We start from the raw sequence: 115,343 nt of genomic DNA on the forward strand, positions 1-115,343 counted from the left end.
CGAGGTCCCCGTAGCCGAGCCGGTGGTAGAGGGCGCGGGCGGGGCTGTCGGTGTCGATGGCGGAGAGCAGCGAGCGTGGTTCGTCCGCTCCGTCGGTGAGCAGGGTGATCAGGCGGCGCCCGATGCCGCGCTGCTGGTAGAGCGGGTGCACGTGGAGTTCGGTGATGACGAACGCGTCGTCCAGCCAGGCCTCGTGGCCCGCCGCGCGCAGGTACCCGGAGACGACCGAGGACCACCAGTGCGTGCGGTCGTTCGGCATCCCGTACACGAAACCCACCAGCCGCCCCTCGTCCGACCAGGCGCCGAGGGCGCGCGCCCCCGGCGAGCGCAGATGCCGCAGCACGATGTGGCGCCGTACGGCGATCTCGTCGTCACCGAGCCCGAACGCGACCGCCTGCACCGCCAGCGCCTCGTCCACGTGTGCTTCGAGGTCCAGGGGACCGATGACGGCCCCGCGGGGGTCCTGGGGCTCAGATCCCCCGGCAGAATGCAGCATGCCGGGAGGCTACAGGCGGCAGGGGCCCGAACGGCCCGGTCCGGGTGCACCAGCCGGTGCGGGCGTCAGAACAGCACGCTCATGAAGGCGCCCACTTCACGGAAGCCCACTCTCCGGTAGGTCGCACGGGCCGTCTCGTTGAAGTCGTTGACGTAGAGGCTCGCCAGCGGAGCGACCTCGTTGAGGGCGTAGCGCAGGACTGCCGCCATGCCGCTCTCCGAGAGGCCCTTGCCGCGGTGCGCGGGAGCCACCCAGACGCCCTGGATCTGGCAGGCGTGGGGGGTGGCGGCGCCGATCTCGGCCTTGAAGACGACCTCGCCGTTCTCGACTCGGGCGAACGAGCGGCCCGAACCGACGAGTTCGGCGACGCGGGACTGGTAGACGAGGCCGCCGTCCCCCGCGAGCGGGGAGACCCCGACCTCCTCGGTGAACATCGCCACGCAGGCGGGCAGCACCAGGTCCATCTCGTCCTTGCGGATACGGCGCACCAGCGGATCGGGCCGCACGTCGTGCGGTACCTCCTCCGTCACCATCAGCGGCTGACGGCGGCGCACGTCCCGGGCCGGGCCCCAATGCGGCTCCAGGTACGACCAGAGAGCGGCGGTCGGCTCGGCGGGACCGACGATGGACGAGCAGCGCCGGCCCTGCCGCCGGGCCCGCTCGGCGAAGGCGCGTACCGCTTCGGGACCGGCGCACAGCGGCACGAGGTTCGCGCCGGCGTAGCAGAGCGACTTCAAACGCCCCCGCTGGTACCAGCCCCACATCTCGCCGCCGAGGCGCACCGCGTCGAGGCCGGCGGCGTGGACCCGGGAGGCGATGAAGGCGTTGTTGACCGGCTCACGGGCGAGCAGGGCGAGGACGTCGTCGAGCTCGGCGGGGTCGACGACCCTGGTGGATGTGGTGGTCAACAAGGTGTCTGCTGCCTCACCGGGACGGCCCCGAGGGCTCGGGGATGGGGAGAGGGGACGTTCTCCGAGCCTACCCCGGGTGAGCGGCACACCTGCCGGACGGATCCGGCCCCTCCCCGGGGCCTCGCGCCGCGCCGTGACCCGGGCCCTGCCGGTCAGCCGCCGACCGCGACCTGGGGCTCGCCGGAGGCCACTCCGTCCTTCTCCATCTTCTCGGCGATCTTCATCGCCTCGTCGATGAGCGTCTCGACGATCTTGGACTCGGGGACGGTCTTGATGACCTCGCCCTTGACGAAGATCTGGCCCTTGCCGTTGCCGGAGGCGACGCCGAGGTCCGCTTCGCGCGCCTCGCCGGGCCCGTTGACCACGCAGCCCATGACGGCGACCCGCAGCGGGACTTCCATGCCCTCCAGGCCCGCGGTGACCTCGTCGGCCAGCTTGTAGACGTCCACCTGGGCGCGGCCGCAGGACGGGCAGGAGACGATCTCCAGGCGGCGCTGCCGGAGCCCGAGGGACTCCAGGATCTGGATGCCGACCTTGCACTCCTCGGCCGGCGGCGCGGAGAGCGAGACGCGGATGGTGTCGCCGATGCCCTCGGAGAGCAGCGCGCCGAAGGCGACTGCGGACTTGATCGTGCCCTGGAAGGCCGGGCCCGCCTCGGTGACGCCCAGGTGCAGCGGATAGTCGCACTGCGCGGCGAGCTGCCGGTAGGCGTTGATCATCACGACGGGGTCGTTGTGCTTGACCGAGATCTTGATGTCGCGGAAGCCGTGCTCCTCGAAGAGGGAGCACTCCCACAGCGCCGACTCGACGAGCGCCTCGGGCGTCGCCTTGCCGTACTTCTGCAGCAGCCGCTTGTCGAGGGAACCGGCGTTGACGCCGATGCGGATGGGCGTCCCGGCCGCGGAGGCGGCGTTCGCGATCTCCCGGACCTTGTCGTCGAACTGCTTGATGTTGCCGGGGTTCACGCGCACCGCGGCGCAGCCGGCGTCGATCGCGGCGAAGACGTACTTCGGTTGGAAGTGGATGTCGGCGATGACGGGGATCTGCGACTTGCGCGCGATCGTGGCGAGCGCGTCCGCGTCGTCCTGCGTGGGACAGGCCACGCGGACGATCTGACAGCCGGACGCGGTCAGTTCGGCGATCTGCTGGAGCGTCGCGCCCACATCCGAGGTGCGCGTCGTGGTCATCGACTGGACGGACACCGGTGCGTCGCCGCCCACGGCCACCGGGCCGACCTGGATCTTGCGGCTAATGCGGCGGTCGACGAGTTTGGTCGGTACGTCCGGCATTCCGAGCGAAATCGCTGTCGCTGTCATCAGGCGTGCAACCCCAAGGTGTGGATCGAGAAGTCCCGATAGATCGACGGGCTCCGGCTCCTGAGATTACGGCACCTTCACCCGTACGAGCACATCCGCGGAACGTATTCCCCCAAAGCAGGGCACCCGGGTACGAATGCCGCCCGGGTGCTCCTGTGTCCGTCCTCGTCCGGCCGCCCGCCGGACGTACTACCCCGCGAGTCTCACGGGGTTCACCACGTCCGCGACCAGGACGAGCAGCGTGAAGCAGATGAAGATCCCGGCGACCACGTACGCGACGGGCATCAGCTTCGCCACGTCGAACGGGCCCGGGTCGGGGCGCCGGAAGACCTTCGCGAAGGCCCGCCGCACCGACTCCCACAGCGCGCCCGCGATGTGGCCGCCGTCCAGCGGCAGCAGCGGCAGCATGTTGAAGAGGAAGAGCGAGAGGTTGAAGCCGGCGACGAGGAAGAGCATCGTCGCCACCCGCTGCGTCGGCGGGATGTCGAGCGAGAACACCTCACCGCCGACGCGGGCCGCGCCCACGACGCCCATCGGGGAGTCCTGCTTGCGCTCAGCGCCGTCGAACGCCGCGTTCCACAGGTCGGGGACCTTGGACGGCAGCGCGATGAGCGCCTGCACGCCGGAGGCCATCATGTCGCCCATGCGGTCGACGGACTGCGGGAACGACTGCTGGACGACGCCGCTGGCCGGCGTGAAGCCCAGGAAGCCGGCGGTGACGTATTCGCCTTCGACGTAGCTGCCGCGTCCGTCGGACTTGGCCACCTTGTTCGAGATCAGATCCGCCTTCAGCGTCTTGCGGGCGCCGTCCCTCTCGACCGTGATGGTGGCGGGGCCCGTCGTGTCGCGGATCTGCTGCTGCAGGGTCTCCCACTGCGTGACGCGCTTGCCGTCGAAGGCGACGATCTTGTCGCCCGGCAGCATGCCGGCCGCCTTGGCGGGCGAGTCCTTGGCGCCGGCGGGGCACTTGTCGCTCTTGGCAGACGCGGGGATCACGCACTTGGAGACCGAGGAGACCGTGGTGGTCTGGGTGTTGATGCCGAAGGACATCAGCACCACGAGGAAGATTACGACGGCCAGGATCAGGTTCATGAAGGGCCCGGCGAACATCACGATGACGCGCTTCCAGGGGGCGCGCGTGTAGAAGAGCCGCTTCTCGTCGCCGGGCTTCAGCTCCTCGAAGGCCGCGGCCCGCGCGTCCTCGATCATGCCCCGGAACGGGGACGTCGACCGCGCGCGGAGGGCGCCGTCCTCCCCCGGCGGGAACATGCCGATCATGCGGATGTAGCCGCCGAGCGGCACGGCCTTCACGCCGTACTCGGTCTCTCCCCTGCGCCGGGAGAAGATCGTCGGCCCGAAGCCCACCATGTACTGCGGCACGCGGATGCCGAACATCTTCGCGGTGGAGAGGTGCCCCAGTTCGTGCCAGGCGATGGAGAAGAGCAGACCGACGATGAAGACGACTATGCCGAGAATCGTCATGAGGGTCGTCATGCGCGGGCCTCCGCTGCTGCCGTCGCCAGTTCACGGGCGCGCCGACGCGCCCAGGTCTCCGCGTCGAGGACGTCGGCGAGCGTCAACGCGGTTGCGCGTGGCGTCCCGTGCTCCTCGACCACAGCGGCAACCGTATCCACGATGCCCGAGAACGGCAGCCTTCCTTCCAAGAACGCTTGCACGCACTCTTCGTTCGCGGCGTTGTAGACCGCCGGCGCGGTACCGCCCGAGCGCCCCACCTGGAAGGCGAGCGGCACCGCCGGGAAGGCCTCGGCGTCGAGCGGGAAGAACTCCCACGACATCGCCCGCGACCAGTCGAAGACCGGTCCGGCGTCGGGGACGCGGTGGGGCCATCCGATGCCCAGCGCGATCGGCAGGCGCATGTCCGGCGGGCCGCACTGCGCGACGGTCGAACCGTCCATGTACTCCACCATCGAGTGAACGGCCGACTGCGGGTGGACAACGACCTCGATGCGGTCGAAGGGGACGTCGTAGAGCAGATGGGCCTCGATGACCTCCAGACCCTTGTTGACCAGCGTCGCCGAGTTGACGGTGATCACCGGGCCCATGTCCCAGGTGGGGTGGGCGAGGGCCTCCTGCGGAGTGACGCCGGCGAGCTCCGCCTTCGACCGCCCGCGGAAGGGGCCCCCGGACGCGGTGACGAGCAGCTTGCGCACCTCGGCGTGGGTGCCGCTCATCAGCGCCTGGAAGAGCGCCGAGTGCTCGGAGTCCACCGGGACGATCTGACCGGGCCGGGCGAGCGCCTTGACCAGCGGGCCCCCGACGATCAGCGACTCCTTGTTGGCGAGCGCCAGCATCCGCCCGGCCTCCAGGGCGGCCAGGGTCGGGGCGAGGCCGATGGAGCCCGTGATCCCGTTCAGCACCGTGTGGCAATCGCTCGCGGCGAGCTCGGCGGCGGCGTCGGGGCCCGCCAGTACCTCCGGGATCGGCTCCCCCGGCCCGTACTCCGCGCGGAGCGCCTCGCGCAGCTGACCGACCATGTCCTCCCGCGCCACCGCGACCGTACGCACCTGCAGTCTGTGCGCCTGCCCGGCCAGGAGCTTCACCCGGCCGCCCGCGGCGGAGAGTCCGGTCACGCGGAAACGGCCTGGATTGCTCAGTACGACGTCGACTGCCTGCGTGCCGATGGAGCCGGTCGAACCGAGGATCACGATGTCGCGTGGGCCTGCCAGCACGTCCACGTCCGTGGGACCGGGGCGCAGGTGCGGGTCGGCGAGGGATTCCGTCATGGCCCCATTCTGACGGCACTCGGAGACGGGAGAGTCACCGCCCGTGGCAGCACGCGCACATCAGGCACGCCCGCCGGGACGGCGCGGGCGCCCGGCACCGGGTCGCTCAGTGCCGGACGCCCGCCCTCGCCTCGCTTCTCGCGCCCCTCAGCGGATGCGGCGGTGCACGTTCTCCTTCTTCGACGGCCCCGGGGCGGCCTCCGAGATCCACGGGCCCTCGGTCGAGGCGTCGACGACGCCCTCCTCCAGCCAGGTGTACGCGCCGTCGAGGATGTTGCGTACGACCTTGCGGTCCAGGTCGTCCGTGTTGTTCCAGAGCCGCCCGAACAGTTCCTCGACCCGGACGCGCGACTGCCTGCAGAAGGCGTCAGCGAGCTGGTACGCGGCCTTGCCGTCCTCGATCGAGCTGCTCAGCGCGTCCCGGCGCGCCTTCTCCGCACGCACGCAGACGGCGCTCATCGCGAACAGCTCGGCGCCGATGTCCACGATCCGGCCGAGGAAGCCCTGCTTGGTCTCCATCCGGCCCTGCCAGCGGGACATGGCGTAGAAGGTCGAGCGGGCCAGCTTGCGCGACGTGCGCTCCACGTACCGCAGGTGTTCGGCGAGCTGCCCGAAGTCGGCGTACGCGCCCGGGAGCTGGCCGGTACCCGCGACGAGCTTCGGCAGCCAGCGGGCGTAGAAGCCGCCGGCGGCGACCGCCGCGCGCCCCTTGTCGGACAGGGTCTTGTCCGGGTCGATGAGATCACCGGCGACGGACAGGTGCGCGTCGACCGCTTCCCGCGCGATGAGGAGATGCATGATCTCCGTCGAGCCCTCGAAGATGCGGTTGATCCGCAGGTCCCGCAGCAGCTGCTCAGCGGGAACGCCCCGCTCGCCCCGGGCCGCGAGGGACTCGGCCGTCTCGAAGCCGCGTCCGCCGCGGATCTGCACCAGCTCGTCGGCCATCTGCCACGCCATCTCGCTGCCGTAGAGCTTCGCGAGCGCGGCCTCGATGCGGATGTCGTTGCGCTCCTCGTCGGCCATCTGACCGCAGAGGTCGACCACGGCCTCCAGCGCGTACGTCGTCGCCGCGATGAACGACATCTTGCTGCCCACGGCCTCGTGCCTGGCGACGGGACGGCCCCACTGCACGCGTGCCTCGCCCCACTCGCGGGCGATCTTCAGACACCACTTGCCGGCGCCCACGCAGGTGGCGGGCAGCGAGAGGCGTCCCGTGTTCAGCGTGGTCAGGGCGATCTTGAGCCCTTCGCCCTCCTTGCCGATGCGGTTGGCAGCGGGGACGCGCACCTGGTGGAGGCGGGTGACGCCGTTCTCCAGGCCCCGCAGGCCCATGAAGGTGTTGCGGTTCTCGACGGTGATGCCCTCCGAGTCGCCCTCCACGACGAAGGCGGTGATGCCGCCCCGGTGTCCGTCCGACTTAGGGACGCGGGCCATGACCACGAGGAGGTCGGCGACGACGCCGTTCGTCGTCCACAGCTTCACGCCGTCGAGGACGTAGTCGTCGCCCTCCGGCACGGCCGTGGTGGCGAGCCGCGCGGGGTCGGAGCCGACGTCCGGCTCCGTGAGGAGGAAGGCCGAGATGTCGGTGCGGGCGCAGCGGGGCAGGAACGTGTCCTTCTGCTCCTTGGTGCCGAACATCTTCAGCGGCTGCGGCACCCCGATGGACTGGTGCGCGGACAGGAGCGCTCCGACGGCGGGGCTCGCGCTGCTGACCAGCGCCAGCGCCTTGTTGTAGTAGACCTGCGTGAGGCCGAGCCCGCCGTACTCGGTGCCGACCTTCATGCCCAGGGCGCCCAGGTCCTTCAGCCCGGCGATCACCTCGTCGGGAATGCGGTCCTCACGCTCGATCCGCGCGCCGTCCACGGACGTCTCGCAGAAGTCGCGGAGCTTGGCCAGGAAGTCCTCGCCGCGCCGTACGTCTTCGGCCGGCGGTTCGGGATGGGGGTGGATCAGGTCCAGCCGGAAGCGGCCCAGGAACATCTCCTTGGCGAAGCTGGGCTTGCGCCAGTCCTGTTCACGTGCGGCCTCGGCTACTTCTCGGGCTTCGCGCTCGGAGACAGTCATCTCACTCATCTCGCCGCGGGGGTGGGGACAGTGTTCGCCGTGCACTACCGGACGGTGCTACTCGCTCGTATGTACCCGATTCCTCCGATGCCTACCAGACTCGGCGCACCTGTCCCCCGGGGCATCCGCACGCGACCGCCCTCGCGTCGCCCTGTCAGGGCACCACCCGGAAGTGAGTGGTCAGCCGCAGCTCGTCGTCGAGGACGTGGTAGGCGAGCATCGGCGGCAGCGCGTAGTCGAGAGGCCCGTGGTCCTCGCCCTCCCACGGCATCCGCAGGCTGGAGACGACACCCGGAGCGGCGACGAGCGGAAGCCCGGCGAACGAGGTCACGGCAGGGGTGTGGCTGTGCCCGCACAGCAACGCCGCGACGTGAGCGTGGCGTGCGACGACGGCGGCGAGGCGCTCCTCGCCGTACTGCCGGATCGGATCGACGTACTGCCCGTGCAGCGGGAGCGGCGGATGGTGGAAGCACACGAAGGCGGGCCTGTCCTTCGGCGCACGGGCGAGAGCGTCGTCGAGCCAGGCGAGGGTGGCGTCGCCGAGGTAGCCCTCCCCGCGTCCCGGAACGCTGCTGTCGCACATCGCGAAGACCGCCCCCGGGAGCACGTGCAACTGGTCCACCGGCGACGTGTCGTCAGGGTCTCCCCCGAGCAGAGCGGCGCGGTAGGGTCCGCGCGCGTCGTGGTTGCCGGGACAGTGCAGCAGAGCGTGACGCGAACCGCTGAGGAGCTTCGCCGCCTCCTCGTACTCCCCGGGCGTCCCATGGTCGGTGACGTCGCCGGTGAGGATCACCGCGTCCAGCTCTCCGGGGAGGGCGTCGAGGAAGCGGAGCACCCGCTCCGTGCGCTCGCGCGCGCGGGCGCCCCCGTCATCGCGGTCCTGCCCGACATGCGTGTCGCTGATGTGCGCGAAGACGAACAACTGCTCGCTCCTTCCGCCGGCCGGGGGCCGGACGTCGATGCCCGCGCTGCTGGTGGGGACGCGTCGCCCTCGCGCGGGCCGGCTGCGGGGTCTTCACCGGGTGCGTCATCTGGTAGGACAGAGGGATGCAGGCCGAACCCAGCGAAGACGCTGTAGATCTCTTCCTTGCCGCATTCAACGCTTCGAGCCCGGCCTATGTGACGGAACTGCTCGCTAGTGCCGTGACGTCCGACATCGTCTTCTGGGGCCCGCTGGGACGCAGCGTCGGCGTCGAGGCCGTGGAGAACTTCATCACCGAACTCCGCGCCCATCCCGAAGGGCCCGGCACCGTGACCCGTACGACTGTCGTGGACGCCCCCGGCGAGTGGGCGCGCTACAGCTGGAGCTACCACAACGAGGCAGGGCGCCTGCTTCTCACCGGCACCGACATGGTGCACCTGCGGGACGGCCGCATCGATCAGATGGTCGTCTTCGCGGGGGACCTCGCCGCGATCTGAGCGGTCCGAGCACGGCAGACAGTGCAGGCAGGCGGATGCCGGCGGCGCCCCCACGCGCCGCCGGCATCCACGTACTCAGTTCGGTCCGTCCAGGAGTGCCGCCTGTCAGAGCTCCAGACCGGTCAGCACCATGACGCGCTCGTACGTGTAGTCCTCCATCGCGAAGCGCACGCCCTCGCGGCCCACACCGGACTGCTTGGCGCCCCCGTAGGGCATCTGGTCGGCGCGGTAGGACGGCACGTCGCCGACGACCACGCCGCCCATCTCCAGAGCGCGGTGTGCCCGGAACGCCGCCTGGATGTCGTGCGTGAACAGACCCGCCTGGAGGCCGTACTTGGAGTCGTTGGCCGCCGCGAAGGCCTCCGCCTCACCGTCCACCCTGGTGAACGACATCACCGGGCCGAAGGCCTCCTCGCAGCCGAGCTGCGTGTCCGCCGGGACGTTCTCCAGCACGGTCGGCGCATAGGTGGCGCCGTCGCGCTCGCCGCCCGTCAGCAGCTTCGCTCCCTTCGAGACCGCCTCGTCGACCCAGGACTCCACCCGCTTCGCGGCGTCCTCGCTGACCAGCGGGCCCACGTCCGTCGCGGGGTCGGACGGGTCCCCGGTGCGCAGGGCCTCGACCGCGGTGACGACCTTCGGCACCAGCCGGTCGTAGACGGAGGCGTCGGCGATGACGCGCTGCACCGAGATGCAGGACTGCCCGCCCTGGTAGTTGGAGAAGGTCGCGATGCGCTGCGCCGCCCAGTCGAGGTCGGCCTCGGAGTCGAAGTCGCCCAGCACGATCGCCGCCCCGTTGCCGCCGAGTTCGAGCGTGACGCGCTTGCGGGGGGCGGAGTCGAGGATCGACCAGCCGACGGGCGCGGAGCCGGTGAAGGAGATGATCGGCAGCCGCTCGTCCTGGACCAGCTCCGGCATGCGGTCGTTCGGCACGGGCAGCACGGACCACGAACCGGCAGGAAGATCGGTCTCCGCCAGGAGCTCTCCGATCAGCAGACCGGACAGCGGTGTCGCGGGCGCCGGCTTGAGGATGATCGGCGTCCCCACCGCGAGCGCGGGCGCGACCTTGTGGGCGCAGAGGTTGAGGGGGAAGTTGAAGGGGGCGATGCCCAGCACGGGACCGTAGGGGAAGCGCCGCGTGTAGGCGAGCCGTCCGACTCCGCCCGCGTCGGAGTCCAGACGCTGGGCCTCCCCCCCGTTGAAGCGGCGGGCCTCGTCGGCGGCCCAGCGGAAGACCGAAACGCACCGGCCGACCTCTCCGCGCGCCCACTTCATGGGCTTGCCGTTCTCCGCGGAGATCAGCGTGGCGATCTCCTCCGCCCGCTCCTTCAGGCGCTCCACGACGTGGTCGAGGGCGGCGGCCCGTACGTGCGCGGGCGTCGCGGAGAACTCGTCGGCCACGGCGGCAGCGGCTGACACGGCCTCCTCGACCTGGTCGGCGGTGGGAAGGCTGATGCTTCCCACGAGCCGCCCGTCCCAGGGGGAGGTGACATCGAGCGTGTCGCTGCCGGTGGCCTTGCGGCCGGCGAGCCAGAACGCTTGCGGGGAAGTCGCTGTCGTCACTGCGGGGCCGCCCTTCCGGAAGGGGTGGATGTCGTGAACGGGAAGAGCGACGGTGCCGGACCGGCGTCCGGCGCCACGGGGCACCTGTTGCCCTCCCCTGCCCAACGGTAGGGGCTGGGGGAAGGGGCGCTTCTTGTCCGGCGCGGCAGACTTCGGACGGGGCGCACGCCGTATTGGCACGGGCACGGTGGTGGCGCCGTCTGCTCCGTGGCGATGCGGGCGGTACGGGGAGCTCACGGGTGTTCGCGCAGGGGCGAACGGGGAGGGGGCGCGCGGGCGCGACGGCGCGGCGGGGGCTGCGTCGGAGTGGAACGGGTCGCGTAAGGCCGGTGCCGTGGCGCGACGGCGCGGCGGGCCTGGTGGGCATGGTGCGGGACGGGTGGTCACCAGGGGGCGTCAGGAGCAGTCGGCGTGGGGGACGTACGGCAGTACGGCGTCAGCCCGTGGCCTTCAGCGCGAGCCACAGCTCCATGCGCACGTCCGGGTCGTCGAGCGACCGGCCGAGGATCTCCTCGACGCGGCGCATCCGGTAGCGCAGGGTGTGCCGGTGCACGCCCAGATCGGCGGCGGCCGCGTCCCACTGTCCGTGCCGGGAGAGCCAGGCACGGAGCGAAGCCACCAGATCGCCCCTGCCGTTCGCGTCGTGATCGCGCAGCGAGCGCAGCAAGCCGTCGGCGAAGGCCCGTACAGCGTCGTCCGCGAGCAGGGGGAGGACGGACCCCGCCGCCACGTCCTCGTGCTCGACGAACGGAGCGCCGCGCCGGCGGGCGACCGAGAGCGCCTGGTCGGCCTGCTTGAAGGCGACCGCCGCGGCGGCGAGCCCGGCGGGCGCCGAGACGCCGATGAAGAGTGCGTCCTCCGCTGCCGCGCCCGCGCCGTTGTGGTGCGGCCCGCCACACGCGCCGGACGCCTCCAGCGCCTTGGCGAAGGACGACGCGTACTGCGCGCAGGCGGCGAACGCCGATCCCCCGTCGGAAGCGAGCACCACGAGGCGGTTGCCGTCCGGCACGACGAGCACGGCCTCGCCGCTGCGGGACGCGGCTGTCTCCGCGAGATCCGCGAGCTGGTCGAGAGGGCGGGTCAAGTCGTCCGGGACGCCGTCCGGAGTGGGGACCCGCACGGAGGAGGCCTCGGTGACGGTGACGACGGGCAGCCGGACCCCCGAGCCGCCTGACGCACCCTCGCCGGAGCCGCCCGATCCGGCGGAGGCGGACCCGCCGGACCCCGAGCCGGCGCCCGCCGCTCCCGCGGCGGCCGCGCTGCCGCGTCCTCGCACGGCGGAGGCGGACGCGGGCTCCGCCACCAGGACGCGCATGGGGGCGTCCAGCAGTCCGCCGTAGAGGTTTCCGGCCACCGCGCGAGCGTGGTCCGGCTCGCCGGAGAGCAGCATCCTCATCACCGCGGCGCCGAGCCGCTGTTCGCCCTCCTGCAGAGCCCGCGAACGCTCCATCGTGAGCGTCAGCAGTGCGACCGCGGAGTGCACGGCGTAGCGCTCCGCTGTGCCGAGCGGCGCCGCCGTCCCGACGGCCAGCACGGCCCGCGCGCGGCGTCCGCCGCCGATCGACTGGAGCTCGACACGGTCGTCGCCCTCCTCGGCTCCGCTGACGACGGCGCTCGCGGGCGCGGGTCTGTCCCGCAGCCGCTCGGCGTCGCCGACGAACCGCGCGGCGCGACGCAGGGCCCAGTTCGGCGCCGTCGCGACCATGGCCCCCGAGGCGTCGTACAGCGCGGCCCAACCCGCCACCTGCGAGGCGAGCTTGGCCAGCAGAGCCGAGGGACCCTCATGGGAGAGCGCCGCCCTGGTCATCTCCCGCTGCGCGTCGAAGCCGGCGGTGACCGCGCGGTACTGCTCGGCGGCGATGGCCGCCGAGACGGCCTTGCTGATCGCGATGAAGGGGGTGCGCCGCGGCACTTCGAGCAGCGGGAGGTCCGCTTCGCGGCAGGCGTCCACGAGCGCGTCGGGCACCTTCTCGTAGTTGACGCCGGCGGCGAATCCGAGGCCCACGACGCCCTTTCCGGCCAGCCGCCGCACGTACTCCCGCATGGCGTCCGCGTCCTCGGCGTCCAGCTTCAGCGCCGTGACGAGCAGGAGTTCGCCACCCTCCAGATAGGGCGTGGGATCGGCCAGTTCGCTCGCGTGCGCCCAGCGTACGGAGGTGTCCAGCCGGTCCTGCCCGGTGAGCACCGCCAGCCGCAGTGCGGAGTGCTGAACGAGCGAGGCGAGTGTCGGTGGCATAACAAAGCTCACCGTACAGGCGCCCGGCTCATTTCGGTCATTCCCGAAGTCATTCCCGGGATCACTCCCCGAGCTTCGCGAGGATCGGCGGGGTCCGCTCGCCACCGACCGTCATCAGCGACAACACAGCGTGTCCGGGCGGCAGATCGTTCGCCAGCTCCGACGCGGACCACCGCTCCCGCTGCACCTTCCGCACGGTGACGGACTCGGCGGTGACGTGCCTGCCCGTGGCCAGCCTGCGAACGGCGTGCATGACCCGGGTGAAGGGCTCGTCCGAGACCAGCTGGCGGTTGGTGACGTCGCGGGTCTCGACCCACTCCTTGCCCCACACCTCGGCGAAGTGCTCCGCGTCCCACGGCGTGACGCCAGAGCAGACCATCCGGCAGCCGACCGCACCGAGCAGCGAGCCTCGCAGGGGCTGCGGTACGTCGTCCAGACCGCGCAGGGTGAGCAGCACCCCCGCCTCCACGGAGCGGAGGCGCTGGAGCCCGCGCAGGGACTGCGGGGTGACGGTCTGCGACGCGTCGTCGAGCACGAGCCCCGCGAAGAGGGACTGGTCCCTCCGTGCGGTCACGCACTCGACGAACTGCGCGAGGACGAGGCGCGCGAGAATGCGCGAGGCCTCCGCGTGGCCGTGTTCCGGGAGATCGATGCGGACGCGCAGGGGATGTTCCAGGGCACGCAGCGAGAGGGGCCGGGGAGAGGCCGTGCGCTTCTCCCCCGCGCCTTCCGGCTGGAAGAAGCCCGCGAACGCCGGACGGTCCAGCAGCGCGATGCGGTCGGCCAGCAGCGGGCGGGGGTCGTCCGGACGTCCCGACTGCCGCCTGTGGGCGTCGAGTTCACGGAGCTGGGCTGCCGCGCCCTCCTCTTCCAGCGCGGCGCGCAGCCCGTCCAGCGCGGAGGGGGAGCCGTCGAGCAGTTCACGGAGCTGCTGCACGTCCGGGAAGGAGCCGTGCGCGGCCTGGAACGGGCCGATGAGCTGAGCGAGCGTCGTGGCCGCCCGCCGGCTGTCACCACCGGGGAGCGTCGCAGCCAGGTCGCCGACGAGGGCCTCGGCGAGCATCCCGGCGGCTTCGTCGGGGTCGCTCGTCCCACCGTAGAGGTCGAGGTCGTGCACGGAGTCCCGGTCTCCCACGCGGACGACCGCGTCGAACGAGTCGTCGGGGGCCAGCCGTGCCCCGCGGGCCGTCACCGCCACGACGGCTGCCTGCCCCGCGAGTGCCTGCAGGCACAGCGACTCCGTCACCGGGCGCACGACCCGCTCCGTCTTGCCGGAGGCGGGCGGCCCCACGACGAGAGCCGACGTGCCGAGCAGCGAGGGTTCGAGAGCCACGCCCGCTCCGCGGTACGGGTGCGGGTTGCGCTCGCTGTCGGGTGCGGTGCCGATGCGCACCTGCCGGAGCCGCAGATCGTGACGGGCGGCTCGGTCCTGCGGCAGGCTCCGCTGACCGGACGGGTGGGCGCAAGCCGCGGCGCCGTGCGAGAGGACGGTGTCGACGAAGGCGCCGAGCCGCCCGGGCTGGGACCGCACCGACTCCCACGCGCGCCGGATGCGGGCATGGTCCACATCGCTCATGTGACCGCCCCGCACCTCCCCGGCGAGCCGTTCGGCGGCCTCCGCGGCGCCCGCGACGCGCAGTTCCGGCCATTCGACCGGGTCGTGCTCGGGGGCCGGCGCAGGCACGGGCCGGGCAACCTCGGGTGTCTCGCGAGCCTCCGCACGGGAAGCGGCGATGCGGATCACGCGCCCCCGCGCACGCCGGGCCACCTCGGGCCAGCGTCCGAGTCGACCGAAGACGACGGCGAGTCCGGCGATCACGAGCCCCAGGTACATGTGGGATGCGACGTCGAATGCGTCCCCCCCGACCCACTCGTCCGGGGTCAGCACGTACAGGGGCCACATCCAGTAGTTGCCGAGGTAGTTGTTGTACAGCAGCGACCAGATGAGCCAGCCGATGAGGAACGAGACGACGGCACCGCTGATCAGCTGGCGTGCGGGGATACGGTCGGGGTCGGGGGGCGGCAGCGGCTTGTACCCGAAACGCCAGATGCCCGGCTCCGCGTCGGGACGCGGAGTCCGGAGCCAGTCGGCCAGCGACGGCCCCGCCCCAGGAGCCGCCACGGTCTGGGATGCTGCGGACGGAGGCGCGGACCAGGTGCCGGCTTTCGGATCGGCGGGACCGGGGTGGGAAACCGGCGGCTGATGCCCTCCGCCTCTTCCCGGCGCCCGCTGCTGACGGGGCAGCGTCCCTGCCGGCGACCCCGCCGCCGACGCCTCGGTACCGGGATGTGCCGCTGCTTCCGGGTTGCCTTCCGGGTCGTACGTACCGTCCGAACTCTGCCTCCGGCGCGGAGACTCCATGTCCATGTGCCGCCTCTACCCTTGCCCGGCCCTTGCGTTGTCGCTCCCGGCGACCAATCTAGCCGCCGGCGAGGGGAGTTGGCTCAGGCCCGGAGCCGAAACCGCTGCGCGTACGGCGAACGCACCGCTCCCGCTGCGGAGGGACGCACGTGGCGTCGCGTCCCCCGCTCCTCCGCTGCGGCGGCCGGGACCTCCCCACCGGACGGGTCGGCCCCCCCCTCTGCCTATGTCCGTGGCGGCCAACACGAAACCGTGACTTCTCCGCACCGGTGCATGTCTCCCCCTTGTCCCTGCCTCTAGCCTGCGAGAGACGTGCAGGCCCCTTCGCCCCGAAAGAGAGCGCTATGACGGAAATGACCGGTGGCCCGGCCCTCCCCCAGGAGCGCCGCGTCGTCACGTCCGTTCCCGGTCCGAAGTCCCAGGAGCTGATGGCCCGCAAGCAGGCCTCCGTGGCCGACGGGATCGGGACCGTGATGCCCGTCTTCGCCAAGCGGGCGGGCGGCGGCGTACTGGAGGACGTGGACGGCAACTCCTTCATCGACTTCGGCTCCGGCATCGCCGTGACGGGCGTGGGCAACAGCGCCGAGGCCGTCGTGCGGCGCGCGACCGCGCAGCTGGAGGCCTTCACCCACACCTGCGTGATGGTGACGCCGTACGAGCCCTACGTCGAGGTCTGCGAGGAGCTCGCCAAGCTGACGCCCGGGGACCACGCGAAGAAGAGCGCGCTGTTCAACTCCGGCGCCGAGGCGGTGGAGAACGCCGTCAAGATCGCGCGCACGTACACCCGCCGGCAGGCGATCGTCGTCTTCGACCACGGCTACCACGGCCGCACGAACCTGACGATGGCGCTCACCTCGAAGAACATGCCGTACAAGCACGGCTTCGGCCCGTTCGCGCCCGAGGTCTACCGGGTTCCCGTCGCCTACCCCTACCGCTGGCTGACCGGTCCCGAGAACTGCGCCGAGGAGGCCGCGGCTCAGGCGATCGACCAGATCAGCAAGCAGGTCGGCGCTGACAACGTGGCGGCGATCCTGATCGAGCCGGTGCTGGGCGAGGGCGGCTTCATCGAGCCGGCGAAGGGCTTCCTGCCGCGCATCGCGCAGTTCGCGAAGGACAACGGGATCGTCTTCGTCGCGGACGAGATCCAGTCCGGCTTCTGCCGCACGGGCCAGTGGTTCGCCTGCGAGGACGAGAACATCGTCCCGGATTTGATCACCACCGCGAAGGGCATCGCCGGCGGTATGCCCCTCGCCGCCGTCACGGGCCGCGCGGAGATCATGGACGCCGCGCACTCCGGCGGCCTCGGCGGCACCTACGGCGGCAACCCCGTCGCCTGCGCCGCGGCCCTCGGCGCCATCGAGACGATGCGCGAGATGGACCTGGCCGCCCGCGCCAGGCGCGTCGAGGAGATCATGAAGCCGCGGCTGCAGAAGCTCGCCGGGCAGTACGACGTCATCGGGGACGTCAGGGGGCGCGGCGCGATGCTGGCCATCGAGCTCGTCAAGCCCGGCGGCAAGGAGCCCGACCCGCAGGTGACGGCCGCGCTCGCCAAGGCCTGCCATCAGGACGGGCTGCTCGTCCTCACCACGGGCACTTACGGGAACGTCATGCGTTTCCTGCCGCCTCTGGTGATCGACGAAGCCCTGCTCACGGAGGGCCTGGACGTGCTGGAGAACGCCCTGGCAGGCCTCTGACAGAGCCCGGGACCAGTGCGGACGGAGTGCGGAAAGCGTTCGGCGTGAAGAATCTGTGCGAGGCCGATGGCCGGAGCGTAATCCGGCTGTCCGGTCTTCGCGGCCTGCCGTACGGTTTCAGCATTCGCCGGGTGCTCCGGAACTCCACTTCGGATACCTGGCCCGAGCCCGTCTCTCCCCAAGACGAGCCCGGTCGTGCCCTGGCGCACGCTCCTCACCGATCGGGGGACCGCCCGCCCCACACCCCCCGGGGCCCGCGGAAAGCCGGTCGATACGACCGCTCCGGAACTCTCCCCCCTGTTCCGGGGCGGTCGGCTGTTCACCGCGCCGCTTCCCTTCTGTGCTGCGCCGTCTTCGCGCTCGTCACCTGGCAGGTCGCCGTAGGCGGACCGCTGCTGGCCCTGGACGCACGGCTCGGTGCCGCGCTGCGGCGCTCGTCCCCTCCCACCGCGGTGAGCGAACTCCTCGCGGATCTGGGCAATCCCGAGGTCGCGCTGCCCGTCCTCGCCGCCGCGTGCGCGTACGCGGCTGCCGCCGTGCGGGTGCGGCGCTGGCTGGCTCCTCTGTGCGTGTTCGGGGCGCTGGCCGGCGCGGCCGTGGCCGTCTCCCTCGTGAAGGTGTGGCTGGGCAGGCCGGGACCGCTGGGCGGCGTCAACTACTACCCGTCCGGCCATACCGCCACGGCGGCCGTCGCCTACGGAGGTGCCGCGCTGCTGCTGTGCCTGTCGGTGCGCAGGCTTCCCTACTGGCCTGCGCCCGCAGCCGCGGCGATGCTCACCGTCCTGTGCGGCGCCGGACTCGTCTGGCGCGGCTACCACTGGCCGCTCGACGTGCTGGCCAGCCTGTGCCTGAGCTGGGTGCTGCTGGCCGGGGCCGCGGCGGCCGTCCGCCGCGGACTGGGGCGTCGTGTGCGGGCATCCCCGCACCCGCGGCGGAGCGACCCGCCGCCCGGCATCCCGGACGCCGGTGGACCCGAACCGGCGACGGAGCGTCCCGGCAGCTGACCGCCTCCCGGTCAGGCGGCTTCCGCTCGCCTGCCGCACCTCTCAGCCGTCTCCCCGTGCCCTTCCGCCGACCCGTGCGGCCGCGTCCTGCATGGCGAGTTCCAGCACCACCGGGTCGTTGAGCGTCCCCGACCCGTCCGGCGGTATGAGCCAGCGCGCACCCCCGGACGCCCTGCCCGGACACGGAGCGACGATCCATGTGCCGCGGCCCGCGCACCGTACGCCCGTGTCCGCCCAGCGGGCGGCCGTCCCCGGCGGGACGAAGAAGCCGATCCGGGCGGAGCCGAAGTCGGCGAGCACCGGTCCGGGTCTCTCCGGCCAGCCGGTGAGCGCGTCCAGCGTCGGATATCCCAGGAGCCCGCCGACCATCAGCACGTCCCACATGCGTCCCGCCGGCAGCAGCACGACGCCCGGCGGGCTGCTCTCCCACTCCGCCCTGCACGCCTGAGGGTCGTCCGCCGCCGACGCCAGCCACTCGACGGCCCCCGCTTCCCCGGCAGTACCGGTCATGTCCGCCCCCTCCCCGTGCGCGCATGCCACGGAGGAGAGGCGGAACATGCCGGACTCGCTCACTTCTCCCGGATCGTGCCGAGTGCGGGCGTGGCCCGCGCCGCGCCACGGTGAGCGCGCCCGCGGGTCACGCGCGGCACGTTCCGGCCGGCAGTTCCCGCCGTTCCCGTGTGCATCCGTGCGTGGCCGAGCCTGCTTGTGCCCGAGGTGCACATCCGTACGGGAATGTGCGAGGGAGAGCCTGCCCTCCGGCCGGTGCGGTCAGTCCCCGTCGACCACACCGGCGAAGCGCAGGAGTTCGGCGGGGCCGAAGCGCCCGTAGCCGTCGGCGAGGGTGGGCCGCCAGTCGGGGTAGGCCGAGCGGTACGAGGTGGGGTCGGCGTCGAGCAGCCCGATGAGCACCTCGGCGACGATGCGGGTGCCGACGGGGCCCAGATGCAGCCCTTCTGCGCGTACTTCCGCCTCCTTGAGGATGTAGTACCAGAGATAGCTCGGGCCTTCGCTCTCCAGCTCCCGGTCTGTGAGCGGGGTTTCGCCGACCTTGCGTGCCACGTCCTGACCGGACGGGAGTCCGAGCGTCTCGCTGCGCAGGAGGTTCCGTACGACGAGGGAAGCCACCGGCCTCGCCAGCGCTCCCTTCTTCGCACCCGGCACGGCGCTGACCGGTAGGTCCAGCAGCTGGCTGTTGAGCACGCTGTCGATGCGCTTGGTGTCCTGGTGCAGACGCCGACCGCCGGCGGGGAAGAAGTACCTCCAGTCGACGGCGTGTTCGGGGCGCACCGGCCCGCCCCTCAGGTCGGTGCGCGGCTCCGTCCCCGCCTCGGGGTCGTCGGGGAAGATCTTGCCCGTGAAGTTCTCGTTGACGCGGTACGACGAACGCACTGTGGGATGCCCGAAGCGGAACGCCGCGGCAGCGAACTCCACCGGCATGAAGACGGACTGCTGCGGCTTGAAGAAGCGCGGCCCGTTCTTCTCCACGTCCTGTACCAGTTCCGGGTCGCCGACCCGCATGAGGAACTCGTGCACGACGAGCCACTGGTAGTGCCAGCGCACGAGCTGCTGTGCGCTGGTGAAGACGGTGTTGTAGTAGTTCTCTACGTCCAGCAGCTGGTCCAGCGGCACGCCGGGCTGTTCGTCCTGCGGCTCTTCCGGCGGCATCGAAGGGAGCCTGCGCCCCACCGCGTCGGTGATGCGCCCCGAGCGCAGCGCGTCGACGACGGCGTTGTGGAACTTGATGAGGACGAGGTGCAGTTGGGCGAGGATGAGGTTCTCGTCGTTGCGCGGATCCCCGATGAGGGCCACTCCGCCGTCCGTGCGGGCGAGGTCGACGCCGTCCGCCGAGTGGGCGAGCTTCGTGTCGTGGGACGTCGGGTCGTACAGGTGCTGGCTGACGACCGGGCCCGCGCCGTAGAGGTTGTCCATGTCGAGGCGGGGCGTCCGGGAATCGGTCACCGCCGCGGGGTCCGACCGCTGCCCCAGTTCCGACATGGCGTCGAGGGTGAGGTCGTGGTCGATGAACTGCCCGAGGTAGGTGAAGCCGGCGGGAAGGTTCGGGTTCTCCTGGTCCTCGGTGGTCTGGCCGCCGTCCATCTTCCCGCCGGGGAGGCCGAACTCCTTGGCCTGTTCGAGCCCGGTGGGGCGGCGGGGCGGCAGGTCCGGGAACATCCGCCCGAAGCTGCCGCTGGTCGAATTGGCTCCGCCGCTCAGGGCACGCGAAGACGAGCCGTGCAGTGCGGACATGTGAGTCCCCCTGGTTTCTCCCCCCGTGAGCAGTCCGGCCGGTCTCGGCGACGGACCGCTCCTGACAATCAGGAACCGTAACCAGGACGGGTACTGACAGGTAGGAAAATCCCAGAACTCTATGACGCATCCACTGCATCACCGCCATTCCGCAACAAACGGACGCGGCGGCACCGCACAGCGGCGACGTCCCTACATGCGCGAGGGGTTCAGCTGTCGAAGCCCATGCCCATGGAGTCCAGCGTCCGGAGCCACAGGTTGCGGCGGCCGCCACGGGCGTCCGCCCGCGCCAGCGACCACTGCGTCAGTGCGATGCCCGCCCATCGGAAGGGTTCCGGCGGGAACGGCACCGGCTTGCTGCGGACGAACTCCAGCTGCGTGCGCTCGGTCTGCTCCCCGCTGAGCAGGTCGAGCATCACCTCCGCACCGAACCGGGTCGCCCCGACGCCCAGCCCCGTGTACCCGGCCGCGTAACTGACGCGGCCGCCGTGTGCAGTGCCGAAGAACGGCGAGAAGCGCGAGCAGGTGTCGATGACGCCGCCCCACGCGTGGCTGAAACGCAGCCCTGCCAGCTGCGGGAAGGTGTCGAAGAAGTGTCCGGCCAGCTTGTGGAACGTCTCGGGACGCTGGTCGTACTCAGCGGCGATTCTGCTGCCGTAGTGGTACAGGACGTCGTAACCGCCCCACAGGATGCGGTCGTCGCCGGTGAGACGGAAGTAGTGGAAGTGGTTGGCGCTGTCGGCCAGTCCCTGCCGGTTCCGCCAGCCCAGTGAGTCGCGCTGCTCCGCGCTCAGCGGCTCCGTCATCAGGGCGTAGTCGTACACGGGGACGATGTACGGGCGGACCCGCCGCAGCAGCGACGGAAAGGCGTTCGTCCCGAGTGCGACGTGCCTGGCCCGCACCCGCCCGTAGGGGGTGCGCACGCCCACCGTGGAGTCGTCGGAGGCGAGTTGGCGGGCCGGGGTGTTCTCGTACACGCGCACGCCGGCCTCGACGCAGGCGTGTTTGAGGCCCCAGGCGAGCTTCGCCGGGTTGAGCAGCGCGACGCCGCGGCGGAACCACAGGCCCGCGAGGAAGGACGGCGAGTCGACCTCGGCGCGAACGGCGTCGCGGTCGAGGAAGGTCACGTTCTCCTCCCCCGCGGCGCAGCCGTCCGCGTCCAGCCCGAGGCGCTTCGCCTGTTCCGCGGCCTCGCGCAGCTCGGCGACCTGGTGCGGCTGGGTCGCCACGCCGATCTCGCCGGTGCGTTCGAAGTCGCAGTCGATGCCGTAGCGCTGCACGGCATGTTCGATCGCGTCGAGATTGCGCTGTCCGAGACGTTCGAGCGTGGTGAACTCCCCGGGCCAGCGCGCCAGTCCGTTCGCGAAGCCGTGCGTGAGGGAGGAGTCGCAGAACCCGCCGTTGCGTCCCGAGGCCGCCCAGCCGACCTCCTTGGCCTCGACGAGGACGACGTCCCGGCGCGGGTCGCGCTCCTTCGCGATCAGCGCCGTCCACAGGCCGCTGTAACCCCCGCCGACGACGAGCAGGTCGCACTCCTCGTCGCCTGTGAGCGCGGGCAGCGCCTCGGGCCGGTGCTCCGGGTCGTCCAGCCAGTACGGCACGGGACGGGTGCCGGCCAGGGCGTGTGCCGCCGCGCAGCGGACCGCGGGCGGGCCCGTGCCGGGTCCGTCGCCGCCGTGCCGCGCCGTCGTCATGACCGGCTCCTGCGCCGGCTCGCGGTGAACTGGCCGACGAGCACGACGGCCACCGCGATGAGGAACATGGCCGTGCCGATGACGTTCACCTGCACCGGGACGCCGCGCTGTGCGGCTCCCCACACGAACATCGGGAAGGTGACCGTGGACGGTCCGGCGTTGAACTGCGTGATGATGAAGTCGTCGAAGGACAGCGCGAAGCTCAGCATCGCCCCGGCCGCGATGCCCGGTGCGGCGAGCGGCAGCGTGACCCGCAGGAACGTCTGGAACGGGCCCGCGTACAGGTCGCGGGCGGCCTCCTCCAGCCGCGGGTCCATGCTCATCACGCGTGCCTTGACGGCGACCACGACGAAGCTCAGGCAGAACATGATGTGCGCGATCAGGATCGTCACGAAGCCGAAGTCGACGCGGGTGTTGAGGAAGAGCGTCCCGAGGGAAGCGCCCATCACGACCTCGGGCATCGCCATCGGCAGGAAGATCAGTGCGTTGCCGGTGCCCTTGCCGCGGAAGCGGTAGCGGGCGAGCGCGAAGGCGGCGAACGTGCCGAACGCCGTGGCGACCAGCGTGGACAGCACGGCGATCTGCAGGCTCAGTCCGAGGGAGCCGCACATGTCCGCCACGCCGCAGGGGTCCGTCCAGGCGCCGGTGGAGAACTCGCGCCACTCGTAGTTGAAGCGTCCTGCCGGCTTGTTGAAGGAGAACAGCATCACCACGACGTTCGGCAGCAGCAGGTACACGAGCGCGGCCAGTCCTGCCAGAACGACGGCGTTGCGGCGCAGCCACCGCACGGGCGCGGGCCCCTGGGTGCGGGCGTTCATCAGACCAGTTCCTCCGTTCCTGTCCTGCGCATGTAGAGGGTGACGACGACGAGGATGATCGCCATGAGGATGAACGACATGGCGGCCGCGGCCGGGTAGTCCAGCACGTTGAGGAACTGCTTCTGGATGGCGTTGCCGACCATCTGCGTGTTCGGCGACCCCAGCAGCTGCGCGTTGATGTAGTCGCCGGAGGCGGGGATGAACGTCAGCAGCGTCCCCGCCACGACACCCGGCATGGAGAGGGGGAAGGTCACCTTGCGGAAGACGGTCGCCGGTTCGGCGTACAGGTCGCGGGCGGCCTCGTGCAGCGAGAGGTCGATGCGCTCCAGGGAGCTGTAGAGCGGAAGGATCATGAACGGCAGGAAGTTGTACGTCAGTCCGCACACGACGGCCAGCGGTGTCGCCAGGAGACGGTCGTCCCCTGTGAGACCGAGCAGGGCGGTGACGTCCAGGACGTGCAGCGACTCCAGGACGCCGACCACCGGACCGCCGTCGGACAGGATCGTCTTCCAGGCGAGGGTGCGGATGAGGAAACTGGTGAAGAACGGCGCGATCACCATCACCAGCAGCAGGCTCCGCCAGCGGCCCGCGCGGAACGCGATCGTGTACGCCAGGGGGTAGCCGATGAGCAGGCAGAGCAGAGTGGCTATGGAGGCGTACAGGAACGAGCGCAGGAAGTGCGGGCCGTACGTGGCCAGCGCGTCGGCGTAGTTGGAGAAGGCCCACGTGACGCGGAAACCCTCCTCCAGGGAACCGCTCTGCACGGACGTCGACGCCTGGTAGAAGAACGGCGCGACGAAGAAGACGGCCAGCCACAGCCCTGCCGGCAGCAGCAGCCAGTAGGGCGTGAGGCGCTTCCGTGGGCGGGTTTCCGGGCCGCCCCCGGAGGAGCCGGTCTCCGGGGACGGCCGATCTGGGGGTGGAGCGGTACCGGCGGGGGCGGGAACGCTCGGTGCGGTCACAGCGCCTCCTCCGCCGTTCCGGCCTCCGCGTCCTGGGCCGCGTCCAGGGCGAAGGTGTGCGACGGCCGCCAGTGCAGGACGACCTCGGTACCGCGGGTGAGCCGCGTGTCGCGCTCGACGTTCGGCTCGTAGACGCTGAACTCGGAGCAGACGGGGCTGTCGACGACGTACTGCAGGGAGACGCCGAGGTATCCGGCGTCCCGGATGCGCCCTGTCAGGACGTTGCTGCCCTCGGGGATCGTCCCGCTGGCGTCGGAGTCCTCGGCGTCCGCGGCGTGGGTGAGGGAGATCTTCTCGGGGCGCACGCCGACGAGCACCTTGCCGCCGGCCCGCGGTTCCTCCACGGCGCAGCGCTCCACGGGCAGCCGGAGGACGGAGTCGGCGCCGACGGCTTTCAGCCGCAGCTCGGCGCCCTCGACGGCCAGGATCTCCGCCTCGATGAGGTTGGAGGTGCCGAGGAAGTTGGCGGCGAACGTCGAGCGGGGGTTCTCGTACAGCTCGTCGGGGGCGCCGAGTTGCACGACGCGTCCCCGGTTCATCACGGCCACGGTGTCGGCCATCGTCATGGCCTCCTCCTGGTCGTGCGTGACGTGCACGAAGGTGATGCCGACCTCCGTCTGGATGCGCTTGAGCTCCAGCTGCATCTGGCGGCGCAGTTTGAGGTCGAGGGCGCCGAGCGGTTCGTCCAGCAGCAGCACGCGGGGGCGGTTGATCAACGCGCGGGCGAGCGCGACCCGTTGCTGCTGTCCGCCGGAGAGCTGCCGGGGCTTCCGCTTGGCCAGCGGGCCCAGCTCGACGAGTTCCAGCGTCTCCTCGACCTGCTTGCGCACGGAGCTGATGCCGCGGCGGCGCAGTCCGAACGCGACGTTCTCGGCGACGTCGAGGTGCGGGAAGAGGGCGTAGTTCTGGAAGACCGTGTTCACGGGGCGCTTGTGCGGCGGGAGCCGGGTGATGTCGTCGTCGCCGAGCCGGATGGTGCCGTCCGTCGGCTCTTCCAGACCGGCGATCATGCGCAGCGTCGTGGTCTTGCCGCAGCCCGAGGCGCCGAGGAGGGCGAAGAAGGAGCCCTCGGGGATGGTGAGGTCCAGCGGGTGGACGGCGGTGAAGCCGCCGAAGACCTTGCTGACTCCGGAAAGCGTGATCGTCATGACCGATTCCTCGCCTAGGCGCCTATGAGCTTGGCGAACTTGTTCTCGTAGCGGGCGTGTTCACCGGCCGTCATGGGCCGGAAGTTCTTCCCCCGCTTGATCGTCTCGGCGTCCGGGAAGATCAGCGGGTCCGCCGCGACGTCCTTGTCGATCTTCTCCATCTCCGCCTTGGCGCCGGAGACGGGACAGATGTAGTTGACCCACGCGGCCAGTTCCGCGGCGACCTTCGGCTGGTAGTAGTAGTTGATCAGCGCCTCGGCGTTGGCCTGGTGGCGGGCCTTCGCGGGGACGAGCAGATCGTCCGTGCCGAAGAGGTAGCCGCTCTCGGGCAGCGCGAACTCGATGTCGGGGTTGTCCAGCTTCAGCTGGACGATGTCGCCCGCCCACGCGAGACAGGCCGCGATGTCACCGGAGTTGAGCTCGTCCAGGTAGTCGTTGCCGCTGAAGCGCCGCAGCTGCTTGGCGTCGACGGCCTTCTGCATGCGGGCGATGACCTTGTCGAAGTCGTCGTCGGTGAACTTGCCCGGGTCGATGCCGGAGTCGAGCATCGTCAGCCCGACGGTGTCGGTCATCTCGCTGAGCATGGACACCTTGCCCTTCAGCGACTCGTCCTCGAGAAGCTGCGTGACGCTGGTGACCTTCTTCCCGCCGGTGGCCTTCTTGTTGTACGCGACCACGCAGGCGGTCCCGGCCCACGGATAGCTGTACTGCCGCCCCGGGTCCTGCGCGGCCGTGCGGAAGCGGTCCTCCAGATTGGCGACCGCGTTGGGCAGCCGCGCCGGGTCCAGGCGCTGCGCCCAGCCCTGCCGGATCACGCGCCCCGCCATCCAGTCGGTCAGGCAGACGAGGTCGCGCCCGGTGTCCTGGCCGGCCGCGAGCTGCGGCTTGATCTTGCCGTAGAACTCGTTGTTGTCGTTGATGTCCTCGACGTACTTGACCCTGATGCCGCTCTCACGCTCGAAACGGTCCAGCGTGGGGCGCTTCTTCTTGTTCTTGTCGTCGACGTCGATGTAGAGGGGCCAGTTGGCGAAGTTGAGGACCTTCTCCTTCTTCGAGTAGTCGGGGGTGTCCTCGGGATCGTTGCCGCCCCGGCTCCCCTCCGCGGGCGGAATGCCGCACGCGGTGAGCGCCGCACCTCCGGCGGCGAGCGCGCTCAGACGGAGCAGGCGCCGGCGGCTCATGGCGGCGCGTCCGCTCGTCGTGCTCCGTTCCCACGCCTTGCGCACAGGGTCGGGCAGTCCTTCGTACAGCTGCGGGTCCAGGTCCATCGGGCTGCCTTCCAGCGAGCGAGGGGACAGGGAAGGAGGTGCGGTTCGTCGGTGCGGTGGGACGGCCGGACTGGTCCGGCCGTGCGGGCGGCGGTGCGGTCGCGGATGCCGAGCGGCGGGACGGCGGGCGGACCGCCGGCTCAGCGGTCCCCGAAGACGGTGCGGTGCCAGTCCTTGCGCGCCTCACCCGTGATGTCGTACATGACGTGCTTGACCTGTGTGTACTCCTCGAACGAGTACGCGGACATGTCCTTGCCGTGACCGGAGGCCTTGTAGCCGCCGTGCGGCATCTCGCTGATGATCGGGATGTGGTCGTTGATCCAGACGCATCCCGCCTGGATCTCGCGCTCCGCCCGGCCCGTGCGCAGCACGTCCCGGCTCCACGCGGAGGCCGCCAGGCCGTACGGGGTGTCGTTGGCCAGTGCGATGCCCTCGTCGTCGCCGTCGAAGGGCAGCACCGTCAGCACGGGGCCGAAGACCTCCTGCTGGACGATCTCGCTGTCCTGCGGCGCGTCCGTGATCAAGGTGGGCAGGTAGTACGCCCCCTTCGCCAGTCCGCCGCCGGGAGCCTTGCCGCCCGTCACGACGGTGGCGCTGGAGCGCGCACGCTCCACGAAGCCGGCGACCCGGTCGCGGTGCGCGTGGGAGATCAGTGGCCCGAGGTCGGTGTTCGGCGCGAACGGGTCGCCCACCCGGACCGTGCTCATCAGGTCCGCGACACCGCTGACGAACTCCTCGTACAGCGGGCGCTGGACGTACGCCCGGGTCGCCGCGGTGCAGTCCTGACCCGAGTTGATCAACGCTCCGGCGACCGCGCCGTGCACCGCCGCGGACAGGTCCGCGTCATCGAAGACGACGAACGGCGCCTTGCCGCCCAGCTCCAGGTGGAGCCGCTTGACACTGCCGGTGGCGAGCTCCGCGACCCGCCGCCCCACGGCGGTGGAGCCGGTGAAGGACGCCATCGCGACGCGGGGATGGGAGACCAGGGTCTCCCCCACGTCCGCTCCCGCACCCGAGACGACGTTGATCACGCCGTCCGGGATGCCCGCCTCGCAGGCCGCCTCGGCGAACATCAGCGAGGTCAGCGGGGTGAGTTCGGAGGGCTTGAGGACGATGGTGTTGCCGGCGGCGACGGCCGGGAGGATCTTCCAGGCGGCCATCTGCAGCGGGTAGTTCCACGGGGCGACGGAACCGATGACGCCCAGGGGTTCGCGCCGCACGTACGACGTGTGGTCGCCGCTGTACTCGCCGGCCGCGACGCCCGGAAGCTGCCGCGCGGCGCCCGCGAAGAAGGCCACGTTGTCGAAGGAGCCCGGGACGTCGAACTCCTCGGACAGCTTCAGCGGCTTGCCGCACTGGAGCGACTCCGCGTACACGAAGTCGTCCGTACGCTCCCGCAGCACGGCTGCCCAGCGGTGCATCGCGTCGGAGCGCTCGCCCGGGGTCGCACCGGACCACTCCGGCAGGGCGCCGTGCGCGGCCTCGACCGCCTCGTCGACGTCTCCCGGCTCCGCCAGCTCGTAGCCGAGCACCTCGTCGCCGGTCGCCGGGTCGACGACCGCGTGCGTGCGCCCTGAACTGCCTGTTCGGAGCCGCCCCGCGGTGAACTGCGCTCCGTCTGCGAAGCGCGAGGACACGTCGAAGCGCTGGACCATCGAGCTCTCCTGCCATGTGCGATGCGGCGTCCGTCAATGTTTGGACGCCGATCCTGGCAGGAGGAGGCTGATTCAACAAGTGATTCCGTCGTTGCCATTTGATTAAGCCACGGAATCGGCAACCGGTATGAACTTAGGCCCTACTATCCGCAGCGTCGTCCACCACCAGCGTCACCATGTGCCTGGCGTCGATGGACGTGCCGTCCGACCCCGGATCCGTGTCGGACTTCTCCAGGTCCTCGCGGAAGACCGTGAACATCAGCACGACGACGGTGACGATGATCACCGAGAGCACCGTCCCGATGATCCCCATCACGAACCCGGCCACGGCCTGCGCCCGACCGCCGAGTTCGCCCCTGTCCACGCCCCGCCGTGCCGAGAGACCGAGCCCCAGCGCGATCGGCGAGGTGATGATGCCGAGGAAGCTCCCCCAGCAGGTCGCGACGGCGACCATGCTGATGATGCCGAGAACCATCGCCCCGACCGACTTGCCGTTGGGCAGCGGAACGTTCTGCCAGCCGTACCCCCCGGCGCCCTGCCCGTACCCGTAGGGCGAGGGCGACGGGTAGCCGTAGGCCGCCCCGGGCACCTGGCCGTACGGCTGTCCCTGTGGCTGCCCGTACGGCTGCCCTGGCGCCTGTCCGTACGGCTGCCCCTGCGGCGGCTGCCCGTACGGCGACGCCCCGTAGGGCGACCCGGTGCCGCTCCCCGCGCCTGCCGGACCGGACTGCGCCGCCGCCCCCGGAGCGGGGGGCACCGGGGGCGGAGGGACTGCGCCGCTGTTCGACGTGACCGTCGGCTGTTCGGCGACCGGCCGGCTGTGGGAGCCCTGCCCGCCGCTGCCCTGCTGTCCGTCGTACTGCTGCCGCGCTCCGCCGGGCCCGTGCCCACCGGCGGGCCCGCCGGGGTCGCCGTCCTTGCGGAACCGGACGCCCTCGTCAGGAGGTGCCCACGGATTGTGCTGCCCGTCGCCGGACCGCCCTGGCTGTCCGGTTTCGTCTGCCATGTGTTCCCCTCCTGGGGTTTCTCGTCCGTACGCCATGCTATTCGCCCGTCACGACAGCCCGCATACGATGATCCGGCTCCCTTCCGACTGGAGGCTCCCCGTTGTCCGACCTCAACGCTTTCATCGCCGGGCTGCCCAAGGCCGAACTGCACGTGCACCACGTCGGCTCGGCCTCTCCGCGCATCGTCGCCGAGCTGGCCGCCAGGCATCCCGACTCCCCGGTTCCCAAGGACCCAGCGGCGCTGAGGGAGTTCTTCACCTTCACGGACTTCGCGCACTTCATCGAGGTCTACCTCTCCGTCGTCGACCTGCTGCGCGACGCCGAGGACATCCGGCTGCTCACCTACGAGGTCGCCCGCGACCTGGCACGCCAGCAGGTGCGCTACGCCGAACTGACGGTCACCCCCTTCAGCTCCACCAGCCGCGGGATCCCGGACGCCGCCTTCCTGGAGGCCATCGAGGACGCCCGGCACGCGGCCGAGAGGGAACTCGGGGTCGTGATGCGCTGGATCTTCGACATCCCCGGCGAGGCCGGGATACCGGCGGCCGAGGAGACGACCCGCATCGCCACCGCGGCCCCGCCCGACGGGCTGATCGCGTTCGGGCTGGGCGGTCCCGAGATCGGGGTCCCCCGCCCGCAGTTCAAGCCCTATTTCGACCGCGCCATCGCGTCAGGCCTGCGCAGCGTGCCGCACGCGGGGGAGACGACCGGTCCGGAGACGATCTGGGACGCGCTGGAGTCACTGCGCGCGGAGCGGATCGGCCACGGCACGAGCGCCGTGCAGGACCCGCAGCTCCTGCACCACCTCGCGGAGCAGCAGATCCCCCTCGAGGTCTGCCCCACCTCGAACGTCGCCACCCGGGCGGTGCACGACCTGGACGCCCATCCGCTCCGGGAGATGGTGGAGGCCGGCGTCCTGGTGACGATCAACAGTGACGACCCGCCCATGTTCAGCACGGACCTCAACACCGAGTACGCGATAGCCGCCCGGCTGCTCAGCCTCGACGCCGCGGGCATCGCGGCGCTGGCGAAGAACGCCGTGCGGGCGTCCTTCATGGAGAAGCCCGCCAAGGCCGGGCTCGAGGACGAGATCGACGCCTACCTGGCCTCGTGGCAGCGGCAGGGCTGACGGGCGCGCCCACCCACCGCTGAGCCGTACGCAGCAGAGCACGACCGGGCAGCGCAACGGCGGGACGCCAAACTGTGCGGCACGGCCGGACGGCGAGACAGTGTGACGTCCGGACTGTGCGACGGCGGGGACGGGACAGAGCTGCTGCGCGCCCGGCCCCGCCTTCCGGGCCCGCTCGGGCCGGTCAGGACTGGTACGGGTTCTGCGGCGGCGGTCCGCCCTGGGCACCGCCCTGCGCCTGCCCGCCGTACGGCTGCTGCCCCGCGAACGGATTGCCCTGCTGCGGCGCACCGTAGCCCTGCTGGGGCTGCGGCTGGCCGCCGCCCTGGGCGACGAGCTGGTCCGCGTTCTCCTTGGTTATCTCGCTGGCCCCGCCGCAGAACGTGCACTGCAGGTAGTGCTTCGCCGGCATGATCGGGAAGAGCGGAATGAAGAACAGCGAGAACTTGGTGACCCGCTTGCGCAAGGAGTGAGCCGAGGGGTTGCCGCAGTAGCTGCAGAGCAGGTTCAGCATGGCGAGCTGAACCATCTTGGAAGAAGTGCCGAAGATCAGCACGGGGGCTCCGTTCCCGAGTGCGTACACGTGTCCCACGTAGCCAACCACCGCGCACATAGCACCCGTCAAGCGAACGGTGTAACGAGACGGCCCCAACCGGGCAGAACAACCCGTTCCGCTTCCCCCGCCGAGCGCCCTGCGCACCTCCCCTCGGACACGCGCGTTGGCCCCGGAACGCGGTCGCGTCCCGGGGCCCACGGGGCTTCGGCGTCACGGACGGAGATCCGTCCCGCCCGCTGCCGCGGAAGCAGCGGTCAGAGCGCCGTCATCACGTGCTTGACGCGCGTGTAGTCCTCCAGCCCGTACATCGAGAGGTCCTTGCCGTAACCGGACTTCTTGAATCCGCCGTGCGGCATCTCCGCGACGAGCGGGATGTGGGTGTTGATCCACACGCAGCCGAAGTCGAGCGACTTCGAAAGCCGCATCGCGCGCCCGTGGTTGGTCGTCCAGACCGACGAGGCCAGCGCGTACTCGACGTCGTTGGCCCAGGTCACCGCCTGGTCCTCGTCGGTGAACTTCTGCACCGTGATGACCGGGCCGAAGACCTCGTTCTGGATGATCTCGTCGTCCTGGCGGAGTCCGGAGACGACTGTCGGCGCGTAGAAGTACCCCTTGTCACCGACGCGTTCGCCACCGGACTCGACCTTGGCGTGGGCGGGGAGCCGGTCGATGAAGCCGGTCACCTTCGCCAGGTGGTCCGGGTTGTTCAGCGGCCCGTAGAAGCAGTCCTCGTCGCTGAGGTCGCCGGTCTTGACGTCGGCGGCGGCCTTGGCGAGCGCCGAGACGAACTGCTCGTACACGCCCTCCTGTACGAGGACGCGCGTCGCAGCGGTGCAGTCCTGCCCGGCGTTGAAGAAGCCGCCGTCCCGGATGCCCTCGACGGCGCTCGCGATGTCGGCGTCGTCGAAGACGATGCAGGGCGCCTTGCCGCCCAGCTCCAGGTGCACCCGCTTGAGGTCCTTGGCGGAGCTGCCCGCCACCTCCATGCCGGCCCGTACCGAACCGGTGATCGACGCCATGGCGGGGGTGTTGTGCTCGACCATCAGACGTCCGGTGTCGCGGTCGCCGCAGATGACGTTGAAGACGCCCTTGGGCAGTACCTCGCCCATCACCTCTGCCATGAAGACCGTCGAGGCGGGCGTCGTGTCCGAAGGCTTGAGCACGACGGTGTTGCCCGCCGCCAGCGCCGGCGCGAACTTCCAGACCGCCATCATCGCCGGATAGTTCCACGGCGCGACCTGTGCGCAGACGCCGACCGGCTCGCGGCGCACGAAGGAGGTGAGCCCCTCCATGTACTCGCCCGCGGACTTGCCCTCCAGCATCCGCGCCGCCCCTGCGAAGAAGCGGATCTGGTCGAGCATCATCGGCAGTTCCTCCTGCCGGGTCAGCTCCAGCGGCTTTCCGCAGTTCTCGCACTCCGCGGCCAGCAGTTCGTCGGCACGCGCTTCGAGTGCGTCCGCAATCTTGAGGATCGCCTTCTGGCGCGTGGCCGGCGTCGCGTCGCGCCAGGCCGGAAACGCCTTCTCCGCGGCGGCCATTGCGGCATCGACGTCAGCGGCCGCGGAAAGCGGGGCGGTGGCGTACACCTCGCCCGTGGCCGGGTCGACCACGTCCGTGGTCCGGCCGTCAGCGGCGTCCCGGAACTCCCCGTCGATGTAGTTGCGCAGCCGACGCAGCTCGGTGGTCACTTCGCACCCCTCCTGCTCCGTTGTCCATTGGGTGAGATGGCAAGCCTAACCAGCAGCACAACGCTTTCGATACACCACCACACCGGGTACGACGAATTCTGTTCTTGTGAGGCCCATTAGCTTCGGATTACATTGCTTAAGGGTTGCAAAGCGGAGGAGGTCTCATGCACAGTGTCGTGCGTGGCTCGAGACGCGAAGAAAACCAACGGCATCCGGTCGCTCGACGATGTCTCGCTGGCGATCATCGAACAGCTCCAGGAGGACGGGCGACGTCCGTACGCCGCGATCGGCAAGGCCGTCGGCCTGTCCGAGGCGGCCGTGCGGCAGCGGGTCCAGAAGCTCCAGGACCAGGGTGTCATGCAGATCGTCGCCGTGACGGATCCCCTCACCGTCGGCTTCCTGCGGCAGGCGATGGTCGGCATCAACATCGAAGGCGACCTCGAGTCCGTCGCCGACGCTCTCACCGAGATCGATGAGGTCGACTACGTCGTCATCACCGCCGGCTCGTTCGACCTGCTCGTCGAGATCGTCTGCCAGGACGACGAACACCTTCTCGAAATGATCACCAAGCGGATCCGCGCCCTTCCCGGCGTGCGCTCCACCGAGAGCTTCGTCTACCTCAAGCTGCGAAAGCAGACCTACACCTGGGGAACTCGATAACCGTGAGCAAGGATCTCTCCAAGACCGCAAACGACCACCTGTGGATGCACTTCACCCGCATGTCGTCGTACGAGAACGCTCCCGTCCCCACCATCGTCCGCGGCGAGGGCACCCACATCTACGACACGAACGGCAAGCGCTACCTCGACGGTCTCGCGGGTCTGTTCGTCGTCCAGGCCGGCCACGGCCGCACCGAACTCGCCGAGGCGGCCAACAAGCAGGCACAGGACCTGGGTTTCTTCCCGATCTGGTCCTACGCCCACCCCAAGGCGGTCGAGCTCGCCGAGCGTCTCGCGCATCACGCACCGGGCGATCTGAACAAGGTCTTCTTCACCACGGGCGGCGGCGAGGCCGTGGAGACCGCCTGGAAGCTCGCCAAGCAGTTCCACAAGCTCAACGGCAACCCCGGCAAGTACAAGGTCATCTCCCGCAACGTCGCCTACCACGGCACCCCGCACGGAGCCCTGTCCATCACCGGACTCCCCGCGCTGAAGGCGCCGTTCGAGCCGCTCGTCCCCGGGGCCCACAAGGTGCCCAACACGAACATCTACCGCGCGCCCCTGCACGGCGACGACCCCGAGGCGTTCGGCCGCTGGGCAGCGGACCAGATCGAGCAGCAGATCCTCTTCGAGGGCCCGGAGACCGTCGCCGCCGTCTTCCTAGAGCCGGTGCAGAACGCCGGCGGCTGCTTCCCGCCGCCGCCCGGGTACTTCCAGCGCGTACGCGAGATCTGCGACCAGTACGACGTCCTGCTGGTCTCCGACGAGGTCATCTGCGCCTTCGGACGCCTCGGAACGCTGTTCGCATGCGACAAGTTCGGCTACGTGCCCGACATCATCACCTGCGCCAAGGGCATGACGTCCGGGTACTCGCCGATCGGCGCGGCCGTCATCTCCGACCGCATCGCCGAGCCCTTCTGGCAGGGCGACAACACCTTCCTGCACGGCTACACCTTCGGCGGCCACCCGGTCTCGGCCGCGGTGGCGCTGGCCAACCTCGACATCTTCGAACGGGAAGGACTCAACCAGCACGTTCTCGACAACGAGGACGCGTTCAGGGCGACGCTCAGCAAGCTCCTGGACCTGCCGATCGTCGGCGACGTCCGCGGCAACGGCTTCTTCTACGGCATCGAACTGGTCAAGGACAAGGCGACCAAGGAGACGTTCACCGAGGAGGAGTCGGAGCGCGTCCTCTACGGCTTCCTCTCCAAGGCGCTCTTCGAAGCGGGTCTCTACTGCCGCGCAGACGACCGCGGAGACCCGGTCGTGCAGCTCGCGCCGCCGCTCATCTCCGATCAGAAGACCTTCGACGAGGCCGAGCAGATCCTCCGGTCGGTACTGTCCGAGGCCTGGACGAAGCTCTGACGCCGCGGAGAGCGCCGCAGTTCGACGCGTCGCCGGCGCCGTCGAACGGCGGTTGCGTCAACGCCACTTGAGGGCGAACCACAGCTCCATGCGGACGTCCTGCTCGCTCAGGTCCTGACCGAGCAGCCGGCCGATCCGGGCCACGCGCTGCCGCACCGTGTTGCGGTGCACCTCCAGCGCCACCGCCGTACGGTCCCAGCTGCCGTTCAGCGAAAGCCACATGCGCAGCGTCTCCTCCAGTTCCGGATGCCCGTCCAGCGGTGCCAGCCGGGCACTGGACAGCGCTCTGCCGTCCTCCGGCGCGACGAGAGAGACGACGTCAGCGCCGGCCCCGTCGCGCTCGCGCACGACGGGACGCCGCTCGGCGAGCGCCCTCCGCAGCGCTCGCGCCGCACCCGCGTCTCCGCGGTCCAGGTGCCCGGCGGACACGGGCGCGCTGACGCCCAGCGCCCATCCCTGCTGCGCACGCACCTGGTCCCGAACACGTTTCTCGCCCAGCGGCAGAAGCGCGCGCAGTTCGTCCCCCGACAGATCGACGAGCGTGGTGCCGAGGGCTTCCGCGAGGGAGGCCGCCGCCAGCGGGTCGTCCGCACGCCCGCCGCGGCCGGCGCCCTCGTTCGCTCCCCGCGCCGCGCTGCCCCGCCGCCTCCCATGCACCACCGCCCACTGCTCCTCCCCGTCCAGCAACCGCGCCGCCTCCGGCACCGGGTCGCCCAGCATCAGCCGTACGAGCGCGGCAGCGCGCCGCTCCTCAGCCGCGGCCGCGCGCCGTTCGGTGAGCAGCGAGAGCAGGACGACGGCGACCGCGGCGATGGAGCCGTCGACGGCGTCGCGGTGCGGTGCGCACACCCCGAGTGCGAGCGGCTTCCGCCCGCCGAGGCCGTAGACGCTCAGGTGCAGGTCTCCGGCCGAGGAGGCCACGGAGGAGGGGCCGGGGCGCAACCGCCCGGTCAGCGCCGCCAGTTCGGAGCGCACCTCCGCGTTCGGCGCGCTTCCCGCTGCCGCCAGCTCGCGGCCGCCGGGATCCAGCAGTACCGCCCACGCGTCGAGCCGCCGGGCGAGCTGACCGAGCACCGCGGGGACGGGATTGGGCCCGGCGGCCGCCGCGGCCAGTGTCCGCTGCGCCTCGCTCAGCCTCCGCAGCGCCTGGTGGCGCCGCTGCGTGACCGCCTGCCAGAGAGCGCGTGCGACGGCTGTGAACGGCGTGCCTTCAGGGACTTCGACCAGCGGCAGGCCCTGACGGTCGCAGGCGCGTACGAGCGCGGCGGGAACCCGGTCGTGAACGGGCGCGATGCCGAACCCGAGGGCCGCCGCCCCGGCTTCGACGGAGCGGGCCACGTAGCGCTCCCAGTGCGACTCCGCTGATCGTTCCCCGTCGCCCTGTCCGTGCGGTGCCGGATCACCTGCGTGTGCCCCGCCGCGGACTGCGGCACCGCCCGTCGAACTGTCCGGGGCACCTACCGGGCAGTGCACTCCCGCGCTCAACAACAGTTCCCCGCCCAGCAGATAGGGCAGCGGGTCCGCCATCTCTGAGGTGTGCACCGCGTACACGGGCGTCGCCGGATCCTGCGGTCCCGCCACCTGCCGCAGCCCGAGTTCCGCATCACCGGTCAGCACCGACAGCGGAACGGGCACGGTGGGCGGAATGAGCTCTTCCACAGCGAGCCCCCATAGGACGATTCACACATTCCGAAGCTATTCAGTGGAGGAAACGTACACTTCACGGCCGCCTTGACGACACCTAGGCTCACCGCTCAAGCCAAGCGCCGCCCCACCCTCTCCCCCTCCTCATCCCCCTCCCCACCTCACTCGAGGAGCACCGTATGGCCGTCGACTACGCAGTGATCGTCACGTACCTGGCCGGCATGCTCGCGGTCGGCTGGTGGGGGATGCGCCGCGCCAAGTCCAAGAGCGACTTCCTCGTCGCGGGACGCCGCCTCGGCCCCACCCTCTACTCCGGCACGATGGCGGCCATCGTGCTCGGCGGGGCCTCCACCATCGGCGGTGTCGGGCTGGGCTACGAGTACGGACTCTCCGGCGCCTGGCTCGTGTTCACGATCGGCTTCGGCCTGCTGGCCCTGAGCCTGTTCTTCTCCGCCCGCATCTCCCGGCTGAAGGTCTACACGGTCGGGCAGATGCTCGACCTGCGCTACGGCGGATCGTCCTCGGTGATCTCCGGACTGGTGATGTGGGCGTACACCCTGATGCTCGCGGTGACGTCGACCATCGCCTACGCGACGATCTTCGACGTGATCTTCGGCCTGGACAGGTGGCTGGCGATCGTGCTCGGCGGCGGCATCGTCATCGCGTACTCGACGCTCGGCGGCATGTGGTCGATCACGCTCACGGACATGGTGCAGTTCGCCGTGAAGTCGGTCGGCGTGCTGCTACTGCTGCTGCCCGTCGCCGTATACAAGGCCGGCGGCATCGACGGCATGCGCGAACGGCTGCCCGACGACTACTTCGCGCCCATGAACATCGGCGTCCAGACAGTCTTCACCTACGTGCTCGTCTATTCGTTCGGCATGCTGATCGGACAGGACATCTGGCAGCGGGTCTTCACCGCCCGCAGCGACAAGGTCGCCCGCAGCGGCGGCACCGTGGCCGGGGTCTACTGCCTCGTGTACGCGATCGCGGGTGCCGCTGTCGGCACGGCAACCAAAGCGCTGTACCCGAACCTCGACAGCCCTGACGCGGCCTTCGCCACCATCGTCGGCGACGCCCTGCCGATCGGCGTGAAGGGCCTGGTCCTGGCCGCGGCTCTGTCCGCGGTGATGTCGACCTCGTCCGGAGCGCTGATCGCGTGCGCCACGGTCGCCAGCAACGACATCTGGACGCGCGTCCGCAGGACACCTGCACGCGCCGGTGCAACGGGGCGCCCGTCGGCCGACGGCGCAACGCAAGTCACCGACGCAGAGACAAGCGGCCACGCACACGACGAGGTGCGGGGCAACCGCGTCTTCATCCTCGTCATGGGCGCGGCAGTGGTCGTCATCTCGATCGCGCTGAACGACGTGGTCGAAGCGCTCACCGTCGCCTACAACCTGCTCGTGGGCGGATTGCTGGTGCCGATCCTGGGCGGACTCGTCTGGAAGCGCGGCACCGCGACCGGTGCGTTGTCCGCGACAGTCGTCGGCGGTGTGACTGTCGTCGCGGTGATGGCGTGGAAGGGGATCCTCGCCAACGAGCCCATCTACTATGGCCTGTTGGCTTCGCTGCTCACCCACGTCGTGGTGAGCCTGCTCAGCAGGCCCACGGACCCGGAGGTGCTCGCCGCCTGGCGGGCCCGCCTAGCGGGCGGGCAGGCCCCGGCCGAACCTGGCACTCCGAGCGAGGCCAAGACCGGCTGATCCGGGATCCTTGATTCGCGAGCACGCCCTCAGGACGCACTGCGTACGCCGCGGTTGCGCACGGTCCGGTACGGCGACGGGGACGGGGACGAGCAAGAACGACACTGCCCGCGGCGACGGCCGGCCGCAGGCCCGACGAAAGGCGCCAGCCACAGCATGACCACTGCAGTCCGCAACGGGGGCGACCTCGTCGCCGAGTCCCTGTCCGCTCTCGGCGCAGGCACAGTCTTCGGACTGCCGGGGCAGCACGCGCTCAGTGTGTTCGACGCCGTCCGCCGCTCCCCTATGTCCTATGTGGGGCTGCGGATGGAGAACAACGCGGGCTTCGCCGCGGACGCCCACGCACGTCTGACCCGCAGCCCGACTCCACTGCTGGTCTCGACCGGGCCGGGAGCCCTGATGTCGCTCGCGGCGCTGCAGGAGTCGGCCGCGGCCTCCGCACCCGTCGTGGGCATCAGCAGCCAGGTCCCCAGGGCCGGCCTCGGCGGCGGGCGAAAGGGCTACCTGCACGAACTCCGCGACCAGCAGGCGTCGTTCCGCGACGTGGTCAAGTCCGCCCACTCCGTCCGCTCGGCCTCCCAGATCCCGTCGGCCCTGGCAGCGGCGTGGGCCAGTGCGCTGGAGGCGCCCTCCGGGCCGGTGTGGGTCGAGATCCCCCAGGACGTGCTGCTCTCGCCGACGGACGTCCCGCCCCCCGCGTCCCTCGCAGTGAACGGCGCGGGCGCCCCCCGGCCCCTGCCCGCACGCCCCGAGCTCATCGCGGCGGCAGCCGAGCTGCTGGACACGTCCTCCCGTCCGGCTGTGCTCGCGGGCGGTGGTGTCGTACGGGCGGGAGCGCAAGCGCAGCTGCTCGCCCTCGCTGAACAGCTGGACGCACCCGTCGCCACCACCTTCGGCGGCAAGGGCGCCTTCCCAAGCGACCACGAACTGTCGCTGGGCTCGTGGCTGGAGGACCAGTACACGACCGACTTCCTCGCGGACGCCGATGTGCTGCTCGTCGTCGGCTCCGGACTGGGCGAACTCTCGTCCAACTACCACACCTTCGCCTCCCGCGGCCGTGTCATCCACATCGAGGCCGACCTGGGCAAACTGGAAGCCAACCACCCGGCGCTGGGCGTCCACGCAGACGCACGGCAGGCACTCGAGGCGCTCGGTTCCGCCGTCACGCCGCGGCCCCGTGGTGATGCGGCGGCACGGGCGTCCGCCCTTGTTCAGCGCGTGAGGGCCCGCATCTCCGCACAGGGCCTCGAACTCGAACAGGACGTCCTCGCATCCGTACGTGCGGCACTCCCGGACAGCTCTCCGAGCTTCTGGGACATGACGATCCTCGCCTACTGGGCCTGGTCCGCCTTCGACCCCCGCTCCGGAGCCATGCACTCCGCGCAGGGCGCGGGCGGCCTCGGCTACGGCTTCCCCGCGGCGCTGGGCGCGGCCGTCGCGGACCCGGAGCGCACCACCCCGGTCCTCGCCGTGTCCGGCGACGGCGGCGCGATGTACTCCCTCGCCGAGCTGGCCACTGCCCGCCAGTACGCTCTGCCGGTCACGTGGCTGATCGTGGACGACGGCGGCTACGGCATCCTCCGCGAGTACATGACGGACGCCTTCGGCGAAGCCGTCGGCACCGAGTTGGCGCGGCCCGACTTCGCCGCGCTGTCGGAGTCCTTCGGCGTCCCCGCAGTGCGCACCTCTCCCGAAAGGCTCCGCGCGGACCTGTCGGAGGCGCTGTCCGCACCTGGGCCGTCGGTCGTCGTGCTCCCCGCGCTGCTCAGGATGTTCGCCCCGACCCATCTGCCCGGCGACCTGCCCTGACGGCCCTGCTGTCAGCCCGCCGTCCGGCCCCGTCCGGACGGCTGGTCCGTCTGCGGGCCCGTTCGGTGGAATCTGCGCCGTGCCCGGCCGGATGGCGCGGTGTGCGCGCCCGGCTCTCCTTACGGTGCCTGTGACCGACGTCCCGGACCCTCGTTCACCCGTCCAGAGGACTCAGGGACCGGCAGGGACCAGCATGAGTGGAGGTGCCCTCGGTGGCAGCACCGCCGGACAACGACGTGCTCTGGGCACGCGGACTGCACTACTCGTACGGCGGGTCTCCCGCCCTTCAAGGCGTCTCGATCGGCGTCCAGGCGGGCGAGATCGTATCCGTCACCGGACCGCGCGGCAGTGGCAAGTCGACACTGCTCAGCTGCATCTCCGGTCAACTGACGCCCAACGCCGGGGAGATCTGGTTCAACAGCGTCCCGATGCACACGCTCAGCCGTACCGCCCGTGAACGGCTGCGCCGGGACCGCTTCGGATGGGTCGGCAGCGAACCGCAGCTGATCCCGGAGCTGACCGCCTGGGAGAACGCCGCGATGCCCCTGCTGCTGGGCGGTGCGGGCCATCGCGCGGCGCGCAAGGCGGCGCTCGAATGGCTCGAAAGGCTGGACGTCGGAGACTGCGCGCGAAAGCGTCCCTCCGCTCTGCTGCAGTCCGAGCGCCAGCGCGTCGCCATCGCGCGGGCGCTCGCACCCGCGCCGGCGATCGTCTTCGCCGACGAGCCCACGGCTCCGCTGCACCAGGTGGAACGCGCACAGGTGCTGCGCACCCTCACGACTGCCGCACGGTCGCACAACATCACTGTCGTGCTGACGACCCATGACCCGGCAGTGATGCTGCCGAAGGTCACCGCAGGCGACCCGTTCGCAGCGGACGCGGCAGGCCCCACGCTCGTCGACCGCAACCTCACGCTCGTCGACGGACGGCTCAACGGTCTCGTCTCCTCCGCTCCGGAACGTGACGCGAGCGACGGAACGGGCGGGGACGGCGGCACAGGCGGCGAGAAGGCGGCCGCGTCCGGCACCGACTCTGACGGCGAAGACTCCAAGGGTGCCGCGTGCTCGCTCTCCGTCTAGTCCGCGGGGGCTCGCCCCTCACGCTGCTGCGCCGCCTGCTCGTCGCCTGCGCGACGGCTGTCGTGGCCTTCCTTCTGCTGGCCGCGCTGAGTCACGCCCTGGCCCACCCGCAGGACTCCAGCGCTTCCCTGGTACGGCTCGTCTGGTGCGCCGTGCCCCTCGCCGCGGCGGTGCAGTTCGCCGCGGCCGTCGCGCGCACGGAACCCGGTTCGCGCTCGCGTTCCGCTCTGGACGTCGCGGGAGTCGGACCCGCCCGTGTCCCCCTGCTCGCCGCGGTGTCGACCGCCGTGTCCGCGCTGCTGGGCAGTGGCATCGCACTGGTCGTATACCTGCATCTGCGGGGGCAGTTGGCCACCCTGCCGTTCGACGGTGCGGCTGTACGGCTCCTCGCAGCGGAGCAGCCGCTGCCCGTAGCGGCGACTCTCGTACTGCTGGCTCTGCCGCCGGTGGCCGCCGGAGTGGGCGCTGCCTTGGCGACACGCCCTCGAGTGGCACCGGCGGTCGCCGCAGCAACTGCTCCCGTCGGCGCCGGGGGCGCGACGGTCCCCTCAGCGGTCAGCGCGACCGGAGCCGGAGGCGACGCACTGGCACCGGCTGACGTGATCCCGCAACGTGACGAGCCCGCCTTCCGTATGACGCACGGCCCGCTGCCGGCAGCGGCGACGCTGCCGTGGGGGACGGCGTTGATCGCGGCGGGGCTGGCGATGGAGACGTACGCCAGCCGGTCCCCCAAGCCGCTGCCCCTGTCGAGTGTCCTCTCCAACAGCGCACCGGGTGTGCTGGGCGGCTGGGTGCTGACCGCTGTGGGGCTGATCCTCGCCGGGCCCGGCCTCACGCAGCTCTGCGGATGGCTCCTTTCAGTGGGCCGGCCAGGCGCCGTACGGCTGCTGTCGGGCCGGGTCCTGCAGCGCGAAGCGAGGCGGCTCGGCAGGCCCCTGGGGGTCCTCTGCGCTGTGGCCGCGGGTGCGCTGGCAGCGGGAGAACTGTACGCACGGGCTCCGGAGGACGGAGCGCGCCTTCTCGGCCCGCTCACCATTCTCGGTTCGGCGCTGGTGGTCTTCTGCGTGCTTGCCAGTGCGCTGACCGCCGCAGCCGAAACCCGCGCCTTCCGGTCCTCTGCCAACGCGGCCCTCGTCCGGCTCGGTGCGCCCCGTCGCGTCCTGAGGGGGGCGGTCGCGCTTCGCCTGTGCGTGCTGGCCGTCGTACTGGGCTCGCTCACCTACGCGGTCGCCGAACTCGCCGCCCTTCCACTGACGTCATGAGTGCCGCACAGCCGTGAGGACTGTGCAACAGGACGGGACCGCCGGTGCGTACCGCGGTCCCGTTCCCATTCCGCCGTCCTGATCCGCCGCGGATGCGGAGCGCCTACTCTGGCGGGATGCTCGACCACGAGATAGAGAGCCTCGAAGAGTTCGACGACGTCGTCGAAGCAACCGGCTGCCTCAGCGGCTGGCGGGTGCAGTCCGTCGATCTGCGTGAACGTACGAAAGCGCTGCTCGCCGCGGAGTCCGACGGTGCGGTCTTCCTCGGCTGCGCGATGTCCGCCGAAGCACTCGTCAGCGTGCAGGAGCGGGGAGGCCTCGTCTTTCCGCCCGTGCCGCAGCTGCCCTTCACCCCCTACCGGGGACGGCTGTACACCCCGGAGGAGCTGTTCAGCGGGCTGAGTGAGGGATACGAGCACACACCGGACGCCCGTTCGTACGCCTGGTTCCAGCGGACGAAGAACGACGGTGACGTCTTCTCCTCGATGCTCCGAGCCGTGCACGACGACGCGGTCTCCGACGCGCTGGACGAACACCTCGTGGGCGCACGGGTCGTCGGCGTCATGGGAGGCCACAAGCTGGCACGCGGCACCGACGCCTACGCGGGAGCGGCGCGCCTCGGCCGTGCCCTCGCGCGCGACGGCCTGACGGTCGCCACCGGCGGCGGCCCGGGCGCCATGGAGGCAGCCAACCTCGGCGCGTACGCAGCGGCCTTCGACGACGGCATGCTGGAGAAGGCACTGGAGATGCTCTCGGCCGCGCCGTCCTTCGAGGAGTCCGTCGGCACATGGGCACGAGCGGCGTTCGCCGTGCGGGAGGGCTGGCCCGCGGGTGGCACATCTGTCGGTATCCCGACGTGGTTCTACGGCCACGAACCGCCCAACGCGTTCGCCCAGCACATCGCGAAGTACTTCGTGAACGCTGTCCGTGAGGACGGACTCCTGGCACGGTCCAACGCGGGCGTGGTCTTCCTCCCGGGCGCGGCGGGAACGGTGCAGGAGATCTTCGATAACGCGACGCCCAACTACTACCAGTCGCGCGGTGCCCCGGCCCCGATGGTGCTGGTGAACGAGGAGCACTGGACCCGCACGCTGCCCTGCTGGCCGCTGCTGCAGTCACTCGCGCACGGACGGCCGATGGCCTCGCGCATCGCCCTGGTCGACGACGTCGAGGACGTGCCGGCGGCGCTGGCCCGGCTGTCCGGCGGTTCGGCGGAGACGAGTTGACGCACGCGCGCCCACCGGCGTTCCGGCTCAGGTGCTGATCCGGACGACTTCCTTCTCGTCGAAGGCGACGCCTATGGACGTCCCCGCCTCCGGGGCCTCCCGCAACGCGCAGGACGCTTCGAGGCGCGGGCCGTGGCGGGGCTGCAGCAGCAACGTCACGGCTGCCGCATCGCCACCGCGGAAGGTGCGGGCTTCGACCGTGCAGGGCAGCCCGTCCTCCACCGAGGTCGTCCGCAGCCCTGTCGGCCGTACGAGCAGCTTGCACGGGCCTGCCTGAGTACCTTCCGGCACGGGAATCTTGCCCCAGGGTGTATCGGCACTGTCCCCGTGCACCGTCGCCTCGACGATGTTGTCGAACCCGAGGAAGCGGGCGACGAACTCCGAGGCAGGCTTCTGCCAGACCTCCAGGGGCGTTCCCGCCTGGGCGATGCGCCCCTCGTTCATCACCACCACCCGGTCGGCCAGCACGAACGCCTCGCCCTGGTCGTGCGTGACCGCGAGGACTGTGCTTCCCAAGCGGTCGAAAAGCGCGCGCAGTTCGACGACCAGCCGTTCGCGCAGTACACGGTCGAGCTGGCCCAGTGGCTCGTCCAGCATCAGCAGATCGGGCTGGGGAGCCAGGGCGCGGGCGAGGGCGACGCGCTGCTGTTCGCCGCCGGACAGCGTGGCGACAGCGCGTCGATGTGCACTGGGGAGTCCGACCATCTCCAGCAGTTCGGTGACGCGTTCCGCGCTCTCTGCTCTTGCGGCGTGCCGCATTCGCAGGCCGAACGCGACGTTGCCCTCCACGTCCCGCTGCGGGAACAGCTGATGATCCTGGAACATCAGCCCGACCCCGCGCTTGTGCGGCGGCACATGTGTCCGGTCCCACCCCGCGAGCCATACCCGGCCCGCGTCGGGCTGCTGCAGTCCGGCCACGACGCGCAGCAGCGTGGACTTGCCGCTCCCGCTGGGTCCCAGCACGCAAACCGTCTCGTGGTCGGCGACTTCCAGGTCCACGGCGTCCAGCGCTCGCACACCGCCGAAGCTGACGGTCACACCGTCCAGTCGCAGCATCAGAACTCTCCCGAACTGTCGGTGCGGATGCGCTCCAGCGCCAGCAGGGTGCACGTGCAGACCAGCATCAGAATGGTGCTCATGGCCATCGCCTGCCCGTAGTTGACTTCTCCCGCGCGGCCGAGAAAGCGGGCGACAGCGACTGGGAGCGTGGGGGCATCCGGGCGGGCGATGAAGACCGTCGCGCCGAACTCGCCCAGCGAAACGGCGAAAGCGAAACCGGCGGCCACCAGTACGGCACGTCGCACCAGGGGCAGATCGACCTCTCGCCATGCACGGAACGGCGAGGCTCCCAGCACGGCAGCGGCTTCACGCAGCCGCACGTCGACGGCTCGCAGCACGGGCAGCATCGTCCGCACGACGAAAGGGATCCCCACCAGCGACTGAGCCAGGGGAACGATGATCCAGGTCGCCCGCAGGTCCAGGGGCGGCTCGTCGAGGGCGATGAGGAAGCCGAATCCGACAGTGACAGCGGAGGTGCCCAGCGGCAGCATCAGCATGGAGTCGAAGCCCCGCACCAGACGCTCGGTTACTCGGCCCGCCCCGCGCACCGTCAGAGCGGCTGCCGCGAGACCGCCCACGAAGAGGGCGATGAGGGTGGCGACAGCCGCATAGGCGAGAGAGTTGCCGATCGCGGCCGCGGGGGCGACCGTGAACGTGCCGCTGCTGTCTGCCGATCCGAGCGCGCGGAAGTGTTGCAGTCCGTAGCCGTGCGGACTGTCGAGCGAACGCTCCACCAGGATGCCCAGGGGCACGAGGATCAGCAGCGCGACCACACCCAGCACCCCCGCCAGCAGCGCCCATTGGCCGCCGCTCTGCGGACGCCGGGCAGTCTGCGCCGCGGGCACCATGCTCAGCGACGCGCGCCGCTTGCGTACGGTCCTGGCGTGAGCGGCGAGCAGCACGGTCACGGCAGCGAACTGCAGCAGTGTCAGCACCGCGGCGGTCGGCAGGTCCAGCAGAGCAGCTGTCTGTCTGTAGACCTCGACTTCCAGAGTCGCGAAGCGCGGCCCGCCGAGTACCTGGATCACGCCGAAAGAGGTGAAGGTGAAAAGAAAGACGATCAGTCCCGCCGCCGCGATCGACGGTGCCAGCGCTGGAAGCGTCACGCGCGCCCACGCAGCGAGGCGTCCCGCTCCCAGCACGCGGGCAGCCTCTTCCTGCCGTGGATCCAGCTGCGACCACAGGCCGCCTACTGTCCGGACGACGACGGCGTAGTTGATGAAGACGTGGGCCAGCAGGATCGCCCACACGCTGGTGTCCAGCCGGACGCCGAACCACTCGTCCAGTGCACCGCCACGCCCCAGGAGGGCGAGGAAAGCCGAGCCGACCACCACCGTCGGCAGGACGAACGGAACCGTCACCACAGCGCGCAGCAGCTGTTTGCCGGGAAAGTCGAACCGCGCGAAAACGTACGCCCCGGGCAATGCGATGGCGAGCGTGCAGACAGTGGACGCAGCCGCCTGCCACACGGTGAACCACAGCACGTCCAGCACATCGGGATCGGTCAGTACCTGTCCGGCCCGGCCCAGATGCCACTGTCCGGGCGTCCGCAGGCCCCGGCCGACGATCGCGGTTACGGGATACGCGAACAGCACTCCGAAGAAGACGACCGGCACCACCATGAGGCAGACCGGCAACACCCTCCCCAGGCGACGCCGCGCTCTGTTGCCTGCCGCCTGCTCTGCCCCGGCAGTCGCACTTTCCGGGCGGTCCTCGGACAGCTCTACTTCACGACGAGCGACGTCCACGCCTTGACCCACTGTTCGCGGTTTTCGGCGATCTTCGACGGGTCCATGGCGGCCGCGTCCTCGACCGAAGCACCGTACTTCGTGAACAGCTCCGGCAGCTCGGCGTCTTCACGGACGGGATTGACGAACATCTGCAGCGGCATGTCCTCCTGGAAGGTCTTGCTCAGCATGAAGTCCAGCAGCGCCTTGCCGCCTTCGGGGTTTTTCGCGCCCTTCAGCAGTCCCGCGAACTCGGTCTGCTGGAAACACGTCTTCTCGGCTATCCCTGTGGGTGCCTGGGCGGGCAGCGGCTTCTTGCCGAGGACCTCGACGGGCGGGCTGGAGGCGTAGGAGACGACAAGAGGCCTGTCGCCCTTGCCCTTTCCTCCGTTGGATCCGCTGAAGCGGTCGTTGTACGCCTGCTCCCAGCCGTCGACGACCTCGACGCCGTTGGCCTTCAGCTTCTTCCAGTAGTCCTTCCAGCCATTGCCGTACTCGTCGACGGTGGCGAGCAGAAAGCCCAGCCCCGGCGAGGACGTTGCAGCGTTGGAAGTGACCAGCAGGTTCTTGTACTCCGGCTCGGCGAGATCGGCCAGGCTCTCGGGCGGATCCAGCTTGCGCTTCTCGAAGTAGCCCCGGTCGAAGTTGACGCAGATCTCGCCGGAGTCGACGGGAGTGACCCGGTGCCGGCCGCGGTCCAACTGCAGTTCGCGGGGGACCTTCCCGAGCCCCTCGGCCTCGTAAGAGTCGAAGACGCCCTCGCCGAGCGGCCGGGAGAGCAGGGTGTTGTCGACCCCGAAGAAGACGTCTCCCTGCGGATTGCCCTTGTTGAGCACCGTCTGGTTGACGGCGGCACCGGCGTCCCCGCCTCTCAGGACCTTCACCCGGTAGCCGCTCCGAGCGGTGAACTTCTTCAGCACCGACTTCGAAACCGCGAAGGAATCGTGTGTGACGAGGGTGACCGTCTTGCTGTGCTCACCACTCGAATCGGTGCTGCTGCATGCGGTCGAAAGCCCCACCAGGGCAATCACGGCGGTGGCGGCGGCAGTTGTACGCAGGGCGTGCTTGCTCATCGGCTCATCGACTTCCTACCCGGCATGACCCGGGCGAGGTTCGAGGGTCTGCGGGCCGCCCGTCTTCGTACGAGCGTCCGCACTCTCAGCGCTGTGTGCGCTCCCCTGTCGGCTGTTGTTGATCCGAGCCCGGCCGCAGATTGATGTGCCTGCGACAAGACTCCGCTTGAAGGCTATCAGCCTGATCCGGGCCGGACGCCGGTGCTGCTGACAGTCACCGTCCCAGCGAACTCGCCGCCGGAGGGAGGCGCAGTTGCGTACCTAGCGCTCCGTGGCGGCCAACTGCCCGCACGCACCGTCGATTTCCTGCCCGCGAGTATCCCGGACGGTCACCGGCACACCATGTGCCTCCAGCGCCCGCACGAACGCGGCCTCGTCCTCTGGACGGGACGCCGTCCACTTGGATCCCGGCGTGGGGTTGAGCGGGATGAGATTGACGTGGACGGGCTTGCCCTTGAGCAGCCGGCCAAGCAGGTCGGCGCGCCACTCCTGATCGTTGATGTCCTTGATCAGCGCGTACTCGATGGAGACCCGGCGAGCGGACTTGGCCGCGTACTCCCACGCCGCGTCCAGCACCTCCCGGACCTTCCACCTGGTGTTGACGGGCACGAGGGTGTCGCGCAGTTCATCGTCCGGCGCGTGCAGCGAGACGGCGAGACGGCACTTGAAGCCCTCGTCCGCGAAGCGCAGCATCGCAGGGACGAGACCGACCGTCGAGACGGTGATGCCGCGCTGAGACAGTGCGAGGCCGTCGGGCTCCGGGTCGGTCAGCCGCCGGATCGCTCCGACCACGCGCTTGTAGTTCGCCAGGGGCTCGCCCATGCCCATGAAGACGATGTTGGAGAGCCGTGCGGGCCCGCCCGGGACTTCGCCGTCGCGCAGGGCCCGTACGCCGTCCACGATCTGATGCACGATCTCGGCCGTTGACAGATTGCGGTCCAGCCCCGCCTGCCCGGTCGCGCAGAACGGGCAGTTCATGCCGCAGCCCGCCTGCGAGCTGATGCACATGGTGACCCGGTCCGGATAGCGCATGAGCACCGACTCGACGAGCGTGCCGTCGCGCAGCTTCCAGAGGGTCTTGCGCGTGGTGTCGTCGTCACAGCTGATGTGACGGACGACGTGCATCAGCTCGGGAAGGAGCTCAGCGGACAGCTTCTCGCGGGACGCGGCGGGAATGTCCGTCCACTCCGCGGGGTCGTGGGCCAGCCGCGAGAAGTAGTGCTGCGAGAGCTGCTTCGCACGGAAGGGCTTCTCGCCCAGCTCGGCGACCGCCGCGCGACGCTCCTCCGGAGCGAGATCGGCGAGATGCCGCGGCGGCCTGGTGGCTCCGCGGGGGGCGACGAAGGTGAGTTCTCCGGGCTTCGGCATAGCCGTACCAGTGTCGCAGATCAACTAGAGCGCCCCAGGCCAGAGAGGTGCGACGACAGTCACCATCCGGCATCGACTGTCAACGTCGACCAACCTCGCACGGCCCAGAGACGGCCCAGCCCTGGGCACGATGCCTTCTGATGCAAGCTGTGGACAGCTCGGACATCCACGGTCGGAGCGGTCACGCGAACGACGGCTACGGGGGCCTGCGGCTGCCAACGGTCGGCGCGGTTGCTGTACTTCGCTGCTGTACTGCTAAGACCCCGGAGCCTCGGCGATCTCGTTGCTGGTGAGACAAGCGGGCTGGTTTGGACCGGCTCGAAAGTGCGCTTGGCCCCGGAGCGTGGTGGGCACGATCATGTAGAAGTGGCCGGAGTGAGGGGGGTCCTTAGGTGGTTCCTGAGTTCGGAGACGATGGCTTTTTACCACCGGGTCGATACAGAGTCGACCCCGTCACAGCTAGAGAACTTCTAGTCGAAGCAGAGACTTTCCGCCAATCACAACGCCGAGTACAGCTCTGGGACGGCTTTGAAGGCTACCTAAGTAGGTTCTTTGATCTTGAAGGGCGGCATCGGGACGCCGTCGGAGAGATCAACTTGATACATGCCGTATGGCTCGGCGGCAGTTTTGTCAGCGCGAAACTCGATCCTCACAACATCGATTTGACCGTTCTGCTTGATGATCAGGCCGCCCGATCGTTTCGTGGCCTTCCAGGGGCGAAGTGGTTGACCTCGGCCTTCAACCGCAAGGCGTGCCTAGCAGACTTTGGCGTGTCCCCTCTGGTTGTGAGGTATCGACCGATCGTGTCAATCTTTCAGTCTGAAGCATTGACTCCCGAAGATCAGGCATACCTTCGAGAGCGAGGCGCATGGGACGACTGGTGGCAGCGTTGTCGTGAGGGAGACACAGCCGAGCCGACGGTTGACAGTGCGAAGCCGCGACGTGGCTACCTGGAGGTGACGCTATGAGCACGAGTTGGAGGCAGCGAGTGCTTGAACGTCACCAGGAAGCCAATGATCGATTCTTCTCCGAACATGACGAGGCACACGATTCGGACGAGGCGTTTGAGCAGGAACTCCGAAAGAATTGGCTGGAGGCTGCTCGCCACTACGATCCCAATGCGCGCCTTTCCGAGGAACTAACAGTTCAGCTCCAGGGCGAGGCTGCTCGACGAGGAGCCCTAGATTTCCGAGTCGGTGACGCTCTACTGAGACCTCTGCGAGAGGGTGTATCCGCAGCCGCCCGCAGAAGTATCGATCTTGAACTGACCGGCGTCTCTCATGGGAGTACGGTGCTACACGTGAGGCCGTCCTTGGCTGATGAGCCGGAAGAAGAGTCCGCAGCAATTGCTCCGATAGATTCATCAACTGCGGATCCTGCAATTCGGGACCTGCTAAAACTGATCGACGCCGCCGAGCACGAAAGAGACATTCGTGAATGGGAGCGAGTGATCCCTGGCCTCGATCACGTGGTGGAAGCCTTGGATAAATTCGACCTGTCCATGAATCTCCGCTGGTCGAGTCTAGATGGAACAGTTCGCTCTTCAACCCTCTCGCGCCGGGGCAAGGGTTATGTGAGGAGTCTTCGAGCTCTCGAAACGCAAAAGACCCGTCGCCCCATCACGGGCAGGATCACAGAGCTTCGCGAATCCGGTCTCGTCAAAATCAAGATGGGCCCATCTAAGACATCCAAGGCCTATGACGTTCGAATCGAGACCGAGGACCTGATTGACATGCACTTGGAATTGGGGGCTACCGTATCCTTTCTAGTGCAAGAAGTCAGAAAGGTTGACAAGATTGGCAGGCCTAAATCCACCGAGTACTTCTTTATCGCCCTAAGTGATAACCAAGGGGTACTACCGGAGGATTGAGTTCACGCTAGAATAGCCGAACTCCAGCTAGACAGAGGCCTGGCCCAGATAGGTCAGATACGCCGAGCCAGCCTGCCACAGCCGCGCAGGCTGGCCAAGCGTGCACGCTGCACATCGTAGACGCGGCGGCCGCACCGGATCCATAAACTTAGATCCCCTTAGAGCACTGACACGACGAGAGGGTAGGCGAGTATATCGTTGACTCTCACTTCCCTGCCCTGCAGTGTCGCAGTCTGTTCATTGGTCATGTAGGCGATCTTGTAAATGGCATTCACTATGCGCGGCGCCCCTGCGACTCCACCTACTTGTCGTAGCTTCTCAACCGGATGGGCGGAACTCCCCCTGCCTAGCTCTTCGCCTGGCCTACGCGCGAGACCCATCAAACTCGGATTTCCATTTGGATCATGTCCAGCAGTCACATCCACGAGAGCCCGTAGCGCCGACACACCAGAAAGAATGGAGCAGGGAAATTCAGATCGCACCATTTCCTCCACGAAACAAAATCCCACGGGCTTTCGGGTTCGGTGTCGGATTCTAGAGGATCTACCACCCAAACTCGAAGAGCGTCAGGACCACCAAACTCCGCAAATTTTCCACCTGTAGGAAGAGTCACAGGCACGGCCTTTAGCCAGCACTCTTGAATCAATGGGTTCCCGAATTCACTGGATTCAGAGACCCATCGTTGCCAATCCTCATAGCGTTCGGGGCGACAAGAAACGATATTTCCCGTGTCACGCAATGATTCAACTAGCATTTCCACTAGCCGCGGATCGTTCGGCTCCATTCCTTTCGAAGTGCGTTGCTTCTTTCGCCTACCACCCACGAACTTGACAGTTCCGGTAGCTTCGGTTTCTAGAACTTCCTCTACTCCCACGGGTAGACCTAGCTGTCGCGCCAGCGATTCCACCATCACCGGGTTGATCAATTGATAATGCTTGATCACATCTAATCCTTTCTACACCTATAGACATTGCATATCGGCTTAGAGTGCCCAGGGCTACCGGATAGGCGATGGCGCTTTCGCTGATGAGGTTGGTGGAGCGGCTTTGGGCTGGAGCTGCCTTGGGGCGAGAGATCAGGGGCTCGTAAGCTTGCTGCGACTCGGGCAGCTCCTAGCCTGCCCGCAATAGCCCGAAGTGAGCCCCTGATCTTGGAGGCTCGCCCCAAGGTGGCTGCCTAAAGCCGTGGAGCCGACCGACCCCGCCGGCACCTTCTTCTCTTCTGGGTCGCGTCCGCGCGCGGTACGGCGGCCGGGCCGGAGCGGGGCGGAGACAGGAGCGTCGGCCCGGCGGCAAGCCGGGCCGCGCGGCGAGCGGAGCGAGCCCTTGATGAAGTAGGGAAAGTCTCACCGCGCTGGCGTCGTCGCTGGCGACACGTAGCAGATGGCGTCCGTCTCCTGCCCTTCTCCGTAGGTGTGCTTGCTGACTCCGATTCGTTGCCAACCGAGGGCTTCGTAGAGGCGCATGGCCGCGGTGTCCTTCGCCATCACGTCGAGCACGAGCCGCAGGCCCTTCTCGTCGGCGTAGTCCATGGCGGCCTGGGTTAGCCGCCGGCCAAGAGCCATGCGCCTGGCTTCTGGTGCTACGAAGAGGCGTGCGAGGACGGCGACTTCGCTCTCCGCGCTGTCGCTCTGGTCGAGCCAGAGTGAGACGGCATCCTCACCGTTCGGATGACCGAGCGCTACGTGTCCCACTACGTGGTCGTCGAGTTCCGCAATCCACGCTTGCAGCACTTCTGGCGGTGTCAGCCATGCCTCGGGCTCGTCCACTCCCTCAACTGGGTATCCGTCGGACTCATGCACCTTCACGAGTGCCTCGGCAGCGCTAGCAACGTCGCTGTCCCGTCGTGAACGGATGCTGACCCTCTGGGCGTTGGCGGCTTCGCGGGTCACGGTGGTGCCTCCTGTCAGTCGGTCGGCAGCTCGTAGGTGAGTACGTTCTCGTCTGCGCGGAGCACGAAGTGACTCAGATCCATGGGGGTTTCGTGCTGGTCGTAGCTGATGTGGACCACGTCGAGGATGGGCGTCCCGTTACTGACGTTGAGCTGCTGCGCTTCCTCGTAGCGGGGCATCCGGGCTTGGACCTCTTCCAGCATCCGGGTCAGCGTGTGCCCAAGTTCCTCGAACGCGGCGTAGATCCCGCCGGGGCCGGGGACGGCTGTCTCGAGTGACGTGTCCTGGGCGATCGACAGCGGGATGTAGGTGTTCACGAGTTGCACCGCATGCCCGTCGACGGAGTACGTGTTCGCCCGGCGCACGACCTGGGCCCCTCCTGGCAGCGCGAGGCGCTCGGTGACCCACTTCGGGGGCTCGATGCGCTCGACGCTGTTGACCTCGACGGATGCCGTACGCCCCTGGGCCTCGACTTCCGAGCGGAACGGAGCCTTGCCGGCCTCTCTCCAGCGGCGGGCGTACCGGTCGTGCGCGTGCCGGATGAGCTGCGTGCGCTTGCGGACGAACACCCCTCGTCCGACCTGGCTCTCCACCAGGCCGGTCGACTTGAGGAGGGCGATCACCTTGCTCGCCGTGCCGCTGGAGATCGCGTAGCGCTCCACCAGCTCGCGCTCTGAGGGCAGCAAGGTACCGGGCGCCAAGTCCCCCGACTCGATCGCTCTGCGCAGCTCATCAGCGATTTCGCGACTCTTTGGCAATCGCTTCTCGGTGCTCATCCTGTGCTCTCCCTCGGGGTCTCCCTCCACCCTAGACCTCCTCACAGAGGTTTCCACAGGGAAGTTTCCTCGATCCCCTTGACGAACCTCCTTAAGGAGGTGCACTGTGATCTCAGACCTCCTTAAGGAGGTCTCCTCAAGGAGGAAACGAGCGGGGCGACGCCCTACCGCCAAGCAGACGCGTCGCCCCTGTCCCCTGAAAGGGAGTTCCATCATGCGTCAGATCCCCGTCGACACGACTACTGCTCAGGTCATGGCTGCCGGGCCTGCTGAGGCGAAGACGAACCGGCAGACCGGTGAGATTCAGACCGACCGTGAGACCGGCGCGAAGTTGATGACAGTGAACGTGATGTTCGCGCTGGAGGGCAACGCTCCCGAGATCCTGTCGATCACTGTCCCGGAGCCCGGTATCACTGGTGAGCTGGCCATGGGTACGCCGCTGGCGCTGACCGGTCTGATCGCTCGGCCGTGGGACAACGAGTTCAACGGCCAGCGTCGGCACGGTATCGCCTTCCGCGCCGTGGCGGTCACTTCCCTAGCTGCTGGCCAGAGTGAGGCGGCCTGATCATGGAGTGGCTGACGATCGCCGCTGCGGTGGTCATCCTGGGCACGGCGGTGCTGCTGCGGTGGCGCCGCCCGGCCTGGTACTGGCTCACCTTCGGCGCCCTGGTGGCCGTTGTCCGGCTCCTCGCCCGCTATGGCTCGGTCATGGAGGCGTGCGGGCTGACCGTTCCGCCCTCCCGGCTTCGGCTGCTGCTGGCCCGCGCCACCCGTAGCGAGGTACCTGGCTCGCGGGTTCCGCGTATCCGCCGACTCAAGGTCACTCGTACCGGGTTGGTGCTGCGGATCAAGCTTCAGCCGGGACAGGACGCGTTCGACTTCGCTGCCTCCTCTGACCGGTTGCGGCACTCCTTCGGCATGCAGGGTGTCTCCTCGCGCGAGGTGAAGGCCGGTGTGGTGGAGCTGCGTATGACCGGCTACGACGTGCTCAAGCGGGTGCACATGCCCGCCAAGACCGAAGAGTCGACGCTGCGGGTGCCCGTTGCGCTGCGGGAAGACGGCTCGGTCCACTACCGCGACTACCGGCAGGTCCCGCACGCGCTGAACATCGGCGCCACGCAGTCGGGGAAGTCCGTATACCAGCGGCGTCTTGTCTCGGCGCTCGCCCCTCAGCGGGTCGCGCTGGTCGGGATCGACTGCAAGAACGGAGTGGAGCTGTACCCGCTGGCCCGCCGCTTCTCCGCCCTGGCCGACAACCCCGATGACGCCCTGGGCCTGCTGGAATCCCTCATCGACCGCATGGAGGCCATCTATGACGTGATCCGACGTGAACAGCGCATCAGCGCCGATGTCCCGGACGGTGAGATCACCTCGGACATCTGGGGTCTGCCCGAGCACCTGCGGCCGGTACCGGTCGTGCTGCTGGTGGACGAGGTTGCCGAACTCGCCTTGGCCGCCAAGGCAGATGAGAAGCGCCGCGACGCCATCGTGACCGCGCTGGTTCGCCTTGCCCAGCTGGGCCGCGCCGCCGGCATCTACGTAGAGGTCTGCGGTCAGCGCTTTGGCGCCGACCTGGGCAAGGGCATCACGCTCCTGCGCTCCCAGCTCACCGGCCGCACAGCCCACCGCGTCAACGACGAAGCCTCGGCGAACATGGCCTTCGGCGATATCGCCCCGGACGCCGTACTCGCTGCGGTGCAGATCCAGACCGAACGTCCCGGCACCGCCGTTGCCGCCGACTCGACAGGTGGCTGGGCACTGACCCGCACGCCGTTTACGACGCTGCGGCAGGCCGTCAACACCTGCAACAAGCACGCCGACTTGACCCCCGAGATCCCGGAACTGGCCGCCTACCGGCCCGCCCTGGAGACCGCTCCGGAACTGGTCACAGCGGCCTAACTCCCGCTCCCGCACACCGGTCGGCGTGACCGCCTCACGCCACGTCCCTACCCGCCCCATGCCTGCAACCGGAAGGAAGTGCCCGCCATGTGCCCGCACTGCGACGACCTGACCCGCACCATCCGGCTCCTGGAAGACCTCTCCGCCTACGCCGACCTACCCGGCGCTGACCTCGACTTCGCCGACGCCCTCGGCTTCTCCCTCGCCGCGTCCGTCGACATTGGCGAACTGCCTGAGACCGGGCCGAGCTGACCAACTCGCCGCCGGGCGGCGCCTCAACCGGCCGCCCGGCCCAACCCCCAAGGAAGGAGGACCCCGATGCGCACACTGCGCTTCGACGCCGTGCTCGTTCAAGCCGTGATCGCCGGTGCCCTGTCCTTCGCTCACCTCCACGACATCGCCGCCGCAGCCGGACAGGACGGCTGGAAAGCCTGGGCCTACCCCATCAGCGTCGACCTGCTTCTGGTCGCCGCCTGGCGTCGCCTGCGAGCCCTCCAGGCCGACAGCTCCCCTGCCGCTGCAGCGTGGACCTGGTTCCTCATCGCACTGGCCGCCTCCCTCGGCGCGAACATCGCCACCGCCGGACTCCTCGATCTGAACCACGTGCCCGACTGGCTGCGCATCCTCGTCGCCGGATGGCCCGCCCTGGCCTTCCTCGGCGGAACCCTCCTCGTCCACTCCCCGCACGAGACCCCCGAACACGCGGCGCACCAGGACGAGCCCAAAGCACCCAGCCTCGAACGCCCTGAACCCGCTCCCGAAACGGCATCGGCTGCGATCGAGCAGACCGAAGCGCCGGCACCCCCGGCCATCGAGCCCGAATCCGCCCCGGCTGCCGCTCCCGTGGCGGCTCCGGCGGTCTCCGTTCCGGCTCCGCTGGTGGAGCACGCCCGGAAGCTCACCGACGCCCACCGAGCCCGTACCGGCGAGCCGATGGACACCGACACCCTCCGCACCCGCCTGGGTGTTCCCGCGCCGATGGCCGACGCCATCGCCGCCCAACTCACCTGACGAAAGGACAACGCGTCATGCCTGCCCGTGACTTCTTCCACTCCGTCGAACGCATCGGCCCCGTGCAGATCGGCACCACCCGCTCCCGCCGCACCGGCCAGACCACCCACGCCGCCGTGTGCACCTCCGAGCGCTGCGGCTGGTCCGCCGACTACGGCTCCCGCACCGCCGCCCAGCTCGCCGCCCGCACCCACCGCTGCCGCATCCGCTGAAAGGACACCTGCCGTGAACGTTGAGATCCCGCTCGTCCTGCTCCTGGCCGTCTTCGGCTACTTCGGCATCAAGCTCTTTCGCCCGCCGACGTGGCTCGTGGTCACGCTCCTCCTCGGCGGATTCCTGCTCGCCGACACCTTCCTCGCCCCCGCCATCGAGGGCACCGCCGAGACCGGCGTCCAGGTCGTCAACGAGACCAACGACTGAACGGAGAACCCCGCCATGTTCCGACCCAAGTACCCCAACACCCCGACCCCCGCCGGCACTTCGCCTCGCCTCGTCACGCCGACCGCTGTCGAGCCCGCTGCCGCCCCGACCCACTACCGCCCGGCCTCGGCGCCTGTGCCCGCCCCGGTCTCCTCGACTCTGGTCCGGCTCACGCCCGGCTCGCTCGCCCTCCTCGTCGGGGGCGGAACGGCGGCCGTGCTCGTCGTCGGGACGGTCCTGGTCTCGCTGCTCCTGGCCGTCACCATCACCGGAGTCTCGGTCGCGGTCTGCGCGGTCGTCCTCCGTTCCCTGCTCAACGGCCAGCAGCACCGCTGACCGGCCCTCCGGGACGGCTTCGCCGCCAAGCATCCGCCGCCCCGGCAGGCACAGCCCCCAACCAACCCGCAACAGATCAGAAGGGACACCCATCATGGCCCACACCGACAACCGGCAGCGCCTGTGCCGCGACTGCGACGGCTTCCCCGTCGTCGCCATCGACACCGGCATGCGCCACCGCGACGGCTCCCGCGTCACCCTCCGCTCCCACTGCCCGGCCTGCAAGGGCACCGGCACCACGTCCCTCCCGGCTCGCCGGGCCGTGGAGGTGAACGCATGACCAACTCCGCCACGCTGGCGGGCCTGGACCCGATCACCCTCACCGACGCGCTGAGGGTGGCCGGGTCCTCCGGTTTCGACCGCTGGCAAGAACAAGTGCACCGCACCGGCGGCTGCGCCAACCCCATCCACCTCACCGGCTGGACCCTCACCAAGGACCGCACAACCGGCGAGACCCTGCACCACTACTCCACCGAACACGAGCCCGGTGGCCGTCTCCGCGTCGCCTGCGGCAACCGCCGCGCCTCACGCTGCCCGGCCTGCGCATACACCTACGCAGGAGACACCTGGCACCTCATCCGCGCTGGACTCGCCGGAGACGACCGTCGCGACATCCCCGGCACCGTGCGGGACCACCCGCGCGTCTTCACCACCCTCACCGCACCCAGCTTCGGCCCCGTCCACAACCAGCCCGACTCCGGCCGCTGCCGATGCGGCACACGCCACGCCGCCGAGTCCGAGGTCCTCGGAACGCCGCTCGCCCGGGAGACCTACGACTACGCCGGAGCGGTGCTGTTCAACAACCACGCCGGACAGCTGTGGGACCGCTTCGCCAAACGGCTCCGCCGCGAGATCGCCGCCCGCGCCGGCATCTCCCAGCGCGCTCTCAAGGAGGTCTGCCGCATCTCCTACGGCAAGGTCGCAGAGTTCCAGCGCCGGGGCGCCATCCACTTCCACGCCGTCATCCGCCTCGACGGACCCGACGCTCCCGAAGACCCGCCGCCGTCCTGGGCAACGCTCGAGCTGCTGACCGACGCCATCCGCTCAGCCGCCGCACACTCGTACACCACCATCACTGTGCCCGCCGCAGGGGAACAACCTGCTCGCCCTCTGCGTTGGGGCACCCAGCTCGACGTACGGCCCATCAAGGCCTTCGGCGACGGCTCCGAACTCACCGAACAAGCCGTCGCCTCCTACGTCGCCAAGTACGCCACCAAAGCCGCAGAGACGACCGGAACCCTCGACCGCCGCATCGGCGAACTCGCAGAACTCGACCGGCACGACCTGCCAGAGCACACCCGACAACTCATCCGGGCCTGCAAGAACCTCGACCCCGTGTACCCGGACCGACGGCTGTGGGCCTGGGCGCACATGCTCGGCTTCCGTGGCCACTTCTCCAGCAAATCCCGCCACTATTCAACGACGTTGGGCGCCCTCCGGCAGGCGCGAGCCGACTACCGCGCCGCCGAACAAGCCCAAGCCCTCGGCCTGGACGACATCGAGCCCGACACCGTGCTCGTCCTGGCCGACTGGCAGTACGCCGGACACGGCCACACCCCCGGCGAATCCGCACTCGCCGCCGGCATCGCCAACGACATCCGAACTCACCGCGAAACCGCGCGCGAAGCCCTGCGCGAACTCGAACGAGGTGGTGAGTGGTGAGCGTGCGTCGACTTCCTGAGCGCTACTTGACGCCCGTCGACCTGGCGGAGCTCCTCGGGATACCCGTCGAGACCGTCTACCAGTGGCGCCGCAAGCACACCGGTCCCCGCGGCTTCCGCGTCGGACGGCACCTCCGCTTCGACCCGGAAGACGTCCGCGCCTGGGTTGCCTCCCGGATGGAGGAGGCTGCCTGATGGCCGGACACATCCAAGACCGCTGGTACAAGGTCGAGCGGACGGCAGATGGCTCGACGACCAGAGTCAAGACGTCTCGTCACGGCTCGGGGATGCGCTATCGCGCCCGCTACGTCGGCCCCGATGGTACGGAGAAGAGCAAGTCCTTCCCGGACCGGCAGAAGCGCCGCGCCGAGGAATGGCTGGCAGAGATCGAGGCCGACATGCTGCGGGGGCAATACGTCGACCCAAGAGCCGCCCGCGTCACCTTCCAGCAGTACGCCGAGCGCTGGCTTAAGGGCCTGACGACAGACCTTGCTACACGGATTTTGGTGGAGCGACACCTGCGGCTGCATGCACTCCCCCGGCTCGGATCGCGACCGCTCGGGTCGTTCCGCCCCGTGCATATCCGGGAGTTCGTAAGGGATCTGGAGGCCTCTCCGATCTCGGGGAGCTACGCCCGCAACGTGTACGCCAACGTGCGCGCGGTGCTGTCGGCCGCCGTTGATGACGGGTACCTCGCCCGGAACCCGTGCAGCGCGGGCTCCGTACGTCCGCCGACTGCCACTGTAGGCCGTGTGGTGCCCTGGCGCGCTGCCGACGTGCGTGCAGTGCGCGAAGCCTTGCCCGCCCGCTATCGGGCCATGGTCGATGTCGGGAGCGGTTGTGGTCTCCGGCAGGGCGAGATCGCGGGACTTGCCCTCTCCGCTGTGCACTTCGAGGACGACGCCCTTCGGGTCGACACGCAGGTCAAGCAGATTCGCGGGCAGGCGGTCTTCGCACCTCCAAAGGGAGGCAAGGAGCGAGACGTACCACTCCCGACCACTGTGGCCGCAGCACTAAAGCGGCACATCGAGCTGCATCCGCCCGTGCCGATCGAACTGCCCTGGAGGGCACCGGATGGGCCGCTCGTCCGTCGGGATCTGATCTTCACCAACTCGGCCGGGGGCATCGTCTGGCGCAGCAACTTCAACGCCCTTGAGTGGAAGCGCGCACTCGCTGCCGCCGGACTCATCCCGACACCGGAGGAAGGGCAACGGCACGCCTCGGCTCGACAGCACGGCATGCACGCGTTGCGGCACTTCTACGCCTCGGTCCTCCTAGATGCAGGCGAAAGCGTAAAGGCCGTGAGCGAGTACCTGGGCCATGCCGACCCAGCTATGACGCTGCGGGTGTACGCCCACCTGACGCCGAGCAGCAAAGAGCGTGCTCGCCGAGCAATCGACGAGTTGTGGCACACGTCATAGTCGATGACGCACCCTTCACCGCGCCCTCGAAGTTCAGGGTGAGAGGCACCACCGACTCCATACCGAAGGCCAATCAAAGACAGAAACCTTCAATTGCCTTGCGATGTGCAAGGGTGACGGCCCGAACAGTATCTATAATAGTGGAAGATGGGGCTGGAGACTTAAGAATCAGAGGCATCGCAGGGCCTCGGGTCCACTAACGTTAGTGCCGCCCGCAGGCCGCGAAACCAGGCGGGCGGCAGGCTCCAACTTCCTCTGAAAGCAGGTGCCATCACCACAATGCATGATCACCCTCAGCGAAGCCACCGTCAGATATCGCCCTGGGCGACGAGCCTCACCTACGTCAGCGCCCTATTGGCAGGGACGATCCTCATCGGCCTGCGAGCTGCCACCCCGATGGAAGCCGTCGGATACGTGACGCCGTTCCTCGTCATCTATGAGCGGGTGTTCGGCCGACCCTCGTAGCCCCCACGGCCCCAGCACGGCCCACGGCCCACAAGACGGCCCCCTACTGGCAGAAAGAGCGCTGGTAGGGGGCTTTCTGATGCTCCGGAACGCTGAGTTCTCCGGGCTTCGGCATAGCCGTACCAGTGTCGCAGACGGGTGACGGTGCCCCTGGCCACAGCGGGGTGGGGACGGTCACCATCGGGCATGGTCTGTCGGCACGGTCAGAGGGCTGAAAAGGGCAGGCGAGCGGTCGTCGAAGTCTGGTGAGGTGACCGAGAAGCGCCCGGGGGTCTCTGCCGGCGCTGCGGCTCGTGGAGCTGCTGAGCAAATTCAGGACGGGAGTACCCATGCTGATCAGGCCGGCCGAAGCGGATGAGGCTGAGCTTCTGACCGAACTGGCGCTTCGCTCGAAGGCGTACTGGGGTTACGACAACGCCTTCATGGCCGCATGCAGGGAGGAGCTGACGGTCCGCCCTGACGAGGTGGCACAGCGGCGGATCATCGTCGCTGAGCACGATGGTGTCGTAGTCGGTTTCGCATCCCTGGACGGGGACCCCCCGAAGGGCGCCGTGGGCATGATGTTCGTCGACCCGGAGTGCATCGGGCGAGGCGTCGGCCGTCTGCTTCTGGAGCGGATCCTCGCCGCCGCGCGACGCACCGGATTCCTGCTCCTGGCCATCGACGCGGATCCGAACGCCGAGGACTTCTACCTTGCGATGGGCGCAGTGCGGGTGGGGACTGCGCCGTCGGGGTCGATTCCCGGACGGGTCCTGCCCCTGTTGGAGCTCGCTGTGGACGAACCGACCACCACGTAAGCGAACGCCTCCGCCATGCGCGACGAAAGCACGAGCGGTCGTGAATGTCAGCCGTTGCCCACGAAGATCACGAAGAGCAGCCAGACGACCGGTGCCGTCGGCAGCAGCGAGTCCAGGCGGTCCATGATGCCGCCGTGCCCCGGCAGCAGAGTCCCCATGTCCTTGATTCCGAGGTCACGCTTGATCATGGACTCGCCGAGATCGCCCAGCGTGGCGCTGACGGCGACCACCAGCCCCAGCAGGAGGCCCTGCCACCAGCTGCCGTCCTCGATCAGGAACTGCATGCACAGCGCGCCCGCCGCCATGGCGAAGGCGATTGCTCCGCCCAGCCCTTCGCGCGTCTTGCCGGGACTGATGCTGGGGGCGAGTTTGTGCGTACCGAACCGCCATCCCACGGCGTACGCGCCCGTGTCGCTGACGACCGTCAGCAGCAGGAACGTCAGTACCCGCCACGGCCCGTCCTCAGCGGCGAGCATCAGCGCGACGAAAGTGGCCAGGAAGGGCACGTAGAAGGCGGCGAAGACGGCTGCCGTCACGTCCCGCAGATACTCGTGCGGCGACTCCGTCATGCGCCAGACGAGGACGGCGAGGGAGGTGAGGGCCATGGCGATCCATGCGCCCTCCGGGCCCCGTACGTAACCCGCGATGACCATCGCGGCGCCGCCCACCGCGAGAGGCACCAGAGGAGCCCGGATCTCCTTGCGCTCGGTGAGCCGAGAGGTGAGCTCCCACAGTCCGACGACGACGGCGACCACGATGACGCCGAGGAACACCGGCTTGTAGAAGAACAGCGAGACGAGGATGACGGCGCCCAGGCTGACGCCGACCCCTATGGCGGCGCGCAGGTCGCGGCCGGCACGCTTCTTGCCTCCCATGGGGGCGGGCCCAGGGTCGGAGGACTCCGAGGCGGGGCGCTGTCCGTACGGTTCGCTTCTGTCGCTGCCGCCACCAGCACCGGCGCCGCCGGAGGACGATGCGGCCCCGCCGGCTCCGCCAGAGCCGTGGGAACCGCCTGGGCCGGATCTGCCGTGGCCATAACCTCTGCCGTGACCACCCGGGTCGGAGACGATAGGCATGGGCCGAGTCTGCGACACACCACCGCTCTCTTGCGCGGAAGCGCTACCCGGGCCGTGCGGAAAGGCTCCTCCCGCAACGCCGCCCGGGACGCTTCCCTGACCGGGTGCTCCCCGGAAACCTGCGCGGGGCGGCGGGGCTCCCCAGGATGAGTCGTTCACAGATTGCAGCCTCAGACCTCGGACGGATCACGGACACACCGACGGGTGACGTTCAGACCTCGAGCAGCTCGGCTTCCTTGTGCTTGAGCAGCTCGTCCACCTGGGTCACGTACTTGGCGGTGGTGTCGTCGAGTTCCTTCTCCGCACGGCGGCCTTCGTCCTCACCGACGTCGCCGTCCTTGATGGCCTTGTCGATAGCCTCTTTGGCCTTGCGCCGGATGCTGCGGATCGAGATCTTCGCGTCCTCGCCCTTGTTCTTGGCGACCTTGATGTACTCCTTGCGGCGTTCCTCGGTCAGCTCGGGGAACGTCACCCGGATGATGTTGCCGTCGTTCGACGGATTGACGCCCAGGTCGGAGTCCCGGATCGCCTGCTCGATGTTGCGCAGGGAGCTCTTGTCGAACGGCGTGACCACCGCCATCCGCGGCTCCGGCACCGAGAACGACGCGAGCTGGTTGATCGGGGTCATGGTCCCGTAGTACTCGGCCACGATCTTGTTGAACATCGCCGGGTGGGCCCGGCCGGTGCGGATCGCCGCGAAGTCCTCCTTGGCGACCACGACCGCCTTCTCCATCTTCTCCTCGGCTTCGAGGAGGGTCTCTTCGATCACCACGTGCTCCTGATTCGGTGAATGAGCTCTGCGGATAAGCCCTGTGTCCTGCACGGTGTCCGACCGGCAGGTGGTTGTCCATCCCCGTACAGGACCGTTGCCACGGCGCCGAGTTGCCGAAGACGCCGAGTATGCAACGCGGTCCGCGGGGGACGAACGTCAGCCCCTCGTACCCTGGTTGCTCACCAGGGTGCCGATCTTCTCACCCTTCACGGCCCTCGCGATATTGCCCTCGGCGAGAAGCTCGAAGACGAGGATCGGCAGTTTGTTGTCACGGCAGAGAGTGACGGCCGTGGCGTCGGCGACCTTCAGATCTCGGGTGATGACTTCGCCGTACTCGAGGGCGTCGAACTTCACCGCATCGGGGTTCTTCGCGGGGTCGGAGTCGTAGACGCCGTCGACGCCGTTCTTACCCATGAGCAGGGCCTCGGCGTGGATCTCCAGCGCACGCTGTGCGGCGGTCGTGTCCGTTGAGAAGTACGGCATGCCCATGCCGGCGCCGAAGATGACGACGCGGCCCTTCTCCAGATGCCGCACCGCCCGCAGCGGGATGTACGGCTCAGCGACCTGGCCCATCGTGATGGCCGTCTGGACGCGGGAGTCGATCCCCTCCTTCTCCAGGAAGTCCTGGAGGGCGAGGCAGTTCATGACCGTCCCCAGCATGCCCATGTAGTCGGACCGCGCGCGGTCCATCCCCCGCTGCTGCAGCTCGGCGCCGCGGAAGAAGTTGCCGCCGCCGATGACGACCGCGAGCTCGGCGCCGTCACGTACGACAGACGCGATCTCGTGCGCCATCTTGTGCACGACGTCGGGGTCGACTCCGAGCCCCCCGCCGCCGGCGAACGCCTCGCCGGAAAGCTTCAGCAGGAAGCGTTTTCGGCCTTCTCGGCCCCTGCCTGTGCCGTTGCTGTCGCTGTCCTTACCCATGCGTACTCCTCGTGCACATACGAAGGAGGCCACTGCCGTCGGATCCTCGCGGTCCTCGATGCGGCAATGGCCTCCTCGTCACAACTGCCCTGTTCCCGACCTTAGCGGGCGCATGCCGGATACGTGGCCCGGTGGTCCATGCGACCGGCATGCATTCGGAAGGTGGGAGTGTCAGGCGCCGACGCGGAAGCGGGCGAAGTGCTTCAGCGTGACCCCGGCCTCGTCCAGAACCTTCTGGACGCTCTTCTTGTTGTCCTTCGCGAAGGGCTGGTCGAGCAGGGTGTTCTCCTTGAAGAACCCGTTGACACGGCCCTCGACGATCTTGGGCAGCGCCTGCTCGGGCTTGCCCTCCTCGCGCGCGGTCTCCTCGGCGATGCGGCGCTCGTTCTCCACCGTCTCGGCGGGGACTTCCTCACGGGTGAGGAACTTGGGGGCGAAGGCGGCGATGTGCTGCGCGACGTCCTTGGCGATCTCCGCGTTCTCCTTGTCCAGCTGCACCAGGACACCGACCTGCGGGGGCAGGTCTGGGCTCGTGCGGTGCAGGTAGGAGGCGACGAAGTCGCCGGAGTACTGGGCGAAGCGGTCCAGGACGATCTTCTCGCCGAGGTTGGCGTTGGCCTCGTCCACGTACGCCTGCACGGTCTTGCCGGGCTCGATCTCCGACGCGAGCAGCGCCGGAGTGTCGGCCGGAGAGCTGGCTGAGATGTGCGCGGCGACGGCGTCGGCCACAGCGAGGAACTTCTCGCCCTTCGCCACGAAGTCCGTCTCGCACTTCAGCTCGACGAGCACGCCGGAGCTGTTGTCGTCCGCGATCCGGGCCACGACAGCGCCGTTCGACGCGGTGCGGCTCTCGCGCTTGGCGACGCCCTTCTGGCCCTTGACGCGCAGGATCTCGACAGCCTTGTCGACGCTGCCCTCAGCCTCGTCCAGCGCCTTCTTGCAGTCCATCATGCCGGCGCCCGTGAGCTCGCGGAGCTTCTTGACGTCGGCGGCGGTGTAGTTCGCCATTGTGGGTTTCCTTCTGTGACCAGGCCCCGTGCCGCGCTCGGCGCAGTTGCGGGGCTCGTCCGTCTTGAGGTCTGTTCCGGCCGGTTGAGACACCTGCGCCCGGCGCGGGGCGAGGCGGAGTCGCAAGCTGTGCGTCTCTCCTCATGAGGCCGTCAGGGCCGGCGCACGAGGGTGGCGGCGAAGGGATGCCTTCGCCGCCACCCCGTGGCGTCAAGCCTTCTCGGCAGCCTGCGGCTCGGCGGCTTCCTCCGCGGCCGGCTTCTCCTCGGCCTTGGCCTCGGAGTCGGCGGCGGGCTTGGCCTCAGCCGGGGCCTCGGCGGCCTTCGCCTGGGCGTCGGCCTTCTCGCCCTTTTCGCCCTTCTCGCCCTCGAGGAGCTCGCGCTCCCACTCGGCCAGCGGCTCGGCGGCCTTGTCGCCGCCCTTGGCCGCCTCGGCGGCGCCGGAACGGGCGATGAGGCCCTCGGCGGCAGCGTCGGCGATCACACGGGTGAGCAGGGTGACGGAGCGGATCGCGTCGTCGTTGCCCGGGATCTTGTAGTCGACCTCGTCGGGGTCGCAGTTGGTGTCCAGGATCGCGACGACCGGGATGTTGAGCTTCCGGGCCTCGCCGACCGCGATGTGCTCCTTCTTGGTGTCCACGATCCAGACGGCGCTGGGCACCTTCTGCATCTCGCGGATACCGCCGAGCGTCTTCTCCAGCTTCGCCTTCTCGCGGGAGAGGACCAGGAGCTCCTTCTTGGTGAGGCCGGAGGCGGCCACGTCCTCGAAGTCGATCTGCTCCAGCTCCTTGAGGCGCTGCAGCCGCTTGTAGACGGTCGAGAAGTTCGTCAGCATGCCGCCGAGCCAGCGCTGGTTCACGTAGGGCATGCCCACGCGCGTGGCCTGCTCGGCGATGGCCTCCTGGGCCTGCTTCTTCGTGCCGACGAACATGATGGAGCCGCCGTGCGCGACGGTCTCCTTGACGAACTCGTAGGCGCGGTCGATGTACGACAGCGACTGGAGCAGGTCGATGATGTAAATGCCGTTGCGCTCAGTGAAAATGAAACGCTTCATCTTCGGGTTCCAGCGGCGGGTCTGGTGCCCGAAGTGGACGCCGCTCTCCAGCAGCTCCCGCATCGTGACGACGGCCATGGCCGTTCTCCTCGGTTTACTCGGTTGTCGTCAGCGACGGCCGGGACGGCCATCGCTTGCCTGACGCCTCTGTCGCGCTGTGCCCTGAAGAAGCCCTGTGAGAAGGCCCTTCCGGGACCGAGTCGCGCTGCCACCACGGAGAGTGGCGAGGCGTGCGAAGTCAGCCCGGTGGTCCGGGCCGCCACCAGAAGTGTACGGGACCCGTGAGGGGCCTTGCCCCCTCGTCCCAGCGCCTGCACGACAGGCAGGAGGACGGTGCTCACCGGTGAGGCGCGCCGCCCCTCGTACGAGTGAGCGCGGTGTCCACAACTCGCCGGTTATCCACGGGGTTTCGGCGCTTCGCGCCGCGTCCGTTCACAGTAGGCGATCCTCTGCACACGGACCGGTTCTGGTTCGGTCACGGTCTGCTGGAGCACGGTCCGTGAGCCGAGTCAGAGTCATGGGCGGAACGCGACTGAGGACGGGGAGGCGCATGAGGGCGTCGCGGGGGTGCGTGCACGGTGCCGCTATCAGGGGAGCAGCGCTTCGGGGGCTTGTGCTCTACGCAGTGCTCGCGGCTATCGCGATCTTGGTCGGCACCACGATCACGGACGCGTCGGCATTCGCGATGACCGGAGAGAGGGGGAACGGGGAGAGGGCACCGCGGTGGAGCGAGCCCAGTCGCCCTTCCGGGGTGCTCGCGAAGCGGCAGCCCGCGAACCGGGAACTCGCCCCGCGCGGTGAGCGGGTCTGGCCAGTGGCCGGACAGGGAGGCACAGCGAACGCCAGGCCGGAAGTGAGACGCGGATGGGAACCCCCGCCCTCACCGTGGGCGTCCGGGCATCGGGGTGTCGATCTCGCAGCGGAGCAAGGCCGCCGCGTCCGCTCGGTCGGCAACGGGCGGGTGTCCTTCGCCGGTGAGGTCGCCGGGCGCGGAGTCCTGTCGATCGAACTCTCGGGAACCGGAGATCCGCCGGTACGCACCACCTATGAGCCCGTACGGCCCTCGGTGCGCAAGGGCGACAAGGTGCGGGGCGGCCAGGTCGTGGGGACGGTCGCGGACGGTCCGTTCCACTGCCATGACGGCTGCCTGCACTGGGGCGCGCGGCGAGAGGAGCGCTACCTCGACCCGCTCTCGCTGCTGCCGCCCGGCCTGCTGCGCGGCGGCCCGTCCCGCCTCCTGCCCTTCTACGGGACGCCCGTCCCGGAAGGTGGAGCTGGAGGCGGACGGCGTGACCCGGCTCGGAACGCCCGGACCGTCAGGGAAAGGGCTCGAACGCCTCCATCCCAGACGGCGAATATCGCAGCAGCGAGCCGTTCGGCCGCCACAGGGATCGGCGGAAGCGTTCTGGCCGTGGTCTTGGTGGGGACGGCGCTCCTCGCGCGGCAGCGCCTCAGCCGCACGTGCCGTTCGGCGTGCCTCCGGCGTCCTCCCTGAGGCCGCTCGCAGGAGGAGCGGCAGTCTCGGGTGCCCGCCCGCACCGGCAGGTCAGCCGGCGACTCCGCTGAGAGCCATGGCGACTGCCGTCTCGGTGATCTGCTGGGGATCTTCGGCCGCGCCCAGCTCGATACGCCGGACCGCAGCGTCGACGACCCCCTGGAGCAGCATGGCGGTCAGCCGCGGCTGCTGATGGCCGAGCTCGCCGAGAGCTTCGACGACCATGGCGATCAGGCCGCCGTGGGCGGCGCGGATCCGCTCCCTGGCACCTGCGTCGAGCTCGCCGGCAGAGATCGCGACCACCGCACGGTGGCGGCGGTCGCCGACGAGCGCCAGCTGCGTGCGTACGTACGCTTCGATTTTCTCCTCAGGCAGCTCTTTCGCCGCCATGGCCGATTCGACTTCCGCTGCCCAGACCGGGAAATCGACCGCGCAGAGTTCCTCCACGACAGCGGCCCGGGATCTGAAGTACTCATACACGGAGGAGCGCGCGAGCCCCGTCCGCTGCGCGAGGGCCGGGAAGCTCAGCGCTTCGGTACCGCCTTCGGACAACAAGGCACGGGCGGCGTCCAGCAGGGCGCCGCGTTGCATGGTCCGGTGCTCGGCCACGGAGGCCGCTCGAATCCTAGGCACGCCTCCACCTTACGGACGCGGGCCCGGACGCACCGGCCAACCTGGTTCATCGGCCGACGTCGACGAGCTTCGCCCGGAGCTGCAGCACCGACTTGGTGTGGATCTGGCTGACTCTGCTTTCGGTGACGCCCAGGACCTGGCCGATCTCGGCCAGGGTGAGCCCCTCGTAGTAGTAGAGGGTGACCACCGTCTTCTCCCTCTCCGGGAGGGTGTTGATGGCACGGGCTAGCAGCCGGCGCATCTCCCGCCCCTCGGCGACCTCCACTGGGTCGTCGGCGGCGGTGTCCTCAAGGGTGTCCATGAGGCTGAGCCCCGCGCCGCTTTCACCTCCGACGTGGAGAAGCTCCTCCAGGGCCACGACGTTCGCCAGCGACAACTGGCTGAATACACCGTGCAGTTCTTCCAGGGGGATGCCCATCTCCTCTGCCACCTCGGATTCCGAGGGGCTGCGGCGCAGGGCCGCCTCCAGCGAGGCATAGGCACGCTCGACGGCGCGGGCCTTCTGCCTCACCGAGCGGGGGATCCAGTCCAGGGCCCGGAGTTCATCGATCATGGCGCCGCGGATGCGCGTGATCGCGTACGTCTCGAACTTGATGGACCGCTCAGGGTCGAACTTCTCGATGGCGTCGATCAGCCCGAAGACTCCTGAGGAGACGAAGTCGGCCTGCTCAACGTTGGGAGGAAGCCCGACGCTGACCCGGCCGGCCACGTACTTGACGAGCGGGGAGTAGTGGAGGATCAGCTGTTCCCGGAGTGCTTCATCTCCCGTGGTTTTGTACGACCGCCACAGCTCGTCGAGCGGACTGCGGCCGGCACCGGGCCCGGCGTTCTCGGCTGTGGCCGGTGCGGCTTCGGCGGTGGCCGCCCGGTCAGGCCCGGGGATGTACTGGGGCATTCGTCGCCTTGAGCCGTTCTGCTGAGTGGTCGTCACGCAGAGGGAGCGTGACCTGGTGCCTCTTCCTTGGAATGTGTGAGCGTAGCGTGACCGCACCGTCGCAATATGCGATGAGCGCGCGCTTCGAGATGCGCAGATACGTTCCGCTGCCCGCACCGGCGAGTTACTCCGGCGGCGGCGTCAGGCCCCGGCGTTGAGATACGGGCGAAGCGGAACAAGACCATACGGATCACCCTTTCATTCGATAGCCGCAGGTCAAGGACCGCCTCATCACTCGATGGAGTGCCAGGGCTAGGGAAGTCCAGCGCGACTCAACTTCCACCGGCTGCCCGTATGTTCGACAAAGCCGAGGGCGCACAGCTCCTTGAGGCGGACCACAGCGGCGTCAGGGGTGATACCGACCGCCTCTGCCACCTGCGCCGCGTCGGCTGCGCCACGACCCGGCAGCGCGTCGAGTACCAGCGCGGTCTCTCCCGGCAGTACGTCGCGGGGCAGCGACGGGCCCCGCCTCACCGGCGCCAGCTCGCCGATGTTTCCCACCAGTTCGATGACCTCGGCGGCGTCCGTGATCACACATCCCTCCTCGCGCAGCAGCTCGTTGACGCCGGCCGAGAGCCCCGAAGTGACCGGCCCTGGGACCCCCATGACGAGCCGCCCCAGCCGGCGCGCGTGCCGCGCCGTTGAAAGGGAGCCGCTGCGCAGTGCCGCCTCGACCACGACCGTGCCCCGGGTCAGCGCGGCGATCACGCGGTTCCGCATGACGAAGCGGCTGCGCGAGGGGTGGTCGTGGGGTGGCAATTCGGCGATCAGCAACCCTTGTTCACCGATGCGGCGAATCAACTCGCCATGGCCCGGCGGGTATGCCACGTCCACACCGCAGGCGAGCACCCCGATCGTCGCGCCGCCGGCAGCCAGCGCCCCGCGGTGGGCGGCTCCGTCGATCCCGTAGGCGGCACCTGACACCACCGTCCAGCCGCGTTCGGCCAGCCCGGCGCTGAGGACTGCCGCAACGTGCACGCCGTATTCCGTACAGGCGCGGGCACCGACGATCGCGACCGAACGCAGGGCCCAGAACCGCAGATAGGGCGCCCCTCGCACGAAGACGCCGATGGGACGGGTGACGCCCAGGGCGTCCAGCTGCCCGGGCCACTCGCGGTCGCCGGGGCACAGGAACCGGCCGCCTACGGCTTCTATGGCTGCCAAGTCGGCCTCTGGACGGGCACGTTGTACGCGGGAGCGGAGCCCTGCCCAGCGTTCTTCGCCGACCCCTGGCAGCGGGGGCCCGTCGGATTTCAGCGCGGCAAGCACCTCCTGCGGCCCGTAGGTTCGCAGCCACCTCCCCGCTGCCTCGTCTCCGGGCTCCACGATCCGGGTGAGGGCGGCACGCGCCAGGCGCTCCTCGTCCCGAGGACCGCACTCGTCCACGTCCCCGCAGCCCTCCGCGTCCGAGCCACTGCGGCAGAAGTCGCCTCTCCCGCGGCTTCTTCGTTCCTCTTGCGGCAACAAGCGCTCGGCCACATTGCCCCCTGTTCCTTTGCCTTCCGTCCCCACGGCTCCCCCTCCATCTCACGCGTTCCTCAGGACCACTTCCGCCCTCAGTTCTGTCTCGGTAGGGCGCGTCGTTTGGATCTTCGTGGTTCAGCGAGTGGCGTCCGGTGCGTCCAGATGCCAGGCGGAGGATCGCCCTCGTACTTGGGGTCCCCCATACCGAAGGCCAGGGGAGTACCCGGGCGACTCCGACAACGCAGCAGACGGGCGTGCTGGGCGTCGCAAGCCCGCGAAGATCCAGACGTCGTGCCCTAGCCGCGGGAGTGCTGCGCCGCTCCGTGCCGGACCCCCGTGCGAAGCTCCAGCGCGCAATCCACGTCCGCCGCCGTAGGACGGTCGTGGCCGGCGAGATCGGCCACCGTCCACGCGACGCGCAGCACGCGGTCGAGGCCGCGGGCAGTGAGAAGTCCGCGCTCCATCTCCGCCTCCGCCTTGGCGAGCGCTCCGGGTTCGGCCGGCCACCGCGTCCGCAGTTCATGGCCGGGCACGTCGCTGTTGGCTGCCCATGGCGTCTCGGCATAGCGTTCGGCCGCCTTCTCCCGCGCTGCGAGAACACGCTGGGCGATCACTGCCGTCGACTCGGCGGTGCCGTGCAGACCGGCCAGCTCCGAGCGAGAGAGTGGGTTCACCGGGACGCGCAGATCGACGCGATCTATCAGCGGGCCCGAGAGTCTCGCCCGGTAACGCCTGATGGCCGACGGCCGGCATTCACATCCGCCGCTCTTCATGCCGTGCCTGCCGCACGGGCAGGGATTGGCGGCCAGGACCAGCAGGAAGCGTGCGGGCATCCGCATCACGCCCGACGTACGCGCGATCACCACATGACCGGACTCCAGCGGCTGGCGCATCGCGTCAAGCACTCTGCCGCTGCACTCGGCGGCCTCGTCCACGAACAGGACTCCGTGGTGTGCCAGGGACACCGCTCCGGGCCGCGGCAGGCCCGATCCGCCGCCGATCAGCGAGGCCATCGTGGCGGAGTGGTGCGGCGCGCAGTAGGGCGAGTGTGTGAGCAGCGGCTGCCCGGGAGGCAGCGCTCCGGCCACGGAGTGAACGGCCGTCACTTCCAGGGACTGCTGGGACGTCAGCGGTGGCAGCAGGCCCGGAAGCCGCTCGGCGAGCATGGTCTTCCCCGCACCTGGCGGTCCCTTCAGAAAGATGTGGTGCCCGCCCGCGGCAGCCACCTCCAGGGCCCTGCGGGCGCTCCCCTGGCCTGCGACGTCCGCCATGTCCACCGGATGAGCCGCAGGCCCTCCGATCCCGCCGCCCCAGCTGGTGCCCGGCACATACGTCCCGGAGCCGCGTCCTCCTCCCCCAGTCGCCCCGTCGGAGAGGTCGTCGGGATCTTCCTCCGGCAGCGGCTCGTCGTTGAGGAGCGCGATCAGCGTGCGGAGGCTCCGCACGCCCAGGACGGAGACATCGGGCACGAGCGATGCCTCCGGAACCGTCTCCTCTGCCACGACGACCTGCCGGTACCCGGCCTCCGCCGCGGCCAGTACTGCGGGGAGCACGCCGCGCACCGGACGGACACGCCCGTCGAGCCCCAGCTCGCCGATCATCATCAGGCCGGTGAGCGCGCGAGGGTCGATGCGTTCGGCGGCTCCAAGAACGGCACATGCGACAGCCAGGTCGAAGCCGCTGCCGCTCTTGGGGACGGCGGCGGGGCTGAGGCCGACGGTGAGCTTCTTCTGGGGCCACTCCGCTCCCGAGTTGACCACCGCCGCTCGTACCCGGTCGCGGCTCTCGCTCAGGCTCTTGTCAGGCAACCCCACCAGCGTGAACGTGGCCACGCCCGGCTCGAGGTCCGCCTGCACCTCGACGACGACTCCCTCCACTCCGACGAGCGCCACCGAGCACGTGCGGGCGAACCCCATCAGGCGATCCCTCGTGCGTGCTGGATCATCGGCGCCCCTCTGTCGGGCAGGAGCACGCCGACCAGGTCGATGCGGACACCGCCACGGGGCGGCTGCCCGTACCGCGAGATCCAGCACTCGGACAGCCAGCGGGACGCGAGCCGTCTCAGGCGGGCGGATTTGGCGGGCGTGACAGCCGCCATCGGATGCTCGAAGGTTGCTCCGCCTCGCCCCGCTCGCCGCGTCTTGACCTCGCAGATCACCAGCGCGTCCCGGTCACGCGCGACGATGTCCAGCTCCCCCTCCGCGCAGCGCCAATTGCGCTCCAGGACCGCCATTCCCGCTGCGCGGAGCCTCCGTGCAGCCACGTCCTCGCCGTACCGGCCGAGTGCCTTGCGTGCGCTCATTTCGCACCACCTCCGTCACCGACTGTGACGGAGGCAGAGCCGTAGCGGGGAAACGGGTAGATTTCTGGGGATAAGCCCGCACCCGTGGACAGGCCCGTCACTCCGCAGAGTGACGGACTTGGGATCGCACCCACACGGAGCCGCGCGGCATGAGAGGAAGGCGAGGACGATCAGGTGTCGGCGCATGGTTGCCACCCGGCTCCGGCAACCGCAAGAATTCAGCTCTTGAAGCCTGAATCCTCTGGAAGGTCGAGTTCGCTCTTGTTCAGCTCCTCGATATTCACGTCCTTGAACGTGAGAACGCGCACCTGCTTGACGAAGCGCGCAGGGCGGTACATGTCCCACACCCACGCGTCCGCCATCGACACCTCGAAGAAGACCTCTCCCTGGACCGAGTGCACCTGCATCTCGTAGTCGTTGGTGAGGTAGAAACGCCGCTCAGTCTCGATCACGTACTTGAACAGACCGACGACGTCCCGGTACTCCCGATAGAGCTTCAGCTCCATCTCGGTCTCGTACTTCTCGAGGTCCTCGGCGCTCATGGCGTGCTTCCCCTTCGGCGGTGCGTCCCCCCATTGTGCGTCAGCCGCGCGCGCCCCGTCCGGCCCGCCGCGCGATCGGGCCGTACGCTGCCCCGCCGAGGATCATCAGCGCGCCCACGACGATCGCCGTGACCAGCGGAGCCAGCGGCCCCGGTGTGGACGTTCCGCCCGGCAGCGACGAGAAGCCACCGGGGTGCGCCAGCATGCCCAGCCCGCTCATCGGCCAGGCGACGGCGTCGACGCGCGCGTTCACCGCGGACCGCGGCACGGCGCCGTGATCACCGTCTGCCATGTGCACACGGGAGTCGACGGAGTCCATGCGGTGATCCCCGAGGAGGAAGAGCCTGCCCTTGGGAACCGTCGTCTTCTTGAAGGGAGGCTGGGAGTCCGGCCCGGTGTCCTTCAGGTACGGCTCGTCGACGGTCTTGCCGTTGACCGACAGCCGGCCTTGTTTGGTGCAGCAGACGACCTTGTCACCGCCTGTGCCGACCACGCGCTTGACCATCGGCACCGAACCCCAGACGGAGTCCTGGAAGACGACGACGTCGCCCCGTCGGACCTCTTCGCCGTCTATCCGTTCGGCCAGAACCCGGTCACCGGCCTTGACCGTGGGGTTCATGGAGTTCGTCGGCACGGTGTAGGGCTGATACAGCACCGCTCCCCAGGCGAAGGCGCCCAGGAAGAGCACACACCCGACGGCCACGACCAGCCCCGACAGCACATGCCCGAGGCGGCCGTGACTCGTATCGGTCGGTCCAGCGTTGCCCATTACCGCGCTCCCGGTCAGCTCGCCACAACGATTGGGCGCACCTTACCCGTGGTACAAGGCTCCAGGCACAGGGATGTTGATTCAGTCCCTGCTCTGCGGCTCGGCTCCGACGGCAGTACGGACGTCCGCGTTCAACTTCCTGCGCCGGCGCCAGAGGACGAAGGGCACTGCGCCCGCCACCCCCATCACTGCCGGGGCGCTCTCGACCGCCGCCTTGGCGGAGAGCCCCTTCTGCTCGAAGGTCTCCGGCACCGGCAGCGTGGACCATCGCGTCAGCGGCCAGGCGACGAGGACGGCACGGCCCACGACCTGGTCGGCGGGGACGGTGCCGGCGTCGAGCTTCTGATGGAAGCGGGAGTCGAGGGAGTCCTGGCGGTGATCCCCCATCATCCACAGACGTCCCTCCGGCACCTTGACGGGGCCGAACGGCTTGTCGTCACAGGGGGTGTTGCCGGGGAAGAGGTACGTCTCGTCCAGCGGCTTGCCGTTGACCTCGACCTGACCGCCCCGGCTGCACTGGACCGTGTCACCACCCACAGCGATCACACGCTTGATGAGGTCCTGTTCGGCCGCGGACGGCATCAGCCCGACGAAGCTGAGTGTTTCCTGCACCGCTCCCCCGACCCCGCTCGGCTGAGGGACCGGGGACTCGCTGAGCCAGCCGCCCGGGTCGTGGAAGACGACGATCTCGCCGCGCTCCGGCTCGGATCCGAACCACGGCGTCAACTTGTCGACAAGTACCCGGTCTCCGACTTGCAGCGTGTTCTGCATCGAGTTCGACGGGATCGAGAAGGCCTGCACGAGGAACGTCTTGATCAGCAGCGCGAGGACGAGCGCGATTCCGATCAGGAGCGGAAGCTCTCGCCAGAACGACCGCTGCCTGCCTCCACCGCCGGTGCGTCCGGACTCACTTGTGACGTCGTCTTCCACACCCGCGCTCACGCTGAAGTCACTGCCTCTCTCTGCGGTCGGCGGCGCGTCGTCCGCCGCGATCTGGTCTTCGGGGCGGGGACCGGGTGCGTCAGGACGCTTGCCCTCCGGTCCATCATCGCCCTCGTTCTCCCCCTCGCCGGAACCGGAACGAGCGCCGACCGCCAAGTCCCCCACAATCACTCCTCAGAATCCACTGCCGCCTGCCCGACAGCCGGGACAGACCCACCACACCCATAACGAGCGGGAGTTCCGCAGGGATCGGATATTGCGTCACACGGTTGTCACCCGCTGCCTGCTGGGGTGTCGCTCCACCCGCGGCCTGCGGGACTGAGGAGAACGCATCAGTCTCCTCCAGCTTGCCCCAATGATCGAACGGCCATGCGATGACCACTGCACGCCCGACCACCATCTCTTCAGGAACAGCGCCGTCACCCTTGTCGTTCAGGTGGTACCGGGAGTCGGCGGACCGGGAGCGGTGGTCGCCCAGGACGAAGACGCGTCCGTTGGGAACAGTGATGTCGAACTTGCTCTCCGAGGGTTTGTTGCCGGGGAAGAGGTACGGCTCCTCGATCGCCTTGCCGTTGACCGTCACCTTGCCGTTCGCGTCGCAGCACTTGACCTTGTCGCCACCGACTCCCACCACGCGTTTGATCAGGTCCTGCTCGCTGTCCGACGGCAGGAGCCCGATGAAGGTGAGGAACTGCTTGCCCTGCTTGATCCCGACGGGGTCTTCCTGACGCTGCTCACCAGGCGGCAGCCATCCGCCCGGATCCTTGAAGACGACGACGTCTCCGCGCTGGGCCTTGGTGCCGAACCAGGGGGTCAACTTGTCGACCAGCACCCGGTCTCCGACGCGGATGGTGTTCTCCATCGAGCCTGACGGGATGACGAACGCCTGCACGAGGAACGTCTTCAGCACCAGCGCGATTGCCAGGGCGACGACCACGAGAATCGGGATCTCTTTGGTGATCGACAGCCTCCTGCGACGCTTGGCCCGCGTCGCGGCCCGGCGCCGCTCGGCCCGGCCGCCGCTGGGCCCGGTGGGGATGCCCAGCCGCTCGTCCCTGGTCTCACGGCCGGCCAGGGTGGCCGCACGCGCGTTGACGACGCCCAACGGCATCGTCTCCCCCGTGAGGTTGGGGGGCATCGGGCCGGGCGGCTGGTCGTAGCCCGGGGACGGCCCGACGGCTCCGGGAGCCCTGGTCGTCACTGCGGAGCCGGCTGCCGCGGGGCTGTACGGCGGCGGAGCCGCGCCCGCCGAGGTGCCGAAGTAATCGAACGGCTCGCTGTAGTCGTACTCCCCGGAGTAGCCGTTGCCGCCGTAGGAACCGTTGGGGGAAGAGGCGCCGTTCGCGCCGTAGCCGTTGCGCCCGTATCCGTTTCCGCCGTAATTGTCCGCGCCGCTCGCACCGTTGGGGACGGGGCCGGGACGGGCGAAGGGGTTGCCGTCGCCGTCGCTCGGCACTCCGTAGTCGTAACGGTTCCGCCCGCCTGGACCTTGGCGGCCCTCGTAGAGGGGACCCGTGCGGTCAGCCATGGGCACCTGCCTCAGTACTCTGCACCGACCCCCACCGCTCCATCGGCCATCCGATCCCGTCGGCCCTGCCGATCACCCGCTCCACGGGCACGGTGCCGCCGCCGGGGTCGCCGAGGTGGGCCCGGGAGTCGCTGGAATCGGAACGGTGATCCCCCATCACCCACAACCGCCCTTGCGGTACTTCGATATCGAACGGTACTGCTGAAGGATCATCGCCCTCGTGCAGATAGTCCTCGTCGAGCGGAACACCGTTTACCTCGATCCTTCCCCGCCTGTCGCAGCAGCGGACCCGGTCCCCGCCGACGCCGATCACACGCTTGACGTAGTCCGTCTCCTCCGGCCTCATCAGGCCGACCGCAGCACCGGCCTTGCGCACGAAGCCGGTTACCGGACTGCCGTCTTCCCCCTCCTCCTGGACGAACGACTCCCTGCCGTCGAAGACCACAACGTCTCCACGGCCCGGAGAGTTGCCGATCCGGTAGGCGAGCTTGTTGACCAGGATGCGGTCCCCGACCTTGAGAGTGGGGGCCATCGAAGAAGAGGGGATCAGAAAAGGCTGCACCACGAAAGCGCTGACCAGCAAGAGGACGCTGAGCAGCAACGCCGCACCCGCACACAGGCGAGCGGAGCGTGACCAGCGTCTCCGCCCCGGATCCACGGGGTTCGAGACGCGGTCGCGCTCCGCGTCGTCCTGCTGCTGCGCATCGGTGGCCATCGAACAGCAAGCCTAGCTGCCCGACGGACTGCCGACAGGGCGATCAGTTCTCGCGCTTCTCCTTGATCTTGGCGGCCTTGCCGCGGAGCTCACGCAGGTAGTACAGCTTCGCGCGGCGGACGTCACCGCGGGTCACGACCTCGATCTTCTCCACGATCGGGGTGTGCACCGGGAAGGTGCGCTCGACGCCGACACCGAAGCTCACCTTGCGGACGGTGAACGTCTCACGCACGCCCGCGCCCTGGCGGCGGATGACGACGCCCTTGAACTGCTGGACACGGGAGCGGTTTCCCTCGATGACGCGCACGTGCACGTTGACCGTGTCACCGGGGCGGAAGGCCGGGAGGTCCTCACGGAGGGAGGCTGCGTCGACCTGGTCGAGAAGCTGCGACATGACCGTCTGCTTTCCTCGCTGATGCCACAGGTCATCAGCGGAATGATCGTGATGATGATTGGGGAGCGCCACCTCCGTGCGGGCGTCGGTCCCCCTGTGGCAGGGTCGCCGCGCCGGGTGTGGAGCAGCCGCCTATTCTTCCACGCGCTTCCCCGTCGGCCAAAATCGGCCGTCCTCGTCCTGGCTCCAGCCGAGCTCTTCGAGCGTCGCGCGGTCGTGCTTGTCGAGCGCTGCCGGGTCGCACCGGGCGATGAGGTCCGGCCGGTTGGCGCTCGTACGGGCCAGTGCCTGGTCGCGGCGCCACCGGGCGATCCGGCCGTGATGCCCGCTGAGCAGCACCTCCGGGATGCCGCGGCCCCGCCACTCCGGCGGCTTCGTGTAGACCGGGCCTTCCAGAAGGTCCGCCATCGCACCGGCTGCGAACGAGTCGTCACGGTGCGACTCCGCGTTTCCCAGCACGCCCGGCACCAGCCGGGCGATCGCCTCCACCATCACCAGGACCGGCGCTTCCCCTCCGGCGAGCACGTAGTCGCCGACGGAGACCTCCCGCACGTCCACGTGTTCGTAGTACTCCTCGATCACGCGGCGGTCGATGCCCTCGTACCGTGCGGGCGTGAAGACGAGCCACGGGCGTGCGGAGAGTTCGACCGCGAGCTCCTGGTCGAAGGGCCGGCCGCTGGGGGTGGGCACGATCAGCACGGGAGGCGCGGCGTCCGCCGCGGCGGAGCCGAGGACCTCGTCGAGTGCCTCGCCCCACGGCTCGGGCTTCATGACCATGCCCGGCCCGCCGCCGTAGGGGGTGTCGTCCACCGTGTGGTGCTTGTCGTGTGTCCAGCAGCGCAGATCGTGCACGCGTACGTCGAGCAGTCCGCGGGCGCGGGCCTTGCCGACGAGGGAGACGTTCAGCGGCTCCAGGTACTCCGGGAAGATGGTGACGACGTCGATCCTCACCGCGCGCCGTCCTCCCCGTCCGAGGAGGTGCGGGGCTCGCTGCCGCTCCCCGCGTCCCCTTCAGGCTCCGGGGCGTGGCTTCCGGACACCGCGTCGTCTTCGTCCTCCCCTTCGTCGAGCAGCCCCGGGGGCGGGTCGACGAGGATGCGCTGCGCGTCCAGATCGATCTCGGGCACGATCTCGGTGACGAACGGGATCAGCGCCTCGCTGCCGTCCTCCCGCCGGACGACCAGCAGGTCCTGCCCGGGCGGGTGCGCAACTTCCTCGACCCTGCCGACGGTCGTTCCGCCCCGGGTCACCACGTCGAGATCGATCAGCTGGTGATCGTAGAACTCGTCGGGATCCTCAGGGCGTTCCTCTGGGTCGACCTCGGCGATGAGCAGTGTGTTGCGCAACGCCTCTGCCGCAGTGCGATCGTTCACGCCCTCGAATCGCAGCAGCAGCCGGCCGCTGTGGACCCGTCCGCGCTCGATGGTGAGCGGTCCGGCCTCCGGAGGGTCCGTGGAGAGCACCGCGCCCGGCCCGAGCCTCGCTTCCGGCTCGTCCGTCCGTACTTCCACGGTGACTTCGCCCTTGATGCCGTGGGCGCGGCCGATGCGTGCGACTACTAGCTGCACTGTGCCCTCTCCGTGCTTACACGTTCGTAGTGTCCGACTGTCCGTCACCGCCCGGCCGCCGGTACGTCCAGCTCCTGCCCGCGCCCCTTAGGGCGGGCCGGCGGGTGAACGCAGCGCGAGGCGGGCCTTGCACGAACGCGGGCCGGGGACGGCGAGTTGCCGTCCCCGGCCCGCGCCGGTACTGCTTCGGGACCGCTCAGCGGACCTGGTCGACGTCGACGAGGTCGACGCGGACGCCACGGCCGCCGAGGGCGCTGACGACGGTACGCAGGGCGCGAGCCGTGCGGCCGCTGCGGCCGATGACCTTGCCGAGGTCGTCCGGGTGGACCCGGACCTCCAGCACACGGCCACGACGCAGGGTGCGGGACTCGACCTGCACCTCGTCGGGATTGTCGACGATGCCCTTAACCAAGTGCTCGAGGGCCTCCTCGAGCATGCTCAGGCCCCGGTCGACTCGTTGGAGGACTCAGCCTTACCGGCCTCGTCCGCCTTCTTGTCGGACTTCTTGGCCTTCGGGGTGATCGCCTCACCCTTGGGCTCGTCCGCCGACTCCTTGGCGGCCGCCTCGAAGAGGGCCTTCTTGTCCGCCTTGGGCTCGGCGACCTTCATCGGCTCCGGGGCGGGCAGGCCCTTGAACTTCTGCCAGTCACCGGTGACCTTGAGGATGGCCGCGACCGGCTCGGTCGGCTGCGCGCCGACACCCAGCCAGTACTGGACGCGCTCCGAGTCGACCTCGATACGCGAAGGGTTCTGCACCGGGTGGTAGAGCCCGATCTCCTCGATCGCACGGCCGTCACGGCGCGTGCGGGAGTCGGCCACGATGATGCGGTAGTGCGGCGAACGGATCTTGCCCAGTCGCTTCAGCTTGATCTTGACTGCCACTGCTGTGGTGTCTCCTGGTCTTGACGTGGGTGGACACGACGGGTGGCCACGTGGGGTTGCGGTACCCGGATGTCCGATGGACGCGTCAGTCGGAGGAGAGAGGGGTCCTGTGCGACTGTCGAGTACAGCCGTCCATGATGCCATACCTGACCCGGGTGGCCGAACCTCCCCTACGGGCCTCACGCCCCACCCGGAGCCTCAGCCCGGCAGCGTCAGAGAACGCCGTCGACGACGTGGGGACGCGCCGGTTCCGCGACTCGCAGCAGGGGGACGCATCGACGTCGGTCACCGAGGCGAGTACCAGGCGACGGGCATCAAGCGAGGCCGACGGAGCCTGGGGCCCGCCGGCCTCCCTCATGCCGAGACACCGCGCCGCATGACGCACTGACCCCGCAGGCGCGCTCCTGCGCGCCTGCCGCGGGTCAGCCGACAGCGGCCGCGACCGCCTGGACTCTCCCCGCTGCGGGGGCCTGCTCGCCCACCGTCTCGGGAATGCGGAACTGCTTGCCGCAGGCTCCGCACATGATCGGCGCCTGCGCCAGGACCGACGGCACGACGCGGACGTTCCGCCCGCAGTCGCAGACGGCCTTGACTCTCACGCCGCCGCCGGACGAGCCGTGCCTTGCGGCAGGCCCGCGGAAGCTGCTTCCTGTGTCGGTCTCCGTCGCCGCGCTGTATGCCGCCAGCGCTCGCTGAAGGCGCTCGCTGGTGGGGCGGTAGCGCCGTCTGGTGTCGGGAGAGGGAGCCACGAGTGAGAAACCGCTGCTCGGATGTGGCTCTTCGGGGTGTACGAGGCCGAGTTCCTCGGCGATCGCGAGGAATCTGCGGTTGTGGTAGCGGCCCGCCCGGGACGTGTCACGGATGCCGCGCGCGGCGGCGATGCCGTGGACAGCCTCGTGCAGCAGCCGCTCGAAGGAGAGTCCGCTGCCACATGCGGACGAGGACTCTCCGATCAGTGATTCGGGGGCAGCGAGGTCCGGCAGCTCGGAGTGGTGCCTTTGAATGTCGGCCCAAGCAGCTGCCAGCTCGGCGGCGAGGACAGGTGGTGTCGTGCTCACGTCGTGCTCAACGAGTCGGACCGCCTCAGTGTTCCGATTCCGGGGCAACCTAAATAATTTGCACGTACCGGTCAGTCCCCGCCCGAGGTTCTCCGAGCGGGCAGTCGTGATGGAAACGTGGAGAATCCACACAGCCGACACAACCGGGATCTACCTCTGGATAGACCCGGTCGGTAGCGATCGGTACACCTGGGTGACCATACCGACATACCCGGGAGCCCCATCAACCGGGGTATCCCCAGCTCATTGGCAATATCCGGGATTCTGATTACTATCCGCCCATGCCTCACCACGCCGACGAGCGTTTCCTGACTCGTAACGGCATGGCCGCCCGTCAACTGGCTGCACTGCTACTGAATCACGCACCTCAGAGCCGCCTTCCGAGACTGCGCGACTTCGCCGGCGAGCTGAAGGTGGGCAACGGGACCGTGCAGGCAGGGCTGCAGCTGCTGGAGGAGGCCGGTGCCGTCGAGACGAAGGCGCGCGGACACCTGGGCACGTTCCTCATACGGTCCGACCGCGCCGCCCTGTGGCGGCTGGCGGGTCTGGGGACGCTCCTCGCGGCCATGCCGCTGCCGTACTCGCACCGCTACGAAGGGCTGGCCACCGGACTCAAGGCCGCCTTCGAGGAGGCCGGGGCACCGTTCGCCGTCACATTCATGCGGGGAGCCTCCACGCGCCTGGCGGCGCTCCTCGAGCACAAGGCGGACCTCGTGGTCCTCTCCCGGTTCGCCGCGGACCGGCTCACCGCCGACCACCCGGTGGAGCTTCTCGCGGACTTGGGGCCGGGCACATACGTGGGGTCGCACGGGCTTCTGCTGCGCCGTGGCGTCGCACTCGGGACGAAGGGGCTCCGCGTCGCGGTCGACTCCTCTTCGGAGGACCTGCGAATGCTGACCGCCCGCGCGTTCGCGGGGCGCGAGGACATCGAGTGGGTGGAGTCGTCCTACATGCAGCTGCGCGGACTCTTCGCGCGCGAGCGCGTGGACGCGACGGTGTGGAACCTCGACGAGGTGAGCGACCACCTCGGCCCCGACGTCGAAGTGATGCCTCTGCGCGAGGAGATCGACCTCGAGCTCGCACAGCGCAATTCCAGCGCCGCCCTGATCGGACGGGCGGGCGAGGGCGACGCCCTGGCGACGGTGCGCTCCTCACTGGACTTCGAGCTCGTCACGCGCGTGCAGTGTGAAGTGCTGCGGGGAGAACGCGTACCGCTGTACTGAGAAAGCAGAGCACCGGGGGTCCTCAAAATCCAGAATCCTGGTTACTGTCATGCCTGGTGGGAGCACCCGCGGAAGGACATGCCATGGAGGAGAAGCTGACCCTTCGTATCCAGTTGTTCCGGGAGAGCGGTCAAGTACGCGCCGAAGTGGCCGACTTCGTCCGTGCGGAGCTGGAGGCGCTGGCCGGTGACGGCCGCACCGTCACCGAGGAGACCGCGGGGATGCTCACCAGCCATCTGATGATGGCGCTGCACAGGGCGCAGAACGGCGAGCCGATCGAAGCGCCCGACGGGCAGGAGGCCATCGCCGCCGAACTCGCCGAGGTGCCGACGGCGGTCGATACGGCACAGCAGATCGCAGACCGTGCCGAGCAGCGACTCGGCGCCTCCCTGCCCCCGTCCGAAGTCGCATATCTGGCACTGCACATGGCCGTGCTCGACCGGCGTTCCCCGATGGCACAGGCCGCGCCTGAGCAGACGAACGACTGACACCGGTCCGGAACCGCACCGGCGGCGAAGCCGCGTACAGCAGAAAGGAGACCGCCGTGACGAGGATCCTCACCGGTGGCGTCGGCAAGGCCCAAGTCGCCGAAGAGCTCGGCGAGCTGGGTATCGGCGGGCTTGAGATCACCGTCTCCAGCGACATGGAGGCCGCGATGAAGCTGCGCGCCGGCCAGGCCGACTACTACCTGGGCACCTGCCACACCGGAGCCGGAGCCTCCCTGGGTGTGCTGCTCGGGGTGCTGGGCAGCGGCACGTGTCACACCTTCGGACGGCGCGTCCCCACCGAGGAGGACGTCGCGGAACTCCTCGACAGCGGCAAGAAGGTCTTCGGCTTCGGCATGGACCAGATCTGCGACACGGCACCGGTGATCGCCCGTGCCATCGCGGCACGCAACGCCTGACCACTCTTCGCCCGAACCCCCTGACCGCTACACCGGGTCCCAAGGAGCAGCCCTGTGAGCACCCTTCTGGCCGGCGCGGTGAGCGCGGGCAAGCACAGCCTCGACCTGTCGCTGGCGCAGCAGATCACCGTCGTCGTCCTGTGTGCGCTGACGGCTCTCATATCCCATATGGCTCTGGCCGTGTTCAACGACGGCGTTCGGCCCTTCATGCTGGACTTCATCCAGGGCAACAGCACGCGGAACGCCACGACAGCTGTTTCCTTCGGACTGTCCGCGGGGTTCATCTTCGGACTCGGGGCGCCGATGGCGCTCTCCACCGGAGTGCTGAACCCCTGGCTTCTCTTCCTGCCGACCGACGTGCTCGGCATCCTCTCGCCGAAGAAATGGATCGCCCCGCTGCTGGGCGGCGCATGGGGCGCGGTGATCATCTTCGGGCTCAACGGCGCGAACGAGGTGGCGCACGACCTCCCCGTCGACTTCCTCACCGCCATGCAGGAGATGTCGACGCCGATCCTCTTCCTGTTCACGCTCTTCCCGGTGCTGGCCATCACCCGGCAGTTCGGCAAGCTCCGCGGCGCTGTGGCGGGCGTAGTGGAACTGGCGCTGGTGATCGTGACGATGAAGCTCTGGCCGGACGTCTTCCCGGGCGCGCCGGCCATGGCGGTCGGAGTGGTCACGCTGATCGGCTTCGCCGTCGCCAAGGACATGCGGCAGCGGCGCGCCGAGCGTGCGGAGAAAGCCGCGGCGGAGCCGGACGAGCAGGGGGGCGACGCGTCACAGCAGGATGTTCCTGTCGACGATCCGATGCAGTCGCTGTTCAGCGCGAGCGCAGCGCGGCTGCGGCGGCATCTTCCGATCTTCATGGTGCTCGGTGCGGGCGTCTGCCTGCTCGCGCAGATGCATGTCTTCGGCGGTGGTGAGGCGACGAGCTTCCTGATAGCCGACGGCGACTACGCGGGTGCCGCGCAGGTCGACTTCTACCGCGTCTTCGGGTTCATCCCGCTGATCGCCACCACGGCGCTCGCCTCCGGTGCATACGCCATCGCCGGCTTCACGTTCGTCTACCCGGTCGGATATCTGCTGCCGAGTCCGTGGCTCGCGCTGCTGGCGGGCGCCGCGATCTTCGCCGTGGAGGTGCTGGCGCTGTCGTGGATCGGGAAGGTGCTCGGCAGGCTGCCGTCCGTACGCGACTCGTCCGAGCATCTGCGCAACGCGATCAGCGAAAGCCTCTGGCTGGCCATCCTGTTCGGGTCCCTGCTGGCGGCCAACACGATGGGCGGCGGCCTCGGCATTCTGATCGTGGGCGGTCTGTATCTGCTGAACGAGGCCATGGGGCGGGTCGTGGTACGGATGGCCGCCGCACCCGCCGCGGTGCTGGTGGGCGGTGTGCTGCTCAACCTTCTGCACTGGCTGGACTTGTTCACACCGGTCAAGGGCTGACGGGGGCAGCCGTACGCATCTCGGCCGGCCGCGCCGCCGGCCCTCAGGAAGGCACCAGCACCATGCACGAGCCGTACCGTCCCCGGCAGTCAACGGCCCCGTCCGCCGCCGAACCGTCCGAGCAGGCGGCCCCGGGAGCGCTGCTGCGCACCGTCGCCGGGGAGCTGTCTCCATCGGTCGTGGACGGGCCGGTCCTGGCGCACGAGCATCTCGCTCTGGACCTGTCGCGCGAGTCCGACACGACAGCGGTACTCGGTCCTGATCACCGCGAGCCTGTCGCCGTCGAACTGGCCGAGCTGCGCGGCACGTACGGCCTGTCGCTCGTCGTCGAACTGACCTGCCGTGGAATGGGCCGCGATGTGCCGGCGCTCGCCGAGATCTCCCGGCGGTCCGGTGTACATGTGGTCACCGCGACAGGCTGGTACTACGAACGGTTCCATCCGCGGGACATCGCGTCCCTGAGTGAGACCGAGCTGACCGATCTGCTGGTGAGGGACATCCGGGAAGGCATCGGCTCGACGGGAGTGCGGCCCGGAGTCATCGGAGAGGTCGGCAGCCACGGCGACGAACCGAGCAGCGCGGAGAACCGGACACTGTCGGCGGCTGCGCGCGCAGCAGTGGCGACAGGGCTGTCCGTCGCCACGCACGCGCAGCTGGGACGCGGCGGCCTCGCACAGCTGGACCTGCTCACCAGGGCGGGCGTTCCGCCGCACCGCATCAGCATCGGGCACCAGGATCTGCTCGACGACCCGGCAGTCCACCGTGAGCTCGCTGCAGCCGGCGCGTACGTCGCCCTGGACACCGTCGGGAAGGAGAGCTACCAGAGCGACAGGACGCGCCTGCGGCTGCTGCTGGCGCTGCTGGAGGCCGGCCACGCGGACAGAGTGCTGCTCAGTTGCGACGTGTCACGGTTCGGCTATCTGCGCAGCGAGGGCGGAACGGGGTACGGCCATCTCTTCCGGTCCTTCCTGCCGCAGGTACGGGCGGCGGGGGCCGACGAGGAGATCATCGATCTGCTGACGCGCCGCAATCCGCTCCGCTTCCTGGCGGGCGGAGACAACCGGACAGACCAGCCGGACAGCGAGGAGCCGTGAGATGGACGTGCAACTGCCACAGACTTTCCCGCTGCCCACTGTCCTGCTGGACGAGGCGATCCAGCAGCAGTTCCGTCTCCTGGAGTGCACGGCACGCCATTTCGAGGGTCAGCAGCTGTTCGAGCCGGACGCGGGAGTGGTGCCGGACCTGGGCAGACCGCGTACGACTGCGCGCGTCGAGGCGGTGCTTGCCGACTTCTTCGGCACGGAAGATGCGGCGCTCGTGCAAGGTGCCGGTACGGGAGCGATCCGCGCCGCACTCTCCGCGGCGGTCCCCGCCGGGGAGGAACTGCTCATCCACAGGGCGCCGGTCTACCGCACGACTGAAGTCACGTTGCGCGGTCTGGGCGTTCGCACAGTGGACGTGGACTTCAACGACGGGGACGAACTGGACCGGGCTCTCTCCAGCGGCCGCTTCCACCACGCCTACCTGCAGCACACCCGGCAGCGCCTCGGCGACTCCTACTCCCCGGGGGAGGTCCTCGCGGCCTTCCGGGCGGGGGGCGTGCGCTCAGTGGTCGACGACAACTACTCCGTATTCCGCGTGCCGTCCTGCGGAGTGCAACTCGGCGCGGACGTCTCCTGCTTCTCCCTGTTCAAACTGCACGGCCCGGAGGGTGTCGGCGCGGTCGTCGGCGCTCGCGACGTCATCACCGGAGTGCGCGCGGACAACTACTCGGGAGGCGGCCAGGTACAGGGGCACCAGGCCCTCGACGCCCTGCGCGCGCTGACGCACGTGCCCGTCATGTGGGCCGTGCAGTCGCGCACGGGCGCTGAGGTCGCGCAGCGGCTGCAGGCCGGCGAGGTCCCCGGAGTGGCGGAGGTGCGCATCGCCAACGCGCAGGACCGGTGCCTGCTGGTGCGCCTCGAACACCCCGTCGCCCGCGAACTGCCGGCGTTCGCCGCCCGCCACGGGGCCGCCGCGTACCCGGTCGGCTCCAACTCGCGGTACGAGATCGCGCCGCTCTTCTACCGCATGTCCAGCTCCTCGCTCGACGACGCACCCGAACTGGCCGACTGGACCGTACGGATCAACCCCATGCGAGCAGGAGCGGACCTCGTGATCCACATCCTCCGGCGGAGCCTCGAAGACCTCTTCGCCGCGCACGACCTGCCCGCCGTCCGGAAGGGCTGATCTTGTTCCTCGACACCGTCCTCGCCCGCAATCCGGAACTGGCCGAGGCAGCGGCCGTACTGCACGACAGGGGCGCGGTCCCCCCGGACACCTATGTGGTCGACCGCGACGCGGTGGAGGCGAACGCCGAGCTGCTGGCCCGTGAGGCACAGCGGCTGGGGCTCGGGCTCTGGTTCGTCGTCAAGCATCTGGGCCGCAACCCGGAACTGATCCGGGCCGTCGCCCGCCACCTGCCCGAGGCCGCGGCCATCGACGCCCCGGAGGCGCGTGCTCTGAACGCCGCCGGAGCCCGCCCCGCCAACGTGGGCCACCTGGTCCAGATCCCGCGGCGTGCGCTGCCGGAGGTACTGGCCTGGCGGCCGTCGTACGTGACCGTCTTCGACACGGACAACGCTCGCGCCGTCTCGGCGGAGGCCGTCCGCCAAAGCACCGTCCAGGACGTGCTCGTACGCGTCGAGGGCGACCCGAGGTCCGTCTATCCCGGGCAGGAAGGCGGCGTGCCGCTGGAGCGTCTGGACTCCTTCGCCGAGGCAGCCGAGGCACTGCCGGGAATCCGTATCGCCGGTGTGACGGGCTTCCCGTGCCTGCTGTGCGATCCCCGGACGGGCACTCCGCAGCCGACGACGACCTTCGCCCTGCTCCGGAAAGCGCGCGCACAGCTGGCCGGGCGCGGGCACACCGGTCTGAGGCTCAGCGCACCGAGCGCCACCTGCGTCGCGAGTCTCCCCCTGCTGTCGGATCTCGGCGCGACGCACGGCGAACCCGGTCACGCGCTCACGGGGACGACGCCGCTGCACGCGCTCGACCAGAAGCAGCCCGAGCGTCCCGCGTACGTCTACGTCACCGAGGTCTCCCACACGCTCGCAGACGGCCGCCCCGCACTGCACGGAGGCGGTTTCTACCCCCGGGCAGACATCAGGGACGCGCTGCTGTACCGGACCGGCACGCGGCTTCGCGTCGGCGGTATCCCGGCGGAGAACATCGACTACTACCGACTGCTCTCCGCGTCTGGTCACGGCCACGCGGACGGCGCTCCCCGTTCCGCACGGACAGATGTACGCGCGGGGGACACAGCAGTGCTGGCCTTCCGCACCCAGATCTTCGTCACGCGCAGCAACGTGGCGGTCGTCTCCGGTCTCTCCTCGGGCGCCCCGGAACTGACCGGGCTGTACGGACCGCTCGGAGGTGCCCTGTGACGGGCGGAACGGTGGCCGGGAGGACGTTGATCGTCGTCGTGGACGGCCTCGGCATCGGCGCCATGCCGGACGCCGGAGAGCTCCGTCCGGGCGACCGGGCAGCGGACACCCTGGGCCACCTGCTGGACCACTGCCGCAGCGAGCGCGGCACAGCGCTGCGTCTGCCCACGCTCGGCGCGCTGGGTCTGGGTCTGCTGCACCCGCACCCCGACCTCGCCGGAGGGACGGAGCTGCCGGTCGCCGTCGCGCGGGCGGGTCTCGGCTACCCCGGAGCGGACACCTACGCGGGCCACCAGACGATGACGGGCGCCGACTTCAGCCAGGTCACCGTCGCGAACCTCGGCCGGTTCCTGCCCGAGGTGACCGCGGCCGTCGAGAAGGCGGGCCACCACGTCGAACTGCTCGACGGCCGGGCGCTGCTGGTGGTCGACGGCCGAGTGCTCGTGCACGACAACCTGGAGGCCGACCCCGGCATCAACTGGAACGTCTCCGGGCGGCTCCAGGACCTGCCTTTCGAGGAGATCCTCGCCCTCGCCCGCACAGTCCGCGCCGTTGCCCCGGTCGCCAGGGTCATCGCGGTGGGCGGTCACGCGGAGCGGCCGCTTCCGGCGTATGTACGGCCCGGCGACGGCGGCACAGTGGGGCTCGACACCCCGGCCACCGGGTTCTACCGCAACGGCGGCCTGCAGGTGCAGCACCTGGGCGCCCCGATGGACCACGCACGCCAGCTCCCGGAGGTGGCCGCCCGGGCGGGCGCCGCGGTGGCCCTCGTCGGCAAGGCGGCCGACATCCTGTCCTGCGATTCGGCGGTACGCCTGCCCGCGGTGCGGACGGACGAGGTGCTGACGCACACGCTCGCGGTGCTGCGGGACAGGGCGCACGGGGTGCCGGACGGTCCCGGCAGCAGGCGGCCTGGCGAGGGCGGGCTGCTGGTCGTGGCCAACGTCCAGGAGACCGACCTGGCGGGCCATCAGCAGGACGCCCGGCGCTACGGCAGCGTGCTGGAGCAGGTGGACTCCGGACTCGGCGCGCTGGTCGAGGAGTTGTGCCGTCCCGGCGACCGTCTGATCGTCACGGCCGACCACGGGAACGACCCGACGATCGGACACGCCTGCCACACCCGCGAGTACGTCCCGGTGCTCATCCACCGGCCGGACGCCGCACGGACAGAGGTCCTCGCGGATGCGGGCGGCCTGGCCGACGTGGGAGCCACAGCCGCCCGCTTCCTGGGTCTCGATCCCGGCGAGCTCGCCGCCGGTACACCGCTGCGTGCCTGACGGGACGGACAGCGGCCCACCGGCGGTTGCGCTGCAGAGGTGACCGCGGCCCAGTGCCACGTTCCGTCACCCGGCAGTGCGCGTCAGCCGGAGACGCGGTCCCGCTGATCGGGCACGATGCTGCCGTCCGGGCGGCGCATCGCGGAGAGCGATCCGTCCTCGTTGATGTGGCCCGTGGTGGCGCAGGGGAACGGCGACGCCTTCCGCGGCAGCGGTTCGATGAACATGGGGTTCACGAGCCAGCGGCCGTCCGCGTTGTCGTAGGCGCGGCACATGATCTCGTTCTTGTTCCGGTTGAGGACGAGGTGCGCCCCCGTGGCGTCACGCACGAAGGTGACGTCGGTGTCGGCGTCACCTCCGCCCAGGGCGATGCGGCGTGCGCTGTCCTGACGTTCCCAGGCCGCCGGGCCGTCGATCCCGTAGACGTCCTGGTTGATCCAGCAGCGCTTGCCGTCGATGTAGGGGATGGTCTCCCCCTTGCTCGCAGGCTCGCCGCCGCAGCCCTCGTTGCGGTAGGTGATCCGGCCGTCCCGCAGGACGCTGCGGATGGCGATCGTGTGCTCGGCGTCGACGCCGACGCCCTTGGCCCAAGCCTCGGCGGCGTACTCGACGCCCGCGGAGACGATGTACACCTCGAATCCGGCCCGCTGGAGCGTGCGGATCAGGTCCTTCTGCTGCGGGTAGTAGCGCACGTACGCGGGCATCGTGTGGGTCCCGACCTTCATCTCGCTGCCCACCGGCGCGGCGAGGCTCTTCTTGCGCCCCGCTTCCGCGTACGCGGAGACCTCCCGCGGCGTGTGACCGGCGAACAGCTGGGCCACCCAGGCGTATTCGGGCACTGTGCGGCGGTGGTTCCAGCGACCGCCGAAGGCCGGGTCGCCGTCCATGGTCTGCGCTTCGGTGCGGATCTCGAAGATCTCGTCGGTGCACTCGGCGTCCGTGGACGTGGGCAGCGGGCTGCCTACGGGGACAGACGTCCCGCACGCTTCGGTGAGCGCGCGGTCAGCGGCGGGAGTGAGCCACTTGCTGGTGTCGCTCCAGCTCCTCGGGCGGAGAATCTTGTCGTGCTGGAGAGCCCACACGAGCGTGACGTCTGTCGTGTCGTTCTTCACGACTGTGTTGTCCCAGTCGAACGCCGCGACGGGGCGGTGGTTCGAACCGCCCGCACGCTCCGAACGGCCGCACGTGCCGCGCTCGTCGATCAGCCGCTGGAGCGCTGACCGGTTCTTCCCGTACCACTTCAGCTTCTTGTCGAGCTGGGGGCACTTCGCTGCAGGTGCGTGGCGGGCGCCGGCGGCCTCCGGGGCGTGCGGTGCGCCGGAGGCCGCGACGGCGGGGGCGGGGACGGCGGCGGTCAGCGCCGCGGCCGCGAGGCTCATGGCAACGAGGGCGGATCGAGTGCGCACAGGGCTCTCCGGTCAGTCGTAGCGCGGGTGACGTGGAATCACCGGGAAGTTCGACTGTTCCCCCGTCACCACTCCGAGTGACGTGCACAGTACATCTATCACCTGGCGGGACTCCCGGGTTCGTCCACCGAGAGCAAGAAACCGGAGGTACTGAGCGCTCGGGCGCACGGCCTGGCGGGGCGGGCCGGTCACCGGCCGCCCGGAGGCAGGCGGGTCAGGGCCGGCCCTGCCCCTGGCGCTGCTCCTGGCGAACGCCCGCCCGTTCTTCGCGCGCGACGCCCCGCTCGACGAGGTCCAGTTCGGGCGTCTGCCATTCCTCGGCCGTCATCGCGAACCGCTCGTGGTCCCGCCAGGCGTCGTCGAGGAAGAGCATGCGCGGCGAAAACCCCTCGTGCCGGAAGCCGAGACGGCGCGCCATCGCGATGGAACGGTCGTTGTCGGGCTGGACGTTGATCTCCAGCCGGTGCAGACCGAGCCCCTCCGGCGCACTGGCGAAGCACCTGTCGACGATCAGCCGCATCCCCTCGGTCATGCGTCCGGTACCGGCGTACGGTACGTAACTGTCGTAGCCGAGCGCGCCGTTGCAGAAGCGGGCGCGGACGATGTTGGCGACGTTGACGCGCCCGACCAGCCCGTCGTCCTCTTTGTCGAAGATCATGAAGCTGCGCAGGGCGGGACCCTGACGGCGAAGCAGATCGGGCAGCCCGTCCGGCTCGACCGGGTTCCATGGGCTGAGGTGGTCGGCGGAGCGGAGGACCGCCTCACGGTAGGCAGTCTCGTCGCCGGGCTGCGGGGGCCGGATGTATACGCGCATGCACGACATCATCCGCCCCCGCGCCCGATGGTTCACTTCGGGGGCAGCATGTCCTTGAACTCCTGCGGCAGCTCGAAGTCGCCGCCGCCCTGTTCCGCGCCGCCGCCGGCGCCGCCGAAAGCACCACCCTGGCCTGCGGCCTTGCGCTGTGCGGCCGCCTGCTCCTCCTGCTTGCGCTTCATCGGGTTGCCCGACTGACGCTTGCCCTTCGCCTTCTTCGGCTGCTTCTTCTTCCGCCCTGCACCGCCGCCCATGCCCGGCATCCCGGGCATTCCCGGCATACCGCCGCCCTGCGCCATGCGGGACATCATCTTGCGCGCCTCGAAGAAACGCTCGACGAGGTTCTTCACGGCGCTGACGTCCACACCGGAGCCCCGGGCGATGCGGGCGCGGCGCGAACCGTTGATGATCGTGGGCTCGGCACGCTCGTTCGGGGTCATCGACTTGATGATCGCGGCCGTGCGGTCGACCTCGCGCTCGTCGAGGTCGTTGATCTGGTCCTTCATCTGGCCCATACCGGGCATCATCCCGAGCAGCTTGGAGATCGAGCCCATCTTGCGGACCTGCTCCATCTGCGCCAGGAAGTCGTCGAGCGTGAACTCCTTGGGCCCCTTCTGCAGCTTCGCGGCCATCTTCTCGGCCTCTTGCTGGCTGAAGGTCTGCTCCGCCTTCTCGATCAGCGTGAGCATGTCGCCCATGCCGAGGATGCGGGACGCCATGCGGTCCGGGTGGAACGCGTCGAAGTCGTCCAGCTTCTCGCCGTTGGAGGCGAACATGATCTGCTTGCCCGTGACCTGCGCCACGGACAGGGCGGCGCCGCCTCGCGCGTCGCCGTCGAGCTTCGAGAGCACCACGCCGTCGAAGCCGACGCCGTCGCGGAAGGCCTCCGCGGTGGTGACGGCGTCCTGACCGATCATGGCGTCGACGACGAAGAGGATCTCGTCGGGGCTGACCGCGTCACGGATGTCGGCGGCCTGCCGCATGAGTTCCTCGTCGATGCCGAGGCGTCCGGCGGTGTCGACGACGACCACGTCGTGGTGCTTGTCGCGGGCGTACCCCACGGAGTCCTGGGCGACCTTGACCGGGTCGCCCACGCCGTTCCCGGGCTCCGGCGCGTAGACGGCCACCTCTGCCCGCTCCGCGACGACGGAGAGCTGGTTGACGGCGTCCGGGCGCTGGAGGTCACAGGCGACCAGCAGCGGGGCGTGGCCCTGCTGCTTGAGCCAGCGGCCGAGCTTGCCGGCGAGCGTCGTCTTACCGGAGCCCTGCAGACCGGCGAGCATGATGACGGTCGGCGGGTTCTTGGCGTACCGCAGGCGGCGGGTCTCGCCGCCGAGGATGCCGACGAGCTCCTCGTTGACGATCTTGATGACCTGCTGGGCGGGGTTCAGGGCCTGAGAGACCTCCGCCCCGGCGGCGCGCTCCTTGACCTGCTTGATGAAGGCGCGGACGACGGGGAGGGCGACATCCGCCTCCAGCAGGGCGATGCGGATCTCGCGCGCCGTGGCGTCGATGTCCGCCTCGGACAAGCGGCCCTTGCCCCGTAGGTTCTTGAAGGTCGCTGCGAGGCGATCGGAGAGAGTGTCGAACACGGCGGTCGCGGATCCTTCGCGTCTGGGTACTGGGTTCAGTCGGAGTCGGCCTCCCAGGGTATCCGTCCGCACGCACTCCGGTCAGGTCCGGTCAGCGACCCCGCACCGGGCCCGCGGGGACGGCCCCTCCGCTTCCCAGGTCCCGTTCGAGGTCACGGGCGAGCCCGGCGGCCTCAGCCGGCGGCAGAGGCGCGCTGTCGGGACCCGTGACGTAGAACGCGTCCACGGCGTTGGAGCCGAGCGTGCTGACGTGCGCGCTGCGCACGATCACGCCCGCGCCCTCCAGCGCCCGGCCGATGCGGTAGAGCAATCCCTGCGCGTCCTGTGCGCGAACTTCCAGGACAGTGGCCACGTCCGAGCCGGCCGGAGCGACGCTCACACGCGGAGGCGGCGCGTGGCTGACCCGCCGGGGCCTGCGATAGGCGACTTCACGCTCGGCGAGGCGGGCGGCGATGTCGAGCGAGCCGTCGAGGGCACGGGCCAGGTCGGCGCGCAACCGCGTCGCGAGCGGCAGCGATCCGAATTCCGTGGCGACCCGCCACGACAGCAGCATGACGGACGCCTCGCTTCCCCGGCCGGGCGCCGAGTCCGGCACCCGTAGCGCCCGCAGGTCGGCGGAGCGGACAGTGAGACGGTGCAGCGCGAGGACACCCGCCACGGCTGGCAGAACACCCATCGCGTACGGGCCGGACGTGTCCGGTGCGGTAGTCGGATCGTCCGGGGCGGGCGGCGCGGGGACAGCGACGAGCAGTTCGACGCCCACGGGGTCCTGCTCCGGCAGTGCTTCACGATCACCCTCCGGAAGTGCCGCAGAGCCGTCCTCCGCAGGTCCCTCCGGTCGGCTGCGCAGCGTGAGCACGGGGCCGCCGGACTGCCACGCCTCTGAGGCGAGCTGCTCTGCCTCGGCTGTGGGCACGTAGGGATGGGTGTGCTGTTCGGCAGTCTCCCCGGCGAGTACTCCGGCAACTCTTTTCACCAGATCGGTGACGAGCGCACTGCGCCACGACGACCAGGCGGCCGGGCCGGTGGCGAGTGCGTCGGCCTCTGTCAGCGCGTGCAGCAGGTCGAGCGTGCCGGCCGATCCGACAGCGTCGGCGACGGAGCGGATGGTCGCCGGGTCGTCCAGATCGCGCCGGGTCGCCGTCTCGACCAGCAGCAGGTGGTGGCGTACGAGCGTCGCCACGACCTCGACGTCGGGGGCGGCGAACCCCATGCGACAGGCGGTGTCGCGGGCGATCGTCTCGCCCACGATCGAGTGGTCCCCCGGCCAGCCCTTGCCGATGTCGTGCAGCAGAGCACCCACCAGCAGCAGATCGGGCCGCTGCACGCGGCGCGTCAGGGCGGAGGCGCGGACGGCTGTCTCGACGAGATGACGGTCGACGGTGAACCGGTGGACCGGGTTGCGCTGCGGGCGGCAGCGGACGCGCTCCCAGTCCGGTAGCAGCCGCGTGATGAGGCCCTCCGCCTCCAGCGCCTCCCAGACGGGCACCGTGGCCTCCCCCGCCCCGAGCAGGCTGACGAACTGCTGGCGAGCCTCCGCGGGCCACGGCACGGGCAGCGGGTCGTACGCAGTCGCCGCCTCCCGCGCGCCGGTCGTACCCCGTCCGCTCGTCTCACTTGTCCCGCTCGTCCCGCTCGTCGCAGCCATGGACGTCTGACCGCCCGCCCCCGCGGACAGTCCCGACGCCGGACGGCTCCCCCGCGGACCCGCGCCACGGGACGCCTCGGCCAGCCGCCGCACGGCCGGCGGTGCGAGCGGGAGCTGCGCCTGTGCCGCCGCGGCGGCCGCACGCAGCAGGAGCACCGGATCGCGCTCCGGCCGGGCAGCGCGTGCGAGCACTGCCTCGCCGTCGTGCTCGACGACGCCCTCCGCGAGCGGAGTACGCCCCTGGTCGGCGGCGCGACGGCTTCCGCCGCCCAGCATCCCCCGCAGCCGCGACGATCTGCCCGCACGCCCCCGCAGGACGCGGTTCACCTCGCGCCACGTCACGTCGTTCGCGTAGGCGATGGTGCGCGCGGCTTCGTAGACCTGCCGCAGCAGCACGTCCGAGTCGAGCAGCCCGAGAGCTGTGGCGACCTGGCTCTGGTCCTGCTGGGCGAGCCTGTCGGTGGCGCGGCCCGTGGCCAGGTGCAGCGCGTCGCGGACGTCGAGCAGCACCCGCCGGGCCCCCTCCAGTCCGCCGCGCGGCGGGTCCGCCAGCCAGGAGGCCGCCACCGCACGCAGCAGCGTGGCGTCGCGCAGGCCTCCCCGCGCCTCCTTCAGGTCCGGTTCGAGAAGGAAACGCAGCTCGCCGTGCGAGTGCGTCCGTTCATCGGCCAGCTCTCCGGCCTCTGGCAGGCGCTTGTGCGCTTCCGCACGCCACCTGGCGAACGCTTCCCCCCTCAGCTGCGCCGTGAGCGCCTCGTCGCCGGCGACGTGCCGCGCGTCCAGCAATCCCAGCTGCACCTTGAGGTCCTGCTGCGCGACCGCGCGAACCTCGGAAGGCGTCCGCACAGAGTGGTCGAGCGCGATGCCGAGGTCCCAGACCGGATACCAGATCTGGTCGGCGAGCCGCGCGATCTCACCCTTCGCCCTGCTCCCGTCGTGCAGGAGCAGCAGGTCGAGGTCGCTGCGCGGTGACAGCTCGCCCCGGCCGTACCCGCCGACCGCCACGAGCGCGACGCCCGGGTCCGCGGGCCCTAGCAGCCCGCACAGCCACTGGTCGGTGATGCGTGCGAGTTCCTCGCGCCGCGCCGGACCGGACGACGCTCCGCCCAGCGGCCGGAGGTCCCCGACGCCCGCGACAGCGTTCCGGGCGCCGTCGAGGAGGCGCAGCCGCGCCGCCGCGTACCCGCCCGGCCGCAGGGCGGGTACGGCTTCCGGAGCGGCGACCGCCCGTGTGGTTTCGGTTTGTTCGACCATGTTCGGTCCCCGGTTCCTGTCCGTGCCGGCGGCTTGCTGCTGCTCGCAGCGCGAAGGGCTGCGGGGCGTCCCGGACGCACCCGCACTCAGCGCGGGACGCCCGGGACGTCCTAGGGGCTGTCTGACAAATGGCGCCGTTCGCCCGGAGGGCGGGGCTCGCGTCGTCTGGTGCGTGCGGATGCAAGGCGGAGGTCCGTCCTCGTAGTGGGCTACTCGGTCGGTCCGACAACGCAGCAGACGTGCGTGCCAGGCGGGATTTGTCAGACAGGCCCTAGAGGGCGTCCGGCCCGCGCTCGCCCGTGCGCACCCGTACTGCCGTCTCCACTGGCACCGTCCAGACCTTGCCGTCGCCGATCTTTCCGGTGCGGGCCGACTTGACGACGACTTCGAGCAGTTCGTCCGCGTCCTCGTCCTCGGCCAGAACCTCGATGCGCACCTTGGGCACCAGGTCGACGGTGTACTCCGCGCCCCGGTAGACCTCTGTGTGGCCGCGCTGGCGTCCGTAGCCACTGGCCTCGGTGACGGTCAGCCCCTGCACGCCGAAGGCGCGCAGCGCCTCCTTCACGTCCTCCAGCTGGTGCGGCTTGACGACCGCGGTGATGAGCTTCATGCGTCCACCTTCTTGTCGGAGAGCTGACCGGGCGCCGCCACTGCTTCGTGCTGTCCGCCGGCGCCCTGTACGGCCGGGGCGGGACGGGCGGAGGACGAGGAACCGCCGACCGCGCTGAAGTCGTAGGCGGTCTCCGCGTGGTACGCCCTATCGAGCCCGCTCGTCTCGTCGTCCTCACCGGCGCGGAAGCCGATCGTCACGTCGATCAGCTTGGCGATGATCCAGGCCACCGCGAAGGAGTACGCCATCACCGCGAAGGCCCCGACGGCCTGCTTTCCGAACTGGCCGAGACCGCCCGCACCGTCGACGGCCAGGAATCCCACCATCAGCGTGCCGATCAGCCCGCCGACGAGATGGACGCCCACGACGTCGAGCGAGTCGTCGAAGCCCAGCTTGAACTTGAGGCTGACCGCCCAGGAGCACACCGCTCCGGCGACCACTCCGACAGCGAGCGCACCGGGCGCGTTGACGTTCGCCCCCGCGGGCGTGATCGCGACGAGGCCCGCGATGGCCCCGGACGCCGCGCCCAGCGTCGTGAACGCCCCGTGCCGGATGCGCTCGTACAGCAGCCATCCGAGGACCGCGGCGCCGGTGGCGAGCTGGGTGTTCATGGCCATGGTCGCCGCGGTGCCGTCGGCGGCGAGGGCCGAACCCGCGTTGAACCCGAACCAGCCGAACCACAGCAGCGCCGCGCCCAGCACCACCAGCGGAAGGCTGTGCGGCCGCATGGGCTCCTTCTTGAAGCCGATCCGCTTGCCCACGACGAGGACGGCGGCCAGCGCACCGACACCCGCGTTGATGTGGACGGCCGTTCCGCCGGCGAAGTCGATGACGCCGAGCTCGAACAGCCAGCCGCCCTCCGCCCAGACCCAGTGGGCCACTGGGAAGTAGACGACAGTCGCCCACACCGCGATGAAGACGGCCCAGGCCCCGAACTTCACACGGTCGGCCAGCGCACCGCTCATCAGCGCGGGCGTCAGGATGGCGAACATCATCTGGAAGAGCGCGAAGGCGAAGACGGGGATGCCGCCCTTCTCGGTCAGCGTCTCGACCGTGATGCCCTTCAGGCCGATGAAGTCGAGGTTCCCGATGACGCCGGCCGTGTCGGGGCCGAACGCCAGGGAGTAGCCGTAGAGCACCCACAGGACGCTCAGGATGCCCAGGGAGATGAAGGACATCATCAGCATGTTGAGGGCACTCTTGACCCTGACCATGCCGCCGTAGAAGAAGGCGAGTCCTGGTGTCATCAGCATGACCAGGAACGCGCTGAGCATGACGAAAGCGGTATCCGCGCCGTTCAACGTGAACGTCTCCTCAGGTAACGACCCGTGCGGGTGGACGGGATGGGCCGGGGATGCTCGCAAGGCTCCACGGGGCCCGTTTCCGCTGATGCCGCCAGGTGTTTCGCTGTGGTGACGATGCTCGCGGCAGTGTTACGCCCGCATGAACGGCAGTGAGACGCCGGCCGTCCGACTGTCCGCACGTCCGTCGGCCCGGCATGTCATCCGGCACTCCGGCCACGCACGGCCTATGCGACGTCCCGAAAACGACGAGTACCGGCCGCGCCCGCATCCGTACGACGTGGCGTCGGGGGAGCCCGGTCGGATACCGGGATGCGGAGCGCGGCCGGTGGTCAGGGGCCCGCTCGGGTCCGGGGAGGAAACCGTCGGGCCGCCGTACTGTCCGCTGCCGGGAGGTCCGCCCGTCGAACTGTGTGCCCGTCGAACTGTCCGGGCGGGTAACAGACCCTGCGGACGGCAGGTCAGCGGGCCATTGCGGTCAGCCGGCCACGGCGACGTCCTCGTCCTCGGGCAGCTCCTGGGCGAGCCGCTCGCCCAGCTGCACGACTTCCGCGACCTCGCCGAAGTCCCTCGCCGCCCAGGCCGCCGTTCTGCGCAGCCGGTTGTTGACCCGCTCGGAGCGGAGCCGCTTCGCCACGTCGAAGGCCTCCCCGGTACGGACAGCGCCGTCCTGCGGCTCCTTCTGCAACAGGTGCACGCTCGCCATGCCGAGGAGGTTCAGCGCGTAGGAGCGCCGGTGTCCGCCGCCGTGCGTCTGCGTTGACTCCAGCTCGAAGAGCTCCACCGCCCGCTCCATCGCGGGGCGTGCCATCGACGCGTACGTAGGGCTGCGGCCGGAGGAGTAGGCGAGGTCGCGGTAGGAGTGCGCGATCTCCGCGTTCAGCTCGGCCTCCGAGAAGAAGCGGATCCAGTCGGGGTCGCGGTCCCCCGCTCCGACGTCCTCGAAGGTCTCCTCCGCCATCCGCACCGCCCGTCGGCACTTGCCCGGCTGCCCCATGTTGGCGTAGGCGCGGGCCTCCATGGCCGAGAGCATCGCCTGCGTACGCGCAGTCGCACCCTCCCTGCTGCCGTACTGCGCGAGGTGGACGAGCTCCAGCGCGTCCTCCGGGCGGCCCAGGTGGATCATCTGCCGGCCCATCTTGCTCAGCACGTACGAGCCCAGAGGACGGTCTCCCGCCTCCTTGGCCGCGTGCAGCGCGAGGACGAAGTACTTCTGCGCCGTGGGCTGGAGGCCGACGTCGAAGCTCATCCACCCCGCCAGCTCGGCCAGTTCGGCCGTGACACGGAAGAGGCGCCTGCCCACCGCGTCGGTGTGCTGCTCCTGCAGCAGGTCCGTCACCTCGTGCAGCTGGCCTACGACGGCCTTGCGACGCAGTCCGCCTCCGCACTGCGCGTCCCACTGCCGGAACATCACCGTCGTCTGTTCGAGCAGCTCGACCTCGGGGAGCGACAGCTTGGCGGCACGCTTGCGGGACGTGCTTCCGGGCCCGCCCTGAGCTCCGAAGGTGTCCGTCTCCCCGTCCACGTGCCCCGGCCCCTCCGCGGCGCCGGGCACTGCCTCACCGGCACCGCCCTGCCAGGCGTCCGCATACGCTTCCGGACCCTCGTCCTCAGCTGCCTGCGTGGTGCCGCCCGGCGGCACCGGGCTCGGCACCAGCCAGCGCTGCATGGGCTCCACCAGCGCGGGCCCGGCCGAGACGGCCAGGGAGTTGCCGAGGAATCCGCGCCGCCCCAGCATCAGGTCGCCGCGTGAGAACTCGTTGATCATCGACACCGTCTGGGGGCCCGCCCAGGGCAGGTCCACCCCCGACGCCGCCGGCGACTTCCGCACCGGCCGCAGGCCCAGATCCTCCACGCCGACGACGCAGCCGAAGCGCTCGGAGAAGAGCTCGGACAGGATCCGGGGGATGGGTTCGCGCGGCTGCTCGCCGTCCAGCCAGCGGCGCACGCGCGATGTGTCGGTGCTGATGTGGTGAGCGCCCAACTGGCGGGCCCGCCGGTTCACTTGGCGCGCGAGTTCCCCCTTGGACCAGCCGCTGCGCTGGAACCACGAACCCAGTTGCCCGTTGGGGAGCTTCTCGCCGTCGCTCACCCGTAACGCCCCCATCCGGCCCCTCACCCCACCGACCCCATGCCTCCGGCATACCCACGAGGCGAAGTTGCTCCGCTCGTGTGTGTACCGAAAGTAACCTCCCGATCACCGTACTGGCGAGCCCGTTCTCAGAAACGCCACCATTCGCCACCCCTTCGAATGAACCCCTTGGCCGCTGCACGCGCTTCACTTGACCCAGGGTCGTGCCTTGCCGGGGCGGCTCGGCATACACGGGGGCCGTCACTGTGCGCAGCACCCTCGTAACCATCGGCAGGCAGGACCCGTTGGAGGGAGCATGGGCTTCACGATCGGCGCCATCGGCGGTCTCAGCGGCATCCGCGAACTCCATCAGCTGCGCCCCGGCGGGCGGCGGCGCAGCCGCGCCTCGGCAGCGACCGCCGTCGCGGAGTACACCGGTCTGTGGGGCTGGACGGTGGTCCCCGGCGCCCGCGCCGCGCGTACGGCGGGCGGCCGTACGGAGTGCTCGTGCGGTGCCTCCGTCTGCCCGGCGCCCGGAGCGCATCCCCTGGACGCCTCCCTGGAGGTGCCCGCCGGCGCGACGCTCGACGAGGCCGCGGAGGCATGGGCGCAGGTGCCCGGCGCGGCCCTTCTCCTCCCGACGGGGCGGCACTTCGACGTCCTCGACGTCCCCGAGTCCGCGGGGCACCGCGCACTGGTACGCCTGGAGCGCATGGGGCTGCCCCTCGGTCCCGTCGCCGTGGCCCCGCACGGGCGGGCCTGGTTCCTCGTCGCTCCGGGGGCGGCTGCCGAACTGCCCGAGCTCCTCTACCGGATGGGCTGGGACGACGCCGAACTCGATCTGCGCGGCGCCGGCGAGGGCGAGTACATCACCGCGCCGCCCTCCGACATGGGAGGGCGCGGACCGGTGCGCTGGCTGCGTCCGCCCACGCTGGAGGGCTCGGGCTCCCCGCCGCAGGCCCGGCTGCTGCTGGGCACGCTCGCCTACGTCTGCCACCGGTCGGCCGCCTGAGCCCCGGCGCCCGGCCGCGGAGCCGCCCCGTGAGGCGGCCGCAAACGCGCCCCGCCCCATCTGCACCGTGGGGCGGGGCGCTCGGCTTCGCGCTCGACCGCTGCCCGCGGACGCCTCGCGGGCGAGCGGTTCACCCCGCGCGGGCGGGGCACCTCAGGAGGCTCACGCCCCACCGATGAGGGCGTCGACGAACGCCTCCGGCTCGAACGGCGCCAGGTCGTCCGCGCCCTCCCCGAGCCCGACGAGCTTCACCGGCACGCCCAGCTCACGCTGCACCGCCACGACGATGCCGCCCTTGGCCGTGCCGTCCAGCTTGGTCAGAACGATCCCGGTGATGTCCACGACCTCGGCGAACACCCGGGCCTGGACGAGGCCGTTCTGGCCCGTGGTGGCGTCCAGTACGAGCAGCACCTCGTCGACCGGGCCCTGCTTCTCCACGACGCGCTTGACCTTGCCCAGCTCGTCCATCAGGCCCGTCTTGGTGTGCAGACGTCCCGCCGTGTCGATGAGGACGACGTCCGCGCCCTCGTCGGTGCCCTCCTTCACCGCGTCGAACGCCACCGAGGCCGGGTCTCCGGCCTCGGGACCCCGCACGGTGCGCGCTCCGACCCGGCGGCCCCACGTCTGCAGCTGATCGGCCGCGGCGGCGCGGAAGGTGTCGGCCGCCCCGAGCACCACGGACTTGCCGTCGGCGACGAGCACCCGGGCGAGCTTGCCGGTCGTGGTGGTCTTGCCGGTCCCGTTCACGCCGACCACCAGCACCACGCCCGGCCGCTCGACGGCGCCGTGGGTCTCGGTGTGGACCGTGCGGTCCAGGTCCGGCCCGACCAGGGTGAGCAGCTCCTCACGCAGCAGCGTGCGCAGCTCTTCGGGGGTGCGGGTGCCGAGCACCCTGACGCGTTCCCGCAGCCGCTCGACCAGCTCCTGGGTGGGCGTCACGCCGACGTCGGCGGTGAGCAGGGTGTCCTCGATCTCCTCCCATGTCGCGTCGTCGAGATGCTCGCGCGAGAGGAGCGTGAGAAGGCCCTTGCCCAGCGTGTTCTGGGAGCGGGAGAGCCGGGAGCGGAGGCGTACGAGCCTGCCCGCGGTCGGCTCCGGCGTCTCGATCTCGGGGGTGGGAGCGGGCGGGGCGGGAGCCTCCGCGGCGGGGAGGTCCACCTCTTCGATCGTTCTGCGCGGCGCTTCCGGGGCGCCCTCGGCCTCCTCCCCCACATGCGGTTCGGCGGACGGTGCCTTGGTGGCCTGGGCGGCGGCGGACTTCTCAGCTGGTGCGGCCTTCTTCTTCCGGCCGCTCACCACGAGCCCGCTGATCGCGCCGAGCACGACCAGGGCGATGACTACAACGAGGATGACGATTTCCATAGCCCGTCCAGTATCCGGCAACGTCAACCGTGCACGGCAACGCCGCCACGGCCGGCCCCGTACCGCACCCGCCGCCGTGGTGGACGGCCACCGCCCCGGGCTCCGAGGTGGAGACCGGGGCGGGGACCGTGCTGAGGAGCGGGTGGCGGGGTTCGGATTAACCCATCTCCTCCAACGCCTTGCCCTTCGGTTCCGGGACCCACTTGAGCAGGAACGGGATCGAGAGCAGGGCGAAGCAGGTGTAGACGACGTAGGTGCCCGAGAGGTTCCACTCCGAGAGGCTCGGGAAGCTGGCCGTGATGACCCAGTTGGCGACCCACTGGGCGGCCGCGGCGACGCCGAGGCCCGCGGCCCTGATCTTGTTCGGGAAGATCTCGCCGAGCAGCACCCAGACGACCACGCCCCAGGACAGCGCGAAGAAGAGCGTGAAGGTGTGCGCGCCGACGAGGGCGACGGCGCCCTGGGTGTCCGGCAGCGAGACGTCGTCGCCCGACCCGGTACGGGCGGAGAACGCCCAGGCGACCAGGGCGAGCGAGATCGTCATGCCGATGGAGCCGATCAGCCCGAGCGGTTTGCGGCCGATCTTGTCGACAAGTGTCATCGCGATGACGGTGCCGATGATGTTCACGATCGAGGTCGTGAAGGAGTAGAAGAACGAGCTCTCGGGGTTGATCCCTACGGACTGCCACAGCGTCGACGAGTAGTAGAACACCACGTTGATGCCCACCAGCTGCTGGAAGACGGAGAGCCCGATGCCGACCCAGACGATCGGCAGGAAGCCGAAGCGCCCGCCCAGCAGGTCCCTGAACGTCGACTTGTGCTCGCTGCGCATCCCGTGCTCGATCTCCTCGACCCGCTGGTCGATGCGCTCGTGCTCGCCCTCGACGCTGCCGAGCACCTCACGGGCCTTGGCGTGCTTGCCGACGGAGATCAGGAAGCGCGGCGACTCGGGGATGACGAAGGACAGGAGGAAGTAGGCGACGGACGGAATCACCATGATCCCCAGCATCCACTGCCAGGCCTCCAGGCCGGCGAGCTGCCCGCGCTGGTCGCCGTCGGCGAGGGTGAGGACCGCGTAGTTGACCAGCTGCGAGACGGCGATGCCGAGCACGATGGCGCCCTGCTGGAAGGAGGCGAGCCGCCCGCGGTAGGCCGGAGGGGAGACCTCCGCTATGTAGGCCGGGCCGATCACCGACGCCATGCCGATGGCCACGCCGCCGAAAACCCGCCACATGGCCAGGTCCCACAGCGCGAAGGGCAGCGCCGAGCCGACAGCGCTCACCGTGAAGATCACCGCCGCGATCTGCATGACGCGGATGCGTCCGATGCGGTCGGCGAGGCGGCCGGCGATCCCCGCACCGATGGCGCTGCCGATCAGCGCCGCGGCAATGACCTGCGCCAGCAGGGCCGAACCGATGTCGAACCGGCCCCGTACGGCCTCGACAGCTCCGTTGATCACCGAGCTGTCGTAGCCGAAGAGGAACCCGCCCATGGCGGCCGAGGCCGCGATGAAGACGACGCGTCCGAGCGGGGTGGTCTTCCCGCCTGCCTGCGACGGCGCCGCTTGAGGTGTGCTGCTCAAGATCTCTCCTGCGTGCCCGGCGCGCCTCAGCCGGGTTCGGGATTGCGTCGCCTCCGAGCGGGCACGCGACCAGACGGCACAGACGCACCACGACTTGAAGGTAAAAGTGGCGCTGAAGAGACTATGGCTTCATCTTTCGAAGTCAATAGCTCAGGGAGAATTGGGTTCTTCCCCACGAACACAGGCTGCTTCCCGCAGGGTTGTTCAAGATGTGAAGAGATAGTGCCGTCGGCCTTCAACTGAGGCGCTGGCTGATCACCTTGGAGACGCCGTCGCCCTGCATGGAGACGCCGTACAGCGCGTCGGCGACCTCCATCGTCCGCTTCTGATGCGTGATCACGATCAGCTGCGAGCTGTCCTTCAGCTCTTCCATGATCCGGATCAGGCGCTGCAGGTTCGTGTCGTCGAGAGCGGCTTCGACCTCGTCCATGACGTAGAACGGGCTCGGCCGCGCCTTGAAGATCGACACCAGCATCGCGACCGCCGTCAGCGAGCGTTCGCCGCCGGACAGCAGCGAGAGCCGCTTGACCTTCTTCCCCGGCGGACGCGCCTCGACGTCGACGCCGGTGGCGAGCATGTCGTCAGGGTCGGTCAGGACGAGACGCCCCTCTCCGCCCGGGAAGAGCCGCGAGAAGACGCCCTCGAACTCGCGCGCTGTGTCGTGGAAGGCCTCCGTGAAGACCTGCTCGACCCGCTCGTCGACCTCCTTCACCACCTGAAGCAGGTCGGCCCGCGTCTTCTTCAGGTCCTCCAGCTGCTCGCTGAGGAACTGGTGGCGCTCTTCCAGAGCCGCGAACTCCTCCAGGGCGAGCGGGTTGATCTTGCCCAGCTTCTGGTAGGCGCGCTCCGCGGCCTTCAGCCGCTTCTCCTGCTCCGCGCGGACGAAGGGCACGGGCTTGTTCCGCGGGTGCTCCGGGTCCTCCGGCAGCTCCTCGCCCTCGGCGGGCAGGGACGGCGGCACGAGCTGGTCCGGGCCGTAGTCGCCGACCAGGCCCGCGGGCTCGACCCCCAGCTCCTCCAGCGCCTTCGTCTCGAGCTGCTCGATGCGCATGCGCTTCTCGGCGCCCAGCACCTCGCCCCGGTGCATCGAGTCCGTCAGCTTGTCGAGCTCGTCCTTGAGCTCGCGCCCCTCGTTGCGCTCCGCGACCAGCGCCCGCTCGCGCTCGCCCTTGGCCTGACCGGCAGCCTCGCGCTCCTCCTCGGCGCGACTGAGGGACGCCTCGACGTGCGCCAGGAGCTGGCGCGTCCCCGAGGCCACAGCTCCGGCCACCTCGGCCTCATGGCGCATCCGGGCACGCCGCTGCTCTGCACGCGCCCGCGCCTCACGCTCCGCGCGTGCACCACGATCGAGTGAATCCGCCCGTCCGGCCAGCGACTTGACCCGCTCCTCGTGGGTGCGTACCTGGAGCCGGGCCTCCATCTCCGTCTGCCTGGCGTTGGCGCCGTCGGCCGAAAGGCGGTCTCGCAGGGACGTGTCCGGCTCGATGTCCGCCTCGTCCTGCGCCTCCTCGGCGACGGCCAGCCGCTCCGCCAGCTCCTCGGCCTCCTCGTTCGCCCGTACGAGCGCCGCCTCGGCCTTCGCCACCGCCGCCGCGGTCCGCTCCGCCTCCCCGGCCGCGCCGCGTGCCTGCCCGCTCAGCGTCCCGAGCCGCCCCGCGACCTTCGACTTCTCCCTGTCCGCGGCGCTGCGCCGTGCCCCCAGCTCCTCGACGCGTGCGGCGCACTCACGCCGGCGCGCCTTCGCCAGCTCCTGCTCCTCGCTCAGCTCCTCGTGCCGGGCGGCCAGCTCCTCCAGCCTCGCCGCGGCCTCGTCCACGGCGGCCTGCGCCTCCAGCAGGCTCGGCGCGCCGGCGGAACCGCCCTGGGCGAAGTGCGCGCCGAGCAGGTCCCCTTCGGCCGTCACCGCCACGGCGCCCGGACGCGACCTGACGAGCTCCTCCGCGTCCTCCAGGGTCTCCACCAGCTGCACGTCCCGCAGCAGGGTGCGCACTGCCGGCATCAGCTCCTCAGGGCCCCGCACGAACTGCGCTGCCGCGCGCGGTCCTTCCTCGCCCTGCGCCCCGGGGGGCGCCGCCCCGGCCGCACCGGAGCCCAGGAGCAGGGCGGCTCGGCCCGCGTCGTCCTTACGCAGCAGCCGCAGCGCCTCAGCGGCCGCCGACGTGTCGGCCACGGCCACGGCGTCCGCGGCCACGCCGAGAGCCGCCGCCAGCGGCACCTCGAAACCGGGCGTCACGGTGAGGAGTTCGGCGGCGGGCCCGAGCAGCCCGGTCAGCCGGTCGGTCGCGGCCAGCAGCGCCCCCGTGCCGTCCTTGCGGCGCAGCCCCAGCGCGAGCGCCTCGTGGCGGGCCTGGGTCGCCGCCCGCTCACGCTCCACCGTGGTGACGGCCTCGCGAGCCGCAGAAAGAGCGGCCTCAGCGTCGGCCAGCTCACGCTTGGCGGTCTCATGCTGCTCGGCGAGCTCTTCGTCATCGTGGTCGAGGCCGTCGACCTCCGCCTGGAGCACCTCGTACTCCTCACGGGCCGCCGCCGCACGTTCCTGCGCCTCATCCCGCGCCGCGGTCAGCCTGTCGATCTCCGACTGCGCCGACGACGCCCTGCTGCGCGCGGCGTTGACCTGCCCGTGCAACCGGGCCAAGCCCTCGCGGCGGTCGGCGATGGCCCGCGCCACGTCCTTCAGGCGGCGCTCCTCGTCGTGCAGCTGCCGCTCCAGCTCGGCGCGGTGCGCCACGGTGTCGTCCAGCGCCCGCTCGGCGGCCTCCAGCGCCGCCTCCAGCTCCGCCTCCTGCTCGCGGATGCGGTTCGCCTCGCGCTCCATGTCCTCGGGGTCGCGACCTCGGCGCTCCTCGACGGGCGAGGCCTTGGCGTGCTGGACGCGCTGGTCGGCGAGGCCGATCGTGCCGCGCACGCGTTCGGCGAGCTGGGAGAGTTCGTACCAGGTCTGCTGGGCCCTCTCCAGACGCGGCGCCAGCGTCCTCACCTGCTGCTCCAGGTCGGCCTCGCGCCGCAGGGCCTCCTTCAGGCGGGCTTCGACGGCGTCCTTGCGCTCCTTGAGCGCCGCCTCGTCCGCGACCTCCGTCTTCAGCGCTTCCCTCAGCGTGACGAGGTCGTCGGCGAGCAACCGCAGCCGCGCGTCCCGCAGATCGGCCTGGATCACCTGGGCCTTGCGCGCGACGGCCGCCTGCCGGCCGAGCGGCTTGAGCTGGCGCCGCAGCTCGTCGGTCAGGTCCTGCACGCGGGCGAGGTTGGCCTGCATGGCGTCCAGCTTCCGCAGCGCCTTCTCCTTGCGCTTGCGGTGCTTGAGGACGCCCGCGGCCTCCTCGATGAACGCCCGGCGCCCCATCGGGTCCGCGTGGAGTACGCCGTCGAGCTGGCCCTGGCCGACGATGACGTGCATCTCGCGGCCGATGCCGGAGTCCGACAACAGCTCCTGGATGTCCAGGAGTCGGCAGGTGTCGCCGTTGATCTGGTACTCGCTGCCACCGTTGCGGAACATGATCCGCGTGATGGTGACCTCGGAGTACTCGATGGGGAGAGCACCGTCGTTGTTGTTGATGGTGAGCGAGACCTCGGCACGGCCGAGCGGGGGACGGCCCGTCGTGCCGGCGAAGATGACGTCCTCCATCTTGCCGCCGCGCAGCGACTTGGCGCCCTGCTCCCCCATCACCCACGACAGGGCGTCGACCACGTTCGACTTGCCCGAGCCGTTGGGGCCGACGACGCACGTGATGCCGGGCTCGAAGCGCAGCGTCGTGGCGGAGGCGAAGGACTTGAACCCCCGCAGTGTCAGGCTCTTCAGGTGCACGCCGTCGGACTCTAGTCCACTTGCCCCTTCACGCGGCCCCGGGTCCGGTGACGCAGCGCGCCGAAGTCGCGTTGGGCCATTCGGTTTCGCCGAGGTAGGTGAGGGGCACATCAGTCGGTAAGCGCAGCGCCCAACAGCCCGCAGAACAAGCAGTGATGGGGAAAGACCAAGGCCACCCTGGTAAAGAACGACCTGGTAAAAGAACGAAGGGACGCCGAAGCGTCCCTCGCAGATGATCTGAGCGGCTGCCTACGCCGATCTTGACCGTGGGTCAGGTCAGCGCGGGTTCCGCCTGGTGTACGTCGATGTCGATGCTTTCGAGCATCGAGTCCTGATGCCGTGCGGCGGCGGAGAGAGCGTCGTTCTCGGCCTGCATCCGTACGAGCTCGGATTCCAGGTCCTGTACGCGCTGCTGCAGCCGTCGCATCTCGGAGAGGACTCGGGGGTCTGAGCCGCCGACGTAACCGAGAAGCGCCTTTGCCATGATCGATGGTCCTCCACACTGAGTGACCAACATGAGTGGTTGTTGGTCGTGAGGGAAATTTCGCGCCCGCGAGTACCACTTCTGAAGTTATTTTCCGGATCGAACAGTCCGGTTGCGGGGGACTTCCAGCTTCTCACCAAAAGGTTTGACGGTCAACACGATCACGCCCCGCGGCCCTGGGCGGCCCTGACTCGACGGCGTTCCTGCGCCGGAGGCGGCGGCCCGCGGGGGGCGTAAAGATCACTAACAACCACTCGTTGCGGCAGCCTTGCATGGTGAGCCGCGAATGGCAACCGCTTTGGATCATCGAATAGCGAAGCCGTCATAGCCGCCGCGCGGCTGATGCCATATCTCTGTGACGCCGCTGACGCTCCCGGGCGTGTCTCCGGCTCGCAGCCATTCCAGCAGCCGCTCGCACTCCATTCGCCCTCCCTCGGCGACGACTTGGACCCTGCCGTCCCTGAGATTGATCACGAACCCCTCCACGCCGCCGATACGAAGAGCCTCCGCACGCGTGAACCACCGGAAGCCGACCCCTTGTACGCGCCCGCGCACCCACGCGGTCATCCGCACGGCCGCGCCCGGTCCCGCGTTCTTGTCATCCGCCTTCGTATTACTCGCAGTCATGGGCGGAGGCTATCCGGACATTTCCTCGACCGGCACATGCGTCCCGTCTGTCATGCGTTAAAGTCCGGCCCAACGAGCTTCACCCGAACGGATGAGGCTGGGAAGCCGAAAACATTGTGAGGACTTCAGAGATGGGCCGTCACAGACGTGTATCCCACGCTCCCGAGCCCCCCGCCGTCACATATGACGCCGTGGCCCGGCAGCGCGGCTCGCACCGCAGGCCGATCCCCCCTCCCTCGCGAGGTGGCGGGCTGTCGGCTCGGGCGGGACTCCTGGGAGCGTCCGCGGCGATGGCCATGGGAGCAGTGGCCGTCGCGTCCACCGTGATCCCGCAGCCCGGCGGGGGCTCTGGGACCCAGTACAGCGATGTAGAGGCCGGTGGCCCCCCCGACACGTCCGAGCTTCCTTCCGTGCCCTCACCCTCGGGCGGATCCGAGGTCCCGGGCGGTGACGGGGGCGGAAACGGCGAAGGCGGCGCTGTGCCTCCGGAGTCCCCCGGGGCTGAGCAGCCCCAGGACCCGGGTGGTTCGCAGCCGTCCGAACCGGGCGGCGGCAACCCCGGCGGCGACAACTCGCAGCCGTCCGAACCGGGCGGCGGCAAGCCCGGCGGCGGGAGCGAGAGCGGTTCCGGCAGCGGCGCAGGTTCCGGATCGGGCTCCGGATCGGATTCCGGCTCGTCCGGCGGCGGCGCCCCGAAGAGCCGCACCGAGGTCGCCGAGGCCGAGGTGCTGTCGCTGGTCAACGAGGAGCGGGAGGACGCGGGCTGCAAGCCCGTGAAGGCCGACCGCGGTCTCATCGAGATGGCCGGCGACTTCGCCAAGGACATGGCGATCCTGGGCTTCTTCAGCCACATCGCCCCCGACGGCTCCGGCCCGTGGGACCGGGCGGAGGAGGCAGGGATCCTCGACCTGGGCGGAGAGAACATCGCCCGCGGCCAGTCCAGCGCCGAGGAGGTCATGGAGGACTGGATGGACAGTCCCGCCCACAAGGCCAACATCCTCAACTGCGAGTACCGCACGCTGGGTGTCGGTGCCTACCTCTCGGGCGACGACGGCCCCTGGTGGACGCAGAACTTCGGTTACTGAGAAAAGCGCAGGTCAGAGCCCTGATATGGCTGAACGCCGTATCGGGGCTCTGCTCTGTGTCCGTACTCCGGCCCGCAGCCCGTCGCGTCCGCCACGGTTCCGGCGGACGGGGCCGGGGCGGTCGGGGGCTCCTCAGAGGCGGGGCCTCTCCGCCCGTCCCCACGACGCCAGGCACCGCCCGGTCCATTCCGTGTGCGACCTCCTCAGCACGGCACCTGTCAGGTCGGTGCGGCCGAGATCGCGGTAGTTCGGATGCCAGGTCTCCACGGTTCGCCGGCTCCTCGCCATCGTCGACAGGTCCCACAACTCCATGTCGGGCACCGTCTCTTCGGCGGCCTCCTCGTACGCCTTCAGGAAGACGTCGGCGGCGGACGGGCCGTGCAGCAGCACCATGTCGAACCGGCACCAGCTCACGTCGAAGCCCCGCGGCGCGAGCGACGCCCCCGACCAGTCGATGACGCCCGTCACCCGGCCCTCCCGCCACAGCACGTTGCCCGCCCAGAAGTCGTAGTGCGTCAGTACCGGGGGCTGGTCCGCGAGGCGGTGGCCGTGAGCGGCCAGCACGGCGGCCGCGGGTCCGCCGCTGCCGCCGGCGGACGCCGCGGCTGCAGCCACGCCGTCCCGCAGACCGCCGAACCGCTCCAGCGGCACGGCGTGGATCTGTGCGAGCATCCGGCCCAGCTGCACCGCCATGCCGTCCGGAGAGACGGACATGATGTCGGCGCTGCCCGGGAGCCGTGAGATCAGGAGGGCGGGTTCACCGAACCGCCGTCCGCGCGGGTCCGCGTCCAGCAGCCGCGGAGTCCGGCCGTCGAGGCCGTCGAGGGCCGTCAGCGCCGCCGCGTGCCGGGCCGCGGCGTCGTCGCCTCGCGGGAACCGCTGCAGCACCATCTCTCTGGCCGGTTCAGCGGTTTCGAGCAGATGGGTCACCGCGTGAGTGCCGCCCATGAGGCGCCGTACCGTACGCGCCGGGACGGCTGAACCCGCTGCTTCCGCTGCCCAGGAGAGAGCCGCGGCGGGCGGCTCGGCTGCAGTCATCGGGTCATGATGCCGGGCCCGTCGCGGGGAGTCACCCGAATATGGCACCGCGAACCTCCAGCCCCGCAGAGCGATCTGCGCCTGCTGCTGAGTTCGCGTCAGTCCCGCGGGCCGCGATCCGCCCCGGCCGTCGACGCTACCGTCCGCCTCGGGCGCGGAGCGGGCTGGCAGCGCGGGCAGAAGTAGCTGGACCTGTTCATCCAGGGCCGCCTGCGCATGAGCGTTCCGCACCGGCGGCAGGGCTCGTCCTCGCGTCCGTAGGCGTCCAGCGAGCGCTCGAAGTAGCCGGACTCGCCGTTGACGTTGACGTAGAGGCTGTCGAAGCTGGTGCCGCCTGCGGCGAGCGCCGCGTTCATCACGTCGCGGACGTGGCCCAGCAGTTCGGCGGTACGGGGCCGGGTGAGGGAAGCGGTCGGGCGCTCGTAGTGCAGCTTCGCTCGCCACAGCGCCTCGTCCGCGTAGATGTTGCCGACACCGCTGATCAGCGACTGGTCGAGCAGCGCGCGCTTGATCGTCGAACGGCGCCGGCGCAGTGCCGCGCAGAAGGCCGCCTCGTCGAAGGCGGGGTCAAGGGGGTCGCGGGCGATGTGGGCGATCACGTCCGGGAGGGTCTCGGCCGTGCCCGCCGTGGGCGGCTGCCCGCCGGGGTGCCGGGCGGGGATCTCCGGGTGCAGGGAGAGCCCGCCGAACGTGCGCTGGTCGACGAAGCGAAGCTCGCCCTCGTCCGCGTCCTCGAAGGTGACCCGGATGCGCAGATGCTTCTCGTCGGGAGCGGAACCGGGCTGTATGAGGAGCTGACCGCTCATGCCGAGGTGGGCCAGGACGCAGAAGCCCTCGTCGAGCGGGAGCCACAGGTACTTGCCCCTGCGCCTGGCGGGGCCGAAGCGGTGGCCCCGCAGACGTGCGGCGAAGTCGGCGCCGCCGGCGGGATGCCGCCGGACCGCGCGGGGGTGGAGCACCTCCACCTCCGCGATGGTGCGCCCCGCGGCCCATCGCTCCAGCCCGCGGCGGACGACTTCGACCTCGGGCAGCTCAGGCTGACTCTCCTCATAAGGGGGGCCGGGGCAGGGCCGGCGCCTGCCGGAAAGCGGACTGCGGGCCCCGCCCGTCCGGGCCGGGCCCGCAGGTCCGTCTGTACGCGATATTGCAGGTCAGGCGCCTGGGGACGTCGCCGCGGCGTCCGGCGGCGCGGCGGCTGCCGCCTTGTCCGCCTCGGCGCGGATGGCCCGCCAGGCCGTCTCCGCCGCCTGCTGCTCGGCTTCCTTCTTGCTGCGGCCGGTGCCGGTGCCGTACGCGACACCACCGACGCGGGCAGCAGCCGTGAAGACCTTCTCGTGGTCCGGGCCCGTCTCCGTGACCAGGTACTCCGGGACGCCCAGGCCCTCGGCGGCCGTGAGCTCCTGCAGGCTGGTCTTCCAGTCGAGGCCGGCACCGAGGTTCGAGGAGTGCTCGATGAGCGGGTCGAAGAGCCGGTGGATGAGCTCGGCCGCGGCGTCGAGTCCCCTGTCCAGGTAGACGGCGCCGATCACGGCCTCCAGGGTGTCGGCCAGGATCGATGCCTTGTCCCTGCCGCCGGTCCCCTCCTCACCTCGGCCCAGCTGGATGAACGCGCCGAGGTCGAGGTCGCGCGCCACCCCAGCGAGGGCGCGCGAGTTGACCACGGCGGCGCGCAGCTTCGCGAGCTGGCCCTCCGGGAGGTCCGGGTGCAGGCGGTAGAGGGTGTCGGTGACCACCAGTCCGAGGACGGAGTCGCCGAGGAACTCGAGGCGCTCGTTGGTGGGCAGTCCGCCGTTCTCGTACGCGTAGGACCGGTGCGTCAGCGCACGCACCAGAAGGGCGGACTCGAGGGAATACCCGAGCCGCCCTTCCAGAAGCGCGTGGGACGAGGCCGCATCCACCAGATCCGCCGCCGGTGCCGCCGGCTCGCTCCCGTCGCGACGGTGAGCGCTGCCGGGGGTTCGGGCGTCTGACATGAAGCCTGTCACCAGCCGATCAGACCTCGAGGACCTGACGCTTGTTGTAGGTGCCGCAGTTCGGGCACGCGATGTGCTGCTGCTTCGGCTCGGTGCAGCGCTCGCACTTCACCAGGGTGGGGACCGCAGCCTTCCACTGCGACCGGCGGTGGCGCGTGTTGCTGCGCGACATCTTCCGCTTCGGAACAGCCACGGCTACTTCTCCTGTGAGTCGTCCCCGGCTTTGCCGGGCATGTCGTTCTCGCCGTCCTTCATGGTCTCGGCGAGTCCCTGCAGTGCCGCCCAACGGATGTCGACGGCGTCTTCATGCACGTGCTGCGGGTCGTCCGCCAGGCGTGCCCCGCAATCGGGGCACAGTCCCGGGCAGTCTTCCCGGCACACCGGCTGCAGGGGCAGTGAGAGAACCACCGCGTCCCGCAGCACGGGTTCGAGGTCGAGATAGTCGCCCTCGAGGGAGAAGGTGTCCTCCTCCTCGGCGTCGTCGCCGGTCTCCGCGTCGGAGCGGCTCCGGTCGTCGGCGTCGGGGTAGGAGAACAGCTCCTGGAAGTCCGCCGTGCTTTCCTGCTCCAGCGGCTCCAGACACCTTACGCACTCCCCCTTGAGCGGCGCACGGGCGGTGCCTGTGACGAGCACACCCTCCATGACCGACTCCAGACGGAGCTCCACTTCGATCGTCGCGTCGTCCGGCACGCCGATGACCTCGACGCCGAGACCACCGGGAGACTTCACCGAACGGGAGAGCTCCTTCATCGCACCAGGACGCCGCCCCAGTTCACGTGTGTCGAACACGAGAGGGGCGCGGGGGTCGAGGCGGGCGTTCAGGGCTTCCTGCTTTCTACGGTGGGGCTCGCCGCCCGGGTGACCCGGGCAGCAGTCATCGCCGATGTACGCATGACCGAAGAGCCAGGATACTGGACCGTCCGGCCGCGACCCAATCGAGTCTCAGCTGCCCTGCCCGTAGCCCTGGCCGTAACGGGCCTCGTACTCGCGGACCTGGTCCAGGTCGATCATGCTCGTGTCGAAGAAGCTCGTCTCGTCCAGCTGCGGCTGGGGCTGCTGCTGCCCGTAGGGCTGCTGCTGGAGCTCCGGCTGCTGCTGCGCGTAGTACGGGTCGGGCTGCTGGCCGTAGTAGGCGTACTGCTGCTGGTACGCGGCAGCGTCCTGGCCGCCGCCGTAGTACGCGTCCTGCTGGGCCTGCAGGGCGTACGGATCGGCCGCCGCCGCGGCCGGCTCGTACACGGGCTGCTCCGGGACCGCCCCCTGCTGGGGGTGCCCGCCGGGCACGCCCGCCTGCGGTGCCGCTGGACGGCCGGCGCCGGCCAGGTCCGCCATGTAGTCGGCGTCGCTGGTGTGCACTCCCTGCTCGGCGGCGTCCTGCGCGGCCATGTGCGCGCCGAGCTCGTCGGAGGGCCGGTGGCCCAGCAGCTTCGCGCGGCCCCTGCCGACAGCTTCGAGGGTCTTGGTGAGCACGGCCGAGACGGCCCCGAGGCGGACGTCGACGTAGTTGTCGGCGCGGTCCCGGAGTTCGCGCGGGTCCGTGGAGCGCTCGGGTGCGTCCTCGGCGTACTCCTCGTTCCACTCCTCGGAGCCCGGGCCGCTGCCGAGCAGCTTCTCGCGGCCGCGCTCGACGGAGCCGATGGTCTTGCTGAGGACGACCTCGAAGTTGGCGAGCTTGCTGTCGACGTAGTCGTCGGCCTCCGCCCGGATCTCCGCGGCCTCCTGCCGGGCCTGCGCGAGGATCTGCTCGGCCTCCGCCTGCGACTGGCGCACGACCTCGGTGCCCGAGACGAGCGAACCCCGCTCCGCGTGGCCCGACTCGATGATGCGCTGCGCCTCGGCCTGTGCTTCGGCGACCATCTGCTCGCGGCCGCCGAGGACTTGCTCCGCCTGCGCGAGCGACCCGGGCAGGGCCTGGCGCACTTCCTCCAGCTTGGCGAGCAGTTCGGCGCGGTTCACCACGCAAGACGCCGACATGGGCATCGCGCGCGCGCTGTCCACGGCCGTCACGATCTCGTCGAGTTTCTGCTGAACGTCCACGGAGGTGACTTTACGGCCAGTCGCGCTCAACCCGACAGCGGATGCGGGGAAGCGGCGCTGAGGGCTGCGTCTCAGGGCTTGGCGAGACGTGCCGACAGGGCACGCTGAACGGGTTCGGGGACGAGGTGGGAGACGTCGCCGCCCCAGGTGGCGACCTCCTTGACCAGGCTGGAGGAGAGGAAGCTGTAGGTGGGGTTGGTCGGCACGAAGAGCGTCTCGACCCCGGAGAGACCGTTGTTCATCTGTGCCATCTGCAGCTCGTAGTCGAAGTCGGAGACGGCCCGCAGCCCCTTGACGATGGCGGGGATGTCGCGGTCCTTGCAGAAGTCGACGAGCAGACCGTGGAAGGCCTCGACGCGCACGTTGCCGAAGGCCGCGGTCACTTCGTGGATGAGGTCTATCCGCTCGTCCACGGAGAAGAGGCCCCGCTTCGAGTTGTTGATCATCACCGCCACGTAGACCGAGTCGTAGAGCTTGGACGCGCGGGCGATGATGTCGAGGTGTCCGTTGGTGATGGGGTCGAAGGATCCTGGACAGACTGCGCGACGCACTGGTGTTTCCTCGCTCTCCGGACGATCTGGGGCCGGCGAGGCGGCTCCGGAAGAAGTCAGCATGACGCGGAAGTGACTCCGCGTACGGCGGCGCGACCGTACCAGAGCGTTCCCTCGCCGTAGCGACGTGACCGAAGCCCCTCGAAGCCCTCGGGCCAGCGGAATTCGCCGCCCCGGGTACTCCGCTCCACCGTGGCGAGTGCTTCGTCGCTCAGCCAGTCGCCGGACCGGAGTGTGAGCAGAATCTCCCGCACATGGGCG

107 protein-coding genes (2 of these 107 cut by a window edge) are annotated in these 115,343 nt (G+C 69.8%); 37 read left to right on the top strand and 70 right to left on the bottom strand.

Features of this window, described 5'->3' with window-relative positions; genetic code table 11:
* From IEY56_RS10400 to IEY56_RS10430, 7 genes are all read right to left on the bottom strand, one after another.
* Window positions 1-496, bottom strand: partial view of a GNAT family N-acetyltransferase gene (locus IEY56_RS10400; RefSeq protein WP_189036856.1) — the 5' portion only. It extends 77 nt beyond the left edge of the window; 496 of the gene's 573 nt are visible here — the first part of the coding sequence; the start codon lies at window positions 494-496; the stop codon falls past the left edge of the window.
* A gap of 65 nt (window positions 497-561) precedes the next feature.
* The gene (locus IEY56_RS10405) at window positions 562-1,407 is read right to left on the bottom strand and encodes a GNAT family N-acetyltransferase (protein ID WP_189036857.1); all 846 of its coding nucleotides are present in this window, start codon (window positions 1,405-1,407) and stop codon (window positions 562-564) included.
* A 152-nt stretch (window positions 1,408-1,559) separates the two neighbouring features.
* Window positions 1,560-2,723, bottom strand: a complete 1,164-nt coding sequence (gene ispG / locus IEY56_RS10410; protein ID WP_229711774.1) for a flavodoxin-dependent (E)-4-hydroxy-3-methylbut-2-enyl-diphosphate synthase — start codon at window positions 2,721-2,723, stop codon at window positions 1,560-1,562.
* 189 nt (window positions 2,724-2,912) lie between these two features.
* On the bottom strand, window positions 2,913-4,217 hold the full coding sequence (locus IEY56_RS10415) for a M50 family metallopeptidase (RefSeq protein WP_189036858.1): 1,305 nt from the start codon (window positions 4,215-4,217) through the stop codon (window positions 2,913-2,915).
* Window positions 4,214-5,467 (bottom strand): 1-deoxy-D-xylulose-5-phosphate reductoisomerase, encoded by a 1,254-nt coding sequence (gene dxr, locus IEY56_RS10420; RefSeq protein WP_189036859.1) that lies wholly within the window; start codon window positions 5,465-5,467, stop codon window positions 4,214-4,216. Before dxr ends, IEY56_RS10415 begins: the two co-directional genes overlap by 4 nt.
* Before the next feature lie 147 nt (window positions 5,468-5,614).
* Window positions 5,615-7,531, bottom strand: a complete 1,917-nt coding sequence (locus tag IEY56_RS10425; RefSeq protein ID WP_189036860.1) for an acyl-CoA dehydrogenase family protein — start codon at window positions 7,529-7,531, stop codon at window positions 5,615-5,617.
* A 154-nt stretch (window positions 7,532-7,685) separates the two neighbouring features.
* Window positions 7,686-8,453, bottom strand: coding sequence for a metallophosphoesterase (locus IEY56_RS10430; protein ID WP_189036861.1), 768 nt, complete (start codon window positions 8,451-8,453; stop codon window positions 7,686-7,688).
* Between the two features lie 125 nt (window positions 8,454-8,578).
* On the opposite strand from IEY56_RS10430, the gene IEY56_RS10435 reads away from it, so the two are divergent.
* Entirely contained in the window at window positions 8,579-8,950 is a 372-nt protein-coding gene (locus IEY56_RS10435; RefSeq protein ID WP_189036862.1) for a nuclear transport factor 2 family protein, read from the top strand.
* Between the two features lie 105 nt (window positions 8,951-9,055).
* Here IEY56_RS10435 and IEY56_RS10440 read toward each other — a convergent pair whose 3' ends face one another.
* From IEY56_RS10440 to IEY56_RS10450, 3 genes are all read right to left on the bottom strand, one after another.
* Window positions 9,056-10,510, bottom strand: a complete 1,455-nt coding sequence (locus IEY56_RS10440; protein WP_189036863.1) for an aldehyde dehydrogenase family protein — start codon at window positions 10,508-10,510, stop codon at window positions 9,056-9,058.
* Between the two features lie 436 nt (window positions 10,511-10,946).
* Complete coding sequence (locus IEY56_RS10445; RefSeq protein ID WP_189036864.1) at window positions 10,947-12,746, bottom strand: PucR family transcriptional regulator; 1,800 nt, start codon at window positions 12,744-12,746, stop codon at window positions 10,947-10,949.
* 61 nt (window positions 12,747-12,807) lie between these two features.
* Window positions 12,808-15,114: an ATP-binding protein gene (locus IEY56_RS10450; RefSeq protein WP_189036865.1), complete on the bottom strand. Its 2,307-nt coding sequence runs from the start codon at window positions 15,112-15,114 to the stop codon at window positions 12,808-12,810.
* 338 nt (window positions 15,115-15,452) lie between these two features.
* Here IEY56_RS10450 and gabT point away from each other — a divergent pair, with 338 nt between their 5' ends.
* Together gabT and IEY56_RS10460 are read left to right on the top strand one after the other, a co-directional pair.
* Window positions 15,453-16,802, top strand: a complete 1,350-nt coding sequence (gene gabT / locus IEY56_RS10455) for a 4-aminobutyrate--2-oxoglutarate transaminase (protein WP_189036866.1) — start codon at window positions 15,453-15,455, stop codon at window positions 16,800-16,802.
* A 452-nt stretch (window positions 16,803-17,254) separates the two neighbouring features.
* Complete coding sequence (locus tag IEY56_RS10460; RefSeq protein ID WP_189036867.1) at window positions 17,255-17,806, top strand: phosphatase PAP2 family protein; 552 nt, start codon at window positions 17,255-17,257, stop codon at window positions 17,804-17,806.
* 42 nt (window positions 17,807-17,848) lie between these two features.
* Here IEY56_RS10460 and IEY56_RS10465 read toward each other — a convergent pair whose 3' ends face one another.
* The 9 genes from IEY56_RS10465 to IEY56_RS28395 all read right to left on the bottom strand — a co-directional run bounded on the left by IEY56_RS10465 (window position 17,849) and on the right by IEY56_RS28395 (window position 28,607).
* Window positions 17,849-18,316: a hypothetical protein gene (locus IEY56_RS10465; protein WP_189036868.1), complete on the bottom strand. Its 468-nt coding sequence runs from the start codon at window positions 18,314-18,316 to the stop codon at window positions 17,849-17,851.
* Window positions 18,317-18,577: 261 nt separating this feature from the next.
* Complete coding sequence (locus tag IEY56_RS10470) at window positions 18,578-20,056, bottom strand: peroxidase family protein (protein ID WP_189036869.1); 1,479 nt, start codon at window positions 20,054-20,056, stop codon at window positions 18,578-18,580.
* Between the two features lie 209 nt (window positions 20,057-20,265).
* Entirely contained in the window at window positions 20,266-21,750 is a 1,485-nt protein-coding gene (locus IEY56_RS10475) for an NAD(P)/FAD-dependent oxidoreductase (RefSeq protein WP_189036870.1), read from the bottom strand.
* Entirely contained in the window at window positions 21,747-22,568 is an 822-nt protein-coding gene (locus tag IEY56_RS10480; protein ID WP_189036871.1) for an ABC transporter permease, read from the bottom strand. The genes IEY56_RS10475 and IEY56_RS10480 overlap by 4 nt, the downstream gene beginning before the upstream one ends.
* Complete coding sequence (locus IEY56_RS10485) at window positions 22,568-23,530, bottom strand: ABC transporter permease (protein ID WP_189036872.1); 963 nt, start codon at window positions 23,528-23,530, stop codon at window positions 22,568-22,570. The genes IEY56_RS10480 and IEY56_RS10485 overlap by 1 nt, the downstream gene beginning before the upstream one ends.
* The gene (locus tag IEY56_RS10490; RefSeq protein ID WP_189036873.1) at window positions 23,527-24,678 is read right to left on the bottom strand and encodes an ABC transporter ATP-binding protein; all 1,152 of its coding nucleotides are present in this window, start codon (window positions 24,676-24,678) and stop codon (window positions 23,527-23,529) included. The genes IEY56_RS10485 and IEY56_RS10490 overlap by 4 nt, the downstream gene beginning before the upstream one ends.
* 14 nt (window positions 24,679-24,692) lie before the next feature.
* A complete protein-coding gene (locus tag IEY56_RS10495; protein ID WP_189036874.1) occupies window positions 24,693-25,946 on the bottom strand; it encodes a polyamine ABC transporter substrate-binding protein in 1,254 nt (417 codons plus the stop codon).
* Between the two features lie 140 nt (window positions 25,947-26,086).
* A complete protein-coding gene (locus IEY56_RS10500) occupies window positions 26,087-27,601 on the bottom strand; it encodes a gamma-aminobutyraldehyde dehydrogenase (RefSeq protein ID WP_189036875.1) in 1,515 nt (504 codons plus the stop codon).
* A gap of 133 nt (window positions 27,602-27,734) precedes the next feature.
* Window positions 27,735-28,607, bottom strand: a complete 873-nt coding sequence (locus tag IEY56_RS28395; RefSeq protein ID WP_229711775.1) for a DUF4190 domain-containing protein — start codon at window positions 28,605-28,607, stop codon at window positions 27,735-27,737.
* A 101-nt stretch (window positions 28,608-28,708) separates the two neighbouring features.
* Here IEY56_RS28395 and IEY56_RS10510 point away from each other — a divergent pair, with 101 nt between their 5' ends.
* Window positions 28,709-29,737, top strand: coding sequence for an adenosine deaminase (locus IEY56_RS10510; RefSeq protein ID WP_189036876.1), 1,029 nt, complete (start codon window positions 28,709-28,711; stop codon window positions 29,735-29,737).
* 184 nt (window positions 29,738-29,921) lie between these two features.
* On the opposite strand, the gene IEY56_RS10515 is transcribed toward IEY56_RS10510, so the two are convergent.
* Window positions 29,922-30,293 carry a zinc ribbon domain-containing protein gene (locus IEY56_RS10515; protein ID WP_189037057.1) on the bottom strand — a complete coding sequence of 124 codons (372 nt, stop codon included), beginning with the start codon at window positions 30,291-30,293 and terminating at the stop codon, window positions 29,922-29,924.
* A 254-nt stretch (window positions 30,294-30,547) separates the two neighbouring features.
* Window positions 30,548-31,981 (bottom strand): gamma-aminobutyraldehyde dehydrogenase, encoded by a 1,434-nt coding sequence (locus IEY56_RS10520; protein ID WP_189036877.1) that lies wholly within the window; start codon window positions 31,979-31,981, stop codon window positions 30,548-30,550.
* Between the two features lie 171 nt (window positions 31,982-32,152).
* Here IEY56_RS10520 and IEY56_RS10525 point away from each other — a divergent pair, with 171 nt between their 5' ends.
* Window positions 32,153-32,641, top strand: coding sequence for an Lrp/AsnC family transcriptional regulator (locus IEY56_RS10525; RefSeq protein WP_189036878.1), 489 nt, complete (start codon window positions 32,153-32,155; stop codon window positions 32,639-32,641).
* On the top strand, window positions 32,626-34,005 hold the full coding sequence (locus tag IEY56_RS10530; RefSeq protein WP_189037058.1) for an aspartate aminotransferase family protein: 1,380 nt from the start codon (window positions 32,626-32,628) through the stop codon (window positions 34,003-34,005). Before IEY56_RS10525 ends, IEY56_RS10530 begins: the two co-directional genes overlap by 16 nt.
* 57 nt (window positions 34,006-34,062) lie before the next feature.
* On the opposite strand, the gene IEY56_RS10535 is transcribed toward IEY56_RS10530, so the two are convergent.
* On the bottom strand, window positions 34,063-35,664 hold the full coding sequence (locus tag IEY56_RS10535) for a PucR family transcriptional regulator (RefSeq protein WP_189036879.1): 1,602 nt from the start codon (window positions 35,662-35,664) through the stop codon (window positions 34,063-34,065).
* Window positions 35,665-35,828: 164 nt separating this feature from the next.
* Between IEY56_RS10535 and IEY56_RS10540 the strand changes: the two genes are divergently transcribed.
* The 5 genes from IEY56_RS10540 (at window position 35,829) to IEY56_RS10560 (ending at window position 42,731) form a co-directional block, all read left to right on the top strand.
* Window positions 35,829-37,355 (top strand): sodium:solute symporter family protein, encoded by a 1,527-nt coding sequence (locus IEY56_RS10540; protein WP_189036880.1) that lies wholly within the window; start codon window positions 35,829-35,831, stop codon window positions 37,353-37,355.
* 156 nt (window positions 37,356-37,511) lie between these two features.
* Window positions 37,512-39,164 carry a thiamine pyrophosphate-binding protein gene (locus IEY56_RS10545; protein ID WP_189036881.1) on the top strand — a complete coding sequence of 551 codons (1,653 nt, stop codon included), beginning with the start codon at window positions 37,512-37,514 and terminating at the stop codon, window positions 39,162-39,164.
* 212 nt (window positions 39,165-39,376) lie between these two features.
* Complete coding sequence (locus tag IEY56_RS10550) at window positions 39,377-40,243, top strand: ABC transporter ATP-binding protein (RefSeq protein ID WP_189036882.1); 867 nt, start codon at window positions 39,377-39,379, stop codon at window positions 40,241-40,243.
* On the top strand, window positions 40,225-41,505 hold the full coding sequence (locus IEY56_RS10555) for a hypothetical protein (protein ID WP_189036883.1): 1,281 nt from the start codon (window positions 40,225-40,227) through the stop codon (window positions 41,503-41,505). Before IEY56_RS10550 ends, IEY56_RS10555 begins: the two co-directional genes overlap by 19 nt.
* Window positions 41,506-41,621: 116 nt before the next feature.
* Entirely contained in the window at window positions 41,622-42,731 is a 1,110-nt protein-coding gene (locus tag IEY56_RS10560) for an LOG family protein (RefSeq protein ID WP_229711776.1), read from the top strand.
* A gap of 27 nt (window positions 42,732-42,758) precedes the next feature.
* Here the strand turns inward: IEY56_RS10560 and IEY56_RS10565 are convergent, their stop codons facing one another.
* The 4 genes from IEY56_RS10565 to rlmN form a co-directional block, all read right to left on the bottom strand.
* Window positions 42,759-43,787: an ABC transporter ATP-binding protein gene (locus IEY56_RS10565; RefSeq protein WP_189036885.1), complete on the bottom strand. Its 1,029-nt coding sequence runs from the start codon at window positions 43,785-43,787 to the stop codon at window positions 42,759-42,761.
* A complete protein-coding gene (locus tag IEY56_RS10570) occupies window positions 43,787-45,412 on the bottom strand; it encodes an ABC transporter permease (protein WP_189036886.1) in 1,626 nt (541 codons plus the stop codon). The genes IEY56_RS10565 and IEY56_RS10570 overlap by 1 nt, the downstream gene beginning before the upstream one ends.
* 101 nt (window positions 45,413-45,513) lie before the next feature.
* Entirely contained in the window at window positions 45,514-46,590 is a 1,077-nt protein-coding gene (locus IEY56_RS10575) for a thiamine ABC transporter substrate-binding protein (RefSeq protein ID WP_189036887.1), read from the bottom strand.
* Between the two features lie 261 nt (window positions 46,591-46,851).
* Window positions 46,852-47,958, bottom strand: coding sequence for a dual-specificity RNA methyltransferase RlmN (rlmN, locus tag IEY56_RS10580; protein WP_189036888.1), 1,107 nt, complete (start codon window positions 47,956-47,958; stop codon window positions 46,852-46,854).
* A 392-nt stretch (window positions 47,959-48,350) separates the two neighbouring features.
* On the opposite strand from rlmN, the gene IEY56_RS29060 reads away from it, so the two are divergent.
* Entirely contained in the window at window positions 48,351-48,926 is a 576-nt protein-coding gene (locus IEY56_RS29060; RefSeq protein WP_373292061.1) for a DUF6932 family protein, read from the top strand.
* Window positions 48,927-48,946: 20 nt separating this feature from the next.
* A complete protein-coding gene (locus tag IEY56_RS10585; protein ID WP_229711777.1) occupies window positions 48,947-49,828 on the top strand; it encodes a hypothetical protein in 882 nt (293 codons plus the stop codon).
* A gap of 415 nt (window positions 49,829-50,243) precedes the next feature.
* Here IEY56_RS10585 and IEY56_RS10590 read toward each other — a convergent pair whose 3' ends face one another.
* The 3 genes from IEY56_RS10590 to IEY56_RS10600 all read right to left on the bottom strand — a co-directional run bounded on the left by IEY56_RS10590 (window position 50,244) and on the right by IEY56_RS10600 (window position 52,495).
* Window positions 50,244-50,771 carry a hypothetical protein gene (locus IEY56_RS10590; RefSeq protein WP_189036890.1) on the bottom strand — a complete coding sequence of 176 codons (528 nt, stop codon included), beginning with the start codon at window positions 50,769-50,771 and terminating at the stop codon, window positions 50,244-50,246.
* Between the two features lie 402 nt (window positions 50,772-51,173).
* The gene (locus tag IEY56_RS10595; protein WP_189036891.1) at window positions 51,174-51,719 is read right to left on the bottom strand and encodes a GNAT family N-acetyltransferase; all 546 of its coding nucleotides are present in this window, start codon (window positions 51,717-51,719) and stop codon (window positions 51,174-51,176) included.
* A 14-nt stretch (window positions 51,720-51,733) separates the two neighbouring features.
* Complete coding sequence (locus IEY56_RS10600; RefSeq protein ID WP_189036892.1) at window positions 51,734-52,495, bottom strand: GntR family transcriptional regulator; 762 nt, start codon at window positions 52,493-52,495, stop codon at window positions 51,734-51,736.
* A 214-nt stretch (window positions 52,496-52,709) separates the two neighbouring features.
* Between IEY56_RS10600 and IEY56_RS10605 the strand changes: the two genes are divergently transcribed.
* The 13 genes from IEY56_RS10605 to IEY56_RS10665 all read left to right on the top strand — a co-directional run bounded on the left by IEY56_RS10605 (window position 52,710) and on the right by IEY56_RS10665 (window position 60,505).
* Window positions 52,710-53,060 carry an SCO3933 family regulatory protein gene (locus IEY56_RS10605; RefSeq protein WP_189036893.1) on the top strand — a complete coding sequence of 117 codons (351 nt, stop codon included), beginning with the start codon at window positions 52,710-52,712 and terminating at the stop codon, window positions 53,058-53,060.
* A 2-nt stretch (window positions 53,061-53,062) separates the two neighbouring features.
* Window positions 53,063-54,394: an FtsK/SpoIIIE domain-containing protein gene (locus IEY56_RS10610; RefSeq protein ID WP_189036894.1), complete on the top strand. Its 1,332-nt coding sequence runs from the start codon at window positions 53,063-53,065 to the stop codon at window positions 54,392-54,394.
* A gap of 87 nt (window positions 54,395-54,481) precedes the next feature.
* The gene (locus IEY56_RS10615) at window positions 54,482-54,646 is read left to right on the top strand and encodes a hypothetical protein (RefSeq protein ID WP_189036895.1); all 165 of its coding nucleotides are present in this window, start codon (window positions 54,482-54,484) and stop codon (window positions 54,644-54,646) included.
* A 66-nt stretch (window positions 54,647-54,712) separates the two neighbouring features.
* A complete protein-coding gene (locus tag IEY56_RS10620; protein WP_189036896.1) occupies window positions 54,713-55,405 on the top strand; it encodes a DUF2637 domain-containing protein in 693 nt (230 codons plus the stop codon).
* Window positions 55,406-55,422: 17 nt separating this feature from the next.
* Window positions 55,423-55,617, top strand: coding sequence for a mobile element transfer protein (locus IEY56_RS10625; protein WP_189036897.1), 195 nt, complete (start codon window positions 55,423-55,425; stop codon window positions 55,615-55,617).
* Window positions 55,618-55,630: 13 nt separating this feature from the next.
* Window positions 55,631-55,825 carry a hypothetical protein gene (locus tag IEY56_RS10630; protein WP_189036898.1) on the top strand — a complete coding sequence of 65 codons (195 nt, stop codon included), beginning with the start codon at window positions 55,631-55,633 and terminating at the stop codon, window positions 55,823-55,825.
* A gap of 15 nt (window positions 55,826-55,840) precedes the next feature.
* A complete protein-coding gene (locus IEY56_RS10635) occupies window positions 55,841-56,161 on the top strand; it encodes a SpdD-like protein (protein WP_189036899.1) in 321 nt (106 codons plus the stop codon).
* A gap of 94 nt (window positions 56,162-56,255) precedes the next feature.
* A complete protein-coding gene (locus IEY56_RS10640) occupies window positions 56,256-56,441 on the top strand; it encodes a hypothetical protein (protein WP_189036900.1) in 186 nt (61 codons plus the stop codon).
* Entirely contained in the window at window positions 56,438-57,823 is a 1,386-nt protein-coding gene (gene repSA / locus IEY56_RS10645) for a replication initiator protein RepSA (RefSeq protein ID WP_189036901.1), read from the top strand. The genes IEY56_RS10640 and repSA overlap by 4 nt, the downstream gene beginning before the upstream one ends.
* A gap of 2 nt (window positions 57,824-57,825) precedes the next feature.
* Complete coding sequence (locus tag IEY56_RS10650; RefSeq protein ID WP_189037059.1) at window positions 57,826-58,017, top strand: helix-turn-helix transcriptional regulator; 192 nt, start codon at window positions 57,826-57,828, stop codon at window positions 58,015-58,017.
* Window positions 58,017-59,243: a tyrosine-type recombinase/integrase gene (locus tag IEY56_RS10655; protein WP_189036902.1), complete on the top strand. Its 1,227-nt coding sequence runs from the start codon at window positions 58,017-58,019 to the stop codon at window positions 59,241-59,243. The genes IEY56_RS10650 and IEY56_RS10655 overlap by 1 nt, the downstream gene beginning before the upstream one ends.
* A 279-nt stretch (window positions 59,244-59,522) precedes the next feature.
* The gene (locus IEY56_RS10660; RefSeq protein WP_189036903.1) at window positions 59,523-59,708 is read left to right on the top strand and encodes a hypothetical protein; all 186 of its coding nucleotides are present in this window, start codon (window positions 59,523-59,525) and stop codon (window positions 59,706-59,708) included.
* A gap of 329 nt (window positions 59,709-60,037) precedes the next feature.
* Window positions 60,038-60,505, top strand: coding sequence for a GNAT family N-acetyltransferase (locus tag IEY56_RS10665; protein WP_189036904.1), 468 nt, complete (start codon window positions 60,038-60,040; stop codon window positions 60,503-60,505).
* A 47-nt stretch (window positions 60,506-60,552) separates the two neighbouring features.
* On the opposite strand, the gene IEY56_RS10670 is transcribed toward IEY56_RS10665, so the two are convergent.
* The 5 genes from IEY56_RS10670 to rpsB form a co-directional block, all read right to left on the bottom strand.
* Window positions 60,553-61,740 carry a phosphatidate cytidylyltransferase gene (locus IEY56_RS10670; protein WP_189036905.1) on the bottom strand — a complete coding sequence of 396 codons (1,188 nt, stop codon included), beginning with the start codon at window positions 61,738-61,740 and terminating at the stop codon, window positions 60,553-60,555.
* A 52-nt stretch (window positions 61,741-61,792) separates the two neighbouring features.
* Window positions 61,793-62,350 (bottom strand): ribosome recycling factor, encoded by a 558-nt coding sequence (frr, locus tag IEY56_RS10675; protein ID WP_189036906.1) that lies wholly within the window; start codon window positions 62,348-62,350, stop codon window positions 61,793-61,795.
* A 159-nt stretch (window positions 62,351-62,509) separates the two neighbouring features.
* A complete protein-coding gene (gene pyrH, locus IEY56_RS10680) occupies window positions 62,510-63,277 on the bottom strand; it encodes a UMP kinase (RefSeq protein WP_045864997.1) in 768 nt (255 codons plus the stop codon).
* A gap of 171 nt (window positions 63,278-63,448) precedes the next feature.
* A complete protein-coding gene (gene tsf, locus IEY56_RS10685) occupies window positions 63,449-64,285 on the bottom strand; it encodes a translation elongation factor Ts (protein WP_189036907.1) in 837 nt (278 codons plus the stop codon).
* A 210-nt stretch (window positions 64,286-64,495) separates the two neighbouring features.
* A complete protein-coding gene (rpsB, locus tag IEY56_RS10690) occupies window positions 64,496-65,416 on the bottom strand; it encodes a 30S ribosomal protein S2 (protein ID WP_189036908.1) in 921 nt (306 codons plus the stop codon).
* A gap of 607 nt (window positions 65,417-66,023) precedes the next feature.
* Here rpsB and IEY56_RS10695 point away from each other — a divergent pair.
* Entirely contained in the window at window positions 66,024-66,833 is an 810-nt protein-coding gene (locus IEY56_RS10695) for a peptidoglycan DD-metalloendopeptidase family protein (protein ID WP_189036909.1), read from the top strand.
* Window positions 66,834-66,884: 51 nt separating this feature from the next.
* On the opposite strand, the gene IEY56_RS10700 is transcribed toward IEY56_RS10695, so the two are convergent.
* From IEY56_RS10700 to IEY56_RS10775, 16 genes are all read right to left on the bottom strand, one after another.
* Window positions 66,885-67,442 carry a TetR/AcrR family transcriptional regulator gene (locus tag IEY56_RS10700; RefSeq protein WP_189036910.1) on the bottom strand — a complete coding sequence of 186 codons (558 nt, stop codon included), beginning with the start codon at window positions 67,440-67,442 and terminating at the stop codon, window positions 66,885-66,887.
* 70 nt (window positions 67,443-67,512) lie between these two features.
* Window positions 67,513-68,361 (bottom strand): RNA polymerase sigma factor WhiG, encoded by an 849-nt coding sequence (gene whiG, locus IEY56_RS10705; RefSeq protein ID WP_189036911.1) that lies wholly within the window; start codon window positions 68,359-68,361, stop codon window positions 67,513-67,515.
* 291 nt (window positions 68,362-68,652) lie between these two features.
* Window positions 68,653-69,786 carry a DNA-processing protein DprA gene (gene dprA / locus IEY56_RS10710; protein WP_229711778.1) on the bottom strand — a complete coding sequence of 378 codons (1,134 nt, stop codon included), beginning with the start codon at window positions 69,784-69,786 and terminating at the stop codon, window positions 68,653-68,655.
* 374 nt (window positions 69,787-70,160) lie between these two features.
* Complete coding sequence (locus IEY56_RS10715) at window positions 70,161-71,780, bottom strand: YifB family Mg chelatase-like AAA ATPase (protein WP_189036912.1); 1,620 nt, start codon at window positions 71,778-71,780, stop codon at window positions 70,161-70,163.
* Window positions 71,780-72,166, bottom strand: a complete 387-nt coding sequence (locus IEY56_RS10720; protein WP_189036913.1) for a YraN family protein — start codon at window positions 72,164-72,166, stop codon at window positions 71,780-71,782. Before IEY56_RS10720 ends, IEY56_RS10715 begins: the two co-directional genes overlap by 1 nt.
* 218 nt (window positions 72,167-72,384) lie before the next feature.
* Entirely contained in the window at window positions 72,385-72,708 is a 324-nt protein-coding gene (locus tag IEY56_RS10725) for a DUF2469 domain-containing protein (protein WP_045864991.1), read from the bottom strand.
* A gap of 40 nt (window positions 72,709-72,748) precedes the next feature.
* Complete coding sequence (gene lepB / locus IEY56_RS10730) at window positions 72,749-73,477, bottom strand: signal peptidase I (RefSeq protein WP_189036914.1); 729 nt, start codon at window positions 73,475-73,477, stop codon at window positions 72,749-72,751.
* Between the two features lie 81 nt (window positions 73,478-73,558).
* Window positions 73,559-74,575 (bottom strand): signal peptidase I, encoded by a 1,017-nt coding sequence (gene lepB, locus IEY56_RS10735; RefSeq protein ID WP_373292066.1) that lies wholly within the window; start codon window positions 74,573-74,575, stop codon window positions 73,559-73,561.
* Window positions 74,523-75,530 carry a signal peptidase I gene (gene lepB / locus IEY56_RS10740; protein ID WP_189037061.1) on the bottom strand — a complete coding sequence of 336 codons (1,008 nt, stop codon included), beginning with the start codon at window positions 75,528-75,530 and terminating at the stop codon, window positions 74,523-74,525. Before lepB (IEY56_RS10740) ends, lepB (IEY56_RS10735) begins: the two co-directional genes overlap by 53 nt.
* Before the next feature lie 409 nt (window positions 75,531-75,939).
* Window positions 75,940-76,662, bottom strand: a complete 723-nt coding sequence (gene lepB / locus IEY56_RS10745; protein ID WP_189036916.1) for a signal peptidase I — start codon at window positions 76,660-76,662, stop codon at window positions 75,940-75,942.
* A 43-nt stretch (window positions 76,663-76,705) separates the two neighbouring features.
* Entirely contained in the window at window positions 76,706-77,056 is a 351-nt protein-coding gene (gene rplS / locus IEY56_RS10750) for a 50S ribosomal protein L19 (protein WP_045864988.1), read from the bottom strand.
* A gap of 132 nt (window positions 77,057-77,188) precedes the next feature.
* The gene (gene trmD / locus IEY56_RS10755) at window positions 77,189-78,007 is read right to left on the bottom strand and encodes a tRNA (guanosine(37)-N1)-methyltransferase TrmD (protein ID WP_189036917.1); all 819 of its coding nucleotides are present in this window, start codon (window positions 78,005-78,007) and stop codon (window positions 77,189-77,191) included.
* Window positions 78,004-78,624: a ribosome maturation factor RimM gene (gene rimM, locus IEY56_RS10760; RefSeq protein WP_189036918.1), complete on the bottom strand. Its 621-nt coding sequence runs from the start codon at window positions 78,622-78,624 to the stop codon at window positions 78,004-78,006. The genes trmD and rimM overlap by 4 nt, the downstream gene beginning before the upstream one ends.
* A 196-nt stretch (window positions 78,625-78,820) precedes the next feature.
* Entirely contained in the window at window positions 78,821-79,060 is a 240-nt protein-coding gene (locus IEY56_RS10765; RefSeq protein WP_028435408.1) for an RNA-binding protein, read from the bottom strand.
* A gap of 2 nt (window positions 79,061-79,062) precedes the next feature.
* Window positions 79,063-79,506: a 30S ribosomal protein S16 gene (gene rpsP, locus IEY56_RS10770; RefSeq protein WP_189036919.1), complete on the bottom strand. Its 444-nt coding sequence runs from the start codon at window positions 79,504-79,506 to the stop codon at window positions 79,063-79,065.
* 422 nt (window positions 79,507-79,928) lie between these two features.
* The gene (locus IEY56_RS10775; RefSeq protein ID WP_189036920.1) at window positions 79,929-80,612 is read right to left on the bottom strand and encodes a hypothetical protein; all 684 of its coding nucleotides are present in this window, start codon (window positions 80,610-80,612) and stop codon (window positions 79,929-79,931) included.
* A 233-nt stretch (window positions 80,613-80,845) separates the two neighbouring features.
* Here IEY56_RS10775 and yhfZ point away from each other — a divergent pair, with 233 nt between their 5' ends.
* The 8 genes from yhfZ (at window position 80,846) to IEY56_RS10815 (ending at window position 88,833) form a co-directional block, all read left to right on the top strand.
* On the top strand, window positions 80,846-81,787 hold the full coding sequence (gene yhfZ / locus IEY56_RS10780) for a GntR family transcriptional regulator YhfZ (protein WP_189036921.1): 942 nt from the start codon (window positions 80,846-80,848) through the stop codon (window positions 81,785-81,787).
* A gap of 83 nt (window positions 81,788-81,870) precedes the next feature.
* A complete protein-coding gene (locus tag IEY56_RS10785) occupies window positions 81,871-82,275 on the top strand; it encodes a PRD domain-containing protein (protein ID WP_189036922.1) in 405 nt (134 codons plus the stop codon).
* Between the two features lie 56 nt (window positions 82,276-82,331).
* Complete coding sequence (locus IEY56_RS10790; protein ID WP_189036923.1) at window positions 82,332-82,691, top strand: DUF2620 domain-containing protein; 360 nt, start codon at window positions 82,332-82,334, stop codon at window positions 82,689-82,691.
* 54 nt (window positions 82,692-82,745) lie between these two features.
* Window positions 82,746-84,131: a YhfT family protein gene (locus IEY56_RS10795; RefSeq protein WP_229711780.1), complete on the top strand. Its 1,386-nt coding sequence runs from the start codon at window positions 82,746-82,748 to the stop codon at window positions 84,129-84,131.
* 62 nt (window positions 84,132-84,193) lie between these two features.
* Entirely contained in the window at window positions 84,194-85,225 is a 1,032-nt protein-coding gene (locus tag IEY56_RS10800) for a phosphotriesterase family protein (RefSeq protein ID WP_189036924.1), read from the top strand.
* A 1-nt stretch (window position 85,226) separates the two neighbouring features.
* Window positions 85,227-86,360, top strand: a complete 1,134-nt coding sequence (locus IEY56_RS10805) for an aminotransferase class V-fold PLP-dependent enzyme (protein WP_189036925.1) — start codon at window positions 85,227-85,229, stop codon at window positions 86,358-86,360.
* Window positions 86,361-86,362: 2 nt separating this feature from the next.
* Window positions 86,363-87,556, top strand: a complete 1,194-nt coding sequence (locus IEY56_RS10810) for an alanine racemase (protein WP_189036926.1) — start codon at window positions 86,363-86,365, stop codon at window positions 87,554-87,556.
* On the top strand, window positions 87,553-88,833 hold the full coding sequence (locus IEY56_RS10815) for a phosphopentomutase (protein WP_189036927.1): 1,281 nt from the start codon (window positions 87,553-87,555) through the stop codon (window positions 88,831-88,833). The genes IEY56_RS10810 and IEY56_RS10815 overlap by 4 nt, the downstream gene beginning before the upstream one ends.
* Window positions 88,834-88,916: 83 nt before the next feature.
* Here the strand turns inward: IEY56_RS10815 and IEY56_RS10820 are convergent, their stop codons facing one another.
* The 7 genes from IEY56_RS10820 to IEY56_RS10850 form a co-directional block, all read right to left on the bottom strand.
* A complete protein-coding gene (locus IEY56_RS10820) occupies window positions 88,917-90,239 on the bottom strand; it encodes a haloacid dehalogenase-like hydrolase (RefSeq protein ID WP_229711781.1) in 1,323 nt (440 codons plus the stop codon).
* Window positions 90,240-90,453: 214 nt separating this feature from the next.
* Entirely contained in the window at window positions 90,454-91,065 is a 612-nt protein-coding gene (locus IEY56_RS10825) for a GNAT family N-acetyltransferase (protein ID WP_189037064.1), read from the bottom strand.
* A gap of 20 nt (window positions 91,066-91,085) precedes the next feature.
* Window positions 91,086-92,645, bottom strand: a complete 1,560-nt coding sequence (gene ffh, locus IEY56_RS10830) for a signal recognition particle protein (RefSeq protein ID WP_189036928.1) — start codon at window positions 92,643-92,645, stop codon at window positions 91,086-91,088.
* A 91-nt stretch (window positions 92,646-92,736) separates the two neighbouring features.
* Window positions 92,737-95,547: a bifunctional uridylyltransferase/uridylyl-removing enzyme gene (locus tag IEY56_RS10835; RefSeq protein WP_189036929.1), complete on the bottom strand. Its 2,811-nt coding sequence runs from the start codon at window positions 95,545-95,547 to the stop codon at window positions 92,737-92,739.
* A 271-nt stretch (window positions 95,548-95,818) separates the two neighbouring features.
* Entirely contained in the window at window positions 95,819-96,157 is a 339-nt protein-coding gene (locus tag IEY56_RS10840; protein ID WP_189036930.1) for a P-II family nitrogen regulator, read from the bottom strand.
* Entirely contained in the window at window positions 96,154-97,458 is a 1,305-nt protein-coding gene (locus tag IEY56_RS10845) for an ammonium transporter (RefSeq protein ID WP_189036931.1), read from the bottom strand. The genes IEY56_RS10840 and IEY56_RS10845 overlap by 4 nt, the downstream gene beginning before the upstream one ends.
* Before the next feature lie 478 nt (window positions 97,459-97,936).
* Window positions 97,937-99,565: an NsdA family TPR-like regulatory protein gene (locus tag IEY56_RS10850; RefSeq protein ID WP_189036932.1), complete on the bottom strand. Its 1,629-nt coding sequence runs from the start codon at window positions 99,563-99,565 to the stop codon at window positions 97,937-97,939.
* 280 nt (window positions 99,566-99,845) lie between these two features.
* On the opposite strand from IEY56_RS10850, the gene IEY56_RS10855 reads away from it, so the two are divergent.
* Window positions 99,846-100,541: a bifunctional DNA primase/polymerase gene (locus IEY56_RS10855; protein WP_189036933.1), complete on the top strand. Its 696-nt coding sequence runs from the start codon at window positions 99,846-99,848 to the stop codon at window positions 100,539-100,541.
* A 162-nt stretch (window positions 100,542-100,703) separates the two neighbouring features.
* On the opposite strand, the gene ftsY is transcribed toward IEY56_RS10855, so the two are convergent.
* From ftsY to IEY56_RS10880, 5 genes are all read right to left on the bottom strand, one after another.
* Window positions 100,704-101,903 (bottom strand): signal recognition particle-docking protein FtsY, encoded by a 1,200-nt coding sequence (gene ftsY, locus IEY56_RS10860; RefSeq protein WP_189036934.1) that lies wholly within the window; start codon window positions 101,901-101,903, stop codon window positions 100,704-100,706.
* A 157-nt stretch (window positions 101,904-102,060) separates the two neighbouring features.
* Window positions 102,061-103,485 (bottom strand): sugar porter family MFS transporter, encoded by a 1,425-nt coding sequence (locus tag IEY56_RS10865; RefSeq protein ID WP_189036935.1) that lies wholly within the window; start codon window positions 103,483-103,485, stop codon window positions 102,061-102,063.
* A gap of 235 nt (window positions 103,486-103,720) precedes the next feature.
* The gene (gene smc / locus IEY56_RS10870; RefSeq protein ID WP_189036936.1) at window positions 103,721-107,287 is read right to left on the bottom strand and encodes a chromosome segregation protein SMC; all 3,567 of its coding nucleotides are present in this window, start codon (window positions 107,285-107,287) and stop codon (window positions 103,721-103,723) included.
* Between the two features lie 271 nt (window positions 107,288-107,558).
* Window positions 107,559-107,771 carry a hypothetical protein gene (locus IEY56_RS10875; RefSeq protein ID WP_045864967.1) on the bottom strand — a complete coding sequence of 71 codons (213 nt, stop codon included), beginning with the start codon at window positions 107,769-107,771 and terminating at the stop codon, window positions 107,559-107,561.
* Between the two features lie 303 nt (window positions 107,772-108,074).
* Window positions 108,075-108,398 carry an acylphosphatase gene (locus IEY56_RS10880; protein ID WP_189036937.1) on the bottom strand — a complete coding sequence of 108 codons (324 nt, stop codon included), beginning with the start codon at window positions 108,396-108,398 and terminating at the stop codon, window positions 108,075-108,077.
* A gap of 410 nt (window positions 108,399-108,808) precedes the next feature.
* Between IEY56_RS10880 and IEY56_RS10885 the strand changes: the two genes are divergently transcribed.
* The gene (locus IEY56_RS10885) at window positions 108,809-109,483 is read left to right on the top strand and encodes a CAP domain-containing protein (protein ID WP_229711783.1); all 675 of its coding nucleotides are present in this window, start codon (window positions 108,809-108,811) and stop codon (window positions 109,481-109,483) included.
* 132 nt (window positions 109,484-109,615) lie between these two features.
* Here IEY56_RS10885 and IEY56_RS10890 read toward each other — a convergent pair whose 3' ends face one another.
* The 8 genes from IEY56_RS10890 to rsmD all read right to left on the bottom strand — a co-directional run.
* Complete coding sequence (locus IEY56_RS10890; protein WP_189036939.1) at window positions 109,616-110,521, bottom strand: phosphotransferase family protein; 906 nt, start codon at window positions 110,519-110,521, stop codon at window positions 109,616-109,618.
* A 98-nt stretch (window positions 110,522-110,619) separates the two neighbouring features.
* Window positions 110,620-111,552 carry a bifunctional DNA-formamidopyrimidine glycosylase/DNA-(apurinic or apyrimidinic site) lyase gene (mutM, locus tag IEY56_RS10895; protein ID WP_189037065.1) on the bottom strand — a complete coding sequence of 311 codons (933 nt, stop codon included), beginning with the start codon at window positions 111,550-111,552 and terminating at the stop codon, window positions 110,620-110,622.
* 120 nt (window positions 111,553-111,672) lie between these two features.
* A complete protein-coding gene (gene rnc, locus IEY56_RS10900) occupies window positions 111,673-112,494 on the bottom strand; it encodes a ribonuclease III (RefSeq protein ID WP_229711784.1) in 822 nt (273 codons plus the stop codon).
* Window positions 112,495-112,513: 19 nt separating this feature from the next.
* The gene (gene rpmF / locus IEY56_RS10905) at window positions 112,514-112,687 is read right to left on the bottom strand and encodes a 50S ribosomal protein L32 (RefSeq protein WP_045864962.1); all 174 of its coding nucleotides are present in this window, start codon (window positions 112,685-112,687) and stop codon (window positions 112,514-112,516) included.
* A gap of 2 nt (window positions 112,688-112,689) precedes the next feature.
* A complete protein-coding gene (locus tag IEY56_RS10910) occupies window positions 112,690-113,283 on the bottom strand; it encodes a YceD family protein (protein ID WP_189036940.1) in 594 nt (197 codons plus the stop codon).
* A 153-nt stretch (window positions 113,284-113,436) separates the two neighbouring features.
* Window positions 113,437-114,531 (bottom strand): F0F1 ATP synthase subunit B, encoded by a 1,095-nt coding sequence (locus tag IEY56_RS10915; RefSeq protein ID WP_189036941.1) that lies wholly within the window; start codon window positions 114,529-114,531, stop codon window positions 113,437-113,439.
* Window positions 114,532-114,602: 71 nt separating this feature from the next.
* On the bottom strand, window positions 114,603-115,082 hold the full coding sequence (gene coaD / locus IEY56_RS10920; RefSeq protein WP_045864959.1) for a pantetheine-phosphate adenylyltransferase: 480 nt from the start codon (window positions 115,080-115,082) through the stop codon (window positions 114,603-114,605).
* A 56-nt stretch (window positions 115,083-115,138) separates the two neighbouring features.
* Window positions 115,139-115,343, bottom strand: the 3' portion of a protein-coding gene (gene rsmD / locus IEY56_RS10925) for a 16S rRNA (guanine(966)-N(2))-methyltransferase RsmD (RefSeq protein ID WP_189036942.1). Its footprint extends 395 nt past the window's final position; the window shows 205 of its 600 coding nt (coding positions 396-600); its start codon lies off the right edge, out of view; it ends in the stop codon at window positions 115,139-115,141.

This window comes from Streptomyces daqingensis (assembly GCF_014645895.1).
Lineage (GTDB): Bacteria > Actinomycetota > Actinomycetes > Streptomycetales > Streptomycetaceae > Streptomyces > Streptomyces daqingensis.

Coding starts and splice junctions, on each gene's coding strand:
- ispG (WP_229711774.1), bottom strand. CDS start 2,723: ATGACAGCGACAGCGATTTCGCTCGGAATGCCGGACGTACCGACCAAA.
- IEY56_RS10415 (WP_189036858.1), bottom strand. CDS start 4,217: ATGACGACCCTCATGACGATTCTCGGCATAGTCGTCTTCATCGTCGGT.
- dxr (WP_189036859.1), bottom strand. CDS start 5,467: ATGACGGAATCCCTCGCCGACCCGCACCTGCGCCCCGGTCCCACGGAC.
- IEY56_RS10425 (WP_189036860.1), bottom strand. CDS start 7,531: ATGACTGTCTCCGAGCGCGAAGCCCGAGAAGTAGCCGAGGCCGCACGT.
- IEY56_RS10435 (WP_189036862.1), top strand. CDS start 8,579: ATGCAGGCCGAACCCAGCGAAGACGCTGTAGATCTCTTCCTTGCCGCA.
- IEY56_RS10445 (WP_189036864.1), bottom strand. CDS start 12,746: ATGCCACCGACACTCGCCTCGCTCGTTCAGCACTCCGCACTGCGGCTG.
- IEY56_RS10450 (WP_189036865.1), bottom strand. CDS start 15,114: ATGGACATGGAGTCTCCGCGCCGGAGGCAGAGTTCGGACGGTACGTAC.
- gabT (WP_189036866.1), top strand. CDS start 15,453: ATGACGGAAATGACCGGTGGCCCGGCCCTCCCCCAGGAGCGCCGCGTC.
- IEY56_RS10465 (WP_189036868.1), bottom strand. CDS start 18,316: ATGACCGGTACTGCCGGGGAAGCGGGGGCCGTCGAGTGGCTGGCGTCG.
- IEY56_RS10470 (WP_189036869.1), bottom strand. CDS start 20,056: ATGTCCGCACTGCACGGCTCGTCTTCGCGTGCCCTGAGCGGCGGAGCC.
- IEY56_RS10475 (WP_189036870.1), bottom strand. CDS start 21,750: ATGACGACGGCGCGGCACGGCGGCGACGGACCCGGCACGGGCCCGCCC.
- IEY56_RS10480 (WP_189036871.1), bottom strand. CDS start 22,568: ATGAACGCCCGCACCCAGGGGCCCGCGCCCGTGCGGTGGCTGCGCCGC.
- IEY56_RS10490 (WP_189036873.1), bottom strand. CDS start 24,678: ATGACGATCACGCTTTCCGGAGTCAGCAAGGTCTTCGGCGGCTTCACC.
- IEY56_RS10495 (WP_189036874.1), bottom strand. CDS start 25,946: ATGGACCTGGACCCGCAGCTGTACGAAGGACTGCCCGACCCTGTGCGC.
- IEY56_RS10500 (WP_189036875.1), bottom strand. CDS start 27,601: ATGGTCCAGCGCTTCGACGTGTCCTCGCGCTTCGCAGACGGAGCGCAG.
- IEY56_RS28395 (WP_229711775.1), bottom strand. CDS start 28,607: ATGGCAGACGAAACCGGACAGCCAGGGCGGTCCGGCGACGGGCAGCAC.
- IEY56_RS10540 (WP_189036880.1), top strand. CDS start 35,829: ATGGCCGTCGACTACGCAGTGATCGTCACGTACCTGGCCGGCATGCTC.
- IEY56_RS10545 (WP_189036881.1), top strand. CDS start 37,512: ATGACCACTGCAGTCCGCAACGGGGGCGACCTCGTCGCCGAGTCCCTG.
- IEY56_RS10560 (WP_229711776.1), top strand. CDS start 41,622: ATGCTCGACCACGAGATAGAGAGCCTCGAAGAGTTCGACGACGTCGTC.
- IEY56_RS10565 (WP_189036885.1), bottom strand. CDS start 43,787: ATGCTGCGACTGGACGGTGTGACCGTCAGCTTCGGCGGTGTGCGAGCG.
- IEY56_RS10570 (WP_189036886.1), bottom strand. CDS start 45,412: ATGGTGGTGCCGGTCGTCTTCTTCGGAGTGCTGTTCGCGTATCCCGTA.
- IEY56_RS10575 (WP_189036887.1), bottom strand. CDS start 46,590: ATGAGCAAGCACGCCCTGCGTACAACTGCCGCCGCCACCGCCGTGATT.
- rlmN (WP_189036888.1), bottom strand. CDS start 47,958: ATGCCGAAGCCCGGAGAACTCACCTTCGTCGCCCCCCGCGGAGCCACC.
- IEY56_RS10600 (WP_189036892.1), bottom strand. CDS start 52,495: ATGAGCACCGAGAAGCGATTGCCAAAGAGTCGCGAAATCGCTGATGAG.
- IEY56_RS10605 (WP_189036893.1), top strand. CDS start 52,710: ATGCGTCAGATCCCCGTCGACACGACTACTGCTCAGGTCATGGCTGCC.
- IEY56_RS10610 (WP_189036894.1), top strand. CDS start 53,063: ATGGAGTGGCTGACGATCGCCGCTGCGGTGGTCATCCTGGGCACGGCG.
- IEY56_RS10615 (WP_189036895.1), top strand. CDS start 54,482: ATGTGCCCGCACTGCGACGACCTGACCCGCACCATCCGGCTCCTGGAA.
- IEY56_RS10620 (WP_189036896.1), top strand. CDS start 54,713: ATGCGCACACTGCGCTTCGACGCCGTGCTCGTTCAAGCCGTGATCGCC.
- IEY56_RS10625 (WP_189036897.1), top strand. CDS start 55,423: ATGCCTGCCCGTGACTTCTTCCACTCCGTCGAACGCATCGGCCCCGTG.
- IEY56_RS10635 (WP_189036899.1), top strand. CDS start 55,841: ATGTTCCGACCCAAGTACCCCAACACCCCGACCCCCGCCGGCACTTCG.
- IEY56_RS10640 (WP_189036900.1), top strand. CDS start 56,256: ATGGCCCACACCGACAACCGGCAGCGCCTGTGCCGCGACTGCGACGGC.
- repSA (WP_189036901.1), top strand. CDS start 56,438: ATGACCAACTCCGCCACGCTGGCGGGCCTGGACCCGATCACCCTCACC.
- IEY56_RS10655 (WP_189036902.1), top strand. CDS start 58,017: ATGGCCGGACACATCCAAGACCGCTGGTACAAGGTCGAGCGGACGGCA.
- IEY56_RS10660 (WP_189036903.1), top strand. CDS start 59,523: ATGCATGATCACCCTCAGCGAAGCCACCGTCAGATATCGCCCTGGGCG.
- IEY56_RS10665 (WP_189036904.1), top strand. CDS start 60,038: ATGCTGATCAGGCCGGCCGAAGCGGATGAGGCTGAGCTTCTGACCGAA.
- pyrH (WP_045864997.1), bottom strand. CDS start 63,277: ATGGGTAAGGACAGCGACAGCAACGGCACAGGCAGGGGCCGAGAAGGC.
- tsf (WP_189036907.1), bottom strand. CDS start 64,285: ATGGCGAACTACACCGCCGCCGACGTCAAGAAGCTCCGCGAGCTCACG.
- rpsB (WP_189036908.1), bottom strand. CDS start 65,416: ATGGCCGTCGTCACGATGCGGGAGCTGCTGGAGAGCGGCGTCCACTTC.
- IEY56_RS10695 (WP_189036909.1), top strand. CDS start 66,024: ATGACCGGAGAGAGGGGGAACGGGGAGAGGGCACCGCGGTGGAGCGAG.
- whiG (WP_189036911.1), bottom strand. CDS start 68,361: ATGCCCCAGTACATCCCCGGGCCTGACCGGGCGGCCACCGCCGAAGCC.
- IEY56_RS10715 (WP_189036912.1), bottom strand. CDS start 71,780: ATGGGGTTCGCCCGCACGTGCTCGGTGGCGCTCGTCGGAGTGGAGGGA.
- IEY56_RS10720 (WP_189036913.1), bottom strand. CDS start 72,166: ATGAGCGCACGCAAGGCACTCGGCCGGTACGGCGAGGACGTGGCTGCA.
- IEY56_RS10725 (WP_045864991.1), bottom strand. CDS start 72,708: ATGAGCGCCGAGGACCTCGAGAAGTACGAGACCGAGATGGAGCTGAAG.
- lepB (WP_189036914.1), bottom strand. CDS start 73,477: ATGGGCAACGCTGGACCGACCGATACGAGTCACGGCCGCCTCGGGCAT.
- lepB (WP_189037061.1), bottom strand. CDS start 75,530: ATGCCGTTGGGCGTCGTCAACGCGCGTGCGGCCACCCTGGCCGGCCGT.
- lepB (WP_189036916.1), bottom strand. CDS start 76,662: ATGGCCACCGATGCGCAGCAGCAGGACGACGCGGAGCGCGACCGCGTC.
- rplS (WP_045864988.1), bottom strand. CDS start 77,056: ATGTCGCAGCTTCTCGACCAGGTCGACGCAGCCTCCCTCCGTGAGGAC.
- IEY56_RS10765 (WP_028435408.1), bottom strand. CDS start 79,060: ATGCTCGAGGAGGCCCTCGAGCACTTGGTTAAGGGCATCGTCGACAAT.
- yhfZ (WP_189036921.1), top strand. CDS start 80,846: ATGCCTCACCACGCCGACGAGCGTTTCCTGACTCGTAACGGCATGGCC.
- IEY56_RS10785 (WP_189036922.1), top strand. CDS start 81,871: ATGGAGGAGAAGCTGACCCTTCGTATCCAGTTGTTCCGGGAGAGCGGT.
- IEY56_RS10800 (WP_189036924.1), top strand. CDS start 84,194: ATGCACGAGCCGTACCGTCCCCGGCAGTCAACGGCCCCGTCCGCCGCC.
- IEY56_RS10805 (WP_189036925.1), top strand. CDS start 85,227: ATGGACGTGCAACTGCCACAGACTTTCCCGCTGCCCACTGTCCTGCTG.
- IEY56_RS10825 (WP_189037064.1), bottom strand. CDS start 91,065: ATGATGTCGTGCATGCGCGTATACATCCGGCCCCCGCAGCCCGGCGAC.
- IEY56_RS10835 (WP_189036929.1), bottom strand. CDS start 95,547: ATGGTCGAACAAACCGAAACCACACGGGCGGTCGCCGCTCCGGAAGCC.
- IEY56_RS10840 (WP_189036930.1), bottom strand. CDS start 96,157: ATGAAGCTCATCACCGCGGTCGTCAAGCCGCACCAGCTGGAGGACGTG.
- IEY56_RS10850 (WP_189036932.1), bottom strand. CDS start 99,565: ATGGGGGCGTTACGGGTGAGCGACGGCGAGAAGCTCCCCAACGGGCAA.
- IEY56_RS10855 (WP_189036933.1), top strand. CDS start 99,846: ATGGGCTTCACGATCGGCGCCATCGGCGGTCTCAGCGGCATCCGCGAA.
- ftsY (WP_189036934.1), bottom strand. CDS start 101,903: ATGGAAATCGTCATCCTCGTTGTAGTCATCGCCCTGGTCGTGCTCGGC.
- IEY56_RS10875 (WP_045864967.1), bottom strand. CDS start 107,771: ATGGCAAAGGCGCTTCTCGGTTACGTCGGCGGCTCAGACCCCCGAGTC.
- IEY56_RS10880 (WP_189036937.1), bottom strand. CDS start 108,398: ATGACTGCGAGTAATACGAAGGCGGATGACAAGAACGCGGGACCGGGC.
- IEY56_RS10890 (WP_189036939.1), bottom strand. CDS start 110,521: ATGACTGCAGCCGAGCCGCCCGCCGCGGCTCTCTCCTGGGCAGCGGAA.
- rnc (WP_229711784.1), bottom strand. CDS start 112,494: ATGTCAGACGCCCGAACCCCCGGCAGCGCTCACCGTCGCGACGGGAGC.